71 protein-coding genes and 1 pseudogene (1 of these 72 running past the window's edge) are annotated in these 102,492 nt (G+C 64.1%); 34 read left to right on the plus strand and 38 right to left on the minus strand.

Annotation, left to right across the window (positions count from 1 at the left end):
- The 6 genes from HXS65_RS07290 to doeA all read right to left on the minus strand — a co-directional run.
- Window positions 1-4,104: the 5' portion of an NAD-glutamate dehydrogenase gene (locus HXS65_RS07290; RefSeq protein ID WP_136938874.1), read on the minus strand. It extends 735 nt beyond the left edge of the window; only the first 4,104 of its 4,839 coding nucleotides appear in the window; it begins with the start codon at window positions 4,102-4,104; the stop codon falls past the left edge of the window.
- A 385-nt stretch (window positions 4,105-4,489) separates the two neighbouring features.
- Complete coding sequence (gene trmA, locus HXS65_RS07295) at window positions 4,490-5,620, minus strand: tRNA (uridine(54)-C5)-methyltransferase TrmA (RefSeq protein WP_176493541.1); 1,131 nt, start codon at window positions 5,618-5,620, stop codon at window positions 4,490-4,492.
- A 173-nt stretch (window positions 5,621-5,793) separates the two neighbouring features.
- Window positions 5,794-6,723: a glutamate racemase gene (gene murI / locus HXS65_RS07300; protein WP_176493542.1), complete on the minus strand. Its 930-nt coding sequence runs from the start codon at window positions 6,721-6,723 to the stop codon at window positions 5,794-5,796.
- Between the two features lie 50 nt (window positions 6,724-6,773).
- The gene (locus HXS65_RS07305) at window positions 6,774-7,274 is read right to left on the minus strand and encodes an Lrp/AsnC family transcriptional regulator (RefSeq protein ID WP_240499656.1); all 501 of its coding nucleotides are present in this window, start codon (window positions 7,272-7,274) and stop codon (window positions 6,774-6,776) included.
- Complete coding sequence (gene doeB, locus HXS65_RS07310) at window positions 7,271-8,356, minus strand: N(2)-acetyl-L-2,4-diaminobutanoate deacetylase DoeB (RefSeq protein ID WP_077378423.1); 1,086 nt, start codon at window positions 8,354-8,356, stop codon at window positions 7,271-7,273. The genes HXS65_RS07305 and doeB overlap by 4 nt, the downstream gene beginning before the upstream one ends.
- 76 nt (window positions 8,357-8,432) lie before the next feature.
- Window positions 8,433-9,659 carry an ectoine hydrolase DoeA gene (doeA, locus tag HXS65_RS07315; protein WP_077378504.1) on the minus strand — a complete coding sequence of 409 codons (1,227 nt, stop codon included), beginning with the start codon at window positions 9,657-9,659 and terminating at the stop codon, window positions 8,433-8,435.
- 341 nt (window positions 9,660-10,000) lie between these two features.
- Here doeA and HXS65_RS07320 point away from each other — a divergent pair, with 341 nt between their 5' ends.
- A complete protein-coding gene (locus HXS65_RS07320) occupies window positions 10,001-10,957 on the plus strand; it encodes a glyoxylate/hydroxypyruvate reductase A (RefSeq protein WP_308483175.1) in 957 nt (318 codons plus the stop codon).
- A gap of 10 nt (window positions 10,958-10,967) precedes the next feature.
- Here HXS65_RS07320 and HXS65_RS07325 read toward each other — a convergent pair whose 3' ends face one another.
- On the minus strand, window positions 10,968-11,435 hold the full coding sequence (locus HXS65_RS07325; protein ID WP_077378421.1) for an Lrp/AsnC family transcriptional regulator: 468 nt from the start codon (window positions 11,433-11,435) through the stop codon (window positions 10,968-10,970).
- 119 nt (window positions 11,436-11,554) lie between these two features.
- On the opposite strand from HXS65_RS07325, the gene HXS65_RS07330 reads away from it, so the two are divergent.
- On the plus strand, window positions 11,555-12,802 hold the full coding sequence (locus HXS65_RS07330) for a PLP-dependent cysteine synthase family protein (RefSeq protein ID WP_176493543.1): 1,248 nt from the start codon (window positions 11,555-11,557) through the stop codon (window positions 12,800-12,802).
- Window positions 12,803-12,923: 121 nt separating this feature from the next.
- Here the strand turns inward: HXS65_RS07330 and HXS65_RS07335 are convergent, their stop codons facing one another.
- Entirely contained in the window at window positions 12,924-13,484 is a 561-nt protein-coding gene (locus HXS65_RS07335) for a DJ-1/PfpI family protein (RefSeq protein WP_077378415.1), read from the minus strand.
- 351 nt (window positions 13,485-13,835) lie between these two features.
- On the opposite strand from HXS65_RS07335, the gene HXS65_RS07340 reads away from it, so the two are divergent.
- The 3 genes from HXS65_RS07340 (at window position 13,836) to HXS65_RS07350 (ending at window position 16,899) form a co-directional block, all read left to right on the plus strand.
- Entirely contained in the window at window positions 13,836-14,633 is a 798-nt protein-coding gene (locus HXS65_RS07340) for a hypothetical protein (protein ID WP_176493544.1), read from the plus strand.
- Between the two features lie 225 nt (window positions 14,634-14,858).
- Complete coding sequence (locus HXS65_RS07345; protein WP_077378410.1) at window positions 14,859-15,785, plus strand: lysine exporter LysO family protein; 927 nt, start codon at window positions 14,859-14,861, stop codon at window positions 15,783-15,785.
- Between the two features lie 73 nt (window positions 15,786-15,858).
- Window positions 15,859-16,899 carry a LacI family DNA-binding transcriptional regulator gene (locus HXS65_RS07350; RefSeq protein ID WP_176493545.1) on the plus strand — a complete coding sequence of 347 codons (1,041 nt, stop codon included), beginning with the start codon at window positions 15,859-15,861 and terminating at the stop codon, window positions 16,897-16,899.
- Here HXS65_RS07350 and HXS65_RS07355 read toward each other — a convergent pair.
- Window positions 16,862-17,512, minus strand: coding sequence for a gluconokinase (locus HXS65_RS07355; RefSeq protein WP_308483176.1), 651 nt, complete (start codon window positions 17,510-17,512; stop codon window positions 16,862-16,864). The two genes, HXS65_RS07350 and HXS65_RS07355, sit on opposite strands and share 38 nt — an antisense overlap.
- Window positions 17,513-17,884: 372 nt before the next feature.
- On the opposite strand from HXS65_RS07355, the gene HXS65_RS07360 reads away from it, so the two are divergent.
- The 8 genes from HXS65_RS07360 (at window position 17,885) to betT (ending at window position 31,094) form a co-directional block, all read left to right on the plus strand.
- A complete protein-coding gene (locus HXS65_RS07360; RefSeq protein WP_077378405.1) occupies window positions 17,885-19,243 on the plus strand; it encodes a gluconate:H+ symporter in 1,359 nt (452 codons plus the stop codon).
- A gap of 260 nt (window positions 19,244-19,503) precedes the next feature.
- Entirely contained in the window at window positions 19,504-20,904 is a 1,401-nt protein-coding gene (locus tag HXS65_RS07365; RefSeq protein WP_176493546.1) for an efflux RND transporter periplasmic adaptor subunit, read from the plus strand.
- Entirely contained in the window at window positions 20,901-24,026 is a 3,126-nt protein-coding gene (locus HXS65_RS07370; protein ID WP_254696556.1) for an efflux RND transporter permease subunit, read from the plus strand. Before HXS65_RS07365 ends, HXS65_RS07370 begins: the two co-directional genes overlap by 4 nt.
- Entirely contained in the window at window positions 24,023-25,537 is a 1,515-nt protein-coding gene (locus tag HXS65_RS07375; RefSeq protein WP_176493547.1) for an ATP-binding protein, read from the plus strand. Before HXS65_RS07370 ends, HXS65_RS07375 begins: the two co-directional genes overlap by 4 nt.
- A gap of 35 nt (window positions 25,538-25,572) precedes the next feature.
- Window positions 25,573-26,316: a response regulator gene (locus tag HXS65_RS07380; RefSeq protein ID WP_084207931.1), complete on the plus strand. Its 744-nt coding sequence runs from the start codon at window positions 25,573-25,575 to the stop codon at window positions 26,314-26,316.
- A 200-nt stretch (window positions 26,317-26,516) separates the two neighbouring features.
- Complete coding sequence (locus tag HXS65_RS07385) at window positions 26,517-26,894, plus strand: hypothetical protein (RefSeq protein ID WP_176493548.1); 378 nt, start codon at window positions 26,517-26,519, stop codon at window positions 26,892-26,894.
- A 155-nt stretch (window positions 26,895-27,049) separates the two neighbouring features.
- Window positions 27,050-28,180 carry a Spy/CpxP family protein refolding chaperone gene (locus HXS65_RS07390; protein WP_176493549.1) on the plus strand — a complete coding sequence of 377 codons (1,131 nt, stop codon included), beginning with the start codon at window positions 27,050-27,052 and terminating at the stop codon, window positions 28,178-28,180.
- Window positions 28,181-29,051: 871 nt separating this feature from the next.
- The gene (gene betT / locus HXS65_RS07395) at window positions 29,052-31,094 is read left to right on the plus strand and encodes a choline BCCT transporter BetT (protein ID WP_077378383.1); all 2,043 of its coding nucleotides are present in this window, start codon (window positions 29,052-29,054) and stop codon (window positions 31,092-31,094) included.
- 120 nt (window positions 31,095-31,214) lie between these two features.
- Here betT and HXS65_RS07400 read toward each other — a convergent pair whose 3' ends face one another.
- The 3 genes from HXS65_RS07400 to ptsP are packed head-to-tail and all read right to left on the minus strand — an operon-like array spanning window position 31,215 to window position 37,014.
- Window positions 31,215-32,996 (minus strand): PTS fructose-like transporter subunit IIB, encoded by a 1,782-nt coding sequence (locus HXS65_RS07400; protein WP_084207929.1) that lies wholly within the window; start codon window positions 32,994-32,996, stop codon window positions 31,215-31,217.
- A complete protein-coding gene (locus tag HXS65_RS07405) occupies window positions 32,993-34,045 on the minus strand; it encodes a 1-phosphofructokinase family hexose kinase (RefSeq protein ID WP_176493550.1) in 1,053 nt (350 codons plus the stop codon). Before HXS65_RS07405 ends, HXS65_RS07400 begins: the two co-directional genes overlap by 4 nt.
- Window positions 34,045-37,014 (minus strand): phosphoenolpyruvate--protein phosphotransferase, encoded by a 2,970-nt coding sequence (gene ptsP / locus HXS65_RS07410; RefSeq protein WP_077378373.1) that lies wholly within the window; start codon window positions 37,012-37,014, stop codon window positions 34,045-34,047. Before ptsP ends, HXS65_RS07405 begins: the two co-directional genes overlap by 1 nt.
- A 387-nt stretch (window positions 37,015-37,401) precedes the next feature.
- Between ptsP and cra the strand changes: the two genes are divergently transcribed.
- The gene (gene cra, locus HXS65_RS07415; protein ID WP_077378370.1) at window positions 37,402-38,394 is read left to right on the plus strand and encodes a catabolite repressor/activator; all 993 of its coding nucleotides are present in this window, start codon (window positions 37,402-37,404) and stop codon (window positions 38,392-38,394) included.
- Between the two features lie 38 nt (window positions 38,395-38,432).
- Here cra and HXS65_RS07420 read toward each other — a convergent pair whose 3' ends face one another.
- A complete protein-coding gene (locus HXS65_RS07420) occupies window positions 38,433-40,811 on the minus strand; it encodes an ATP-binding protein (RefSeq protein ID WP_176493551.1) in 2,379 nt (792 codons plus the stop codon).
- 253 nt (window positions 40,812-41,064) lie between these two features.
- Window positions 41,065-41,736: a molybdopterin-dependent oxidoreductase gene (locus HXS65_RS07425; protein ID WP_255304445.1), complete on the minus strand. Its 672-nt coding sequence runs from the start codon at window positions 41,734-41,736 to the stop codon at window positions 41,065-41,067.
- A 321-nt stretch (window positions 41,737-42,057) separates the two neighbouring features.
- Between HXS65_RS07425 and HXS65_RS07430 the strand changes: the two genes are divergently transcribed.
- Together HXS65_RS07430 and HXS65_RS07435 are read left to right on the plus strand one after the other, a co-directional pair.
- A complete protein-coding gene (locus HXS65_RS07430) occupies window positions 42,058-44,085 on the plus strand; it encodes an alkaline phosphatase family protein (RefSeq protein WP_255304446.1) in 2,028 nt (675 codons plus the stop codon).
- The gene (locus HXS65_RS07435; RefSeq protein ID WP_255304447.1) at window positions 44,069-45,043 is read left to right on the plus strand and encodes a histone deacetylase; all 975 of its coding nucleotides are present in this window, start codon (window positions 44,069-44,071) and stop codon (window positions 45,041-45,043) included. The genes HXS65_RS07430 and HXS65_RS07435 overlap by 17 nt, the downstream gene beginning before the upstream one ends.
- A gap of 74 nt (window positions 45,044-45,117) precedes the next feature.
- On the opposite strand, the gene HXS65_RS07440 is transcribed toward HXS65_RS07435, so the two are convergent.
- The 4 genes from HXS65_RS07440 to modA all read right to left on the minus strand — a co-directional run bounded on the left by HXS65_RS07440 (window position 45,118) and on the right by modA (window position 48,972).
- Complete coding sequence (locus HXS65_RS07440; RefSeq protein ID WP_176493553.1) at window positions 45,118-45,933, minus strand: MOSC domain-containing protein; 816 nt, start codon at window positions 45,931-45,933, stop codon at window positions 45,118-45,120.
- 90 nt (window positions 45,934-46,023) lie between these two features.
- Window positions 46,024-47,196: a molybdenum ABC transporter ATP-binding protein gene (gene modC / locus HXS65_RS07445; RefSeq protein WP_176493554.1), complete on the minus strand. Its 1,173-nt coding sequence runs from the start codon at window positions 47,194-47,196 to the stop codon at window positions 46,024-46,026.
- Window positions 47,189-47,881 (minus strand): molybdate ABC transporter permease subunit, encoded by a 693-nt coding sequence (modB, locus tag HXS65_RS07450; RefSeq protein WP_077378349.1) that lies wholly within the window; start codon window positions 47,879-47,881, stop codon window positions 47,189-47,191. Before modB ends, modC begins: the two co-directional genes overlap by 8 nt.
- Window positions 47,882-48,069: 188 nt before the next feature.
- Window positions 48,070-48,972, minus strand: a complete 903-nt coding sequence (gene modA / locus HXS65_RS07455; protein WP_240499652.1) for a molybdate ABC transporter substrate-binding protein — start codon at window positions 48,970-48,972, stop codon at window positions 48,070-48,072.
- A 354-nt stretch (window positions 48,973-49,326) separates the two neighbouring features.
- Between modA and HXS65_RS07460 the strand changes: the two genes are divergently transcribed.
- Window positions 49,327-50,244 carry a LysR family transcriptional regulator gene (locus HXS65_RS07460; protein ID WP_077378346.1) on the plus strand — a complete coding sequence of 306 codons (918 nt, stop codon included), beginning with the start codon at window positions 49,327-49,329 and terminating at the stop codon, window positions 50,242-50,244.
- A gap of 28 nt (window positions 50,245-50,272) precedes the next feature.
- On the opposite strand, the gene HXS65_RS07465 is transcribed toward HXS65_RS07460, so the two are convergent.
- Both HXS65_RS07465 and HXS65_RS07470 read right to left on the minus strand, forming a co-directional pair.
- Window positions 50,273-50,962, minus strand: a complete 690-nt coding sequence (locus HXS65_RS07465) for a glutathione S-transferase N-terminal domain-containing protein (RefSeq protein WP_176493555.1) — start codon at window positions 50,960-50,962, stop codon at window positions 50,273-50,275.
- A gap of 92 nt (window positions 50,963-51,054) precedes the next feature.
- Window positions 51,055-51,774: a glutathione S-transferase N-terminal domain-containing protein gene (locus HXS65_RS07470; protein ID WP_077378486.1), complete on the minus strand. Its 720-nt coding sequence runs from the start codon at window positions 51,772-51,774 to the stop codon at window positions 51,055-51,057.
- A 338-nt stretch (window positions 51,775-52,112) separates the two neighbouring features.
- Between HXS65_RS07470 and HXS65_RS07475 the strand changes: the two genes are divergently transcribed.
- On the plus strand, window positions 52,113-53,672 hold the full coding sequence (locus tag HXS65_RS07475; protein WP_077378340.1) for a carbon-nitrogen hydrolase family protein: 1,560 nt from the start codon (window positions 52,113-52,115) through the stop codon (window positions 53,670-53,672).
- Window positions 53,673-53,676: 4 nt separating this feature from the next.
- On the plus strand, window positions 53,677-54,504 hold the full coding sequence (locus HXS65_RS07480) for a zinc-dependent peptidase (protein ID WP_176493556.1): 828 nt from the start codon (window positions 53,677-53,679) through the stop codon (window positions 54,502-54,504).
- A 99-nt stretch (window positions 54,505-54,603) separates the two neighbouring features.
- Here the strand turns inward: HXS65_RS07480 and HXS65_RS07485 are convergent, their stop codons facing one another.
- Window positions 54,604-55,611, minus strand: coding sequence for a LysR family transcriptional regulator (locus HXS65_RS07485; protein WP_176493557.1), 1,008 nt, complete (start codon window positions 55,609-55,611; stop codon window positions 54,604-54,606).
- 232 nt (window positions 55,612-55,843) lie between these two features.
- On the opposite strand from HXS65_RS07485, the gene HXS65_RS07490 reads away from it, so the two are divergent.
- The 13 genes from HXS65_RS07490 to HXS65_RS07550 all read left to right on the plus strand — a co-directional run bounded on the left by HXS65_RS07490 (window position 55,844) and on the right by HXS65_RS07550 (window position 71,301).
- Window positions 55,844-57,079: a TauD/TfdA family dioxygenase gene (locus HXS65_RS07490; RefSeq protein WP_255304448.1), complete on the plus strand. Its 1,236-nt coding sequence runs from the start codon at window positions 55,844-55,846 to the stop codon at window positions 57,077-57,079.
- 106 nt (window positions 57,080-57,185) lie between these two features.
- On the plus strand, window positions 57,186-58,361 hold the full coding sequence (locus tag HXS65_RS07495; protein WP_176493558.1) for a diguanylate cyclase: 1,176 nt from the start codon (window positions 57,186-57,188) through the stop codon (window positions 58,359-58,361).
- A gap of 139 nt (window positions 58,362-58,500) precedes the next feature.
- Window positions 58,501-59,055, plus strand: a complete 555-nt coding sequence (locus tag HXS65_RS07500) for a lipocalin family protein (RefSeq protein WP_176493559.1) — start codon at window positions 58,501-58,503, stop codon at window positions 59,053-59,055.
- A 261-nt stretch (window positions 59,056-59,316) separates the two neighbouring features.
- Window positions 59,317-60,165: a DUF1338 domain-containing protein gene (locus HXS65_RS07505; RefSeq protein ID WP_176493560.1), complete on the plus strand. Its 849-nt coding sequence runs from the start codon at window positions 59,317-59,319 to the stop codon at window positions 60,163-60,165.
- Window positions 60,162-61,223, plus strand: a complete 1,062-nt coding sequence (locus HXS65_RS07510) for a succinylglutamate desuccinylase (protein ID WP_176493561.1) — start codon at window positions 60,162-60,164, stop codon at window positions 61,221-61,223. The genes HXS65_RS07505 and HXS65_RS07510 overlap by 4 nt, the downstream gene beginning before the upstream one ends.
- 454 nt (window positions 61,224-61,677) lie before the next feature.
- Entirely contained in the window at window positions 61,678-62,478 is an 801-nt protein-coding gene (locus HXS65_RS07515) for an ABC transporter ATP-binding protein (RefSeq protein WP_077378316.1), read from the plus strand.
- Window positions 62,479-62,642: 164 nt separating this feature from the next.
- A complete protein-coding gene (locus tag HXS65_RS07520; protein WP_077378313.1) occupies window positions 62,643-63,461 on the plus strand; it encodes a transporter substrate-binding domain-containing protein in 819 nt (272 codons plus the stop codon).
- A gap of 41 nt (window positions 63,462-63,502) precedes the next feature.
- Window positions 63,503-64,219 (plus strand): ABC transporter permease, encoded by a 717-nt coding sequence (locus HXS65_RS07525; RefSeq protein ID WP_084207919.1) that lies wholly within the window; start codon window positions 63,503-63,505, stop codon window positions 64,217-64,219.
- 41 nt (window positions 64,220-64,260) lie between these two features.
- Window positions 64,261-65,013, plus strand: coding sequence for an ABC transporter permease (locus tag HXS65_RS07530; protein ID WP_077378483.1), 753 nt, complete (start codon window positions 64,261-64,263; stop codon window positions 65,011-65,013).
- A gap of 251 nt (window positions 65,014-65,264) precedes the next feature.
- The gene (locus tag HXS65_RS07535) at window positions 65,265-66,029 is read left to right on the plus strand and encodes a transporter substrate-binding domain-containing protein (protein ID WP_077378307.1); all 765 of its coding nucleotides are present in this window, start codon (window positions 65,265-65,267) and stop codon (window positions 66,027-66,029) included.
- Window positions 66,030-66,339: 310 nt separating this feature from the next.
- Window positions 66,340-67,626, plus strand: a complete 1,287-nt coding sequence (locus HXS65_RS07540; RefSeq protein ID WP_176493562.1) for an efflux RND transporter periplasmic adaptor subunit — start codon at window positions 66,340-66,342, stop codon at window positions 67,624-67,626.
- Window positions 67,623-70,760, plus strand: coding sequence for an efflux RND transporter permease subunit (locus HXS65_RS07545; RefSeq protein ID WP_077378301.1), 3,138 nt, complete (start codon window positions 67,623-67,625; stop codon window positions 70,758-70,760). Before HXS65_RS07540 ends, HXS65_RS07545 begins: the two co-directional genes overlap by 4 nt.
- 130 nt (window positions 70,761-70,890) lie before the next feature.
- The gene (locus HXS65_RS07550) at window positions 70,891-71,301 is read left to right on the plus strand and encodes a hypothetical protein (RefSeq protein ID WP_176493563.1); all 411 of its coding nucleotides are present in this window, start codon (window positions 70,891-70,893) and stop codon (window positions 71,299-71,301) included.
- 92 nt (window positions 71,302-71,393) lie between these two features.
- Here the strand turns inward: HXS65_RS07550 and HXS65_RS07555 are convergent, their stop codons facing one another.
- From HXS65_RS07555 to HXS65_RS07570, 4 genes and pseudogenes are all read right to left on the minus strand, one after another.
- The gene (locus tag HXS65_RS07555) at window positions 71,394-72,029 is read right to left on the minus strand and encodes an NTP transferase domain-containing protein (RefSeq protein WP_176493564.1); all 636 of its coding nucleotides are present in this window, start codon (window positions 72,027-72,029) and stop codon (window positions 71,394-71,396) included.
- Between the two features lie 8 nt (window positions 72,030-72,037).
- Window positions 72,038-73,063 (minus strand): XdhC family protein, encoded by a 1,026-nt coding sequence (locus tag HXS65_RS07560; protein WP_176493565.1) that lies wholly within the window; start codon window positions 73,061-73,063, stop codon window positions 72,038-72,040.
- Window positions 73,064-73,166: 103 nt separating this feature from the next.
- Window positions 73,167-75,548 carry a xanthine dehydrogenase family protein molybdopterin-binding subunit gene (locus HXS65_RS07565; RefSeq protein WP_176493566.1) on the minus strand — a complete coding sequence of 794 codons (2,382 nt, stop codon included), beginning with the start codon at window positions 75,546-75,548 and terminating at the stop codon, window positions 73,167-73,169.
- Between the two features lie 133 nt (window positions 75,549-75,681).
- A pseudogene (locus HXS65_RS07570) lies at window positions 75,682-76,128 on the minus strand ((2Fe-2S)-binding protein); the annotation flags it as partial.
- 596 nt (window positions 76,129-76,724) lie between these two features.
- Here HXS65_RS07570 and HXS65_RS07575 point away from each other — a divergent pair.
- Window positions 76,725-77,915 carry an MFS transporter gene (locus tag HXS65_RS07575; RefSeq protein WP_077378283.1) on the plus strand — a complete coding sequence of 397 codons (1,191 nt, stop codon included), beginning with the start codon at window positions 76,725-76,727 and terminating at the stop codon, window positions 77,913-77,915.
- A 124-nt stretch (window positions 77,916-78,039) separates the two neighbouring features.
- On the opposite strand, the gene astB is transcribed toward HXS65_RS07575, so the two are convergent.
- The 7 genes from astB to fabV all read right to left on the minus strand — a co-directional run bounded on the left by astB (window position 78,040) and on the right by fabV (window position 87,054).
- A complete protein-coding gene (gene astB, locus HXS65_RS07580; protein ID WP_176493567.1) occupies window positions 78,040-79,386 on the minus strand; it encodes an N-succinylarginine dihydrolase in 1,347 nt (448 codons plus the stop codon).
- Window positions 79,387-79,486: 100 nt separating this feature from the next.
- Window positions 79,487-80,986, minus strand: a complete 1,500-nt coding sequence (astD, locus tag HXS65_RS07585; RefSeq protein ID WP_176493568.1) for a succinylglutamate-semialdehyde dehydrogenase — start codon at window positions 80,984-80,986, stop codon at window positions 79,487-79,489.
- A gap of 152 nt (window positions 80,987-81,138) precedes the next feature.
- Window positions 81,139-82,170, minus strand: a complete 1,032-nt coding sequence (gene astA / locus HXS65_RS07590) for an arginine N-succinyltransferase (protein ID WP_176493569.1) — start codon at window positions 82,168-82,170, stop codon at window positions 81,139-81,141.
- Complete coding sequence (locus HXS65_RS07595; RefSeq protein ID WP_141392325.1) at window positions 82,170-83,231, minus strand: arginine N-succinyltransferase; 1,062 nt, start codon at window positions 83,229-83,231, stop codon at window positions 82,170-82,172. Before HXS65_RS07595 ends, astA begins: the two co-directional genes overlap by 1 nt.
- Window positions 83,232-83,254: 23 nt before the next feature.
- Window positions 83,255-84,475, minus strand: a complete 1,221-nt coding sequence (locus tag HXS65_RS07600) for an aspartate aminotransferase family protein (RefSeq protein WP_176493570.1) — start codon at window positions 84,473-84,475, stop codon at window positions 83,255-83,257.
- A 155-nt stretch (window positions 84,476-84,630) separates the two neighbouring features.
- Entirely contained in the window at window positions 84,631-85,632 is a 1,002-nt protein-coding gene (locus HXS65_RS07605) for a GlxA family transcriptional regulator (protein ID WP_169477227.1), read from the minus strand.
- A gap of 219 nt (window positions 85,633-85,851) precedes the next feature.
- Window positions 85,852-87,054, minus strand: a complete 1,203-nt coding sequence (fabV, locus tag HXS65_RS07610; protein ID WP_077378268.1) for an enoyl-ACP reductase FabV — start codon at window positions 87,052-87,054, stop codon at window positions 85,852-85,854.
- Between the two features lie 363 nt (window positions 87,055-87,417).
- Here fabV and HXS65_RS07615 point away from each other — a divergent pair, with 363 nt between their 5' ends.
- The gene (locus HXS65_RS07615) at window positions 87,418-87,831 is read left to right on the plus strand and encodes a hypothetical protein (protein WP_077378265.1); all 414 of its coding nucleotides are present in this window, start codon (window positions 87,418-87,420) and stop codon (window positions 87,829-87,831) included.
- A gap of 101 nt (window positions 87,832-87,932) precedes the next feature.
- Here the strand turns inward: HXS65_RS07615 and HXS65_RS07620 are convergent, their stop codons facing one another.
- The 6 genes from HXS65_RS07620 to HXS65_RS07645 form a co-directional block, all read right to left on the minus strand.
- Window positions 87,933-88,601, minus strand: a complete 669-nt coding sequence (locus HXS65_RS07620) for a transglutaminase-like cysteine peptidase (protein ID WP_218015061.1) — start codon at window positions 88,599-88,601, stop codon at window positions 87,933-87,935.
- Window positions 88,602-88,624: 23 nt separating this feature from the next.
- On the minus strand, window positions 88,625-90,550 hold the full coding sequence (locus tag HXS65_RS07625) for an EAL domain-containing protein (RefSeq protein WP_141392320.1): 1,926 nt from the start codon (window positions 90,548-90,550) through the stop codon (window positions 88,625-88,627).
- 63 nt (window positions 90,551-90,613) lie between these two features.
- Entirely contained in the window at window positions 90,614-91,918 is a 1,305-nt protein-coding gene (locus tag HXS65_RS07630; RefSeq protein WP_176493571.1) for a TolC family outer membrane protein, read from the minus strand.
- 33 nt (window positions 91,919-91,951) lie between these two features.
- The gene (locus HXS65_RS07635) at window positions 91,952-93,334 is read right to left on the minus strand and encodes an HlyD family type I secretion periplasmic adaptor subunit (RefSeq protein WP_084207911.1); all 1,383 of its coding nucleotides are present in this window, start codon (window positions 93,332-93,334) and stop codon (window positions 91,952-91,954) included.
- Window positions 93,327-95,501, minus strand: coding sequence for a type I secretion system permease/ATPase (locus HXS65_RS07640; RefSeq protein ID WP_240704257.1), 2,175 nt, complete (start codon window positions 95,499-95,501; stop codon window positions 93,327-93,329). Before HXS65_RS07640 ends, HXS65_RS07635 begins: the two co-directional genes overlap by 8 nt.
- Window positions 95,502-95,598: 97 nt before the next feature.
- Window positions 95,599-102,492 (minus strand): VCBS domain-containing protein (locus HXS65_RS07645; RefSeq protein WP_176493572.1); only part of this gene is annotated, 6,894 nt, incomplete at its 5' end.

Raw genomic sequence — 102,492 nt, forward strand, 5'->3', positions numbered from 1 at the left:
CACGATGTAGGCACGCGCAATCTCGGCCTTGCCGGCACCGGTGGTGTCTTCCAGGCGACGCACGAAGGCGATGCCCATGTGATCCACCAGGTCATTGGCGATCTGGGTGGCGGCGATCTCACGCTTCAGACGGTGCTGATACATCTCCTCCGGGAAGCGCTCCATCAGCACGCGCGGGAAGGCGCGCTCCAGATGCTGCTGCACGTAGCTGTCATCCGGCACGTCAGAGGCGATCAGGCTGGTCTTGAGATCGCTCTTGGCGTAGGACACCAGCACGGACAGTTCCGGCAGGGTCAGGGCTTCACCGGCATTGGAACGCTCGATCAGCGCCTCATCGGAGGGCAGGAACTCGAGCTCGCGATCCAGGGTACCGGCCGCTTCGAGTTCATTGATGAAGCGACGGAAGACGCCCATGCCTTCCTTGGACTGCAGCTCGGAGAGCGACAGTGCCTGGGTCTGGCGATAGTTGTCCTTGATCACCAGCTCGCCGACCTCGTCGGTCATCTCGGCCAGCTGCTGGTTGCGCTGCTTGTCGGTCAGGTCACCGCGGGCGACGATGTCGTCCAGCAGGATCTTGATGTTGACCTCGTGATCCGAGCAGTTCACGCCACCGGCGTTGTCGATGAAATCGGTGTTGACGCGCACGCCACGCTTGGCTGCGGCTTCCATGCGGCCACGCTGGGTCAGCCCCAGGTTGCCGCCCTCTCCGACCACCTTGCAGCGCAGCTCGTTGCCATTGATGCGCAGACCGTCGTTGGCCTTGTCACCGACATCGGCGTGAGTCTCGGTGGAGGCCTTGACGTAGGTGCCGATACCGCCGTTCCAGATCAGATCGACCTGCGCCTTGAGCATCGCGTTGATCAGCTCGTTGGGCGCCAGGCGGTCTTCGCGGATGTCGAAGACTTCCTTCATCTGCGGCGTGATGGTGATGGTCTTGGCATCACGCGAGAACAGACCGCCACCTTCGCTGATCAGACTCTTGTCGTAGTCGTCCCAGCTGGAACGCGGCAGACGGAACAGACGCTCGCGCTCGGCGAAGCTCTTCGCGGTGTCCGGGTTCGGGTCGACGAAGATGTTGCGGTGGTTGAAGGCACCGACCAGACGGATCTTCTCGGACAGCAGCATGCCGTTGCCGAAGACGTCACCGGCCATGTCACCGATACCGACCACGCTGAACTCGTCTTCCTGGATGTTGATGCCCATCTCGCGGAAGTGACGCTGCACACTGACCCAGGCGCCCTTGGCGGTGATGCCCATGCCCTTGTGGTCATAGCCGTTGGCGCCACCAGAGGCGAAGGCATCGCCCAGCCAGAAGCCGTACTCGTTGGAGATGGCATTGGCGATGTCGGAGAAGGTCGCGGTGCCCTTGTCCGCCGCGACCACCATGTAGGGGTCGTCTTCGTCATAGCGCACGACGGCGTTCGGCGGTACCACGTCACCACCGGACAGGTTGTCGGTGATGTCGAGCAGTGCGCGGATGAAGATCTGGTAGCAGGCGATACCTTCCTTCTGGATCACGTCACGGTCGTTGCTTTCCGGCATGCGCTTGCAGACGAAGCCGCCCTTGGCACCCACCGGCACGATGACCGCGTTCTTGACCTGCTGCGCCTTGACCAGCCCCAGCACTTCGGTGCGGAAGTCCTCGTGACGGTCGGACCAGCGCAGACCACCGCGCGCGACCTTGCCACCGCGCAGGTGCACGCCCTCGACGCGCGGCGAGTAGACGAAGATCTCGAACATCGGACGCGGCTTGGGCACGTCCGGAATCTGACGGGTATCGAGCTTGAAGCTGATGTAGTCCTTGGCCTGACCATCTTCCGCCGGCTGGAAGAAGTTGGTGCGCAGCGTGGCCATCATCAGATCCACGTAGCGACGCAGCAGACGGTCGTCGTTGAGGCTGGAGACCTGATCGAGCAGACCGTTGATGCGCTCGCGGCAGGCGCTGACGTCATCCTCATCGCCCTGACCCTGCGGGTCGAAGCGCAGGTTGAACAGCTGCACCAGCTCGCGGGTGATATCCGGATGGCTGCCCAGGGCATTGGCGATGTAGGCCTGGGAGAGGCCGAAGCGGATCTGCTTCAGGTAACGCGCGTAGGCACGCAGCATCGCCACTTCACGCCAATCAAGGCCGGAACCGATGATCAGGCGGTTGAAGGCGTCGGATTCGGCTTCACCGGACCAGATCTTCTTGAAGGCTTCGATGAAGCTCTCGCGCACTTCGGACAGCTCGACTGCGCCCTTGCCGTGATGCTCCAGATCGAAATCGTGGATCCAGCAGGTGGCATCGCTGCGCTCGATCTCGTAAGGACGCTCGCCGATGACGCGCAGCCCCAGGTTCTCGAGAACCGGCAGCACGTCGGACAGCGGAATCGGCTGATGCTTGTGGAACAGCTTCAGGTTGACACCCGAGTTGTCATCCTCGACCAGACGATAGGTGCTCAAGGCCACGACATCGCCTTCATCCAGCGCACGCAGATGGCCCACGTCGTAGACGGCAGTGCGCGGCGAGAAGTCATCACGGTAGCTGCCCGGGAAGGCATCGCGATAACGGCTCATCAGTTCATTGGCCTGCTCTTCACCGAAGCCTTCCACCATCGCGGCGTGCAGCTCGTCACGCCAGCTGCGTGCCAGCTGGGCGATCTTGTTCTCCAGCGCGCGCATGTCGTACTGGCCAGGCTCGTCGCCCTTGAAGCGCAGGATGAACTGGATGCGTGTCAGCACGGATTCGGACAGATACGGCGTGAAATCACCGAAGGTGGCATCCAGCTCTTCGCAGAGCAGATTCTGGATGCGCACGCGCAGGTCGGTGGAGTAGACATCGCGCGGCACGAACACCAGCACGGAGAAGAACTTGCCGAAGCGGTCTTCACGCACGATCAGTCGCACGCGACGACGCTCACGGATATTGAGGATGCTGGTGGCGGTGCGGGTCAGCTCATCCGTGGAGATCTGGAAGAGGTCATCACGCGGATAGACTTCCAGAATCTGCAGCAGGTGCTTGCCGTTGTGGCCCTTCGGGTTGACCCCGGCGGCCTCCATGACGTCCTGCACCTTGCGACGCAGAATCGGCACGTTGCGCGGACTCTGGTTGTAGACCGTGGAGGTGTAGAGCCCCAGGAAACGACGCTCGCCGATCACGCGGCCTTCGGCATCGAAGCGCTCGACAGTGATGTAGTCCGGATAGGCCGGACGGTGCACGCGGGCGTGGAAGGCGCTCTTGGCGAAGGACAGCAGCTCCGGGATCAACACGTACTGATCGCTGTTGACGCTCTGCTGATGGCGGGACTGCTCGTGATAGCGCTCGAGGTCCAGCTTCAGGACGCCAAGCTCGGAACCCTCGACCTTGCTCAGCACGCGAGTGCCGTCGTCCTGCTCTTCGACGGTGTATTCGTCATAGCCGAGGAAGGTGAAGTGATCGTTGCCCATCCACTCCATGAACTCGCAGGCTTCCTGGTGATCCGCCTCGGACACGGTGGCAGGACGGTTGTCACGCAGCTCTCTGAGCGCCTGAGCCCCCTGGGAGCGCATGGCCTCGAAATCCGCCACGGCGACCCGCACTTCAGCCAGCACTTCACTCAGGCTGTTTTCCAGATCTTCGAGCATCTCGCCATCGTTGTGACGATCGATCTCGATATAGATCAGTGACTCGCGCGTCTCGGGAGCGTTCTCGGCGCGCGGCGCGGTCACGCGCTCCAGCTGACCGGAGGCATCGCGCGCCACGGCCAGCACGGCATTGTGGATGGCATGCACGGTGATACCGCGACGATTGAGCTCGATGCGCACCGAGTCCACCAGGAAGGGCATGTCCGGGTGCAGCACTTCGATGATGGTATGGGTGGACTGCCAACCATGCTTCTCGAAGTCAGGGTTGTAGGCGCGCACCTTGGGGGCAGCGTGACTCTGCAGGAAGTGCCATACGGCCAGAGTGGAGCCGTAGAGGTCATCCAGCTTGCGCTCGGCCATGTCCTCGAAGGAAGCCGTCGCATGATAATCGCGCGCAAAGGCCGCGATTTCCTGCACCTTGTCCTTGGGAAGTCGCTTGTCCAGCTGCTCTTGGAGCTGCGCAAGGAATTCCTGCTTGCCGTCCGTCGCCACGTGTAGCATCAATCACCTCGACTGACCTGATGGAAGTATCAGGAAGAATAGTCATAGAGAGCCCGCGCTCGCACCCGTGACAGGATGCCAAGGCGCAGGCTCATGCAGTGCATCACAGACTAGCGCAGTCTGTGCCTCGGCCCCATGCCTGTTCCATATTGGTCATGCTGCATGACATCTGTGCATCGGGTATTGACTTGCGCCTCGCGTCATGAAACGAAAGTCTAACAAGGCGTTCATCGAGACAGACACGACGAGGCCCCGCCGCCACTATCACTCCCGATGGCTCATGGAGCCGGATCTGGAGTCTAGTTGGCAACGGGGCCTCGGCTTTTCAAGCGTCGAGGCGGAAAACGCTCCGCCGTCTCTCACTTGCTGACACGCCTGCTTTCACTCACTTCCTGACGAGATAGACCCCACACTCCAGGTGGTCGGTATAGGGGAACTGGTCGAACAGCGCGAAACGCTCGATGCGATGCGTGCGGCACAGCACCTCGAGATTCTCGCTCAGCGTCTGCGGGTTGCAGGAGATATAGACGATGCGTTCGTAGCGCGCGGTCTGCTCGCAGCTGTCGGCATCGAGACCGGCGCGCGGCGGGTCCACCAGCACGGTGCGGAAGTCATGATTCTCGAGGTCCATCTCCGCCACGCGACGCCCCTCCTTCTCGCCGGCCAGTGCCAGCGAGAAGTCCTCGGCGGACATGCGCGCCACCTGGGCATTGTCGATGCCATTGGCCGCCAGATTGACCTGCGCCGAGGCCACCGACGTCCGCGAGATCTCGGTGGCCAGCACGCGACGGAAGTTCTCGGCCAGCGCGATGGTGAAATTGCCGTTGCCACAATAGAGCTCGACCAGATCGCCCTGCTCCCGGCCTTCCGCTCGCGCCTTGTCCGGATGGGTCACGTCGCGCGCCCAGCTGAGCATGGAGCGGCAGATCTCGGCGTTGGGCTGGGTGAAGCTGTTCTCGACCTGCTGATAGACATATTCACGTCCATCGACCTCGAGACGCTCGAAGACGTGATCGCGCGTCAGCACGAGGTGCTGCTTGCGTGAACGCCCGATGATCATGATGTCGAGTTCCTGCTCCAGCGCGCGCGCCTCGGCTCCCCAGTCCTCTTCCAGCTTGCGGTGATAGATCAGCGTGACCAGTGCCTCGCCACTCAGGGTGGTGAGGAATTCACACTGGAACAGACGCTCACGCAGCACCGGACTGGCCTTGAGCCGCTCACGCAGCAGCGGCATCAGCGTATTGATGCGCTGGCTGGCCACCGGGAAGTCGTCCATCCGCACGACCGTCTTCTTCTTGTTGCCCTCGTCGTCGAATTCCACCTCGAACATCGCATAGTAGAGGTCGTCATCCTCATGCCAGATACGAAATTCGCAGCGCATGCGGTAATGACTGGGCGGCGAGGGAAACACCTCGAGCTCCGGCGCATCGAAGGCGGCGAAACGGGCGCGGGTCTGCTCGGCCTTCTCGGCAAGCTGCTGTTCATACTGACTGGGATCGACGACGGCGATAGCCACACTGACTCCTGCCTGCGGGCATACCGCAGCACTGAAACGATGAGCAAAGGGACGCGGATGGGGTCATGGCAAGCCATGCCGATCACGTCCATTCAAAGGTTGGGCGCGCTAGCCTACCACCGGCAGCGCGAAGCTCAAGCACGGGTTGGTGACTCATGCAGCGACTGGGGCCGTCAGGGGCCGAGCGCGAGTCCTCGAGGGGCGGCAAACCCCTGGCTTTCAAGTGCAGTGGCAAGGCCGGGCTGACAGGCATCCGTCGCCAGGGCGATGCCTGCGTCAGACACCTCGTCTTGCGCCAGCGTGGCCTGCGCCGTGCGGGCTGGCAACTCCAGCACCTGGGCCACGCGCCGTGCGATCGCCGCGCCGGAATCCACCAGCGCCAGCGGTGGTTCACCCGGCGCATTCCTGCCCAGGGCGCTGGCGATATCCGCGCTGAGCAGCGGGAAGTGGGTACAGCCGAGAATCACCACCTCCAGCCCCGGTACCGCCGCGAGATCCGCCAGACTCGCCGCGACCACCTCGGGGCGAGCCGCCTCGCCACGCAGACGGCGCTCGGCCTCGGCGACCAGCGGGTCCGCCGCGACGCGAATCACCTGGCAGTCCGCCGCGAAATCATGGATCAACTGCTCGGTATAGGCACGCCTCACCGTGGCGGAGGTGGCCAGCAAGCCGAACACTGGCGGCTCGCCCTGTGCGCGGCGCACCGCGCTCTGACGGCTGCGCGCCAGCAGCGCGGCAGGCTTGATCGCCGGCACGGTACCGATCACCGGAATCGACAACGTCTCGCGCAATGCCTGAAGCGCCAGCGTGCTGGCGGTATTGCACGCCACCACCAGGGCACGCGCTCCACTTGCCTCGACCGCCGCCGCACACACCTGCGCGATGCGCGTCACCAGCCAGTCATCGGCCTTGGTGCCGTAGGGGAGCGCGGCGTTGTCACACACATAGGCCAGCGGCAACGTCGGCCATTGGCGGCGAATCTCCGCCGCCACCGAGAGTCCTCCGACCCCCGAATCGAAGATCAGCACCGGCGCGTCAGGCGCGTCAGATAGGACATGGGACTGGCTGACAACGGAGCCTGAAGGGGCGGTGGAAGGCGCCATGATGATGATATCTCGCGCTGCGAAAGAGGAAGGTCGGCTGCAATGGCGCGCTATTTTACCTGCTTGGTGACGATGTAGGTGAAGTAACGATCGATCCCCAGCTCGGAGACCAGCCAGCGGTCGATCAATCGCTGGTAGGCATCGATGCTCGCCGTCTCGAGACGCAGCAGATAATCCACGCCGCCGCCGACCGCCACGCACTCGATCACCTCGTCCGCCTCGCGCATGGCGCGCTCGAAGCGCTGGAAGCTCTCGGCATCGTGATGCTTGAGGTGTATCTCCACCCATACCGGCGTGCGCGGGGCTGCCACCACGGCGCCGCCGCGCTGAGCCTCGAGCAGCGCCTGATTGATGCGCGCCGAATAGCCCTCGATGATGCCGGCCTGCTCAAGGCGCTTGACCCGCTCCCAGCACGGGCTGACCGACAGATTGATCTCCTCGGCCAGCCGCGACTTGGTGATGCGACCATCGCGCTCGAGGATCGCCAGAATCTTCAGATCGAAGGCATCAAGCCTGGGCGCGGGCATCGCGCGCGCAGCGCCTGAACTCATGAGGCATCTCGCGCCAGATCGTCCACCACCTCAGCGATCACCGCCAGCGTATCGCCGAGACTGACCTGCGCCGGGAAGCGCCGTGCCACCAGCACGCCGTCGCGCTCGGCACGATATTCCACCGCCGGCTGACCGGCCCGCCCCAGCGGGTAGACCCGAGCCACGCACTGCCCCGCGCTGACCTGCTCACCCAGCGCCACGCACAGTTCCAGCAGGCCTTCATGCTCACTCTGCACGTAGCAGCTGGCGTCCGGCATGTCGATCAGCAGCGGCCTGGCCGCCTGGTCGGCATGGCGTCGCTCGACATCGCCCTCCAGGTCGGCACGACTGCGTTCGCGCAGCACGCCACTGAAGGCGAGGAAGTTGTCGACGCCACGGTCGGCGATCGCCTGGCGCTCAGGCGTGGTGGAACCGCCGCCCCCCAGCTCCGTGGTCACGAAGACCTTGCCCTGGCGTTCCACGGCAGTGTCGTAGAGCGCCTCGGCATCCAGCTCGAACATCATCATCGCCGAAGGCGCACCGAAGGCCAGCGCGCCGGCCAGACTCTCGGCTTCCTGATGACGGCACTGCTCCACGCCCAGCGACGCCTCGAGATAGTCCAGGCGGTGCGCGGCCGCGAACGGCAGGATATCCAGGGTGCGGCCACCGGAATGCAGGTCCAGCGCGTAGTCACACTGCGGTACCAGCACCCGGGTGAAATAGTCGGCGATCTGCTCGGTAGGTCCCCCCTCGGGATCGCCGGGGAAGCTGCGATTGAGATTGCCGCCATCAAGTGGCGAGCAGCGCCGGCCGGCCTTGGCCGCCAGCGCATTCATGGTCGGCACGATGATGACACGCCCCTGCACGTCCTCGGGCGTGAGGCGGGCCGCCAGCTTGTAGAGCGCGGTGATGCCCTCGTACTCGTCACCGTGATTGCCGCCGGTGAGCAGCACCGTGGGGCCTTCACCGTTGGCGATCACGCTGATCGGGGTCATCACGGCACCCCAGGCAGACTCATCGGTGGAAATCGGCAGCTTGAAGAAGCCGTGCTGAAGGCCATCGGCGTTCAGGTCAATGGTCAGGCTGACGGGAGATTCACGCATGACAGGCCTCCTTGGCCGGACGAACTCACAACAACAAAGGCGTATGGCATCGCATCACTGACGAACGGCCAGCCCGTCACTTGACGAACAGCTGGCGGGGCACGTCACACAATGGCTCGGCACCATTCTCGGTGATCAGGATCGACTCGGTGATCTCGAGCCCCCAGTCATCCATCCACATGCCGGGCATGAAGTGGAAGGTCATGCCCGGTTCCAGCACCGTCTCGTCACTGGGGCGCAGACTCATGGTGCGCTCGCCCCAATCCGGCGGATAGCTGATGCCGATGGGATAGCCGCAACGTGCGCCCCCCCGGTCGAAGCCGTACTTGTCCATCGCCGCGCCCAGCGCCAGCGCGATGTCGCAGCAGCGATTGCCCGGCCTGGCGATGGCCAGGCCACTTTCGATGCCTTCCAGCAGGGCGGACTCGCCGCGCACGAAATCGCGCGGCGGCCGACCGAGAAACACGGTGCGCGAGAGCGGCGCGTGATAGCGCTTGTAGCAGCCGGCGATCTCGAAGAAGGTGCCCTCGCCCTCGCGAAACGGCGTGTCATCCCAGGTCAGGTGAGGGGCAGCGGCATCACTGCCGGTCGGCAGCAATGGCACGATGGCCGGATAGTCGCCGCCGAGAATCTCGCCATTTGGCCCGACAACACCCTCGACCCCGACACGATAGATCTCGGCGACCAGTGCGCTCTTGGGCAGGCCCGGCTCGATCATCTCGAGGATGCGCGAGTGCATGCGCTCGACGATGCGCCCCGCCACGCGCATGTAGGCGATCTCCTGCTCGGACTTGATCGCCCGACACCAGTTGACCAGCGAGTTGGCGTCCACCAGTCGAGCGTGGGGCAACTCCTTGACCAGCGCCAGATGGGCACGCGCCGAGTAGTAGTAGTTGTCGAGTTCGACCCCCACCACGCCGTCGTGCCAGCCGCGCTGCGGCAGGATCGACTGGGCGAGAAACTCCATCGGATGCATGTCCGGATTCTGCACGTAGTAATCCGGATACCACAGGATGTTGTCCTCGCCCATCCAGCAGGTACGCAGCGCGCCGTTGCCGTCCTGACGGCGTCCGTACCAGACTGGCTCACCGCTCAGACCCAGCAGTACACATTGGTGCACATAGAAGGACCAGCCGTCATAACCGGTCAACCAGGCCATGTTGGAGGGGTCGGAAATCACCATCACATCGATGCCGGCACGCGCCATCGCTTCCCGGACACGCTGGATACGGGCGTGATATTCCCCGATGGTGAAGGCCTGGCGTCCGGCCGACAGTGGCCGCGGTACCCAGTTGTCGGGCATCGCCTGCGCTTCGCCATTCGGCAAGTTGTTGAGCCCCGCGAATGGAGGCTGGGCAATAGGCGGATGCGACGGGAATTGGCTCATGCAGCGCTCCTGTTCAATCAGGCCTTGAGGCAAGCAGCACGTCGGGGCGGAGCCTTACGCGCGCCTCTGGTGCCCAGAGCCGTCAACGTATATGCGAACATCCGAATTCCCCTCTTGATTCGAGTCTGTCACTCTGCCGACAGCGGGTCAAAGGCGACTCTGGCACTGTCGCCCTTCCCTTCGGCCCTTGCAAGGGCCGCGCCATCATCACGACATCACCGGGAAATACTCCAGGACCTTTCAGGAGACTCTTTCAGATGAGCCACATGCGAATTCTGGTACATCACGAGCGGGCAGAACGCTGGTGCGAGGCACTGCGTGAGCGTCTGGACAGCAGCGACATCGAGATCCTCGCCGATGACGGCGAGACCCTGGGCGACATCCTGGTGGTGTGGGCACCCCCGGCGGCACTGTTCGAGCGGCATCGCGATCACGACGTGAAGGCGATTCTCAATCTGGGTGCCGGCGTGGACAGCCTGCTGGCCAATCCCGCCCTGCCTCGAGAGGTGCCGGTGCTCAAGCTGCGCGATGCCGGCATGGCCAGCCACATGCTCGATTACGTACGCTACGGCCTGCTGCACTTCCGACGTGACTTCGATCGCTACGCTGTCCAGCAGTCAGAGCGTCACTGGGCGCCACATCGCGTGGTGCGCGCCAGGCATTATCCGGTCGCGGTGCTCGGCCTGGGTGCCATCGGCCGGCAGATCGCCGAGGCGCTGGCGGCAGACGGCTACCCCGTGCATGGCTTCAGCCGCAGCGCCCACACCCTGGAGGGCGTGACCTGCCACCATGAACAGGGGGAAGGCGGTCGCTCGCTCAAGGCAGTGCTGGGAGATGAAACGCTTGGCCTCAAGGCGGTGATCAACCTGCTGCCCAACACCACCGCCACTCGCGACGTGCTGAATGCAGAGGTCTTCGCGGCCCTGCCCGATGACGCCGTGCTGATCAATCCCGGCCGCGGCAGCAGCGTGGTCGAGGAGGATCTGCTCGCGGCGCTGGAGAAGGATCAGTTGCGCGGCGCACTGCTGGATGTCTTCCAGCATGAGCCGCTCGCCGGCGACAGCCCGCTGTGGCAGCACCCGAAGGTGATCATCACCCCGCACGCCGCCGCCCCGACCCCGGTCTCCGAGGCCGCCGACCAGCTGGCGGAGAACATCCGCCGCGTGCAGCGCGGTGAGCCCCTGACGGGCATCAGTCTGGAACACGGCTACTGAGACGTGCGTTTCACACCGGAAGCGCAGTGGTCGACTTGAGACACTCCATCGCGAAGCGTGCCGAGACATCGGTGAGGTCATCGAGGGTATTGACCAGCTGCTTGTAGACGCGGTCGTAGGCATTCATGTCCGCGACCTGAACCTTGAGCAGGTAGTCATAGTCGCCCGCCATGCGATAGAACTCGGTGACCTCCTCGATCTCCTCGATCACCGCCACGAACCGTTCGAACCAGGCCCGCGAATGATCGCGGGTCTTGAGTTGCACGAAGGCGGTCAGCCCCAGCCCGACCCGCTCGGCATCCAGCAGCGCCACCCGCGCGGTGATCACCCCGCATTCCTCCAGCCGCTTGAGGCGTTTCCAGCAGGGTGAGGTGGTCAGATGCACCGACTCCGCCAGTGCCGCCAATGACAGGCTGGCATCACGCTGCAACAGCCGCAGCAGCGCGCGGTCCGTGGCATCGAGCACAATTTTCTCCATACTCCCTCCTCACGACAAAATCTTGCTACAGAACATGGCCTACGCCATGACAACTGGCAAGTTTTGCCTGACAGCCGGTCGTACCATGAAGGCTCCTCCCCGCGACAGGAACCGCTGCCATGCCGACCACTGCCTTTCCCCCTCGCTCGCCGTGTGCGCCCTCTTCACTCGCCACTCCCTCGGAGGGCTTGCTGCACAGGACGCCTCTGGAAGCATGGCGACAGGAGTGCCTGGCACAGCTGGCCGCCTTGAAGGCAGCCACGCCCGTCACTCCGCTCAGGGAGCTTGCGCTTTGCGGGCTTGGCGAGGCGCGCGTGCTGATCAAGGACGAGCGCGCCCACGCCAGTGGTTCACTCAAGCATCGACTGGCCATGGCGTTGTTCGAGCAGGCCTTGAAGCAAGGCTGGCTCAGTCCCGGACGCCCGGTCATCGACGCCTCGTCAGGCTCCACGGCGGTCTCTGAAGCGTGGCTGGCACGCCGCCTGGGGCTGGAATTCATCGCCGTGGTGCCCAAGGGCACCGCATGTAACAAATTGAGGGCGATTCGTGACGAGGGCGGGCGTGTCGTGGAGATCGAGAATGCCGTCCACCTCTGCCAGTCCGCCCAGGCGCTGGCCGAGGACAGCGGCGGCCACTTCCTCAACCAGTTCCAGCATGCCGCCACGGCCAGCGACTGGCAGAGCGAGACAAGCCTGCCGGGCGAGTGTCTGGCACAGATCGCCGAACGCGAGCTGCCGGAGCTTGAAGCGGTCTTTCTCGGCGCTGGCACCGGCGGCAGCGCCGCCACCTTCGCGCGCCATCTGCGTCACAAGGGTCTTCTTCGCCACTCGGGGCCTCTACACCACACGGGGCCTCTACACCACACGGGGCCTTTTCACCACTCGGGGCCTCTACACCACAGGGGCCATGGCGCTCGCGTGATCGGTGTGGACCCCGAACACTCCGTCTATCATGCCTGCTGGCAGCACCATCACACCCATGGCACCCGCATGACCTCACTGCCCGCGCCTCAGGCACCCAACCCCATCGAGGGCATTGGCCGCCCCTGTGTACTGGAGGCGTTCGACCCCGTGCACTTCGATGATTATCGACGCATCGCGGATGCCCGCAGCCAGGCGGCGGCACTATGGCTGGCAGAGCATGCCGGGCTTGCCGTCGGGCCCTCCACCGGCACCGCCTTCGCGGGCCTGCTGGAAACCCTCGAGCTCAAGCACGCCCGCGGCGAGGCGCTGACGGGTAGCTGGCTGCTGCTGGCCTGTGATCATGCCAGCCGCTACGCCAGCACCCTGGGCGACCCCGTCTGGCGGGCGGAACACCAGTCACGCCTCGCCCCGCATCGCGCCTGGATCGAGAGACTCACCGCCTGAAACGACGACACCCCGCCAAGGCGGGGTGTCGTCGTCGAGCATCACGAGGCGCGATGGCAGCTCGTGCCACGGCTCATGTCAGTCGCAATGCATGTCAGCCGCAATGGAGGTCAGTCACGCCTCATGCCAGCAGGGCATTGAACTGACGCAGCCACTCCGGGTGGGCCGGCCAGGCCGGCGCGGTCACCAGCTTGCCGGAGGTCACGGCATCGGTGACTTCCAGTGACACGAATTCGCCACCTGCCAGCTTGACCTCCGGCGCGCAGGCCGGATAGGCGCTGACGCGATGGCCTTCCAGCGACATGGCAGCCGCCAGCAGCTGCGGGCCATGGCAGACGGCGGCGATGGGCTTGTCGGCCTCGACGAAGTGACGCACCAGGTTCAGCACGCGCTCGTCCAGACGCAGGTACTCGGGGGCGCGACCACCGGGGATCAGCAGCGCATCGTAGTCTTCCGCCTTGAGGTCGGCGAAGCTCGCGTTGAGCGCGAAGTTGTGACCCGGCTTCTCGGTATAGGTCTGATCGCCTTCGAAGTCGTGGATCGCCGTCTTGACGATATCGCCTTCACGCTTGTCCGGGCATACCACATCGACCCGATGACCCATCGCCTGTAGCGCCTGGAACGGCACCATCAGCTCATAGTCTTCCACAAAATCTCCGGCAATGATGACAATGCTGGCCATGATGATCTCCTGATTGAACAAACGGGGTTGGCATCACTGCATCGCGCTCGCCTGACATCACCTCTGCCTGACATGTCGGGAAGCCTGCAGCTCACGCACAAGGCGTTCCCAGAGTACCTGTCCGGCGCGCATGAGCAAGCGCTGAAATAGCGTCCTGTGCCTGATGCGCCTGTCATCGGGGCCATCGCCAGCGGGCCCTCATGCGTCATCCACGACTTGCAGGAGAGGTGCGCCAGCGCGAGGGAACCTTGCATGCGGCCACGCTGCCCAATCATCATGCTCTCGCCCCGAACGACACCACTCCCCAAGGGCGGCCCCATTTGCGGACAGAAAGCTTCGACAGGAGTCACCATGCTTGCCCTTGTACCACGACGAATCCACTGGACACGCCTGCGACGGATACCCTCGCCTCGCCGCCTGAACGGCTGGCTTGGCGCGATGCTGCTGGGATCAGCCCTGTTGAGCACGGCGCAACAGGCGAGCGCTGACGTGAGCAGCGCGGAGTCTCCCGTGCCCTTCACCGCTCAATACACCCTGGTGCTGGACGGCTGGCCGGATGTGCCCATCACGCAGCGCATCAGCCAGAGCGGGGAGCTTTACATCGCCAGCATGGAGGCCTCCATCAAGGTGGCCAGCGGCTACGAGCAGGGACGCTTCCTCCTCAAGGAGGGCCAGCTGCAGCCGGCCGGGTATCGTTCCGGTTATCGTCTGGCGGGTATCGGCAAGGACTACAGCCGCGAGGCACCCGAGCCTGACGAGACGCTCCTCCCCGACCGCCAGACCCTGCTGGTACTGCTGAGCCAGCAGGCCGATGCCCAGTGGGCCGCGGGAAGTTGCCTGACGGGAGCCCCCTGTGCGCTGGAATATCTGGATCACAAGGGGCGCACCCGGACACTGATGTATGAGATCCAGGCACAGGAATCCCGCGTGGCCGCCGGTCAGACCTTCCGCACCCTGCGGCTGGACACCTGGCGCAAGCATCGTGATCAGAAGCACTACCGCCTGTGGCTGGCCCCCCGCTGGCCGGGCCTGATGGTGGCTCTCGACTACCTCGACTACGAGGACAGCCCCGCAGGTGAAGTCCCTAAGCGCTCCGCACATCTGACCCTCGACCGGCTCAGCAGCTCGCGGCGCCAGGCCAGTCCGTGACCCGTCGTGAGGCTCGGTGTCCGGTGCTCTGAGTCCAGAACTCAGTGTCCAGGCCGCGGCATAAGCCGCGCTGATCCCCCATCAGCAGTTATCGCGCAGGATCCACTCCCGGGGATACCCTCTGTCCCCGGCAATCGTTACAGTAACCCTTCCCAGTGATACTCACTGACAATCAATCGCTTACGTCGCTCTGGTCCTGTCGACGGCCAATGACAAGGAAAGGTCATGCTCTCGGGTCTCATCTTCATCCTGCTGCCGCTGATTCTCGGCTATCTGGTGCGTATCGAGCAGCCCGCACGTCTGGCGGTCGTCAATCAGCTGGTGAATGCCTCGATCTACGTCATCCTGTTCCTGATGGGTATGGGGCTTGCCGGGCTGGAGCAACTCGGCGCCGGCATGGCCGCCATGAGCGGGCAGGCGGTGATTCTGTTCGCCATCATCACGCCATTGAATCTGCTGGCACTGTGGGCGCTGTCACGTCGCAGTGCACTGCGTGCGGATGCCTCACGCGTGGTGGAAGGAGCGCCGATGACCCGCTGGGAAGCGCTGTCCGGCTCCCTGACACTGGCGGCGGCGGTCGCGCTGGGCGTCGCGGCGGGCGTCGTGCTGGGACTGATGGAGATCTCGCTCGACACCGACACCCTGGCCGAGTGGGCACTCTATGCCCTGCTGGCGCTGATCGGCTGCCAGCTGAGAAGCTCCGGCATGAGCCTGCGCCAGATCCTGCTCAACCGCCATGGCCTGTTCATCGCGCTGACGGTGATGGCGAGCTCGCTGCTGGGCGGACTGCTGGCGGCACCGCTTCTGGCACTCGACTGGAATCAGGGCATGGCGATGTCGGCCGGTTTCGGCTGGTATTCGCTGTCAGGCATCCTGATCGGTGATCAGCTCGGGCCGATTCTGGGTGGCGCAGCCTTCTTCAATGACCTGAGCCGTGAACTGCTCGCCTTCCTGTTGATCCCGCTGACCATCCAACGCTTCACGCCGCTGGCCATCGGCTTCGGCGGCGCGACCTCGATGGACTTCACTCTGCCGGTCATCCAGCAGACCGGCGGTGTTGCCTGCGTGCCCGTGGCCGTCGTATCCGGCTTTCTGCTCTCGCTGGCCTCGCCGCCGATGATCCTGTTCCTGCTCTCGCTCAGCCACGTCTGACGTCGTGGTCCTTGCCGATGACACCCCGGAACGGTGACACTCGGCCTCTCTCTTTCCAGCGCCTGACATTGCCATGCCGCCTCTGCATCACACTCCACCGCGCCCCAGACGCGTGACGCTCGCCGACATCGCCGCTCGCCTGGGCGTGACCAAGGTCACGGTCTCGCGCGCGCTCAACCAGCCCGAAAAGGTCTCCGCCGCCATGCGCGAGCGGGTACGGGAGTGCGCCCGCGAACTGGGTTACATGCCCAACCGTCAGGCCGGCAGCCTCGCCAGTGGTCGCTCCCGGCTGATCGCGCTGCTGATCCCGTCACTGTCCAATGCCGTGTTCTCGGAACTGCATCGAGGGCTTGAGGCACCGCTGGCCGCCGCCGGCTATCAGCTGCTGATCGGCCATACCGGCTATTCGATGGAAGAAGAGGAGCGCCTGATCGAGACCTGGCTCTCGTTCGGCGTGGACGGTCTGGTGCTGTGCGGCAGCCGCCACAGCGAACGCGTCACCGAGATGATCGCGCGCTCCGGCTGTGCCGTGGTGGAGTGCATGGAAAAGCGTGAGGCGCCACTGGACATGGCGGTGGGGCTGGATCAGCACGCCGCCGGCCGCGCCATGGCGGAGGCGATGATCGAGAGTGGCCGCCGGCACATCGGCTTTCTGGCCGCGCGCATGGACCGCCGCGTCGAGCAGCGTCTGGCGGGCTGGCGCGCCGCCGTCGAGGCCGCCGGCCTGTCACAGGAGTACCTGATGACCACTCCGGCACCCTCAAGCGTCAAGCTGGGCGGCGAATTGCTGGACGAGATGCTGACTCGGTGGCCGAATCTCGACGCCGTCTTCTGCTGCAACGACGACCTGGCCGCCGGTGCACTGTTCGAGTGTCAGCGTCGCGGCCTGGAAGTGCCGGCACGGCTGGCGCTGGCCGGCTTCAATGGTCTGGAGATGACCCGTGGCACCTGGCCTGCGCTTGCCAGCGTGGTCACGCCGCGCCGAGAGATCGGCGAACGCACCGCCGCCCTGCTGCTGGCACGCCTGAGCGGCGATCACGCCTCCACGCCGCGTGGCCTGTGGGAAGACCTGGGCTTCAGCCTGCAGAGAGGCGGGAGTCTGCCCCGGGCGTGAGCGCTTTCGAGGATGCGTGCTGCGCCGTCAGCTGCTGACATACCTGTTCGACCAACGCCTGCGGTGTGGCACTGATGTCGAGGGTATAGACGCGCTCCGTCTCACGCTCAGGCACCTCCAGGGTCGCCAGCTGGTCATCGAGCATGGCGGCGCCCTTGAAGAAGTGATCGGTGCGCGCCTCCAGGCGCTCCAGCAACAGCTCGCGCGTGCCTTCCAGGAACACGAAGCCCAGCGCCGCATCCCCGCCACGCAGCTGATCGCGATAGCGTCGCTTCAGCGAGGAGCAGGCCAGCACCAGACTGCGTCCCTCGCGACGCGCCTCATCGATCAGCTCGGCCAGACGGGCCAGCCAGCCATGGCGGTCTTCATCATTGAGCGGGATGCCGCGCGCCATCTTGGCCACGTTGGCCTCGCCATGATAGTCATCACCGTCGATGAACTGCGCCCCCAGACATGCCGCCAACGCCTGGCCGACATGCGACTTCCCGCACCCGGACACGCCCATCACCACCAGTCGCACCCCACCCTCGGGCAAGGTGACGCTCTCATCGTCCAGCGCGACGCTGCCCTGAGCGGACGCCGTGGATGACACCCCTTCTGCCTGCTGCTGCATGACACCCCTTCCCCTTGAAGAATATCCGTGTTGTCTGTCGTCCCACCTTGCCACCCGGGCCGGCCACGGCGAACCCTGCGTGGCGAGCCCATGAGCGGCGGCGCTGCGCAGGATACCCCGCGCAGCATCATCCATGTCGTGGCGACCCGGCGACATGCACCTTTCGGATCATTGCACAGACGCTTATGTTACCGGTAACTTTCATCCTGCACGAAGCAACAGGTCTTGCACAACAGGTCTGCACAACAGGTCTGCACAACAGGTCTGGCAAAACCGGCCCTGCACCACAGGCCTCACACGACACGCCTCACACCATACGCCCAAGGCCGTGGCAGATCGCCCCGCCACCGCCAGCCGCAAGAGTTCGCCATCATGTCCCCAGATAGCACCCTCGTCCTTGCCGCCCTCGGCGGTATCCTGCTGCTGCTGTACCTCGTCATGCGTCTGCGCCTGCACGCCTTCGTCGCCCTGCTGGTGGTGAGTCTGGGGGTCGGGCTGGCCACCGGCATGCAGCCCGACGCCATCATCGATTCCGTCACCAACGGCATGGGCAACACCCTGGGCTTCGTGGCCACCGTGGTCGGGCTCGGCGCGATGTTCGGCAAGATGCTGGAAGTGTCCGGCGGCGTCGACCGCATGGCCAATACCCTGCTGGGGCGCTTCGGGACCTCACGTTCCCAGTGGGCGCTGGCGCTGACCGGCTTCCTGGTCGCGATTCCGGTATTCCTGGATGTGGCCTTCATCATCCTGGTGCCGCTGGTCTATGCACTGGCACGCCGCAGCGGCCGCTCGCTGCTCTATTACGGCATTCCGCTGCTGGCCGGTCTGGCCGTCACCCACTCCTTTATTCCGCCGACGCCGGGGCCGATCGCGGTCGCCAAGCTGATCGGTGCCGACCTCGGCTACGTGATCCTGTTCGGGGCGCTGTGCGGTCTGCCGGCGATGATCGTCGCGGGGCCGATCTTCGGTCGCTTCATCGCCAAGCGTATCGATGCCAAGATCCCGGAGTACATGGAAAATGCTGGCAGCGTGATGAGCGATGAAGAGGTCAATCAGCGCGCCCCGGGCTTCGGGTTGATCCTGTCCATCGTGCTGCTGCCGCTGGCGCTGATCGTGCTCAACACCGTCTCCGGCTTCCTGTTCGGTGACGACAGTCCGCTGGTCGGCTGGCTGGGCTTTCTCGGCCATCCCTTCGTGGCGCTGAGTCTGGCCACGCTGATGGCCTTCACACTGCTGGGCACGCGTCGCGGCATGACGCGTGAACAGGTGATGGAAGTCGCCACCAAGGCACTCGAGCCGGCCGGCATCATCATTCTGGTCACCGGGGCTGGCGGTGTCTTCAAGCAGATGCTGATCGACTCCGGCGTCGGTGACGTGCTCGGCACCCTGATGGCCGACAGCAATCTGCCACCGATCCTGCTCGCCTTCCTGATCGCCACCGCGGTGCGTGTCATCCAGGGCTCGGCTACCGTGGCGATGATCACCGCCGCCGGTCTGATGGCGCCGGTCATCGATACGCTGGCGCTGTCCGGCCCGGTGCTGGGGCTGGTGGTGATCGCCATCGCCAGTGGCGCCACCGTGCTCAGCCACGTCAATGACTCCGGCTTCTGGCTGGTCAGCCGCTACTTCGGCCTGACCGAGAAGGACACCCTGAAAAGCTGGACGGTGATGGAGACGTTGATCGGCGTGATCGGCGTCAGCATGGCGCTGCTGATCGGGCTGTTCCTCTAGACACCCGCGACCCGGAGCGCTGACGAAAAGCTGCCACGTCATGTGGCAGCTTTTTTTGTGCCTGGCAAATGCCAGAATTCCCTATCGCGCCGTCTTGCACGCTATTTCCCACTTTTGCATTGCGCCTACATGACATCATGCGATCATCCACCCTTTCGTCCGCCATTCTGGCCCATGATCCTTCGTCTCTGCCCGGCGCTCTCGCGACTGGTCAGAGGCCGTTGCGCATCAGGGCCTGACATCTTTCGTCCGGAGTCCGCATGGACAACAGCCCTGAGTCGCCAACCCCGGCATCGCCACCCTCCGCCACTGGCAGCAAGCCACCCTCCTCCCGCCGTCTGATCTGGATGCGCCTGCTGGCGCTGATCATTCTCGCGCTGGCGATAGCGCTGGCGGCCTGGTGGATGACCCACCGCCCCGGCGCCCCCAAGCGCGTGCCCAGTGACGCCCCGGTTCCCAGCGTGGAAGTGGTGACGGTCAGCCATACGGCCAGTGCACCGACACTGGAAGGCTACGGCCGCGTGATCGCCGATCGTCAGACGACCGTATCCACCCGGGTCAGCGGTCAACTGGCCCCCTTCCCCGAGGGCATCGAGGCGGGCCGTGAAGTCCGCGCGAACCAGCTGCTGGCGAGTCTCGACCAGCTGGATTACCAGCTGGCGCTGCGTCAGGCCGAGGCGGATCTCGCCACGGCAGAAGCCAGCCTCGCCTCGGAAAAGGGCGAGCAGATCCGCGCGGCCTCGGAATACAAGACCTTCGGTCGCAACCTGCCGGCGGCGCAGAAAGCGCTGGTGCTGCGCGAGCCTCAGCTCAAGTCGGCTCAGGCTGCGGTGGACAGTGCCCGCGCCAGCCGCGACCAGGCCAGACTCAATCTGGAACGTACCGAGATCCGCGCGCCCTATGACGGCCTGATCAGCGAGCGTCTGGTCGGCGAAGGCAGTGACCTCAACGCCTTCACCGACCTGCTGACGCTGGTGGCCACCGACCGCTTCTGGGTGCGTCTCAATCTCCCGCAGGCCGACATGGAATGGCTCTCGACCCATGCCCGTGACGGACAGGGCACGCCGGTCCTGCTGTCCAGCAAGGCATGGCCGGAGGGCCAGCATCGGCGCGGCGAAGTGTGGAGCGTCCTGCCGTCCCTGGAGGACAACGGCCTGCTGACTCAGGTGATGGTGGCAGTGGAAGACCCATTGGCGCTCGACGTCTCCGAGGAGGCGCGCGCCAGCACGCCGGCCCTGCGTCTGGGCGATGTGGTGGAAGCGACTCTGACACCTCAGCGCACCGCATCGCTGATCGAGCTGCCGGTCAGCGCCCTGCGCAGTGGCCAGCAGGTCTGGGTGCTGACGGAGGATGGCTATCTGGAGAAACGTGCGGTGGGCGTGCGCCATCTGGGCAACGACACCCTGCTGATCGCCGGAGGCTTGAGCGATGGCGAGCGGGTCATCGTGAGTGCCTTGAGCAATGTCGAGGCCGGCATGGCGCTGCGTGCCCGCGGTGATGCGCCGACGCCGACCACCAGGACCCCTGATAACAAGGCGGCTGACGACAAGACGACGGCTGGCGACAAGAGCACCGCGACAGTTGAGCAGGACACCGCGACTGGTGACAAGAACGCCACGGTTGCCGACAAGCGCGCCACGACCACCGGAAGTGACTCATGACGGCACCGTCGCGCCTCAAGGGCCCCATCCGCTGGATGCATGATCATGGTGTCGCCGCCAACCTGCTGATGTTGTGTCTGATTCTCGGCGGTCTGCTGATGTCCAGCCAGATCAAGAAGGAGGTCTTCCCCTCCTTCGAGCTCGAGATCATCAACGTCAGCGTCAGCTATTCCGGCGCGACCCCCGATGAAGTGTCCGAGAGTCTGTTGCAGGCCATGGAATCCGCAGTGCAGGACGTGGAGGGGATCGAGGAGATCACCGCCACGGCCGAGGAAGGCCTCGGCTCACTGTCCATCGAGCTTCAGGATGGCGTCGAGACCATGCGCGCCTACCAGGACATCCAGCAGGCCATCGACAGCATCACCACCCTGCCCGATGAGTCCGATCCGCCCGTCTACTCGCTGGCAGGTCGCTCGCGCAGCGTGATGGAACTCAAGCTGCACGGCCAGACGGATGACCAGACCCTGCGCAACGTCGCCGAGCGTCTGCGCCTGAGCCTGCTGGACAGCAACGACATCACCAAGGTGGAGCTGACCGGCATCCGTGACCGGGAAGTGCACGTGTCACTGGAGGAAGGGGCGCTGCGCCGTTACGGCCTCTCGCATCAGGATGTGGCCAGCCTGATCGGCAATCAGGCGCTCAACCTGGCCGGCGGCAGTCTGGACACCCAGCAGGGCGAGTACCTGGTGCGCTACGAGGCGCGACGCGACGGTGCCGCCGAGTTCGCGCAGCTGCCGGTGATCTCCAGTCAGGAAGGCAATGTCATCCGCCTGGGCGATATCGCCACCGTCACCGACGGCTTCGCCGACAGTGACAAGGAAGTGCTCTATGACGGTGAACCGGCGATCGGCCTGGACATCTATCAGGTCGGCTCCCAGACACCCAACGAGCTGTCCGCCGCGACCATGGCGATGCTGCCGGAGCTGTCCGCCAGCCTGCCGCGCGGCCTGACGCTGAGTGTCGAGGACGATGATTCGCTGGTCTATCAGGACCGTCTGGAACTGTTGCTCAAGAACGCCTGGATGGGGCTGGTGCTGGTGCTGGTGCTGCTGGGCCTGTTCCTGGAAGCGCGCCTCGCCTTCTGGGTCACCCTGGGCATCCCCACGGCCTTCCTGGGCGCGATGCTGTTCCTGCCGCTGGTCGGCGTGTCCATCAACATGATCTCGATGTTCGCCTTCATCATCGCGCTGGGCATCGTGGTGGATGACGCCATCATCGTCGGCGAGAACATCCACTCGCATCGCGAGCGCGGCGCCAGCATGCGCGAAGCCGCCATCCTCGGCGCGCGCGAGATCGCGGTGCCACTGGCGTTCTCGATCCTGTCCAACATCGTGGCCTTCATTCCGCTGCTGTTCCTGCCCGGCTTCCTCGGGCTGGTATTCGGCATCATCCCGCTGGTGGTGATCAGCATCTTCGCGCTGAGCTGGATCGAGGCGATCTTCATCCTGCCCGCGCACCTGGGACACACCAGCGAAAAGCCGATTCGCTGGCTGGCACCGCTGGACCGCGTGCGTCACGGCGTCCAGCACGGACTTGAGCGCTTCACGCGTCAGCGCTTCCAGCCCTTCCTCGAGGGATGTCTGAACTACCGTGGCCTGACCGCCATCTGTGGCCTGGCGCTGCTGGTGCTGGCGATGGCCTGGATGGCCAGTGGCCGTCTCGGCTTCTCGCTGATGCCACGCGTGGAATCCAACCGTGCCGGCGTCACCGCCAATCTGCCGGTGGGCAGCCCGATCAGCCAGGACCGCGAAGTGCGCACCCTGCTGCTGGCGGCGCTGGACCGCGTGCGCGAGCGCGAAGCCGACCTGGCGGTCTTTTCCACCAGCGCCGAGATAGAAGGCAACTCGCTGAGCATCATCGCCAATCTGGACACCACGGTGGAGAACAACTGGTCGCCCTCGCAGCTGATCAAGGCCTGGCGCGAGGAAGCGGGCACCATCGCCAATACCGAATCGCTGCTGTTCGAATCCGATATCGGCGGGCCGGGACGCGGCGCGGGCCTCACCATTCGACTGTCATCCTCCGACAGTGCCGCGCTGATGGCGGCCGCCGCGACCCTGGCGACCTCGCTTGAGGATTACAGCTCGCTGTCGGATATCGACAGCGGCCTGGATGACGGCAAGCGCGAGCTCTATCTGCAGCTCAATGCCTATGGACGCTCGCTGGGACTGGACGGCGCGACGCTGGCCAACCAGCTGCGCGGACCGCTGTCCGGCGCCACGGCACTCAAGCAGCAGCAGGGTCGCAATGAGGTCGAGGTCAAGGTGCTGTTGCCCGAAGCCCAGCGCGCGAGTCTGGCCCAGCTGGAGAATTTCGGCGTGCAGACGGCCGACGGCGTCAGCGTGCCGCTGGGACTGGTGGCCGACATCCAGCAGGGACGCGCCGCCTCCAGCATCCTGCGCATCGATGGTCGCCGCGTGATCGAGGTCACCGCCAACGTCACGCCGTCCGATGCGGTCAGTCAGGTGATCACCAGTCTGGAAAGCGATGTCTATCCCGAGCTGAAGAGTCAGTATCCAACTCTGAGCATCGGCTATGGCGGACGTCAGGAGGAGACCGCCGACAACCTGGGGTCCCTGCAGGTCTCGTTGCTGCTGACCCTGGCGGCGCTCTATCTGCTGCTGGCCCTGCCCTTCAGAAGCTATCTGCAGCCGCTGCTGGTGATGACGGCGATCCCCTTCGGCCTGATCGGCGCGGTGATCGGCCATCAGCTGATGGGCTACGGGCTGTCGGTGATCAGCCTGATGGGCATGCTGGCGCTGTCGGGCATCGTCATCAACGATGCGCTGGTCCTCATCGACTATGCCAACCGCCAGCGGCTGGCCGGAGCCAGTGCGCGTGAGGCGATCATCATGGCGGCCACGCGACGTCTGCGTCCGATCCTGTTGACCACGCTGACCACCTTCTTCGGTCTCGCGCCGATGATCTTCGAGACCTCGCGCCAGGCTCGCTTCATGATCCCGATGGCCGTTTCCATCGGCTTCGGCATCCTGTTCGCGACGGTCATCCTGCTGATCCTGGTGCCGTCGCTCTATCTGCTGCTGGAAGACCTGCAGCACAGCCTGCGTCGCCTGCTGGGACTGCCGCCCCGCACCCCGCCTCAGGAGGAACGTGCGTCATGATCCAACCCGTGACCGCCCTGCGTTCGAGACTTTCGGTCCGCCTGTTCGTGATCCTGCTGCTGACCAATGTCGTGATCGGCGGCAGCATCTACCTGTTCATTTCCAAGAGCATGGACAAGGGCTTCGCCGAGTACCTGCAGCAGACCCAGCAGGAACGCGTCGAGATGATCTCGACGGACCTGATCAGCGCCTATGCCGCCGAGGGCAGTTGGCAATGGCTCAAGAGTCGGCGCAACTGGGGGCGTATCGTGCACTCCCGCCCGCCGAGCGAAGAGGACGGCATGATGCCCGGGCCCGGCATGTCACCGCCGCCAGGCCGGGAGGACAGCATGATGCCCGGCCCCGGCATGTCGCGCCCGCCGGTCGGAGAGCAGGCCATGCTGCTGGGGCCCAACATGACGCGCCCGCAGGATTACATGCTGCGTGATGCCGATGGCCAGCGTCTCAATGGGGCACCGCGCCCCATTCCCGGCATGCAGTTCAAGGACCTGATGCTTGATGGCAGCAAGATCGGAGAACTCGGCTATCTGCCGGTGAGCGAGATGCTGAAGCGCGGCAAGGACCAGTATCTGGAACGTCAGTCGCGCGATCTGGCCATCATCATGCTCTCATCCGCCTTCGCCTCGCTGCTGGCGGCCGCCGGGATCGCCTGGTGGCTGGGGCACCGTGTCCGTGACCTGGCCTCTGGTGCCAATCGCCTGTCGAGTGGCGACTATGCCACCCGTCTGCCGGTCCGCGGGCAGGATGAGCTGTCGCGGCTGGCCGAGGACTTCAATGCCCTGGCGGCGACACTGGAGAGCAATCGCGATTCCCGCCAGCGCTGGGTCAGCGACATCTCCCACGAGCTGCGGACTCCCCTGGCGGTGCTCAAGGGCGAGATTGAAGCCATGCAGGATGGCTTCCGCCCGATGAGCCATTCAAGCCTCGGCTCGCTGGCCCAGGAGGTGGACGCCCTCAATCGCCTGGTGGCGGACCTGCGCCTGCTGGCACAGAGCGATGCCGGTACGCTGGAAGCCTGGCGCGAGCCGCTGGCGCTGGATACCCAGCTCCGTGACAGCCTGGACGACCTGCGCGGCTGGCTGGCGGATGCCGGGATCGCACTGGAGACCGACATCCCGCTGCCGCTGCGGGTGCTGGGCGACACGCAACGCCTGCATCAGCTGTGGAGCAACCTGGCCAGCAACACCCGTGCCTATACCGATGCACCGGGCAGACTCAAGGTCAGTCTGCTGCACGAAGCCGCCAGCCCCGCCCAGGGAGCCGGCCACCCCGGCTGGGCGATCGTGCGCTGGGAGGATTCCAGCCCCGGCGTGCCGGACGCCGAGCTTGCCCATCTCACCGAGCGACTGTATCGCGTCGAGAACTCGCGCAATCGCTCAAGCGGTGGCAGCGGGCTGGGGCTGGCCATCGCCAGCGCGCTGGTGAGTGCCCATGAAGGCGAGCTGGTGCCGGGGCACTCCACACTGGGCGGGCTGCGATGGGACATTCGCCTGCCGCTGTTGTCTACTTGAGACTGACTCTTTTTCATCCGCAAGGACTCTTGACCATGAGCGACATTCACGCCGACCACTCCGATGACCAGGCACAATCTCGCAAGCCACTGATTCTGGTGGTCGAGGATGAGCCCAAGATCGCCAGCCTGCTGTGCGATTATCTGAATGGCAGCGGTTATCGCACCCGCCACGTGGATGATGGCAATGCCGTCATCGCCGCGGTCAATGACGAGAGACCGGCACTGGTCCTGCTCGACCTGATGCTGCCGGGCACCGATGGCCTCACCCTGTGCCGTCAGCTGCGCGCTGAAGACGCCCTGCTGCCCATCGTGATGCTGACCGCGCGCGTCGAGGAAGTGGATCGCCTGCTGGGGCTGGAGCTGGGCGCCGATGACTACATCTGCAAACCCTTCAGCCCGCGCGAGGTGGTCGCCCGCATCAAGGCCGTGCTGCGTCGCAGTCAGGCACTCGACCAGACGCTCTCGCAAAGCTCCGCCAAGGGCCAGCTGACGCTCAATGAAGAAGGCTGGCAGGCCCTGGCGGATGGCCATGACCTGGGGCTGACCGCCGTCGAGTTCCAGCTGCTCAAGGTGATGATGCAATCACCGGGGCGCATCTTCTCCCGTGATCAGCTGATGGACCACATGTACCGGGATCACCGCATCGTCTCGGAGCGCACCGTGGATTCCCACGTCAAGAAGCTGCGCCGCAAGATCGCCAGTGCCTGGCCGGAGCGCGACGTGATCCGCTCCATCTACGGCGTCGGCTACAAGTTCGAGCCTGACGTGCTGGACTGACTCCCCGCCTCTCCCCGGGCCCGCGAACCTTTCAGCAACATGACAACCGCCGTCTGTGACCACAGACGGCGGTTGCGTTTTTGTTGCACCCGCGGTGCTAACTTGCTGTCCAACTGCGACGGATACTGTCATCACTGCCTGAGTACGCGACATCGACTGCCGCATGAGCTCGGGCTCACGCCACAAGTGAGGTATTCGCCATGTCCCACCGTCCTGCCAAGCGTGCGCGTCCTCGCACTCGTCTGATCAGTGCCGGCATGCTGAGCGTCATGCTGATGGTGTCACCGCTGACCGTGAGCAGCGCCAGCGCCGCCGATGTCTCCCTGAGCGTATTGCTGGATGGCATCAGCCTGAACGTCAGTCAGCGCGACACCCTCGACACGCAATATCGTCACTACCGCCAGCAGCGTCAGGCGGCCGAGAGCCACCACGATGCAAAGGCGCTGGCCAAGGCCCGTCAGGACTATCTGGCCAAGGTCGACAGAATCCTGAACGCCGAGCAGACAAGCCGTTTTCATCAGCACTTCGATCGCCACTACCCCGACAAGGCCAGCACGGGCAAGCAAGCCCAGCACTGACGGCCTCGTGGCAGGCTGCCGCGACAGCGTTGCAGATCCTGACATGACACATTGCACACTTACCCGCGAGTACTTGCACAATCCCGGCACATTCGCCGCCGATACTCGCTATATCGCATGAACGCTGTTCTTTATCTCGACATACGGAGTACGCCATGAACCGCATTTCTCGCAAGCTCATCGTTTCCGGTCTGCTGACCGCCCTGGCACTGCCGATGACCGCCATGGCCGCCAGCGGCGTCAAGCAACAGGAACAGCACGACGGTGCCGCCGGCCGCCAGGCAGGCCTGGACAAGATTCTCGCCAGCTGGCACCTCAGCGATGCTCAGAAACAGAAGCTCGAAACGCTGAAGCAGCAGCAGATGGAAAGCCGCAAGCAGCTCAAGGAACAGACCTTCGACTCTCGCGAAGCACGTCGTGATGCCATCAAGGCCCAGCGTGACCAGCACAAGGCGGCCCTCGCCGAGATTCTCGACGACAACCAGGTCAAGGTGCTTGAAGCCTACTGGGCCGCAGGCAAGCCGATGCACGGCAAGCATGATGCCAAGCGCCCTGATGGGGCCGACAAGCATGGCGACAAGCCGATGGCCATGAAGGACAAGCCGGCCGGCGGCAAGCACATGGGACGCGATGGCGATCAGCGCATGGCACTGATGGGCGCCCTGTTCGACAGCTGGAACCTGGATGAGGACCAGCGTGCGTCCCTCAAGGATTCCTTCGATGCCATGCGCGGCGACATGAAGTCGCTCAAGGAAACCGACTTCGACTCGCGTGAAGCGCGCAAGGCCGCCTTCAAGGAACTGCGCGAGACGCAGCACGAGCGCCTCGCCAAGGTGCTCAACGATGACCAGATCAAGGTGCTGGACATGATGCACCAGCGCGACAAGCGCGGCCCGAAGATGGCGGAGCGCCAGCAGCGCGAAGGCATGAAGGCCCTGCTGGCAAGCTGGAATCTGAGCGATGATCAGATGCAGGCGCTCAAGGAAGTCCGCAAGGAAATGCGTGACGAGATGCATGACAGCATGAAAGAGATGCACGACGACATGCGGGATGCCATGAAGGACGCCGACACCAGACAGGAGCGTGTCGCGGCCCGTCAGGAAATGCGCAAGGAGATGAAGGAGCAGCGCCTGGAACTGCGTCAGGAAGGCCGCGAGAAACTGGCTGATGTCCTGTCCGCCGAACAGCTGGACGCGCTGGAGGCCTTCATGGCCAATGGCATGCGTCATGGCGGCCCGCACGGTGGTCCGCAGGAGGGACCGGGCGAGCCGGCTCCGCAGGCCTGATGCGCGGCACCTGAGAGGCGACTCCCCTTTTCAGGTGCCAGCCAGACACGCCCCATGAAGTGACCCTGATCGGTCTTGTGGGGAAGAAAACGCGAAAACGATGCCGCCCCGGCCGCCTTCTGGTGGTCGGGGCGGTGTCGTTTTCGTCCATTGGCGACAGAAATGTCTCTCTCCGCGACATTCCTGACGGGAGGCTCTGGCATGAGGGCTCGCGCCCGACGGATCGCGACAGGTTCATAAGAGAAAGCGACAGTCCCCCTGTCTTTTTGGGTAATGGGGGTTATATTTTTATTGAACAATCAATTAAAATAATTTTGCGAGGCCTTGAGCATTACATGGCGTGATGATGAGAGTCGTGCTTTCCTGACTGCTGAGCTCCCCCGTCCGAGGGTTCTCTCGAACGACAGGGCATTGAGCAACGGTGTCCATGACAGAAGCCACCGCAGGGGGATGCCTGCAACCGTCAGCGGAAAGCGGACCCGGCACTGGCCGCGAAGGAATTCGCGCCGCGCAGATGTCGGAGTCAGAGATCTTGGCAAGACAGTCTCTGACGTCCAGCAGCGCCCTGTGAACGTTCACCATGATGAAGGTCGCGAGACAGTCGCCAGGCATGCCGTTGCCGAGGCGCCCGCCGACCGACCTTCGTGAATCGCCTTGAGGCCGTTCTCGCCTGCTGCCTGCGGATGGACCTGCCATACCTCCGCCTGCCAGTCGACACTGCCACCGCTTCAGCGCTACCCATGACGGGTGCTGAGCGAGGCCCGTGCCGTTCGTGTCCGTCTTTGCTGACACCCTGCCGTTGCCCCCACAGCCGCAGGCTGTCAGCAAAGCACTACGCACGAGTGAAACTTCCCCATGACAGGAGTTCCTCATGCAGAAACCCGCTTCCTCCGAGAGCGCTGCGCCGACCTCGAGTCGCATCAATCCGACGGTCTTCTACGGATCGATCATCGGTATCGTGGCGTTCCTCGCCTTCGCGATGCTGTTCACCGAACTGGCTGACCAGTGGATCGGCAATGCCCTGAGCTGGACCATCGATACCTTCGGCTGGTTCTACATGCTGGCCATCGTGGCCTATCTGGTCTTCGGTGTGCTGATCGCCTGCTCACGCTTCGGGCGCATCCGCCTGGGACCGGACGACTCGCGTCCTGAATTCTCGCTGATGTCCTGGGCCGCGATGCTGTTCGCCGCCGGTATCGGCATCGACATCCTGTTCTACTGCATCGCCGAGCCGCTGTCCCACTATGTGGCACCGGTCACGGGGGACCCCGAGACCCAGGCGGCGATCCGCAACGCCATGGTGGAAACCTTCTTCCACTGGGGGCTCTCCGGCTGGGGCATCTATGTGCTCGCCGGCATGTCGCTTGCGTACTTCAGCTATCGCCACCGCCTGCCGCTGGCCATCCGCTCGGCCTTCTATCCGCTGCTGGGCAACCGCATCAATGGCCCGATCGGCAACGCCGTGGATATCTTCGCCATCATCTCCACCGTGTTCGGCATCGCCACCTCACTGGGCATCGGCGTCATCCAGCTGAACTACGGTCTCAAGTTCATGCTGGGCGTGCCCGAGAACCTCGCCGTGCAAGCGGCACTGATCATCGGCGTGATGATTCTGGCGACGATTTCCGTCATCACCGGTGTCGAGAAGGGCATCCGCCTGCTGTCCGAATTCAACATGCTGCTGGCCACCGCCCTGCTGATCTTCGTGCTGGCCGTCAGCGACACCTCCCAGCTGCTCAACGCGCTGGTGCTCAACATCGGTGACTACCTGACCCAGTTCACCGCCAAGAGCTTCGATACCTATGCCTACACGCCGGGGACCGATGAATGGATGAGCGGCTGGACCCTGTTCTTCTGGGGCTGGTGGATCGCCTGGACCCCGTTCGTGGGCCTGTTCCTGGCGCGCATCTCACGTGGCCGCACCATCCGTCAGTTCGTGTTCGGTGCGCTGCTGATCCCGTTGAGCTTCATGATGGTATGGATGAGCGTCTTCGGTAACTCGGCCATCGACATGGTCGCCAACCAGGGCGTCAGCGCACTGGCCACCGAAGCCCTGAACGCACCGCAGAACACCATCTATACCTTCCTGGAGCAGCTGCCGTACTCCACCATCACCACCGCCGTGGTGGCGATTCTGGGGATCGTGTTCTTCGTGACCTCCGCCGACTCCGGCGCGCTGGTACTGGCCAACTTCACGTCCATCCTCAAGGACGTCAACCACGATGCGCCGATCTGGCTGCGCATCTTCTGGTCCGCCATCATCGGCCTGCTGACGCTGGCTCTGCTGATGGTCGGGGGGCTGAGCGCGCTGCAGAGCGCCGTGGTGATCACCGCCGTGCCCTTCTCCATCGTGCTGATCTTCATGATGATCGGCATGTACAAGGCGCTGATGATCGAGGACCGCAAGGAGAACGTGCGTCAGGACAACAGCTGCGTCTATGAAGGGGTCGACTGGCACGAGCGTCTGGATCACGTGCTCGACTTCGCCAAGAGCGGCAGTGCCGAGGCAACGCTGAAGCGCTCCATTCGTCCGGCGCTCAACCAGCTGGCCGAAGAGCTCAACCGCCGCGGCCAGGTCTCCTCCGTCAGTGAAGAGACGGCAGAGGGCGAGCCGCTGCCGCGCGTGACACTGGAAGTCGAGTTCGAGGATGCCTCCAACTTCGTCTACCAGGTGCGTTCGGTGCGTCACCAGACGCCAAGCTTCATCGATGCCAACGATGACTACTACCTGCGTCTGGCCGTCCACCTCTCCGAGGGTGGCAGCGGTCAGGAGCTCAACGGCCTGTCGCGTGCTCAGGTGCTCGATGAAGTGGTCACCGCCTATCAGCAGCATCTGGCCTTCGTGCGCAACGATACGGTCAATGAAGCCCCGGTGATGCCAGGCGTGATCGGCAAGCAGACCGACATCGACTGAGTCGTCACCCGGTGCCGAGCCTACGCTCGGCCTGCAACACAAAAGCCCCCGCCGGTCTCCCGGCGGGGGCTTTTTTATGTCTGCGCCATCACGTCACGGGTGCCCGAGGCACCGGACATCTCAGGTCGCGGCGACGGTCTCGACCTGCTGTGCGCCCTTCTTGATCATCGCATAGCTGATCGCGGTCACCAGGGTGCCGGCGACGATGGCGCCCAGATACATCAGCGGCACGTTGATGGCATTGGGGATCAGCAGCACGAACAGGCCACCGTGCGGCGCCAGCAGCTTGGCACCCACCAGCATCGACAGGGCACCGGTCACGGCGCCACCGACCATGCAGGTGGGAATCACGCGCAGCGGGTCCTTGGCGGCAAAGGGAATCGCGCCCTCGGAGATGAAGCACAGCCCGAGAATGAAGCTGGCCTTGCCGGCCTCACGCTCCGGCTCGGCGAACTTGGAACGTGCGATGAAGCTTGCCAGCCCCATGCCCAGCGCCGGCACCATGCCCGCGGCCATGATCGCGGCCATCGGCGCGTAGGTCTCGCTGGCCAGCAGACCGACCCCGAAGGCATAGGCGGCCTTGTTGACCGGCCCACCCAGGTCAAAGCACATCATCGCGCCGAGCAGAATGCCCAGCAGGACCGCGTTGGCCGAGCCCATGGACTCGAGGAACTCGGTCAGCGCCGTCATCAGCCCCGCCACCGGCGTGCCGACCACATAGATCATCACCAGCCCGGTGACCATGCTCGCCACCAGCGGGATGATCAGGATCGGCTTGAGCGACTCGATGGACTGCGGCAGCTTCACGTAGCGGCTGAGCCCAGAGGCCGTGTACCCCGCGAGGAAGCCGGCGATGATGCCACCCAGGAACCCGGCGTCCAGTGTCGCGGCCAGCCAGCCCCCGATCATGCCTGGCGTGATCCCCGGACGGTCCGCGATCGAGTAGGCGATGTAGCCCGCCAGTACCGGAATCATCAGCTTGAAGGCCGAGCCACCACCGATCTGCATCAGCGCCGCCGCCAGCGTGCCCTCCTCCTCGAAGGCCTTGATGCCGAACACGAAGGACAGCGCGATCATCAGGCCGCCTGCCACCACCATCGGCAACATGAAGGACACCCCGGTCAGCAGGTGCTTGTAGGGGCCGCGCTTCTCGCCCTTCTGCTGGCCACCCTGACCGCCAGAGGCCGTGGCGGATTCCACCTCGGCACCTTCCAGCGCCTGCTCGATGGTGTCGCGCGGCTTCTTGAGCGCGGTGCCGGTGGAGGTGCGCCAGACGCGCTTGCCGGCGAAGCGGGTCGGGTCGACCTCGATGTCACAGGCCAGAATCACCACCTCGGCCTCGGCGATCTCCTGTTCGGTCAGCGCATCCTGGGCACCGACCGAGCCCTGGGTCTCGACACGGGTCGGATAGCCCAGCGTCCGCCCGGCCTCGCTCAGTGCCTCGGCGGCCATGAAGGTATGCGCCACACCGGTGGGACAGGCCGTGACCGCCACGATGGACGGCCCCCGGGACGACGTGACGGGTGTCCCACCGGCAGCAGACGCGGGTGCGGCCGAGTCCGTGAGGGCCGCGATGTCCTTGCGCTCCAACACCCGGGCACGCGAGTCGGCCAGCTCCAGAAAGGCCTGCGGGTCCGGCAGCGCATCCTCGATGGGGGCCAGATGCACCCGCTTGCCGAGAAAGTCGTCCAGCGCCACGCTGGCCAGCGGCGATGCGGCGATCAGCACCAGCTCCGCCTCGGCCAGCTGCGCCTCGCTGAGGGTGATCTCGGGTTCGATGCGCGAGCGCATGTCGATGATCGGATTCCAGCCACGACGACGCGCGGCCTGCTCCAGGCGGCGCGCCGCCAGGAAGGTGGTCGCCATGCCACTCGGGCAGGCGGTGACGATGATGACGTTCATTGGCGTGGCTCTCCGGCTGTCTCGACATCGGCAGACGCCAATGTCTCGATGCTGGTGTGTTGTTGGAGGGTCTTGAGTGTGGTGGCAAGCGGATTGCCGGGACCGGGATGGGTCACGGCCTCGGCGGAGAGTGCGGTGGCATGGCGCAGAATCCGCTTGCGGTCTTCGGGTGAGGCATCGGGCTGACAGAGCACGCCATGCAGCATGGCGGCCAGCAGGGTATCGCCGGCGCAGACGGTACTGACGACCTGCATGCGCGGCGGCCGAGCGCGCAGCATGGCGGCGCCGGGGCTGGCCCACAGCACGCCTTCCGGCCCGGCGGAGATCAGCGCCTGCTCGATGCCGTGATCGATCAGACGCCTGAGCGCACGCTCGCGGGCCGCATCACTGTCCAGCGGCTCCCCGGCCCACAGCGCCAGCTCCTGTTCATTGGGCTTCACCGCCGTGGGCGGCACCGCCAGCCCCGCTTCCAGCGCGGCGCCGCTGGTATCGAGCCAGCAGGCGACATGGCGTTCGCGCACGCGACTGACCAGTGCTGCCAGCTGGGCATGGCTGATCCCCGGCGGCAGACTGCCGGCGATCACCACCGCACAACGTGGCAGATTGCCCTCGGCCTGCTGGCGGTCGATCCAGTCATCGATGCGCGCTTCCAGGCGTGCCAGGGCGTCCTCGTCCACCCGCATGCCGGTACCGTTCACGTCGGTGACCCGGCCACTGGCCTCGCCAAGCTTGACGTTGATGCGCGTCGCACCGGCCACGCGCTCGAAGGCGTCCACCAGCCCCCAGTCGGCAAAGGCCACGGTGAAATCGGCCTGATTGTCGGCCCCCAGAAAGCCGCTCAAGGTCACCGGGTGGCCCAGCGTCGCCAGCACGCGCGCCACGTTGATGCCCTTGCCCGCAGCTTCCAGATGATGACTGCGTGCACGGTTGACCGTTCCCAGCGTCAGACTGTCCAGCCCGATGCTCAGATCCAGCGCAGGATTGAGCGTCACGCACAGCACGGGACAGTCAGCAGCCGGGTGTAATGGCGAGTGATGGGAAGCTGTCATCACACCTGCTCCTCCTGCCGGGGATGGGGTTGGGCGTTCTGTTCGATCAGGCTGTCCAGCGCACTGCGCACGTCTTCCGACGTCGGCTGCGCCAGGGCGACGCGTGCCTGTTCGCGCGCCATGGTCAGATCCAGCTCACGCACCCGCGCCTTGACCAGCGGAATCTGGCGACTGGAGACGGACAGTTCATCCACCCCAAGGCCGACCAGCACACCCACGGCCTGATCATCACTGGCCAGCTCACCGCAGACGCCGACCCAGGCACCATGGGCATGCGCGGCCGCCACCGTCATCTCGATCAGACGCAGCACTGCCGGATGCAGCCCATCGGCCTGTGCGGAGAGCGTGGCATGGCCGCGGTCGATGGCCAGGGTGTACTGGGTGAGATCGTTGGTGCCTACCGAGAAGAAATCGACTTCGGGGGCGATGCTGGCGGCCGTCAGCGCCGCAGAGGGAATCTCGATCATCACGCCGACCTGCACGTCACGCACCAGCGGCTGGCCGTGCTCGGCTTCATGGGCGGCGTCCAGCTCGCTGCGTACGCGCTCGACGATGGCACGTGCAGCGCGCAGTTCGGCAAGGTCCTTGACCATCGGGAACATCAGGCGGATCGGGCGGGAGCCTGCCGCCATCAGCAGTGCCCTGACCTGGGTCTCGAGCACTTCCGGACGCGTCAGCGCCAGACGGATGCCACGCAGCCCGAGGAAGGGATTGTCCTCTCGCGGCAGCGGCCAGTACGGCAGCGGCTTGTCACCGCCGACATCCAGGGTGCGTGCCACCAGCGGGCGGCCATCCAGCGCATCGAGTGCTTCACCGTACTGGGCGGTCTGGGTGGCGAGATCCGGTGCCTGCGGATGGGCCATGAACACGAATTCGGTCCGCAGCAGGCCGACCCCTTCGGCACCGCGCTCGACGGCGTCGCCGGCATGCGCGGTATTGCCCAGGTTGGCCACCACCTCGACCTGATGGCCATCCCGGGTGATGGCTGGCGCCATGCGGGTTTCCCAGGCCGCAGCCTGACGCTGTTCATGGCCGGCGATCGCCTCTTCGGCCCGGGCGCGGCGACTGGCGGAAGGCATCACGCTGACACGCCCGCGCTCACCATCGACGATCAACTCGCTGCCATCGGCGATCGCCAGCACGCTCGGACCAGCCCCGACCACCGCCGGAATGCCCAGTGAACGCGCCAGAATCGCGCTGTGCGAGGTGGCCCCGCCCAGGGCCGTGACCAGTCCACGCACCCGGGAGGTATCCAGACGCGCCACATCCGACGGGCCGATATCCTCGGTCACCAGCACATGCGGCGTCTCGGGGGCGCTGGGCAGCGGCGTGTCGGTGAGCACGCCAAGCACACGGCGCCCGACGTCGCGCAGGTCAGCGGCGCGCTCGGCCAGCAGACGGTCCGCGAGGTTTTCCTGGGCACGCGCGGCGCTGTCGATGGCGGACCACCAGGCAGCCTCGGCGCTGTGGCCTTCCTCGAGACTCTCGCGCGCCGCGGCAAACAGCTCCGGGTCGCCGAGCATCTCTTCGTGCATGGAGAGAATCTCGGCCATCTCGGCGCCTTCGGCCCGATTGACCAGCTCCTGCAGCTGCTCACGCGCCGTCTGGATGCCGCTCGCCAGCCGCTGGGCCTCGTGCTCGGCGCCCGCATCGCTGCGCGCCTCATAGAGAAAGCGCGGCTGATACATCACCCAGCAGGGCGCGATGGCCATGCCCGGCGAGGCCGCCACCGCCGGCACGACACTGTCGGCCTCGGGGGCTGCCACCTTGTCGGAAGCCGGCTGGGCATCCGGCGCACTGGCCTCGGGACGCTGGTCCATCAGCGGCTCCACGGACTCGCCAAGTCCTGCCTTGACCGCCGCGACCATGGCATCCAGCGCGGCCTGATTGGCCCGGGCATCCTCGCCGTTGGCACTGAAGACCAGCGTCTGGCCACGACGTGCTCCCAGCCCCAGCACTTTGGTGAGGCTGGCGGCACTGACGATACCGCCTTCCCCCTGCTCGAGGCGCAGCGAGGGAATGATGCCGAAACTCTCGCCGGCGTCCCGCGCGGCCTGTACCAGCTGCTTGGCGGGACGGGCATGCAGGCCATGTGCATTGAGCAGCGTCACGCTCGCCAGCTGTGCCGTGGAGGACTCCCCCAGCAGCCGCGCCAGCAGAGCGGAGGTGGACAGCCCCGGCAGGCGCTCGCCCGCGCCATCTTCCAGCAGCGTCAGCAGACGCTCCAGCAACACGCGGTGCTGCCCGCCATCAGCGTCCAGTGCCAGACAGGCCACGGCGTTGATGCGCCCGTGACGGGTATCCAGCGCCTTCTCGGGCGTGACCACGGACAGCGCCGGCTGGCTCACGTCCTGTCGGGACTGCACCAGCCAGATGCCCTGGCCCAGAGCGTTCGGCTCGGTCTGGAGCATCGCGGTGAGAAAGCCGTCCCCGACGCAACCGGCCTGACGCAATCGCGCCGCGCCTGCCAGCACCAGCTCATCGCGGTCGCGTGCCGGGAAGCCACACAGCACGGTATCGGCATCCAGACGTGGCGGAATCACCTCGCGACCAAGCTCGGCGAGAATCTGCTCTGCGGTCGTCGCGGATGCCAGGCGCTCACTGACGCCTTCGCGGTCCAGCACGCGCGTCAGGGAACGCAGGATATCGAGGTGCTCATCGGACTGCGCCGCGATGGTCACCACCAGAAAGACACGGTTGCCATCGTGCCACTCCACCCCCTGCGGGAATTGCAGGACACGCACGCCGGTGGCCAGCACGGCCTCACGACTGTCGGGTGTCCCGTGGGGAATCGCGATGCCCTGCCCCAGGTAGGTGGAAGACTGCGCTTCGCGAGCCAGCAGACCTTCACGATAGGCCGGCGTGGCGCGCCCACCGGCAACCAGGGCATCAGCGGCCTGATTCAGGGCGTCGCGCCAGTCATTGGCGTGGGCGGCGAGGAGGACATCCTCATGAGCAAGGCTGAGCATGGCGGGCTCCTTGAGGCCCCTCTCTGGCAAGAGGCCTGGATATGTGACGTGCGGCGCGGGCGTGACATCTGACGCACCGGCACTTCATGGGGCGAGTACCACAAGGGTAGCGGCGGCGTGGCGTGATGACGAATGCTGCTGAATCGTGTCACCTCAATGGATTCATGCTGGCCGTTTTCTTGCGCGTGATCAAGTGAATGCCATGCAGATGAGCGGTTTTCGTGACTAGACATTGGGCGTAGAGCCGCCTGTGGTGCGGGGTTGCGAGGGGTCGGTCGAGGGATACCGTCATCAGTGAGGATTTGCACCTCAGGCCACAAGTGAGCATCATTCCTCGCACATGGAGCTCGCAGGTCCCGTTCTCCCTCTTCCAGCAAGGACAGTGGCATGACCCTGGCAGAAATCGCGCGTCTTGCAGGCGTTTCACGTACCACCGCCAGTTATGTGGTCAATGGGCAGGCACAGGCACGACGTATCAGCCCACAGACGGTCGAGCGCGTGATGGCGGTGGTACAACGCCATCACTACCGGATCGATGCCCAGGCAGCCGCCCTGCGCCGCGGGGAAAGCCGGACACTGGGGTTCATGCTGCCCGATCTGGAGAATGCCAGTTACGCACGCCTCGCCAAGCTGCTGGAACGCGGTGCCCGCGAGCGCGACTATCAGCTGTTCATCGTCTGCTCCGACGACATCCCCGACACGGAGCGCGAACTGGCCCGCATGCTCAAGGCTCGCAGGGTCGATGCCTTGATCACCGCCAGCTGTCTGGCACCGGATGATCCCTTCTACCGCGAACTGACGCTGGATGGCTTCCCGGTGATCGGGGTGGACCGCGCACTGGACACGCGCCACTTCGCCAGCGTGGTCAGCAACAATGCCGATGCCGCCAGCCAGCTGACCCGTGCGGTGCTTGAGCATTCACCACGAGACCTGCTGTGGCTGGATGCCCTGCCGGAACTCGAGATATCGCGGGAACGTGCCCAGGGCATGCGCTCGGCGCTCGAGACCCATCAGAGCCAGACGCCGCTTGAGGCGACGACACTGCACGCCGCCCGCTATGAGCGCGCCGCCGGTGCCGAGGCACTGCGCGGATACCTCGCGCACTCGCCCATGCCGGAGGCGATCGTGACCGCCTCCTACACCTTGATGGATGGCGTGCTGGACGTGCTGTTCTCGAAGGGCCCACCTGTCAACGCCCCCAGGGCGATGGCCAGCTTCGGCGATGATCGCCTGCTCGACTTCCTGCCGTTGCCGATCCACTCGCTGCCCCAGTGCCACCAGCGCATCGCGGATACCACCCTTACCCTGGCGCTCGCCGCCATCCAGAGCGATATCACGCCGGGCCTGACCCTGGTGGAACGCGAGTTGCGTCGCCGCTAGACGCCTCACGCGCCGTCGGGCCCGGCCCCGCGACCAGCTCAGCTATCCTGCCCGCCTGCCGTGGCACGATGCTCACGTATTTCCGCCAGCAGCGCATCCACGGCGGCCTCGATACGTCCCTGAGGTGCCTGCCGGGCGAGGTGCTGTTCAAGCAGCTCCGCGGCGTCGCTCAGCAGGTCATGCTCCAGCGCTGCGGCACTGCCCTTGAGCAGATGCGCCTCATGGGTGAGCTGCGCCAGATCCCCTTGCGCCAGCGCACGGGTCAGACGTTGATGCTGCTCCGTCAGCTGAGCATCGAAGGCCTTCTCGAGCTCGGCGATGCTGGCGATGTCCAGCTCATCGCGCAAGCTGGAGGGGGATGGGCTCGCCAGATGACGGGCTTGTGGTGCCGGCCCTGGGCGGCCTGGCGTCTCGGCGCATGCTCCCGGCGATGCTCTCCCTTGAGCATCACGCTGAGCCTCACCCCCGGCGTCGCCGCGAAGGCCAGGCCCCAGCTCGCCCCTCCAGTCCGGTTCCGCCTCACTCTGATGCCAGCCAGCCAGGCCTCCGTCCCGCAGCTGCCAGCGCGCCAGCATGGTGGCGACCTGGTGACGGCGCATCGGCTTGGAGAGGAAGTCATTCATGCCGGCCGCGAGACAGCGCGCCCGTTCACCGGCCTCCACATTGGCGGTCATCGCCACGATCAAGCTGGCGGTGCGTCCGTCGCGCCGCTCCAGAGCCCTCAAGCCTCGCGCCACGGCGAAGCCATCCATCCGCGGCATGCGCAGATCCAGCAACACCAGCACGATATCGTCGTTTTCCGTACACCAGTCCAGCGCCGCCTGACCGCTCTCGACCACCGTCACCGCATAGCCGAGACTGCACAGCATGGCGCGCGCCACTTCACGATTGATGTGGTTGTCATCCACCACCAGCACCTTCTCTCCACGGCTGAGCGGCAGAGGCGCGTGGGAGTCGGTCTGCGGCTGGCTCATGGGGGCGAGCGGCAGCGGCAACTCGCACCAGAAACAGGCACCTTCGCCCTCGCGGGAGTTCATGCCCAGACGCCCCCCCATCAGCTCCACCAGTCGGCGTGCGATGGCCAATCCCAGTCCGGTGCCGCCGAAGCGCCGCGCGATCGAGGCATCCCCCTGGGTGAAGGGCTCGAACAGGCGCTTGGCCTGCATCTCGCTGATGCCGATACCGGTGTCATTGACCTCGAAACGGACTCGCCCCGCCGGCAGCGGATGCACCATCAGGGTGATCCTGCCGTGCCGGGTGAACTTGAAGGCGTTCGACAACAGGTTGAGCAGCACCTGACGCAGGCGAACGGAGTCTCCCATGACCCAGCGTGGCAGCTGGGCCGAGCGATGATCGACGAAGGCCACACGGGTACTGTCCAGTTGTGGCAGCAACAGATCGATGACGCCATCGACGGCCTGCTGGAGATCGAAGGGTCGCCGCTCGACGGTCAACTTGCCGGCCTCGATCTTCGAGAAGTCCAGCACGTCATCCACCAGCCCCATCAACACCTCCCCGCTGTCACGCAGGCTGGTGGCATACCGGTGCGCGCTGTTGTCCAGCGGCTCGGCCAGCAGCAGCTCGCTCATACCGATGACACCGTTGAGCGGCGTGCGAATCTCATGACTCATGGTGGCGAGGAATTCGGACTTGGCACGGCTGGCCTGCTCGGCGCGTTCGGCTTCATGCTTGAGGGCCGTGGACAGGCTCAGCAGCTGCTGGCGGGCCTGCTCCCGCGCACGGGCCTGCAGCCAGACCTGGCGACTGACCAGCAGGGTCGTCAGTACCATCAGCCCGAGCAGCAACAGCATCCAATGCACGAGTCGATCGCGCTGCTGGCGTTCCTGGGTGGACTCCTCGGCAAGCTGGGCTCTCACCCGCAGCAGCAACGTCTGGGTGACGTCACTGATCTCGTCGCTCAGCGTCTGCAGCCTCGCGACAGAGGCGGCGTCCGGCAACTCTCTGCCCTCACGCCACTTTGCCGCCTTCCGCCACTCCCCCTCTTCGCGCCATACACCCAGTCGGATGTCGAGGTAGTCGATCTGGCTCATCACCTCATCGGCCAGCATGGGCACCGAGGCCAGGCTCATCAGATGATGACGGAAGTCGCCGCGCCGGAAGATGAAGGTCCGGCTGTAGAGCAGCTCGAAATCCTCCAGCACCTCCTGCCAGGCCGCACCACGCTTCACGCCCTGCGCCTGGGCATAGCGCGCGAGGGAGTTGGTGAGGGTGATGGCCTCGCGGTCCAGCTGATAGACCGTCCAGACGGCATCATCGCGAGTGCGGTTCTCGAGCTTTACCTGGTTGTGGAGGATGACACCGCCCACTCCCACGGCCGCCAGCAGCAAGGCGATGATGATGGCCATGCCGACCCACAGCGGCCAGCGTGTCCGTGGCGCCTGGGCCAGAGCATGCATGGCGTGCGAGTCTGCCTCGCCGCCCGGCACCTCATCCCGTGATGCAGGGGAGCCCGCCACCGACGAGGGGGAAGACGGCTCACCATCATGTGGATGGCCGGGCGTGGACGAGGGAGACGAGAAGATCCGATTCAAGCGCGAGCCAGAGGGTACCTGAGGAAGGGGGGGCCCGGGACGAGAGTGCCCGGGACGACGGCGCCCGGAGGCGACTTGACGACATCCGTCATCGCAGCCTTGGTCATCGCAGCCTTGGTCATCGCAGCACCAGTCCGTTGACCTGCCAGACGCTACGGAAGCGAATCTCTTCCGTCATCAGTTCCGGATGGGCATCGAAGGGATAGAGGATGAACAAGGGACCGAAATCCCGTACCGGCATCGGCTCGCCATCGCGGCGCGTCGCCAGCAACACCTCGTATCGCGTGATATCCGACATCGGGATATCGGCGGAAAAGTCATTGATGGCCTTCACGCTCACCGTCGAGACATCCTGCGCCACCCGCTGGATCAGCTCGCGCAGCAAGGGCCCGCTGAAGCGGACGACTCCCTGGGTCCATGGCGTGTGGGTGGCATTCACGCGCGAGGGCAGCGCCTCCAGCATCGGCATGTCAAAGCGAGCCAATGGCGACGTCTCACTGCCGGCATTGCCACACGTCACCACGCCGCTGATGGTCAGCACGACCTTGCCCTTGGGCGCCGGCAGGCATTCGTTGGCCTTGAGCGGGTGAGACTCCCTTGCAGGGGGCACTGACGCGTGCGCCGCCAAGGCTGACGGGGCAAGGCCTGCCGCCAACAGAGCGAGGCACAGCGAGGAGACCCGCCGCGCCCCACGCCATGCGCGAATCGCCACGGCTGTCTTCCCGGTCTTGTCAGGCGCCACCAGAGTGCTTTCTGCCTCTGTCCAGATGGCCTTGAAGCGGCCTGCCATGCACTCTTTCATCCTGCTGTCCCATGCTATCCTGCCAACGCCACGTCCGCAGAGAGCCACAACTCTACGTCAGCCACCCTGTGCTTTGCGAGCCTGCGACAAGGCGTGCCTGACGACTCGGCTGCCTTTGAAGGCCTGCATCCGGCCCCGCTCTGAACGCTCGGCGCCGCGTCGTGTCGCCTGACCGGGGACCCACACCATGCTGCCGGCCGCGAGCTGCAGCGCTGCCCATTTTCACCCGTCGAGTCCGTTTCGTTCATGACTGATTGCCCAGCGTCCCCCGAGCCTTCCCCTCTCCTGCCACGCGTCCTCGCGGGTCCGATGCTCAGGCGCGTCACGCCAGACAGCATCGTACTGTGGCTGGTGACCTCGCGCCCTCAACAGGCCCGCGTGTGGCTACTGCCGGAAGACGAGAGCCGCCCACCGCTCGCGGGGCTCCCAGATACGCCACCTGCCCGACTGACGGAGCATCTGGCCATCCCTCTGGGCACCCATGCCTGGCTGATGCTGCTGGAGGCCCATGCCGAGTCTCCCCTGCCCGCCGATTGCGCCATCGCCTACGAGCTGGCACTGAGCGAGCGCGAGGACACCGCTGACAGTAGCGCCGCGCCGCAGGACGGCGACTGGCATGGCATCGCCGAGTGGGGCCCAGAGATCTGCTACCCCGGCGAGCCTCTGCCACGTTTCCGTCTGCCGGCGAAGCTGACCCGCATCGCGCATGGCAGCTGTCGCAAGCCGCATCACGGCCTGAGTGACAAGGAGGCCGAACGCGTCTGTGCCAACGCCAGTGACAGCGCTCCTGAAGGCCCGGCCGGCGATGGTCTGGTCGCACTGGATCACTGGCTGAGTGAGCGGCGCACCACACCGCTGGAATGGCCGGAAGTGATGCTGTTCACGGGCGATCAGATCTACGCCGATGACGTCGCCGGCCCCATGCTGGGGGCCATCGATCAGGTGATCGAGCGCCTGGGGCTGCCGGAAGAGACCTTGCTGGGCGCCGAGGTCTCCGACAGCCGCGAACTGCGCCAGCACTCGTCGCACCTCTATCATCGCCCGCAGCTGCTGCCGGACATGCCAGCCAACGAGGGACTGGCCGCCAGTTTCTTCGGCGCCAAGCGCAAGCCCATCTTCACCTCCACCGGGGCTGACAATCACCTGATCGGCCTGTCGGAAGTCGTCGCCATGTACCTGCTGGTGTGGTCCGACGTGCCGTGGGCGGCCCTCGGGGTCGAACTGGAAGACCCGTCAGCGCTCGAAGGCCACGACGAGGCCACCCGCGAGCGCCATGCCCGCGAGGCACGCCATCTGGCACGTTTCCGCGCCGGGCTCGGTCAGGTGCGCCGCCTGCTGGCCAACGTCTCCAGCCTGATGATCTTCGATGACCACGACGTCACCGATGACTGGAATCTGAGTGCCGCCTGGGAAAAAGCCGCCTACGGCAATCCCTTCTCGCGGCGCATCATCGGCAATGCGCTGACCGGCTACCTGCTGTGTCAGGGCGCGGGCAACGCACCTCGGGCGCTCGGTGAGCTGCTGGAGCAGGCCAGCGAGCTGTTCACCGATGCGCATGCCGACACCGAGACCGCGCCGGAGGGCCATTTCGACGTCGAGCGTCAGGAGGCGTTGATCGCCCGGCTCGAGCGCTGCGAGCGCTGGGACTATCAGCTCGAGACCACGCCGGCCCTGATCGTGGCGGACACCCGCACTCGCCGCTGGCGCAGTGAGCGCAAGCTGTCGCACCCTTCGGGTCTGATGGACTGGGAGGCGCTGTGTGAACTCCAGCAACGTCTGGTGGAGCAGCGCGCGGTGGTACTGGTGTCTCCGGCTCCCGTGTTCGGGGTCAAGCTGATCGAGACGATCCAGAAGCTCTTCACCTTCGCCGGCAAGCCGCTGATGGTGGACGCCGAGAACTGGATGGCCCACCAGGGCGCCGCCAGCGTGATGCTCAACATCTTCCGCCATTCGCGCACGCCGCAGCATTTCGTGATTCTGTCCGGCGATGTGCACTACTCCTTCGCCTACGATGTGCGCCTCAGGCACCGCCGCTCCAGCCCGCACATCTGGCAGATCACCAGCAGCGGCATCCGCAACCGCTTCCCGGTGGGATTGCTTGACGTGCTGGATCGCCTCAATCGCTGGCTGTACGCCCCACGCTCACCGCTCAACCTGCTGACACGGCGTCGCAACATGCGCATCACGCCACGTCGTCACGATGCCGCAAGTCACGGCGAACGCCTGCTGAATGCCTGCGGTATCGGACTGGTGGATCTCGATGCAAAGGGCCGCCCCATCGCCATTCGTCAGCTGACCACCGAGGGCCGGGAGGTGCACTTTGTCCCACGTCGCTGAGGCTGCCTGCCCGCCACTGGCGCTGATCCATCACCCCGGCTATCGCATCGCGCTGCCCGAGAAGCATCCGTTCCCGATGGACAAGTTCAGCGTGCTCAAACGGCTGCTGGACCGCCAGTTGGCCGACTGCGCCTGGGCCGTCGAGTGGGTGATGCCCCAGCCCGCCGAGGAGGAAGACCTGCTCAGCGTGCACACCCGCCGCTACGTGCATGAATTTCTCAGTGGCACCTTGAGTCATCAGGCCCAGCGTCGCAGCGGTTTCGTGTGGAGCGAGGCCCTGCGCGAGCGCAGCGTGCTGGCGGTGGGCGGCACGCTGACCACCGTGCGCGAAGCCCTCACGCGCGGCCTGGCCTGCAATACCGCCGGGGGTACCCATCACGCCCATCCCGAGGCGGCCAGCGGATATTGTCTGCTCAACGACATCGGCGTGGCGGCGCATCAGGCACTGGAAGATGGCGTGACGCGGGTGCTGATCGTCGATCTCGACGTCCATCAGGGCGATGGCACCGCGTTGATCTTCGCTGACGAGCCACGGGTCTTCACGCTCTCGCTGCATGCCGAGAGCAACTTCCCGGCCCGCAAGCAGAAGAGTGATCTGGACGTGCCCCTGCAGAAAGGCATGGGCGATGAGGACTATCTGGCGGTGCTGGAGCGCACGCTGGAGACGGTGCTGACGCGGGTGCAGCCGGAACTCGTGATCTTCGATGCCGGGGTCGACCCGCACGCCGCCGACAGGCTCGGCCATCTCGAACTGAGCGACCGCGGCCTCTACCGGCGCGAGCGCCACGTGATCGAGCGCTGTCGCGCGGCGGGCGCGGCCGTGGCCTGCGTGATCGGCGGCGGCTATGACCGTGATATCGAGGCGCTGGCGTGGCGACACAGTCAGCTGCACCGGGCAGCGCTGGATGTCTGGCGTGAGGCACATGGTCAGCCTGCCCTGTTCGGGCCGCCGGACTGAGCCTTGCCAACCGCCCCCTGAACGCAGACGCCCGCCATCGAAGGTGGCGGGCGTCTGCGTTCAGCCGCGAGGCGTCACTTGAAGGCCGTGACCTCGACAGGATCACCGACCCGCAGCGGCTGGTGGCGCGTCGGATCCACCGCCACCAGGTTGTAGCCGAAGTGCACCTGGCCATCCTCGAAACGGCGCACCCGCGCCAGTGTCGTCAGCGGCTCCCTGTCACCACGCTTCTCGCCGGTGGCCGGGTCGACATTGACCATCGCGCAGCGCGTGCAGGATGACACCAGGCGGAAACGTACCTCGCCGATCATCACCTCCTGCCAACCATCCTCGGCCCAGGCCTCGGCACCGCTGATCACGAGATTCGGCCGGAACTGGTTCATGCCGTGATCCGCCGTCGGCGTCTCGCGATTGAGCGCTTCCAGCGAGGCCTGGTTGGCCAGCAGCAGCGGGAAGCCGTCCGCGGCACTCACGCGCTGTCGGATGATCTCGCGATAGCGCTCGGAGCGCTCGCCCAGCCAGCACAGCCGCACCGGCATGCCGAGCTGCTCGCTCAACCAGGCATCCGCCTCGTCACTGACGCTCAGGGCACTGAACTGGTCTGCCCACACCTGGATGTCGAGACGCTCGGCCTCATCACGGGTCGCGAAGCTCACCTCACCGCAGGCCGGGCGGTCCAGCTGCCACAGCCGCCAGTGGCCCGGCGACTGCTCGCGCAGTGCCAGACGCTGCATCTGCGGATGCGTGCGTGCGGTGACGAACTTGCCGCGTGCCGCGACCACCACGAAACGGCGGTCCTGCGTCAGGCCTTCCTCGCCGACAGTCGTGCTCTCAAGTGCCTCGGCGGCGCCTGACTTCAAGGGGTAGCGCCACAGGTGGGTCAGCTGCATCAGGGTCTTCCTTGTCGATGGATACCGAGCGAGGCACATTACCAGAATGCCAGGCCCAAGGGGGCTCAGGGGAGCGGGATAGCGGGAGACTCAGGGAGACGTCGTCTCGCTGGTGCCGGCCGCCTCATCCTGCTGCGCGGCCTCGTCTCCGACATCGAGACTGATCACGTCCGGGCCGGAGAGCGCGACGCTCGAGATCAATGCCTTGACGCCAAGGCCGACCTTGAGCCCCAGCTCCTCGCAGGCCAGCCGGTCCACGCGCGCTCTGAGCCGCTGGCCGGCGATGCCCAGCACCAGTTCCGCACTGGCGTGGCCGCGCTCGCTCTCGATCTCGTGAATCACGGCGGGCAGCGTATTGCGCAGGCTGGTATTCAGCGGGGTTTCCAGCGCGATGCTGACATCACGGGCACGCAGTCGCAGGCGTACCCGACGCCCGACCGGCATCGCCAGACGCGCCAGCTTGAGACTCAATCCCGCCCCGAGCCCCAGACGGGTCAGCTGATGCGTTTCATCGTGCGAGAGCACCTCGGCACTGAGCAGTGAGCCGGCTTCGAAACGCCCGGTCTGCGGGGCCAGATCAAGACGTGACAGCATATCGCCGATCTCGCCGCTGGCGGTGATGCGCCCGTTGTCGACCAGCGCGAGGCGGTCCGCGACGGCGAACAGCTCCCGGGTATCGTGACTGACGAACAGGATCGGAATCTCGATCTCGCGAGCCAGACGGCTGATGTAGTGCAGGAGTTCCTGCTTGCGGGCGCCATCAAGGCCGGTCAACGGCTCATCCAGCAACAACATGCGTGGGCGTGACAGCAGGGCGCGCCCGATGGCGACACGCCGCGCCTCGCCACCCGACAGCTGACCCGGCATGCGCGTCAGCAGGTCCTCGATGCCCAGCAGCGCGACGATCTCGTGCAGGTGGTCACGGTTGCGCTGGCGTTGAGCACGCGTCAGTGCCAGCGGCATGCCGTAGCAGAGATTGCCGCGCACGCTGTAGTGCGGAAACAGACGAGGCTCCTGGAAGACCACGCCCAGATTGCGCCGATGGGCAGGCACCCAGTGATCATGCTCTCCGCCGATCAGACACTCGCCCGTGAGACGCAGATGGCCATGATCCGGGCGGTCGAGCCCTGCGATCATGCGCAGGATGCTGGTCTTGCCGCTGCCGGAACGTCCGAACAGCGCCGTGACCCCGCGTGCCGGCACCTCGAGTTCGGCATCGAGATGGAAGGCGCCCAGCGTGCGGCAAAGGTGGAAATCAAGCATCACGCCCCTCCATCCGGAGTCGGGCCCGGCGCGCCAGCCATTCGGAAGACAACAGCGAGAGCATCGCGATCACCACCGCGATCAGACACAGACGCGCGGCCGCGCCCTCCTCGCCCGGCGTCTGGATCAGGGTATAGAGCGCCAGGGGCAAGGTACGGGTCTCGCCGGGAATGTTGGCCGCAAAGGTGATGGTCGCGCCGAATTCCGACAGCGCGCGCGCGAAGGCCAGCATGCCGCCGGTCAGAATACCGGGCAGCGCCAGCGGCATCGTCACCGTGAACAGCACCCGCAGCGGATTGGCCCCCAGGGTACGAGCCGCGGCCTCCAGCCCCGGGTCAATGGCCTCCAGCGACAGGCGCATGGCACGCACCATCAGCGGGAAGGCCATGACCGCTGCCGCGACGGCGGCGCCCTGCCAGGTGAAGGGCAGCACGATATCGATCTTCGCCAGCCACTGACCGATGACGCCGTTGCGTCCGAAGGTGACCAGCAGCAGATAGCCGACCACCACCGGTGGCAGCACCAGTGGCAGATGCAACAGGCCATCCACCAGCGCCTTGCCACGAAACTCGCGTCGCGCCAGCCACCAGGCCGCGGCGAAGCCGGGAATCAGACTGAAGCCGACGGCCACGCAGGCGACCTTGAGACTCAGGCTCAGGGCTTCCCATTCCAGTGCGCTCAGCATGCACTCTCCTCGAACAAGATCAGGTGGCGCAGGGCAGCGCGATCACGAGACGACTCGCGCCCATGGCATCGCCATGGCCCGCTCGATGATTCGCTCTGCCAGCCACGTCATTGCCGCAATGATGCCACGGAAAACCTCCAGTGTAGCGGCCCGCGTGCCTCCGGGACATGCCGGCCGCCGGGGCGCTCTCACTGGCTGTCAGCGGTGGCGGGTGCAGCCTGGGTCCCAAGGGTGGTGAACCCGAAGCGATGGAAGATGGCCCCTGCCTCATTGCTGGACAGCCAGTGGGCGAAGGTTTCCGCTGCCTCGTCGGGCGCATCCCCGCCCCGCGTGATCAAGGCGGCAGGATAGTGGATGGGGTCGTGGCTGCTCTCGGGCAGCAGGCCGATCTGATGGACGCGATGACTGACGGAGGCATCCGTCGAGTAGACGATGCCCAGTGGGGCTTCACCGTGCTCGACCAGCGCCAGCGCCGCACGCACATCCTCGGCACTGGCCAGATGCGAGCGCAGTGCCTGCCACTGACCCAGCGATTCCAGCGATTGACGTGCATAGATGCCCGCCGGCACGTGATCCGGGTCCCCCACCGCCAGCCGGGAGGCGTCGCCCGTCGCGGCCAGTCGCTTGGCCACGTCCGTCACGTCCCGGGCATTGCTGACGCCGGCATCCAGCGAACTTGCCCCGGCGGCTACCAGCGCCAGACGATTGCCCAGCAGATCATGACGCCCTGTCACCACCACGCCGGGCTGCTGCTCGAGCCAGTCCATCCAGCGCTCGTTGGCCGACAGATACAGCTGGGCTGGAGCACCATTGGCCAGCTGACGCGCCAGGGTCGAGGACGAGGCGTAGACCGGCAGGATATCCACGTTGGCGAGGCGCTCGTAGCGGGCCTCGATGGCATCCATCGCATCATGCAGCGAGGCGGCGGCCATGACGCGAATCCGGGTGGGTTCGTCGGCCTGCACCGGTGCCGCCAGCAGCGCCACCAGCGTCATCAGCAGTGTCGAGCGGGCCGTCAGAGAGGTGCGTCTCAGGCAGGCGGATTCCTGGCATGAGCGAAAGTGAGCGCGCAAGCGCGTGGCGAGTGACATCACGAGGTCCTTTGTCAGGCCGCGAAAGGGCCTTGGAAGAGTGAAACGCAGTGACAGCGCGTGCCGCTGCTGCATGCCATGATGCCGCGCCCACCCGCCACATGCATCCCGCTCGGGCGCGGATGGGCGTCAACGAGCTGGAATCGTGAGCCCCATTATCTGAACGCGCCCGCCAGCAGAGAACGCGAATCACTTTCATGCATGCCACTCCCCCCGCCAAATCGGCTACAATGCTGGCCAAATCGGCAACTCGCCACTGGCCCTTGCGTCAGATCCGCGGCGCACTCTGCCTCCACGCTCTCTTTCATGCCATCGGCTGCCCGAGTGGCAGACAGTCTCAGGTGCCACCAATCCATGCCTCCCGTACTTGACGAATTTCAGGGCCTCAGTGCCTTCGATGCCATCATGCGCCATGGCAACCTGGGCGCTGGCGCCGAACACCTCGGTATCTCCAAGTCCACGCTCAGCCGTCGGATCAGTCATCTCGAGTATCAGCTTGGTCAGCCGCTGCTGCATCGCCAGGCCAACCGCCTGATTCCCACCGAGGCCGGCACGCTGTTCCATCAGTATTGCCAGCAGATGCTGTCGCTGGGCGAGCGCTCGCAGATGGCACTGGACGAGCTGCGCGAGGAGGTGAGCGGTGATCTCAGCATCAGCGTCCACCCGCATTTCCTGCGTGGCTGGTTCAATCGTCTGCTTACCGAGTTCATCGAGGAGTATCCGGGCATTCGCCTGACGCTGACCTCGAACCTGCAGCCTCCGACACGTGAGGATGATCAGGTCATGCTGTGGCTGTGGGAAGGTCCGACCCGTGACAGCGGCCTGCGTGACGAGGTGCTGGGCCACCAGCGTCAGCATCTGTATGCCCACCCGGACTATCTGCGTCAGCATGGCCATCCGCAGCATCCCGGCGAGCTTGCCTCCCACGACTGGGTCAACCTGATCGACCGCCATCATCCCGATCTGGTGCTCCACCATCCGGAACAGGGCGAGTACCGAGTGAGCCTGCCGCCCTCACGCTTCACGGTCGACAATGTCGTGGTACATGCCGACCACATCGCGCATGGCGCCGGTATCGGCCTGCTGCCGGACCATCACGTGCGCACCCGCTCCGTGGCACATCCCGGCCAGTTCGAGGCCTGTCTGCCCGAGTGGCAAGGACCCTCGATTCCGGTCAGCCTGCACTATCCCTTCGGGCACCCGCCGCGCAAGCTGGGCGCGCTGCTGGATCGTATCCGGCGCCATGTGCCCAAGGACTGGGGGCAGCCCTAGCCCCTCAGGCTCCACGTTCCAGCGCGACTCAGCGGCCCTGGCCAAACAGGTGGCGACGCGCCTCTTCATCCATCGCCACATTGGCCGCCGGATTGATGTCGTCGATGCGCGCCATCGCCCGCCTGACACCATCACGCTCGGCCATGCGAGTGCGGTAGGCAGCCACCGCCGGGAAGCGGGCCAGATCGATCTCCTGCTTCTCGGCCTTCAGCCACGGCCAGATGGCCATGTCGGCGATGCTCAACTCGTCACCGGCCACGAACTCCCGCCCTTCGAGCTGGCGCTCCAGCACACCGTACAGCCGCTCGCCTTCCTTGTGATAGCGCTCGATGGCGTACTCCACCGGTTCTGGCGCGTAGTGCTTGAAGTGGTGTACCTGACCGAGCATCGGCCCCAGGCCGCCCATCTGCCAATGCAGCCACTGCAGCACATCATTGCGTGGGCGCGTCTCGCGCGGCAGGAACTGGCCGGTCTTGTCGGCCAGATATTCCAGAATCGCGCCGGATTCGAACACGGAAATCGGCTCGCCACCATCGGCCGGCGCATGATCGACGATCGCCGGCATGCGATTGTTGGGCGAGATGGCCAGAAACGCTGGCGCGAACTGCTCGCCCTTGCTGATGTTGACCGGAATGAGTCGGTACTCGAGGCCGGCCTCTTCCAGAAAGATCGTGATCTTGTGGCCGTTGGGCGTGGTCCAGTAATACAGGTCAATCATCGTGAGCACCTTTTCGAGGGCAAGACGACATGGCCCGAACGCCTGGAAGCGTTCGAGCCATCAGGAAGCGCATCGCTGACGCGATCGAGGGATTACTGCGGGATCTCGCTGGCACGCGGCGACTTGCGTGCCATGCCGTCATGGAGATCCATCATGCGCTCGCGCCACTGCACCAGCGGATCAGCGGGGTCTTCCGTCTCGCCGAAGGGCGAGGTGTCGGAGACGATGTGGGCCCAGATGAAGAAGCCGAAGATCAGGTAATCCGCCGCCGCCGGTGACTCGCCATCCATGAAGGGCTGATTGCCCAGCAGGCCACGCAACGGCTTGAAGGCGCTGTCGAGAATGCCACGGGCGATCTCGACATCGTGGAACTCCTCGAACGACATGCCGAAGCGGGCTTCTCGGGCGCTCTGGAAGTATTCACGGTCATCCGGGTGAATGGCCTGCACCAGATCCAGCGCCACCAGGCGGAAGAAACCGACGGCCATGACCTGCTCGGCATAGACCTTGACGAAATTCAGGCGCGCCCTTGCCAGTGCATCGCCGATCAGCGGGCCATGGCCTGCATCCGGATAATGCTCGTCCAGGTGCTGGAAGATGTCGTAGCTGTCCATCGACACGCCGAAATCATCCTTGAGTACCGGCACCGTGGTGGAATCGCAGAAGTCGATCGGGCTCTTGTCGGTGAACAGCATGGGAACGAGTTCCGCCTCGATGCCCTTGTGGGCCAGGGCCAGCCGCGCGCGCCAGCAGAACGGCGAGAAACGCAGACGGTCATCACGGCCTCGCAATTCATAGAGTACTGGGGTCATGCAGGTATCCTCCGGTGTCATTCAAGCTCAAGATGTTCGGCATGACGTCGCCGTGGGCGTCTTGCCCATGGCAATGTTTTGGACGTTGTGCCGCGCAAATGCAAGCAAAATGAGCATTCGTTCAATATCCCGCTGATACGCCGCTCGCCGTACTTCCACCCGCTCACCCTTGCAGTGGCGCGAGGTTGGACCCATTGAGGAGGGATTCGCGACACGCGCCGGTCATTGACCAAAGGATATTGATGACACTCGGCCTCGACAGCGCGAATAATGGATCCAAGCTGTCGCACCCGCCGCGTCTCGCCCTGCTCTCATCACTCATTTCCCAAGGAGTCTCGATGTCCGTCGAAGACCTGCACCTTAACCTGCGCAACCTGCAGGAATCCGACTACCCCCAGCTGAAACGCCTGATGGACGGCATCTACGACGACATCGGCGGCGCCTGGCCGGAACACACCATCAATCGCCTGGTCGCGGAATTCCCCGATGGTCAGATCGTGATCGAGGACGGCGAGATGCTGGTCGGGGTCGCGCTGACGGCGCTGGTGGATTACGACGCCTTCTCGAACCCGCACAAGTACGATGATCTGATCGGCCAGCGCGAAGTCATCCTCAACAACCCCGAGGGAGATGCGCTCTATGGCCTGGATGTCCTGATCGACCCCAACTACCGGGGCTATCGTCTCGGCCGCCGCCTGTATGAAGCGCGCAAGGAACTGTGTCGCTCCATGAATCTGCGCTCGATTCTGGCCGGTGGGCGCATTCCCCAGTATCACGAGTATGCCGCGGAGCTGTCCGCGACCGACTACATCGACAAGGTCGAGCGACGCGAGATCTACGACCCCATCCTGTCCTTCCAGCTGGCCAATGGATTTCTGGTCAAGCGCCTGATGCGCCAGTATCTGCCGGAAGACGAAAGCTCACAGGGCTATGCCACCTTGCTCGAGTGGAACAACATCCTCTTCGAGCCGGTCGAGCGTGTGCTGGAAAGCCGCAAGACGATGATTCGCGTCGGCGCCGTCCAGTGGCAGATGCGCAAGTTCGATTGTGTCGAATCCGTGCTGCAGCAGGTGGAATATTACGTCGATGCCCTCTCGGACTATCAGAGCGACTTCGCCGTCTTCCCGGAGCTGTTCAATACGCCGCTGATCGGCCTGCTGGAAGACCAGAGTGACCCGGTGCGCTGCATCCGCTTCCTCGCCGGCTTCACCGAGCGCTTCAAGCAGGAAATCTCGCGCATGGCGGTGGCCTACAACATCAACATCGTGGCCGGATCCATGGTGGAGGTCGGTGATGACAACGAGCTCTACAACGTCACCTATCTCTGTCACCGCGATGGCGAGATCGACCGTCAGGCCAAGCTGCACATCACGCCTCAGGAGCGCCGTGACTGGATCATCAAGGGCGGCGACGAGCTGGCCGTATTCGAGACCGATGCCGGTCGCATCGGCATGCTGATCTGCTACGACGTGGAATTCCCGGAGCTGTCACGCCTGCTGGCCGACCAGGACATGGACATCCTGATGGTGCCGTTCTGGACCGACACCAAGAACAGCTACCTGCGCGTCCGCCACTGCGCCCAGGCGCGCGCCATCGAGAACGAGTGCTATGTGGTGGTCTGCGGCAGTGTCGGCAATCTGCCGTCCATCGAGAGTCTGGACATCCAGTACGCCCAGTCAGCGGTATTCTCGCCCTCTGACTTCTCCTTCCCGCATGATGCGGTGATGGCCGAGACGACCCCGAACACCGAGATGATCATGTTCTCGGATCTCGATCTGGAACGTCTCAAGGTCGTGCGCAGCGAAGGCTCGGTGACCAACCTCAAGGACCGTCGCAAGGACCTCTTCGACCTGCGCCTGCGCGACTGGTCCTGGAAGTCCGGCAGTCGTCAGGACTGACTCGATGCCCCCCTGGTGGCAACGACTGTGGCAGCGATCCGAGCGCCACGGCCATGATGCCGACGCCTCAGCCCCCTTCTCCTCCCAGACCCAGGAGGGGGACACCCTGTGGCAATCCGTCCGCGAGCGTCTGCCGATCCTCGAGGGACTCGACGCCGAGGCGCTCACGCGTCTCGAGCGCCGCGCCCGGCGGCAACTGCATGACTGGAAGCTGACCAGCGCCGAGCCTCTCGAGGAGGTCGAGGCGCTGGCATTGGCGGCTCAGGCGATGCTGTTGCTCAATGGTTGGGCGCATGCCGAGCGCTGGCAGGATGCCGGCGCTCGCGTCCATGAGATCATGCTGCCGCTCGAGGCCATCCGCCGTGAAGTGGAAGAGATGGATGAGGCAGGCGTGGTGCATGTCTTCCAGGACACCCGGGCCGGTGAGACCTGGTACCAGGGGCCGGTGGTGGTCACGCAGCAGGACCTGGCCGCCAGCGGTGACTGGAGCGGCTTCAATGTGGTCATCCACGAATTCGCCCACAAGCTCGACATGGCCAACGCCACCGATGCCGATGGCTTTCCGCCTCTGCCTGGCCACATCAGCGCTCAGGAATGGCACGCCACCTTCACCGCCGTCTGGGATGACCTGAGCGAGCGCCTGGCACACGGCATTCCCACGCCGATCGATGACTACGCCGCCAGTCACCCCGCCGAATGCTTCGCCGTGTGCTGCGAGTATTTCTTTACCGCACCGGACACCCTCGAAGTCGCCTATCCCGAGCTGTATGCCCTGCTGGAACGCTTCTTCCACCAATCGCCATTGCCACGCTGCCCGACGGCCCATGACTGAGCGCCTGACAGGCAGACGGGCAGACGGGCAGACAAGAAGATCCGGATAATGAGTAGCGATCGCTCACCCCCTCAACCACCGGCTCAAGCTAACGGTATATCAATCAGAGTGTGCCGCGGCGGGCCCGCCATTGCGATTCCCCGATGCATCAAGAGCAGTACATGAGTCGGTCACTTCTGACTTTTCCACCAGGTAATCCCAGACACGCTGGGCCGTGGGTCGCATGGGACGTTGGGAGGAACGTACCAGCCAGAAATGCTGCTCGGCAGGAATCGCCAGCGGGAAGGCCTGCTCCAGTCCGCCATTGCCGGAGGCCATCCATTGCTGAAAATGGCCTTCATGCACCAGCGCCACGCCCATGCCGAGACGCGCCATTTCCAGTGTCATGACCTGGGTGTCACAACTGATGGTGGACGTCGTCTTCTCCAGTCCCAGCTGACCGGCCGCGACCAGCCAGCGACGCCAGCCCACCGCGAATCCCGCCGCATGCAGCAGCGTCATTCCGGTCAGATCCGCCGCCGTGCTCAACCGGGCGCTCAGTGCCGAGCTTGCCACGACGATCATCCGCTCCTGCTCCGCTCCCACCTTGATCGCCTCGACCTGCGGCCAGTCCCCCTGGCCATAGCGCAGTTCGATATCCACTTCCTCGCCATCGAAATCACGCGCCCAGAAGGCACTCACCAGCCGCAGGGCGATCTCGGGTTGATCTCGATGAAAGCTGGCCAGACGCGGCAACAACCAGGCCTGCTGGCTCATCGGCGTCGCACGCAGACTCACCGGCGCGGCGCGCGAGGGTCCGAAGACTTCCAGCGTGCCCTCCTGCAGACGCTGGAAGCCATCCTGCAGCGCCGGCAGCCAGGCCTGCCCGGCCGGTGTCAGATTCAGACTGCGAGCATGGCGCACGAACAGCGGCTGGCCGAGCCGATCCTCCAGCTGGCGGATACGCTGACTGATGGCGGACTGGGTGACGCTCAGCTCCTCGGCCGCCCTCGTGAAACTCATCAGGCGTGCCGCCGCCTCGAAGGCCTGCAGCCAGGCCAGGGGTGGCAACGGGCTGGACAAGGAAACAGGCAAGACACTCGGCGGCAAGGAAGGTGAGTCGTGCATGGCAATCTCGTGGCGGACAATGACGGAACATGACCACACATTAGCTCAGCTAAGCCATGGGCGTCATATTTCGCGTTGGTCAGCCTTCATGACACGCAAGACAATAGACTCACTCTCAGCACAAGACTCACCGACACCGACAGAGACAAGGAAGGCGCCAATGGAGACTCTCACCGCATCTGATTCCGACACTTTCGGTACCAGCGACACTGATGGTATTGGCGACACTAGCGTGACGAACGACACTATCGATACGAACGACACTATCGACACTACCGACGCCGCCGACACGGCAGCGACGGATGCCGGCACGCGTCATCAGTGGGACATGAAGGAATATCAGCCCCATCATCGCGGCACTCCCCTGATTCAGGCGACCCATGACGAGGCACTGGCGACTCTGAGCTGGGCCGATGGGGATCAGGCACGCTTTCCGCTGATCTGGCTGCGTGATCACTGCGCCTGCGACGCCTGCCGTCATCCGCAGACCTTCGAGCGCACCTTCATGCTCATGGATGATGCGGCCCTGACGGTGCATCAGTTGCGTGTCGAGCAAGGCAATCTCGTCGTCATCTGGCAGGACGGCCACACCAGTCGTTTCGATGCCGGTTGGTTGCTGCAACGTCGCCCGAGTGATGCGCCGCCAGCCACGCCGGTCCCCTCAAGCCGCGCCTGGCAGCAGGGCCATCAGCCTCACGCTACCGCCTTTGCCGACTACATGGCCGGTGGACAGGCACGACTTGGCTGGCTGGAAGCGCTGTGCCGCGACGGCTTCGCGATTCTGGACGGCGGCACCTGTGAAGGCGGTGAGATCGATGCCATCGCGGCCACCATCGGCCCCATCCGTGCCACCAACTTCGGCGGGCGCTTCGAGGTCTTCTCCAAGCAGGCGCCCAACAATGCCGCCTACACGCCCATCGCGCTGGAACTGCACACGGATCTGCCCAACTGGCGCCAGCCGCCGGACATCCAGATGCTCTATTGCCTGGTCAATGACGCCGAGGGCGGTGAGTCGATCTTCGGTGACGGCATGGCCGTCGCCGAGGAACTGCGCCGGCGTGACCCTGCCGCCTTCCGCCTGCTGGCCGAGACGCCGGTGGACTTTCGCTTCGCGGATGAGCAGACCGACCTCGTGGTGCGCGAACCGGTCATCCATCTGGATGCCAGCGGCAAGGTCATCGAGGTGCGTTTCAACAACTGGATCCGCGATAGCCTGCGCCTGCCGCTGGAACGGATGCAGGCCTGGTACGACGCCTACCGCCACTACTGGAGCATCCTGCGCGAACCGGACTTCCGCCTGCACCTCAAGCTCGAGGCCGGTCAGATGGTGGCCTTCGACAACCGCCGCGTGATGCATGGGCGCCGGTCCTTCGACCCGACCACCGGGCGCCGGCACCTGCAAGGCTGCTACGTCGATTACGACATGGTGGAATCGGCATTGCGCGTCACAGCGCGCCAGCTGAACTGACGACGGCCCGCGAGCGTTGAAGCTCAGTGATTCAATTCGTCCAGTCCCGGCAGCAGACCACGCAAGGCGATGGCATCCTGAGACTCTGGCTACTCAGGTACCGCCCATGAATCCCATGACGCTCTGCTTTGCGGATGACACCCTGGAACGACGCTATCGTCGACAACAGATCGAGACCTCACACAAGCTCAGCCGGTTCACCATCCCGCTGAGCTGTGTGATGTTCGCGTCCTATGCGCTGATCGAGATAAGTCTTACCCACCATTTCGAGAGCCTGCTGCTGCTGCGCGCCGGCATTCTCGCCAGTGTCCTGAGCCTGTTCCTGCTGTCACGCCATGCGCGATACAGACACCGGGTCAATGGCCTGCTGTGCCTGGCCTCCCTGAGCGCGGCGCTGGGCACGCTGGCCATGTTCCATCTCGGCAATGACCACGCAGTGGATCACCATGAGATGCATGAGGGTGAATTCCCGGCCTATTTCGTCAGTCTGCTATTGCTGGTGTTCTGGACCTACACCCTGCTGGGGCTGCAGTTCATCTATGCACTGGCCTGCGGATTGCTGATCTGGATGGGCTGCACCGCCAGCTGCGCGATCCTGCACAGTGGTACCGGCGTGCTGGTGGAAGCCAACGAAGCCTTCTTCATGATGTCCGCCAACCTGCTGGCCGGCATGAGCGCCTACTCGCGAGAGCGACAGAGCCGCCTGCTGTTCCTGCGCGAATGTCACGTCACCGACGAGCGAGACAATCTGCGTGACCACGCGACCCGCGACTCGCTCACCGGACTGCTCAATCGACGCGCCCTGATGGAGCATCTCGATCAGGTGCTCGACATCCAGGCACCCGGCGTCATACAGGCTGCGCTGTTCATCGACCTGGATGGCTTCAAGCCCATCAATGACCGCCATGGTCACCATATCGGCGACCAGGTCCTGAGCATCATCGGCGAACGACTCGGAGACACCCTGCGTGGCAACGATATCGTCGGCCGCCTGGGAGGCGATGAATTTCTCGTGCTGATCAGTCGTGAAGGCGATAGCCGCCAGGGCCCGGAAACACTGGCCAATCGTCTGGTGGATGCGATCAGCAGGCCCATCCACCTCGAGGTCGACGGCGAGCCGCTGATCATCGGTGTCAGCGCCAGCGTGGGCGTCTGTCTGTTCCCCTTCTCCGGTGCCACGCCGGAAACCATCATCGCGCGTGCGGATGGTGCCATGTATGAAGCCAAGCAACGTGGCCGCGGGCGAGTGGTCGCGGCCAACCCGCTGCGCCTGGTGCTGTGAGCCTCCACCACGAATGATGCCCCCCCTCTTGAGACAACCGCAGACGCCCCAATGAGAGAAGGATGCCTGTGCAGCCTTTCATCACGTAACGACGCCCCACGACGATTCGCCGGGGCGTCCCGTCTCATGGAGCCCGCCAATGACACGCCTGCCGCATCTCGCCCTCTCGCTCGCTGGCCTCAGCCTCCTTGGCGGCTGTGCCGGTGTCCCGTCCGGCACCCAGCCCGTCGGGGACTTCCAGCTCGAACGCTACTACGGGCAATGGCACGAGATCGCCCGCCTGCCCAACAGCTTCGAGGAGGGACTGAGCTGCGTCACCGCCGATTACTCGCCCCGCGAGGACGGCGGCGTGCGCGTCATCAATCGCGGCCTTGATGCCGACAAGGGCGAATGGAGTCAGGCCGAAGGGCGAGCCTACTTCACGCAGGGCAGCGAGACCGCGGCCCTCAAGGTCAGCTTCTTCGGCCCCTTCTATGGTGGCTACAACGTGCTGGCACTGGATGATGACTATCAGTGGTCGCTGGTGGCCGGTGCCGATCGCGACTACCTGTGGATACTGGCGCGCGAGTCGCAGCTGGATGACGGCACCTATCAGGCGCTGGTCGATCAGGCCGCCGAGCTCGGCTTCGCCACCGATTCACTGATCAAGGTCGAGCAGGGTGAGACATGTCCCGTCGCTGACGGCGAGAGCTGATGACGCAGGCGCTTGCTCACGGCGCAGGCTCCACCCAAGGTCTAAACCGACACGTGACGTTTACATGGTGCGGACAGCCGCTTTCATCCAACCGACCTTGCCTCTTGCCACGCGCCAGCGGCTCGCCAATGGTGAGCTGACAATCTGCCGAGGCAGCGTCTCGCCGAGTGCGCTGCCCTGCTGCCAATCGCTAAATGCCGTCGCCCAGTGTCAGTGACACCTCGCTGCACTGGGCAACTCAGTTCAGAGGGAGCTCGTGCCATGGATATCCAGCAGTTCTTCAGCGCCCTGTGGGATGATTACGTCGCCATGACGCCCCAGGCCCAACAGATCCAGGATGCCTTCGTGGCCGACGGCGAGACCATCGTCAACGACCACGTGGCCTTCCGGACCTTCGACCGCGGGCCGATCACCCTGAGCGCGCTGGAACCTCATCTGCTGGCGCTCGGCTACACCCGCTTCGCCCCCTATGACTTCCGCGAGAAGAAACTGCGCGCCTTCGGCTATCTGCCGCCGTCACCCGACATGCCGCGTGTCTTCCTCTCCGAGCTGAAATGCCATGAGTTGTCCGAGCGTGCCCAAGCGATCATCGATGGGCTGGTCAGCCAGATCTCGCCGGATGCCGCCACCCAGTCCTCCGTGCTGTGGTCGGGCCGCCTGTGGAAAGCGCCCAGCTTCGAGCAGTATCAGCGCCTGATGGAAGAGAGCGAGTATGCCGCCTGGCTGTCGATCATCGGCCTGCGCGCCAATCACTTCACCATCAGCGTCAATGCACTTACCCGTCATGACACGCTCGACAAGGTGCTGACGCGCGTGGAAGCGCTTGGCCTGGGCATCAATCCGGCCGGCGGACGCATCAAGGGCTCACCCGAGGTCCTGCTTGAGCAGGCCTCCACCCTCGCCGACCGCCAGACCTTCACCTTCGCCGGCGGCGAGCAGCACGAGATCGCGACCTGCTACTACGAGTTCGCCCGTCGCTATCCGGATGCCGACGGCAAGCTGTATCAGGGTTTCGTGGCCGCCAGTGCCGACAAGATCTTCGAATCCACCCACCTGACCGAATCTTCCGATACCGGCCAGGACAGCCCAAGGGAGCACTCCACCCCGTGATTGCCGACTGGCTTGACCTGACACTCGAAGGCCACGCCAGCGCGCGTGGCATGGGACGCATCCCCGGTGGGCGCTATGAGATCGTCGCCCCCGGTGTGCTGGAGATCTGTCCGGACACCCAAGGGCCTGCGGCTCGTCCTTGCGTGCTCTCGGCGGGAATTCACGGCAACGAGACGGCGCCCATCGAACTGCTGGGTGAGCTGATCGCCGGTCTCGAGAGCGGCCACCTGATCGCCGGTGCCCCGCTGCTGCTGATTCTGGGCAACCTGCCCGCCATCCGCACCGGTGAGCGCTTCCATGCGACCAACCTCAATCGGCTGTTCCGACGTACCGAGACGGCGACCGCCATCTCGGTGGACACCGGCAACGCGGTTGCCGGCAAGGCCAATGACTGTCCAGCCGATGATGAGCCGGCACGCGCCCGCCAGCTGATGGCGGCAGTGGATGACTTCTACGCCCGCTTCCCGCCGGCCGATGGCACGCGACGCCTGCACTACGACATGCATACCGCGATCCGCGACAGCCACTACCCGCGCTTTGCCGTGGTGCCCTTCAGCGAGGGAGAGGCCATCAGTCCCTCACAGTGGTCGATATTGAGCGCTGCCGGCCTCCAGGCCGTGCTGCATCAACATCAGCACAGCTGGACCTTCTCGCACTACTCGCGCCACTACCATGATGCCGATGCCTTCACGCTGGAGCTGGGCCAGGTGCGTCCGTTCGGCGCCAATGACATGGCGGCACTGGCGCCGATGTCTCGCCTGCTCGCGGCTCTGGCCACTGGAATGCCGCCGGATGAGTCTGATCCCGGTGCCATGGATTACTTCAAGGTGGAAGTGGAGCTGATGCGCCACTCCGCAGACTTCGCGCTGTGCTTCAGCGAGGACGTCGCCAACTTCACCCGCTTCGCCCCCGGCACGCTGATCGCCCGGGACGCGCTGGCGGGCCCCTGCATCATCGGGGACACGCCGCTGAGCGTGGTATTCCCCAATGCCAGTGTCGAGATCGGCGCTCGCGCCGCCTTGCTGCTGGCCAGCTGTGCTCCCCCCGAGACAGCCTGATCATGAAATGCGCCCCACCCGCCAGCCACCGCCGTACTGCCCCACGCAGCACGGCGCATCGGCAGGGTGGGCGCCCCCAATAATGACAACAAGGTCCCCACTCATGACGCATTCCTGCCGTTCTGTCCCTCCTGTCGCCAGCCAGCGACTCTTGCCGACACGCGCTCAACCAAAGTCGTATCCGGCGACGCTCCAAGGAAGCAGTTAACCCAGCGTTGAGCTGGTAGAATCTGCCCCCTTTCACGATCACGACCGTGATACCACTCGAGCGGCTGCGACGACATGGCCAGCCGCCAGCGAGATTCAGTCTCGCCTGGCGACGTCATGCACCCTGTGCCGCCGTGTCGACAACGCACAAGTTCCCACGGGTCCGTGCCGCCCTGCGGCAGACTCAGGACGCGCCCGCGCCGCCTGGCAAGGCAGCGATGCGCTGCGTCTGGATCGGAGTAACGGCATGACCAAGACATCCCCCGGGATCGAGACCCCGAACCGCGAGGTGCTGCCCCTCGAGGTTCGCGACATCACCAAGTCCTTCGGCAGCAATCAGGTGCTCAAGGGCCTGTCGCTCAAGGCACGCAAGGGCGACGTCATCACGCTGATCGGTGCCTCTGGCTCCGGCAAGAGTACCTTTCTGCGCTGCATGAACCTGCTGGAACAGCCGGACGGTGGCGACATCTTCGTCCACGGCGAGCAGATCGGCTTCAAGGACACCCGCCGCGGTCGCGAGCCGATGGACTGGCGTCAGGTCGAGCGCATGCGCGCACGCCTGTCGATGGTCTTCCAGGGCTTCAACCTGTGGTCACACATGACCCTGCTGGAAAACGTCATCGAGGCGCCGATCCACGTGCTCGGCAAGCCGAAGAAAGAAGCCATCGCGCACGCGCGCAGCCTGCTGGATCGCGTCGGCCTGCTCGAACGCGCCGACTACTACCCGGCCCAGATGTCGGGGGGCCAGCAGCAGCGTGGTGCCATCGCGCGCGCCCTGGCGATGGAGCCGGAAGTGATGCTGTTCGACGAGCCGACCTCGGCTCTCGACCCGGAACTGGTCGGTGACGTGCTCAAGGTGATGCGCGATCTGGCCGAGGAAGGCCGCACCATGGTGGTGGTGACCCACGAGATGAGCTTCGCGCGCGACGTATCGAGTCAGGTGGTCTACCTGCATCAGGGTCTGGTCGAGGAAGCCGGCGATCCGGCTGAGGTACTGGGCAATCCCCAGTCAGAGCGACTCAAGCAGTTCCTGGCGCCCAAGTACTGACAGGCAGGACTGATGAACAGGACTGACGGACGGCTCTGATCAACCGCTCGCTCCGCCGGCGCTTCCCCCGGCACGGTGATCCCGTGTCCGGCACATGATTCAGCACCGCGAGCGCCATGCCATCGGCAGGCCTCGAGGCGCAAGAGATTTCAGGAATGAAAGTGATGAAACAGTTCGCGACACGCGCCCTGATGGGCCTCACCCTCGGTCTCTCCACTCTCGCCATCTCGGCAGGCGCCGTGCAGGCCGCCGATGTGCCGGACCCGCTGCGCCTCGGCATCGACGTGCCCTACGCGCCCTTCGGCTACAAGCTGCCGAGCGGTGAGCTGACCGGCTTCGAGATCGAGCTGGGCAATGCCATCTGCGAGCAGCTCGCCACTCGCTGCGAGTGGGTCGAGCAGGACTTCGACGGCATCATCCCGGGCCTGATGGCACGCAAGTACGACGTCATCATGTCCGCGCTGACCATCAACCCGGAGCGTGAACGTCAGGTGCTGTTCTCCGCGCCCTACTTCACGCCGCCGTCCGGCTGGTTCGTCAAGGCGGACAGCCCGCTGGCCGGCGCGGACAGCCTCGATGCCGAGGCTCTCAAGGGCAAGGTGATCGGTGTCCAGCGCGGCAACCTGCAGGATCACTACGTCACCGACCTCTACGCCAGCGTGGCCGAGGTGCGTCGCTATACCAAGCTGGATGACCTGGTGCTGGACATGGACAGCGGTCGCGTCGATGTCGCCTTCCTTGATCTGCCGGTCGGGCAGGACACCCTGGTCGAGGCCAATGATGGCAATTTCGTCAATACCGGCAGCGCCATCAGCGAACCGAAGAAGTACTTCGGTGACGGCTTCGGCATCGCCATGAAGCAGCGCGATCGTGATCTCAAGAAATCCATCGACGAGGCACTGGACACGCTGAAGGCCGACGGCACGCTCGAGCGTCTCAACGCCAAGTACTTCGCCAGCGCCGCGACCGCCAACAGCCAGTAAACCGCTGAGCGGTTTGCACGGCGCTTCACGGGAGGATTCCCATGATCGACCTACAAGGCTACGGGCCAAGTCTGCTGGAGGGTGCCTGGGTCACGGTGCAGCTGGCCGTGCTGGCCCAGCTGCTGGCCATCGCCCTCGGGCTGATGACAGCGACCGCCAAGATGTCGCGTTCCACGCCACTGCGCTGGATCGCGACGCTCTACACCACCATCATCCGTGGCGTACCGGATATCGTGTTGATGCTGCTGCTGTTCTTCGGTGGTCAGATCGGCATCAACATGGTCACCGACTGGCTGTATGACCGCTATGACATCGATGTCTTCGTCAACGTCGACGAATTCACCGCGGGCGTCATCACCATCGGCTTCATCTTCGGCGCCTACATGGGTGAGACCTTCCGCGGTGCCTTCATGGCAGTGGATGCCGGCCAGATCGAGGCCGGACGCGCCTATGGCATGAGCAACTGGAAGGTCTTCAAGCGCATTCGCTTCCCGCTGATGATGCGTCACGCCCTGCCGGGGCTGGGCAACAACTGGATGGTACTGCTCAAGACCACCGCCCTGGTGTCGGTGATCGGGCTGGTCGACATGGTGCGTGTCGCCAGCGAGGCCGCCAAGGCGACCCATGAGCCCTTCACCTTCCTGTTGCCGGTCGCGGCGGGCTATCTGCTGATCGCCACCGTGTCCGAATGGGGGCTTTCGCGCCTCAAGAAGCGCTACAACACCGGATTCGGGGAGGCCAGCGCATGGAACAACTGAACGATGCGGGCCCGACAGGCGTCATCGCCCAGCTTGGCCAGATGCTCGACGACGTGCTGAGCGACAACTACATCTTCACCGCCACCACTCTCTGGCACTATTGGGAGGGGCTGGTCACCACGGTGCAGCTGGTGTTCCTGTCGCTGATCATCGGGCTGGTGCTGGCCGTGCCATTGGCGATCCTGCGCGGCTCGCGCCGCCGCTGGATCAAGATGCCGGTCTACCTGTACACCTATGTCTTCCGTGGCACCCCTCTGCTGATCCAGCTTTACCTGATCTACTACGGAGTGGTGTTCTTCGATGGCTTCGACATCTCGTTGGGAATCACCAGCGTGCATGTCCCCAGCATTCAGGACACCTGGCTGTGGGAGTACTTCCGTGACCCCTTCGTCCCGGCGCTGCTGGCCTTCGTGCTCAATACCGCGGCCTATACCACCGAGATCTTCCATGGTGCCATCCAGTCCACGCCCAAGGGCGAGATGGAAGCTGCACGCGCCTATGGCATGTCGCGGGGCAAGATGATGCGTCGCATCATTCTGCCCAGTGCCTTCCGACGTGCACTGCCGGCCTACGGCAATGAAGTCATCTTCATGCTGCATGCCAGCGCCATCTGCAGCGTGGTGACGCTACTGGATCTCACCGGGGCGGCGCGTGACATCTATGCACGCTTCTATGCCCCCTTCGAAGCCTTCCTGTTCGTCGCCGCCATCTATCTGTGTCTGACCTTCACCATCATTGCCATCTTCAGGCAGCTGGAGAAACGTCTGCTGGCACACTTGAAACCATTGAATTGAACTGAAAGAAGCGCCCCTTGCCGGGCGCTTCTTTCGTTTTTCACTCCTGATCCAGCAATGCATCTCGTTTAACGAACGTTTGAATCCGACCATTTTCCCCCTTCACCACAGCGCAGGACTGGGCTAGTGTGGAGAACAATGGCTGACGACAGTCCTGTCTTCATCGGCGCAGACGCCTGATACCTTTTCAGGTAGCGTCTGGTGTCGCTGACACGTCAGCTCGACCAACAACAACGAGGAACGGGAACGACATGAAGAAGCTTCTGGGAATTTCCCTGCTGGGTGCAGCACTGATGGCCGGTGGCGCACAGGCCGCCGAGACACTGCGCATCGGCGTCGATGTGCCTTATGAGCCGATGGAATACAAGACACCGGACGGCGAGCTGACCGGCTTCGACATCGAGCTGGGCAATGCCATCTGCGCGAAGATCAACCGCGACTGCGAGTGGGTCATCCAGGCATGGGACGGCATCATCCCCGGCCTGATGGCACGCAAGTACGACGCCATCATGTCCTCGATGACCATCAACGAAGAACGCCGTGAGAAGGTGCTGTTCTCCGACACCTACATCACGCCGCCGTCTGCCTGGTTCGCGCCGTCCGACAGCGCGTTGAGCGCCACCTCCACCGAGGCCCTGGCGGGCAAGGCCATCGGCGTGCAGCGCGGCACCCTGCAGGACAACTACGTCACGGATCTCTACGCCAAGAATGCCGAGGTCAAGCGCTACACCACCGCCGATGACCTGGTGCTGGACATGGATGCGGGTCGCCTCGACATCGCCTTCCTCGACTTCCCGGTCGGCAAGTCCACCCTCATCGATGGCGGCAACGGCAACTACAAGGCCGTGGGGGAAGTGGTCACCGAGCCCAAGAAATACTTCGGCGACGGCTTCGGTATCGCCATGCGCAAGCGTGACAAGGACCTGGCCGAGCAGATCAACGGCGCACTGGCGGAACTGAAGGCCGATGGTACCTACGACACCATCCACACCAAGTACTTCGGCGAGAAGAAGTAAGATCGCCTCCCATGTCATGACGCGCGCGAGCTGACAGGCGCAAGTGACACGCAAGACAACACGTCCCGCTGGCATCTGCCGCGGGACTTTTGCGTTGAGACAGGGTCATTCCCGACCCAGCCCCTTCATCAGCGCCGCCGGGGAATGAGAGCAAGCCCCCGCCACGCCTGAGCCAGATGCCAAGTCATCGCGTCCCCTTGCACAATTGGTGCAAATTGAGAACCAAAGCAGTGTGGCTGAGAGGGCTTATCCCGTCTGCCCGGCCTCTCTAGGATGCCCAGCATCCCACTCCTGCAACGGTAGCTCCCCCATGTCGAGACATCCTTCACGTCCGGCGCGCCTTTCTCGTATCGCCTCTTCCCTGCTGTTGACCCTTGGCGGTCTCCTTGCGCTCAGCGCCTGCAGTGAAGGCGATGACGAGGCTTCCGCTGGCGCCCAGCCGACACCTCCCACGATGGAAGTCGTCGCGGCCAAGGCTCAGCCGGTCGCGGCCTGGCACACTTACACCACCCGCCTGGAATCTCCGCAGAGCGTACAGCTGCGCCCGCGCGTGAGCGGTGAAATCGAAGAGGTCCTGTTCACCGAAGGCAGTCAGGTGAGCGCCGGCACCCCGCTGGTCCGCCTCGATCAGCGCCCCTTCAAGGCCGAGGTTGATCGTCTGGAAGCCGAGGTGGCTCGCGTCAAGGCAGAACTGGCCAATGCCCGCAGTGAATCCGGACGCGCGGCCAGCCTGGTCAAACGCAACCTGATCTCCCGCGAGGAAGCCGATTCACGCAGCACCAGCGTCTCCGGTCTCAACGCCCAGCTCAAGGCCGCCATCGCCCAGCTCGAGCGCGCCCGTCTGGATCTCGACTACGCCATGGTGCGTGCCCCGATCGATGGCCGACTGTCCAATGCCCGCATCACGCGCGGCAATACCGTTCAAGCCGGTCAGAGCGTGTTGACCACCCTGGTGGAAACCCGCCAGCTGGACGCCTATATCGACATCAGCGAGCTGACCTGGAATCAGGACTTTGCCGACGTCTCCGCCGAGGATCATCTGCCGGTGGAACTGCAGCTGGCAGGCCAGCAGGACTTCCCGTTCCAGGGCGAGCTCGACTTCATCGACAACAGCGTCGATATCGATACCGGTACCCTGCGCATTGGCGCCACCTTCACCGCAGAGGACCCTGCCCTGCGGCCGGGCGCCTTCGCGCGCCTGCGCATCGCCTCCCCCGAGATTCGCGACGCCGTGCTGATCCCGGAGCGTGCCATCGGCACCGATCTGGATCGTCAGTTCGTGCTGGTGATCGGCGAAGATGACACCCTCGCCTACCGTGGCATCACCACTGGCCCGCGCTTTGGCCCGCTGCGTGCCGTCACCGATGGCCTGGCCGCCGGTGATCGCGTGCTGGCCGCCGGCCCCGCCAAGGCAGGCCCGGGCATGCCGATCACGCCCAAGCTGGTCGAGATGTCCGACAATGGTGCCCTCAAGGCCCTCGCCGAGCGTGTCGCTCGCCTGACGCAACACCAGAAGGATCAGCCGTCGCACGACAATGATCAGGATGCCGCGGCGCTGGCCGAGGCCGACCGCCAGGCAGCAGGAGGCCGTACGTGAACGTCTCCAGCTTCTTCATCAAGCGCCCGGTCTTCGCCGCGGTGCTGTCGATCCTGATCGTCATCTCGGGGCTGCTGTCACTGTTCCAGCTGCCCATCTCCGAGTATCCAGAAGTCGTGCCACCTACCGTGGTGGTGCGCGCCAACTACCCGGGCGCCAACCCGGAAGTCATCGGTTCGACCGTCGCCACGCCGCTGGAGCAGGAAATCACCGGCGTCGAAGGCATGCTGTACATGGACTCCCAGGCGACCTCCGACGGTAACCTGACCCTGACCGCGACCTTCGCGCTGGGCACGGATCTGGACAAGGCCCAGGTGCAGGTGCAGAACCGCGTGGCACGCGCCACGCCGCGACTGCCACAGGAAGTGCAGCAGCTCGGCATCACCACCGAGAAGGCCTCGCCCAACCTGACGATGGTGGTCCACCTGACCTCCCCGGATGGCCGCTATGACCAGCTGTGGCTATCCAACTACGCGCGCCTGAATCTCAAGGACAACCTCGCCCGTCTCGACGGCGTCGGTGACGTGCGCCTGTTCGGTGCTGGCGAGTATTCCATGCGCGTATGGCTGGACCCGGACGCCGTGGCGGCGCGTGGACTGTCTGCCGGTGACGTGATCAGTGCGCTGCGCGCCCAGAACCAGCAGGTCGCCGCCGGTTCCGTCGGTGCCCAGCCCGCCCCGGATGACAACCAGTTCCAGCGCCTGCTCAATGTGCGCGGACGTCTCGAGAGCACGCAGGAATTCGAGAACATCGTCATCCGTGTCGATGAGGATGGCCGCCTGACGCGCCTGAAGGATGTCGCACGTGTCGAACTGGGTGCCGACAGCTACTCGCTGCGCGCGCAACTCGACGGCAAGGATGCGGTGGCGATGCCGATCTTCCAGCGCCCCGGCTCGAATGCCATCGCGCTGTCGGATGCGGTCCGCGAGCGCATGAGCGAGATGTCCGATGCCTTCCCCGATGGCGTCAGCTACGACATCGTCTACGACCCCACCGTCTTCGTGCGCGGCTCCATCGAGGCGGTCATCGATACCCTGTTCGAGGCCATCCTGCTGGTCGTGATCGTGGTGATCCTGTTCCTGCAGACCTGGCGCGCCTCGATCATCCCGCTGATCGCGGTGCCGGTCTCGCTGATCGGCACCTTCGCGGTCATGCAGCTGATGGGTGTCTCGATCAATACGCTGTCGCTGTTCGGGCTGGTACTGGCCATCGGTATCGTGGTCGATGACGCCATCGTGGTGGTGGAGAATGTCGAGCGAAACATCGAGCTGGGCCACTCCCCCATCGAAGCGACCCAGATCGCCATGCGCGAGGTGACCGGCCCGATCATCGCCATCGCGCTGGTGCTGACGGCGGTCTTCGTGCCCACCGCCTTCATCAGTGGCCTGAGCGGCCAGTTCTACAAGCAGTTCGCGCTGACCATCACCATCTCGACGCTGATCTCGGCCTTCAACTCACTGACCCTGTCGCCGGCGCTCTCGGCCCTGCTGCTCAAGCCGCACGGTGCCAAGCCGGACTGGCTGACACGCCTCATCGATGGCCTGTTCGGACGCTGGCTGTTCGCGCCGTTCAACCGGGCCTTCAATGCGATGTCCAACGGCTACACCGGCCTGATCAAGAAGCTGCTGCGCTTCGGTGTCATCGTCGGCGTGATCTATCTGGCACTGCTCGGCGCCACCGGCAAGCTGTTCGACAGCGTGCCCGGCGGCTTCATCCCGGGGCAGGACAAGCAGTATCTGGTCGCGATGGCTCAGCTGCCGGACGCGGCAAGCCTTGATCGCACCACCGAGGTCATCAACGAGATGCAGAAGCTGGCACTCGAGACACCGGGGGTCGCCCATACCGTGGCCTTCCCGGGGCTGTCGGTGAACGGCTTCGTCAATGCCTCCAATTCCGGCATCCTGTTCACGCCGCTGGATGACTTCGAGGATCGCCAGTCGCCCCAGCTCTCCGGCCAGGCGATCGCCGCCGAGCTCAACCGCAAGTTTGCCGGCATCGACGAGGCCTTCGTCGCCGTCTTCCCGCCGCCGCCGATTCTGGGCCTGGGCACGACTGGCGGCTTCAAGTTGCAGCTGCAGGACCGCGGCAACCAGGGCTTCGATCAGCTGTTCGCCGCCGTGCAGACCATCACCGCCAAGGGCAATGCCGACCCGCGCCTGAGCAGCGTCTATTCCAGCTTCCGCATCCAGGTGCCGCAGTACGACATCGATGTGGACCGCGAGCAGGCGATGATCATGGGCGTCCCGGTGGAACGCGCCTTCGAGACCCTGCAGATCTACATGGGCTCGCTGTACGTCAATGACTTCAACCGCTTCGGGCGTACCTATCAGGTACGCGCCCAGGCCGAGCAGTCGGCGCGTCTCGACCCGGATGACATCCGCAATCTCAAGGTGCGCAGCGACAACGGGCGCATGATTCCGCTGGGCAGCTTCGTCAAGGTGACGCCGACCACCGGGCCGGACCGCGTGATGCACTACAACACCTATGTCAGCGCCGACATCAACGGCTCGCCGGCACCGGGTGTCTCCAGTGATCAGGCCAAGGCCGCCATCGAGGAAGTGCTGGCAGCCAATCTACCCCAGGGCATCGGCTACGAGTGGACGGAGGTGACCTACCAGCAGGTGCTGGCCGGCAACACCATGATCTATATCTTCCCGCTGGTGGTGCTGCTGGTGTTCCTGGTGCTGGCTGCCCAGTACGAGAGCTGGTCGCTGCCGCTGGCGATCATCCTGATCGTGCCGATGACGCTGCTGTCGGCGCTGGCTGGCGTGTGGCTGACGGGAGGCGACAACAACATCTTCACGCGGATCGGGTTGATCGTGCTGGTGGCGCTGGCCTGCAAGAACGCCATCCTGCTGGTCGAGTTCGCCCGTGAGCAGCAGCATGAAGGTCAGAGTCGCCTGGATGCCGTGCTGACGGCCTGTCGCCTGCGTCTGCGGCCCATCCTGATGACCTCGGTGGCCTTCACCGCCGGCGTGGTACCGCTGGTACTGGCCACGGGCGCCGGCAGCGAGATGCGCCAGGCGATGGGCGTGGCGGTGTTCTCCGGCATGATCGGCGTCACCGTGTTCGGCCTGTTGCTGACGCCACTGTTCTATGTCGGCATCCGCAGGATGGTCGAGAAGCGTACCTAGAGAAGCAGGGGCTTCACGGACCACACCGCCAGTGCGGCGACGCGAGATGATTCGCCGCACTGGCTTGCCTCGCCGCATCGTCTCGGCACACCGCCGAACCTACATTGTTCAATACTCGGGAGCGGGTAGCATGTACGCCGATACCTTCAATGATCTGGCCCTTGAGGCTGAACTCGAGAACTTCGCGCATCGCTGGTTCTCTCTGCTCAACCGCCTGGCGCCGTCCCTCGAGCTGGCCGAGCTGCTGGGAGACGATGCCGTGATCCAGCTGCTGGATGAGACGCTCACTGGCAGCGAATTCCTGACCAATTGGGAACAGCGCCGTGATGATCTGCTGATCAACAGTCATGCACTGGGCTGGGTACGTGCCCGACGCGAGAGTCTCGACACGGCCACCCTGCGCATGGGCTGCGAGCACCGCGCCGCACATCACGACGGCAGCGTGCTGCACACGCATTTCGATGCCGAGTGGGTGCTGGATCTGAGCTGGGGTGAGCCACGCATCCAGCGCATCAAGCTGCTGGACGTGCGCACGCTGTAGAATGCGGATGAGCAGACACAAGGACGCCCCGTCACCTTCAGGTGACGGGGCGTCCTTGTGTCTGGCGCGATGGCTTGCCACCCAACGCTTGCTCAGGCATTTGGGGGTGGGAGACTTCGCCGCCTTTCCGCCAGCATCGCCGGTGTATCGATATCGTCGAGAATGCCGGCATCGCTGACGACCACCTCACGCAAGGCATCACGATGTCGAAGGATCACTTCCCGCGCACCCTCACCGCCCTCAAGCGCTGCCAGCTCACGCCATAGCGTCCGCCCGAACAGCACCGGATGCCCGGGGCTGCCCTTCTCGCCTGTCAGCTCCGGCCGCACCACATGCTCCGCACTCGCCTCACGGTGCAAGGCGTGGAAGGTCTGCGGCGTGATCTGTGCCATGTCCGCCAGCCATACCGCCGCCACCTGCACATGCGCCAGGGTGGCGTCCTCACTCAGCTGACGGAAGGCGTCTCCGAGACTGGCGCCGAGGCCGTTGCCCGCCTGCGGCGCACGCCAGATTCGCCGGGCATGCTCACGCGAGAAGTCATCTCCCAGCAGTGCGGCGGGATCATCGTCCTCACGAAGCAGCAGACGCCAGTCCACCTCACAGGACATAACCTGCCAAAGCGTCGCCATCAACAGTGTCTGGCCATCCGCCAGACAAGCCTGACGCTTGTCACTGCCAAAACGGCGACTCTGACCGGCCGCCATCACCAGAATGATCGTCTCACTCATGTCGGGTCTCACAGACTTTCCCGAGCGCGCCCACGCCGGATGCGCACGATATCGGCCATCACCGCCAGCGCGATCTCGGCCGGTGTCTTGCTGCCCAGATTCAGCCCGATCGGCATCACGATACGCGCAATCTCCTCGGCGCTGAGCCCGCCGCTGCGTGCCAGCCGCTCGGCGCGCGCCTGAGAGGTACGCTGCGAGCCCATCACGCCAATGTAGAAGGCGGGCTGGCGTACCGCCTCGATCATCGCGAGATCATCAATGCGTGGATCATGGGTCAGCGCCACCACGGCAGTGGCCGCATGACAGCCCCCCGCCGCGATGAAGCGCGAGGGCAGCTCACGACGCAGGGTGACACCGGTGTGCGGCGTCTTGCGGGCATCCCAGTCCGCCAGCACTTCCTCACGCGGCTCGCAGATGATCACCTCGAAGCCGAGGCTGACGGCGAAGGCCGCGCAGGCTTCCGCCACCGGCGAGAGTCCCGCCAAGAGCAGACGCGCCACCGGCCCGACCCTGAGCTGATAGCCGCTCGTCTGGTCATCGTGGCCCTTGAGTGGCTCGACCCGCTCCCCCAGCCCGCTGTCCTGCTGAAGCGCACGCGCCCCATCCCCCGCCAGCATGACCTGACGCAGACGCGGCGTCTGACCCTCGAGTGCCGCGCGCAGTGCCTTGAGATGCGCGATGTCCGCCTCGCTGGCCGTGAAGCGCTCGACCAGCACGTCCAGCAAGCCACCGCACGGCAAGGCGATCCCCGCGCCCTGATGGCCGCCCTCGCCATAGCGGATCACCTGGGCGCTCGCGGTGAATTCGCCTCCCGCCAGGCGCGCCAGGAAGTCCTCCTCGACACAGCCACCGGACAACGAGCCACGATGCTGGCCATCGGCACGCGCCACTAGCCAGGCGCCCGGCTCACGCGGTGAGGAGCCGAAGGTGGACAGCACCGTACACAGCCAGATCGGGCTGTCAGGCCGCGTGCCATCTGACGGCGCCAGCCAGTCGATCGCCTGACAGATCACTTCAAGATCAAGATGTTGCATCAAAAATCTCTCATATCGGAAGCCGGCTCCCAGCCAGAAGACACGAAACCCGCCACCCGGGCATGCCGGAGTGGCGGGTATCAGACGCATTCATCGGTGAGGATCAGGCCTCGCTGAGCGCGGCCTTGAGCGCCGCCGGGCGCATCGGCAGATCACGCAGGCGAACGCCTACGGCGTGATGGATGGCATTGGCCACCGCCGGTGCGACCACCGTGGTACCCGGCTCGCCAAGGCCGACCGGCATCTCGGTACTGTCAACGAACTCGAGATCCATCTGCGGCACCTGATGCATGCGCAGCGGCTGGTAGGCACCCAGATTCTGCGCCACCGGGCCACCCTCGCGGTATTCGGTGCCTTCGTGCAGCGCCATCGAGACGCCCCACAAGAGCGAGCCCTCCAGCTGCGCCATGGCGCCATCCGGGTGTGCGAGGGTACCGGCATCGACGACACTGGTCAGCTTCTCGATCTTGACCTCGCCAGTGGCGCGATCGACCTTGACCCGTGCCACACAGGCCACCCAGGTCGGCATGCTGCGTTCCTGACCGAAGCTCAGCGCCACGCCCATGCCGGTATCTTCCGGCAGGCTGTCACGCTCGCTCCAACCGGACTTCTCCATCACGCGCGTGAGCACGTTGCGCAGACGTTCCGCCCCGCCCGTGCTGACCGGCGCCTTGCCGGCATTGCGGCCTTCGGCGTCCAGCAGCGAGAGGCGGAATTCGGCCGGATCCTGCTCGGCTGCCTGCGCCAGCTCATCGATGTGCTGCTCGACCGCCCATAGCGTCCAGCCCGGTGCGACGGAGCGCAGATACCCCGGCACGAAGGCCTCATGAGCGACCTTGTTCTGCTGCGCCCAGACACGCTGGGTGCCCACGTTGTACCAGTGGTCCGCGCCACTGATGGAGAAGGAATCCAGCTTGCCACCGCCTTCCACGGCTTCGGCGAGGAAGCTCGGCATCAGCGCGGCAGTCGGCCAGCCTGCCGCGGCGGCGTGCTCGGAGGCCACGACACGGCCCTCGGCATCCAGACCGGAACGCACACGCTGCACCGAGGGCGAGCGCACGCAATCGAAACGGCTATCGTCCGGGCGCGTGAAGATCATCTTGACCGGACGCCCCACGGCCTTGGCCGCCAGTGCCGCCGGCACGGCGTAGTCACCGTGGAGACGACGCCCGAAGCCACCGCCCAGATACAGCTGGTGGTGAGTGATCTTGCCATCCTCGACGTCCAACGCCTTGGCGACGAGGGGAATCAGCAATGACTGCTGCTGGTTGCCGCAATGGACATGCCACTGCCCCTCCTCCTCATAGGCCAGTGCATTGGCCGGCTCCAGAGTGAAGTGCAGCACGCTTGAGGTGGTGAAGGTGGACTCCACCGTGGTCGCCGCACCTTCGATCAGCGCGGAAGGGTCACCCTGATCCACCATCAGCGAGCCATTGTCACGACTCGGGGTGCTGACCAGTCGCTGGCCTTCTGCCTGGATCGCCGCCTCATCGATGTGATAGCTGTCGCCCTTGCTCCATTCCACCTTGAGCAGGTCGGTGGCACGCATGGCCGCCGAGAAGTTGTCGGCGATGACCGCCAACCACCCCTGACACATGCCGGACGGATCCTTGAGCTCGATGGTCTGGCGGTAGCCGATGACCTTGCTGGCCTCGCTGTCATCCACGGCCGTGACCTTGCAGCCGAAGCGACTTGGCGGCAGCACCGGGCGCGCATGCAGCGTCTTGCCGACACGGGCTTCCACCTCGGCAGGCAGGGTGTAATCGATGCCGTAGACCGCCTGACCATTGGTCTTGGGCGGCACATCCAGCGCATTGCCCTTGGTGCCGAGCACGCGGCGCTCGGAGGCCGGCTTGAGCTCGATGGCCGCAAGCTCATCTTCCGTGAAGCTGCGCTCAAGGCCCGCGGCGACGATCTCGCCATAGCCCAGCGACTGATCGCCACTGATGACTCGACCCTGACGCGCCTTGCAGCTCTCGACGGACACGCCCATCTGTCTGGCGCCCGCTTCGATCAACGCAATACGCCCGGCAGCCCCTGCCTGCGACAGCGGCTGGTAGCTGTGATTCACCGACCAGCTGCCGCCGGTGATCATGTAGCCCCACTTGGGATCGCTGTCGACGTAGACGATCTCGACGGAGGCCAGATCGGCCTCGAGCTCCTCGATGACCAGACGCGCCAGGCTGGTGGCGACGTGCTGTCCCATCTCGGCCTTGGTGATATGGATGGTGATGGTGCCGTCAGTGCCGATGGCATACCACATGGTCGGCTCGAAGGCGCCGGCGGACAGCGTCTCGCTGGCAGAGCGGCCGTCATCGGCGCCGCTGGCCAGGGCCGCGCCGGAGACCCCGAACGCCAGCATCGCGGAACCCGCGACACTGCCGATCAAAAAACCACGCCGCGTGATGCCGTGCTGGCTCGAGGGGTGACGAGTGGCTGCCTGAGCGCGCTGATGCCGGCCCAGCGTATCTTCAAACCTTGCCATGAGATGTCTCCTCGGCAGCAGAATGGCTCACGGCATCTGCCGTGGCACGCGGATCGAATGTGCCGACACCGGCAGTCGCGGCGGTGGCCTCGGTCTGCTGGCCCATCACCTGCGCCGTGTCGCGCTCACTGGCGATCGCGGCGGCACGCTTCACCGCACGATGGATACGCACGTACGCCATGCAACGACACAGGTTGCCCGCCATGGCGGCAGTGACCTGCTCATCGGTGGGGTTCGGTGTGTGCTTGAGGAAGTCGGCGGCCTGCATGATCTGGCCCGACTGGCAGTAACCGCACTGCGGCACCTGTTCCTCGACCCAGGCTTGCTGCAGCGGGTGGTCATCGTTCTCGGCCAGCCCCTCGATGGTGACGATGTCACCACCCTCGGCGGCCAGTACCGGCAGGACACAGGTGCGCGCCGCGGTGCCGTTCAGGTGCACGGTGCAGGCGCCGCACTGGGCGATTCCGCAACCGAACTTGGTGCCGGTCAGGCCCAGGTGTTCACGCAGCACCCAAAGCAACGGGGTTTGCGGATCGACCTCGAGACTGACGGCCTTGCCGTTCAGAGTGAAGTTGGCCAAGGGGCTTCTCCTCAGGAGCATGAAGCAGGGGGACAGGGTTCGGACAACGCGTGCAGGGTGTCGCGGCCAGCCATGGCGTCATCTGACTGACGTGGCGTGGGTTCGGCGTCAGGGACCGACCCCAGGCTTTGAGGCCTGGCACGATTCGAATCGGTGAATTCTACAGGTCACGATTCGGCACCACGGTGCCAAAAAGGAAACAGTGTGATGTCACTGGGCTCATCATGGCCATGCAGATGCTGTCTCGCATGCCACACAGTATAGCGTTTCACGCCTTGTCATCGGCAGATGTTTGCATGACATCGGTCCGCCTCGGGACTGGGCCGGTAGCGGTCGAGAATGATGGCGGCGCACCGGAGCGAGGACTCCCGCGAAGGCATGTGATTGCCTGGTACGGACGAGAGTGTCGCAGACGCGCCTGACAGTGGCGTATCCGGCATCTGTACTTTTATGAGAATAAAGTGAAATGTAGCAAGAGTCCTCATGGAGGATGTTCCGCCCATGGCCAGCACCGGGTGCAGGGACCGCAAGAACTGCAAGAACTGCAAGAACTGCAACAACAACGACAATAACGATTCCCGGCATGAGGATCTGACATGCAACTCAACTGGAAGGCGGCGATCGCGTTGGCAGCGCTGATACTCGCCATCAATACCGGCGCGCGCCAGGCGATGGGCTTCATGCTGCCACCGATGGCCAGCGAGCTTGCCTGGGGCATGGGCAGCCTGTCGTTCGCGCTCGCCATCCAGAATCTGGTCTTCGGGCTGGCCGCGCCCATCGCCAGCAAGCTGTCGGACCGCTTCGGCACGCTCAGCGTCTTCCTGGTCGGCAGCCTGTGCTATGCGGTGGGCATGGGCGTCACCGCCCTCTGGCCGACCCCGACGGTGTGGATGCTGGGCGCGGGCGTGCTGGCCGGCATCGGCATCGGGGCGACCACCTTCCCGCTGGTGCTGGCCGCCGTCACTCGCGTGGTCCCCCTCCAGCATCGTGGCATCGGGCTGGGCATCGCCTCGGCCGGCGGCTCCTTCGGGCAGCTTGTCTACTCGGTCGCGACCCCGATGCTGGTGCTGATCGACTGGAAGATCGCCATGCTGGCGCTCGGCGCCAGCTGTCTGCTGCTGATTCCCATGGCCCTGCCCTTGCTGCGTCGCCCGCCGGCCGGCAGTGAAACACAGGCAGAGGATGTCCCGAGCCAGGGCCCGCTGCTGCAGGACCGGCGCTTTCTGGCGCTGGCCGGCGGCTTCTTCGTCTGCGGCGTGCACGTCGCCTTCATCGCCACCCACCTGCCCAATTTCGTGGTCGCCTGCGGCCTGCCCCTGAACGTGGCCGGCAACACGCTGGCGATCATCGGCGCGCTCAATATCGCCGGCACCATCCTGTTCGGTGCCTGGGGCGGCCGCCGTCACCCGCCGCAGCTGTTGATGCTGATCTATCTGTGCCGCGCCGCACTGGTGATGGCGATGGTGGTCATCCCGCCCAGCAGCATGCTGCTCTACGCCTTCGGCGCGATCATGGGCGTGCTGTGGCTGTCGACGGTGCCACTGACCAGTCAGGCCGTCGCGCTCTACTTCGGCCAGAAGCGTCAGGCCTTCGTGTTCGGCATGGTGCTGGCCGCGCATCAGGTCGGTGCCTTCCTGGGGGCCTGGGGCGGTGGTGTGGTCTATCAGCTGACCGGCAGCTACGACCTGCTGTGGATCGCCAGCGGCATCTTCGGCCTGCTGGCCGCGCTCGTGCACTGGCCGGTGCGCCGTGAGCCCAAGCGCATGGTGCAGCCACAACTGGCCTGAGTCGCGCCACGGCATCTGATTCTCAAATGTCAGACCACACCTCCACAACGACACAGCCCCCATCGGCGAACCCGATGGGGGCTGTGTCGTATGGGGCTGTGTCGTATGGGCTCGGGCCAGGCGATCAACGCTGGAAGGCGTAGACATTGCCGACCTTCAACAGCCGCGTCAGCTCATCCAGCGCCGCCAGTGTCTCCTCGGCCAGCTGCGGGTCGGCGAGATCCGCCGGCGTCAGGCTGTCACGATAGTGACGCTTGACCCAGTCACCCAGCTCGCCGTGCAGCTGATCCGTCATCATCACACGCCCGGACAGCGCGGCGCGCTCGGCGTCACTCAGTACCACGCGCAGACGCAGGCAGGCCGGGCCGCCGCCATTGCGCATGCTCTGCTTGACGTCCTTGACCAGCACTTCCCCGATCGGGTTCGGGCCGGCCAGAATCGCATTCTGCAGCGCATTCCATACCGCCTCGTTCTCTTGACACTCGCCCGGCACCACCAGCGTCATGCTGCCATCGTCATTGGAGAGCAACTGCGAGTTGAAGAGGTAGGAGGAGACGGCATCCTCGAGGCTGACGGCCTCCAGCGGCACGCGGATCGGGATCAGCGGTGTGGACAGTTTCGCGCGAATCTCATCGAGCACCGCCTCTTCATCGCGGAAGGCCAGCTCGTGGTAGAACAGCACCGGGCCATTGCCCACCGCGATGACATCGTTGTGGAAGACGCCGGCATCGATGGCCTCCGGATGCTGCTGGGCGAACACCACCTGATCCTCGCTCAGGCCATGCTGACGTGCGACGGCTTGACTGGCTTCCAGTGTCTGACGCGCCGGGTAGCGGCGCGGTTCGACGCCGTCACCGCCGAAGGCCTGACGGCCATAGACGTAGAGATGCACGCCCGGCCCGCCGTGGCCATCGCACAGCCGCGTGTGGTTGGCCGCACCTTCATCGGAGAAGGCCGGCGTCGCGGGCAGCGCAGGATGATGCGCGAAATGGGCATCGTCGGCGAAGATGGCGCCGAGGATGCGCCCGGTGGTCGCGGGCTCCAGGTAGCGGTGGAAGCTGGATTGCAGGTTGGCCGGCGTGAAGTGCACGCGGCCATCACCGCTGTCGCGCGAGGGCGTGACGGTGGCGGCGTTCGCCGTCCACATGCTGGAGGCGGAACACACCGCGCGCAAGAGTTGCGGTGCCTGCTCGCTGGCCGCCTTCAACACCTGGGCATTGCTGCCGGTGAAGCCGAGATCACGCAGTGCGCCAAGGTCCGGGCGCTGCTGCGGCAGCAGAATCCCCTGTGCATACCCCAGATCCGCCAGCGACTTCATCTTGTCGAGGCCCTGCAACGCGGCTTCGCGCGGGTTGGAGGCCAGGCCGCCGTGGCGCATCGAGGCCACGTTACCATGTGCCAGACCGGCGTAGTTGTGGGTCGGGCCTACCAGGCCATCGAAATTGATCTCTTGATACGGGGTGTCGGACATGAAGGTCTCCTGCCACGACGCCTTGGCACCTCAGGGAGCAGGCACGGCGAGCGTCGTGGTCAACAATGGGTAAGCGGCAGCGGTGCCCGAACGGACGGCCTTACAGACGGATACCGGCCGGCAGGGTCGCGGGCAGCGCCAGCGCCTCGGCTTCCATCGAGGCGACCGGATAGCTGACATAGTCGGCCGCGTAATAGGCGCTGGGACGGTGGTTGCCGCTGTCGCCGATGCCACCGAAGGGCGCGTCGCCGGAGGCGCCGGTGGTCTGGCGGTTCCAGTTGACGATGCCGGCGCGAATGCGCAGCAGGAAGTCGTCCCAGTCAGCACGCTCACCGCCGATCAGCCCGGCCGAGAGACCGTAGCGGGTGTCATTGGCCAGCGCGATGGCCTCGTCCCAGTCGGTGTAGCGATGGATCTTGAGCAGCGGACCGAAGAATTCCTCGTCCTCGAGCGCAAGGCCGGTGACATCGATCAGCGCCGGGCTGAGCAGACTGGTGCCCTCTTCAAGCTGCTGCATGCGCACGAGGACATTGCCGCCCAGCGCTTCGAGATCATCCTGCGCCTTGAGCAGGCCCTCGGCCGCCGCGACACTGGCCAGGCCGCCATAGAAGGGCGCGTCCTGCTCGAACTGCCCCGCCACGCGCAACTCGCGCAACGCCGTGGCCAGCGCCTCGATCAGACGATCACCGACCTCGCCCTGGGGCACCATCAGGCGACGCGCACAGGTGCAGCGCTGACCGCCCGAGGCGAAGGCCGACTGGATGATCGCCAGCACTGCGGCGGCTTCATCCTGCACATCACGCACCACCAGGGGGTTGTTGCCACCCAGTTCCAGCGCCAGCAGCTTGCCGACCTGACCGGCGAACTGACGGTGAAGCAGCTTGCCGACCTTGGCACTGCCGGTGAACAGCAGCCCATCGATGCCCTCGGACTGGGACAGCGCCTGACCAACGTCCGCCGCGCCCTGCACCAGATTGATCACGCCGGCCGGCAGGCCCGCGGCCTCCCAGCATTGCAGGGTGAGATCGGCGGTGGCCGGGGTCAGCTCGGAGGGCTTGAACACGCAGGCATTGCCTGCCAGCAGCGCCGGTACCATGTGGCCGTTGGGCAGATGGCCCGGGAAGTTGTAGGGGCCGAAGACGGCCATCACGCCATGCGGACGGTGGCGCAGGACCGCCTGGGTGCCTGCGACATCCTTGGCGCGCTCGCCGGTACGCTCGTGATAGGCCTTCACCGAGATCGCGATCTTGCCGATCATCGCGCCGACCTCGGTACGCGCTTCCCACAGCGGCTTGCCGGTTTCACTGGCGATGCTGATCGCCAGCGCTTCACGATGCTGCTCCAGCTGATCGCGGAAACGCTCCACCACCGCCAGACGTGCCTCGAAACCCAGGCGCGCCCAGGTCGGGAATGCCTGACGCGCTGCCGCGACGGCCTGCTCGACCTGCTCGGCAGTGGCCGAAGCGCCCTGCCACAGGCGTGCCTGGGAGACGGGGTCGGTCTTGGTGAAGGATTCGGCCTCCCCCGCTTGCCACGCGCCGTCGATGAAGAGCTGTTGACGCACGTTGAGTGTGGCGGGAGTCGGAGTCGTAGTGGTCATGGCATGCCTCATCGAAAGGGCGCGCCGCGTAAGCGACGCTGAACAAGGAGATAACGGGGCAGTTGGCGATCTGCCCCGCTGATGGCAAAAGGACGCAAGGCGACATGGGCCTGCGAGATGGCGCAAAGAAGCGGATGCCCGGGGCGAATGCTTCAGCTGGCCAGCACGCGTAGCGTGTCACCGCCGGTGACGCCAAGGCGTTCGGCCTCATCACGGTGCAGGCGCACATGGCAGGCGCCGGCGGCGTCCCGCGTGACGTCGTGGCTGATCCAACTGGCGCGGAAGTCCGCCATGCCGGTGGTGGCGGCCATGACGGAGGGACGCTCACAGGCCGGGGCATCAGACGCGATCACCTCGACACATGCCAGCTGGCTGTCACGGACGCCGCGCACGTCATCGATATAGGCCTCGACCGTCGGGCCGCCATCGAAGATGTCGACATAGCCTTCCCAGCGCAGCCCTTCCTTCTTGAGCATCGCCACCGCCGGGCGGGTGTGCTCGTGCACCTGACCGATGGCGGCACGCGCCTGCTCGGAGAGGAATGGCGTGTAGATCGGGAACTTGGGCATCAGCTCGCCGATGAAGCTCTTCTGGCCCATGCCGGTGAGGCGGTCGGCCTCATTGAAGTCCATCGGGAAGAAGTGACTGCCCAGACACTCCCAGAACGGGCTGCGCCCTTCGGGCGTGAAGACACCGCGCATCTCGGCCAGCACCTTGTCGGGGAAGGCCTCGCGGAACTGGGCCATGAACAGCCAGCGCACCTTGGAAAGCAGCGCGCCGTTGCGGTCCTTGCGCCAGCCCTCACGCAGGAACAGCGAGCAGACCTCGGCATCGCCGGTGTGATCGGAGCACAGCGTCAGCGTATCCAGGGTGCGATGCAGATCGAGCTGCACCGAGGAATGCGCCAGCGAGCCGAGCCGGTAGTGATAGAACGGCGCATCGGTGCCCACACAGGCCTCGATGGCGCAGCAGCCCGCGATGCTGCCGTCGCGCTCATCCTCGAGCACGAAGAAGTACAGGCGATCATCGCCGGGTTCCCGGCCTTCGAAGGCGGCCAGGGTGCGCTCGATCTTGGCGCTGAGAAATTCATGATTGTCCGGCAGCGAGGTGAAGCCGACGCCGGTTTCCCGCGCCAGTACCTTGAGGCCTTCGATATCGTGACGAGCGATAGGACGAATACGCATTACAGCTCTCCCTCATCGACCGCCGGCAAGGGCATCGGCACGGCAAGCACCGCACGCCCCTCTTCCACCCCCAGCACCTCGGCCTGCTGCGGCGTCAGCATCAGCTGGCCGGTCGGCGTCAGTGCATAGCGCGCCAGCACGCAGCGGAAATCGCCGAGCCGCTGGTTGGCGACCATCGCCGGCACCGCGTCCGGCAGGCTTTCCTGCGGGCGGATACGCACCGGGTGCCAGCCGCACTGCTTGAAGGTGTGCAGACGTTCGCACTCCGCCAGCAGCAAGGGGCCCGCATCGAAGATGTCGACGTGGCGCGAGCGCGAGAAGCCTTCGGCGAGCATCTCCTGCATGGCGTACTCGTGGCGCGGATTCTCGCGCCCGATGGCGGCACGCGCCTGGGGCGTGAGAAGCGGCAGATAGAGCGGGAACGGCGGCATCACCTCGGCGATGAAGCTCTTGGAGCGCACCCCCGCCATCTGGTTGATGTCATTGAAATCACGATCAAAGAAGTGCTGGCCGACGCTGTCCCAGAACGGGCTGACCTGACGCTCGTCACGTGTTTCCAGATAGCCCGGGAAGGCCACCGCCAGTTCATTGGCGAAGCGTTCCGGGTACTGGGCGATGAACATCAGGCGTGCACGACGCAGCAGACTGTCCGCATCCGTCTCGCGGTAGCGGGCATCCAGCGACAGCGCGCACAGCAGCGTGGCATCCGACACCTCATGCGACAGCGACAGCGTCTGCACTTCATGGCGCACGTTGAGCTGCTGCGAGGCGTGGATCAGCGTTTCCTGACGATAGGTGTAGTAGGCCTCCCGCGCGCCAGCCTCGGCGCGCAGCGAGGCGGTACCGACCACTTCCCCGCTATCGAGATCCTCCAGCACGAAGCAGTAGATCTCGTCACCGGGAAAATCGATCTCGGCACGCAGGCTGCGCTGGGAGCGCGTGATGCGCTCCTCGAGGCGGTCACGATGTGCCGGCAGATTGGTCAGGCGTGGCGTGGCCGAGGCCGCGAGCCGCTCGAGAGCGAGCAGATCGCGGCTTTCGGCAGGCCGCACCACCAGCATCGGGGCACTGCTCATGGCGCTGCTCATGCAGATGCAGAGGCGGCGACGAAGCTCGCCACGGCACGGTCGAGCTTGTCGAGACCGCTCTGGAGCTCGGTTTCACTGATCACCAGCGACGGCGCCAGACGCAGCACGTCAGGTCCGGCGACTAGCACCATCAGACCTTCTTCCATCGCCAGATTGAGAATGTCCTTGGCACGCCCCGCATAGTCCGGCGCCATCTGGGCACCGATCAACAGGCCCATGCCACGCACTTCCTTGAAGACACCGTGACGCTTGGCGATGCCTTCCAGGCCATTGCGCAGCAGTTGGTGGCGATGCGCGACGCCCTCGAGCACTTCCGGCGTGTCGATGGTCTCGAGCGCCGCCAGACCCACCGCACATGCCAGCGGGTTGCCGCCGTAGGTGGAACCGTGAGTGCCGATGGCCATGGCCGGCGCGATGCGGTCCGTGGTCAGCATGGCGCCCAGCGGGAAGCCGCCACCGATGCCCTTGGCGGTGGTCAGGATGTCCGGCACCACGCCGAAGTGCTGGTAGGCGTAGAGGTGGCCGGTACGCCCGGCACCGCTCTGGACTTCATCGAAGATCAAGAGCGCATCGTGCTGGTCGCACAGCTCACGCAGCCCCTCGAGGAAGGCCTGCTCCCCCGGAATGATGCCGCCCTCGCCCTGCAGCGGCTCGACGATGATCGCGCAGGTGTCATCGCCCATCAGCTCGCGCACGGAGTCGAGGTTGTTGAATTCGGCGTGCTGGATCCCGCCCGGAATCGGCCCGAAGCCCTGGGAATACTTGGGCTGACCACCGACGCTGACGGTGAAGAAGGTGCGGCCATGGAAGGACTGACGGAAGGAGATGATCTTGTCCTTCTTCTCGCCATGGGTGTCGTGGGCGAAACGACGTGCCAGCTTGAGCGCGGCTTCGTTGGCCTCACCACCGGAGGAGCAGAAGTAGACCTTGTCGGCGAAGGTGCGCTCGGTCAGCGCCTTGGCCAGCGCCAGGGCCGGCTCGTTGGTGTAGACGTTGGACAGGTGCCAGACCTTGTCGGCCTGATCCTTGAGCGCCTTGACCAGTGCCGGGTGGCAGTGCCCCAGCGAGGTGACGGCGATGCCGCCGGCGAAGTCGATGTACTCACGACCTTCCTGATCCCACAGACGGCTGCCCTCGCCGCGTACCGGAATGGCAGCCTGGGGTGCGTAGTTGGGCACCATGGCATGGTCGAAATCGGCACGGGTCAGCTGGGTCATCGTCTCTTCCTCATCGCGGGGCGTTGCGTGGCAGGCCGATGATCGGCGAGCCACGGGTCATGACTCCCGAGTATAGGGAGGCGAGATGACAAAGACTTTCAGCGAAAGGACGACGACTTATGTCAGGAGGCGACTTTTGTCACCGATGCGACATTTCAGGCCTGCAGCATGAGACGTTCGTCGCGCGGGCTGCGCCCGAAATGGTTGCGGAACGCCGTGGAGAAGTGAGCGGCGCTGGAAAAGCCGGTGGCCAGCGCGATCTCGCCGATGGGCTGATCACTCTCGCGCAAGAGCTGACGTGAGCGTGCCAGACGCAGATCCAGATAGTAGCGGCTGGGCACCGCCTGCAGATGCTTCTTGAACAGCCGCTCCAGCTGACGCCGCGAGATCCCGAGGTGCTCGCCGATCTCGTGGGTGGACAGCGGCTCCTCGATATTGGCTTCCATCAGGGTCACGGCCTCCACCAGCGGCTGGGGCGCATGGGCGAAACGGTTCTTGAGCGGCACGTGCTGTGGCTCGTCCGCCAGCCGGATACGCTCGCAGACGAAGTGCTCGGAGACCTTCTCGGCCAGGGCGCGGCCATGCTGCTGGGCGATCAACGTCATCATCATGTCCATCGCCGCGGTACCCCCGCCGCAGGTGACACGATCACGATCCAGCTCATACAGCTGATGGGAGACGTTGACCTGCGGGAAGTCGCGACGGAACGACTCGGCACGCTGCCAGTGGATCGTCGCACGATAGCCATCAAGCAGCCCGGCGCGGGCCAGCTCACGGGTGCCGGTGGAGATGCCGCCCAGCATCACGCCACGCTCGGCCAGACGCTTGAGCCAGGCCAGCAGCGCGGGATTCGAGGCCACCTCCTGCAGGCCCGCCTCGCCCGCCGGCTGAGCACCGCACACGAACAGGGCGTCCAGATGGCGCGAATCACTCGCGACCAGGCTGTCCGGTGACAGGTTCAAGCCCGCAGCGGACGCCACACCGCGCCCGTCCAGCGCAAAGGTGACGGCCCGATAGAGTGTCTGCCCCGCGAGCTGATTGGCCACCTGCAGGGGCTCCAGCGCACAGGCCTGGGACAATAACGAGAAGCCGGGCAACAGCACGAAGCCGATCTGGCGTTGCTGGGCCTGGGGGGAAACCAGTGAATCCACGGGCATGGGTGTGAGTCGAGGTCCATCGCGTGAGGGTGGGGAAAACCTGCCGCCATATTGTGCCATGCCTCTGGCACTTGTGCCTGGCCCGGACTGGCATGACGCTCAAGATGAGGCCGCCACATACGACGACGCCACCCCGAAGGGTGGCGTCGTCATCGCTCAGCGGGCAGCGGTCAGCTGGCAGCGCTCGCTACCCTGACCTCTGCGCTTGCTGAAGCGCTCTTACATCTGCACGACATCGAATTCGACGTCGGTGGCGACGTCGGCATCGTAATCGACATCATCACGCGTGAAGCCGAACAGCTTGAGGAATTCCTGCTTGTAGCTGGCGTAGTCGGTGATATCGAACAGGTTGTCGCTGGTGACCTGCGGCCACAGTTCCTGACAGGCCTGCTGGACGTCGTCCTTGAGCTCCCAGTCGTCGAGACGCAGACGGCCGGACTCGTCGGTGACGATCTCGCCTTCACCATAGAAGCGCTCGGCGTAGAAGCGGTTGAGCTGCTCGATGGTGCCTTCGTGCAGGCCCTTCTCCTTCATGATCTTGTAGACCATGGAGATGTAGAGCGGCATGACCGGAATCGCGGCGCTGGCCTGGGTGACCACGGACTTGAGCACGGCCACGTGGGCACGACCACCCTTGGCGGACAGCTTCTCGTGGATGCTGCCGGCGGCGCGGTCCAGATCTTCCTTGGCGCGACCCAGCGCACCGTGCCAGTAGATCGGCCAGGTGATCTCGGTACCGATGTAGCTGAAGGCCACGGAGCGGGCGCCATCCGCCAGCACGCCGGCGTCGTCCAGCGCCTGCATCCACAGCTCCCAATCCTGACCCCCCATCACGGTGACGGTATCTTCGATTTCCTGCTCGGTGGCCGGCTCGACCTCCGCTTCGATGATGGTGTCCTTGTTGGTGTCGATGGCGGTCGCCCGGTAGGTCTCGCCGATCGGCTTGAGCACGGAGCGCTTCACTTCACCGCTGTCCGGCAGCTTGCGCACCGGAGAGGCCAGCGAGTAGACCACGAGATCGACTTCGCCCATGTTGGCCTTGATCAGCTCGATGGCCTTGGCGCGCGTCTCGTGCGAGAAGGCGTCGCCATTGATGGCCTGGCTGTAGAGCCCTTCCTGCTTGGCGAACTTGTCGAAAGCGGCAGAGTTGTACCAGCCTGCGGTACCGGCCTTCTTCTCGGTGCCCGGCTTCTCGAAGAAGACACCCAGGGTGTCCGCGCCGTAACCGAAGGCTGCCGTGATACGCGCCGCGAGGCCATAGCCGCTGGAAGCACCGATCACCAGCACCTTCTTCGGGCCACCGTCGCGCTTGTCACCGACCGTCTTGCGGGTGATGGCGATCTGCTCGGCAACATTCTGCTCGCAGCCCTTGGGATGAGTCGTGGTGCAGATGAAGCCGCGAACCTTGGGTTTGATGATCACGTAAGAACCTCGTTTGCTGTTGGCCCGGCGTGTACCCGCCGATGCTGATGCCCGATTCCAGTATGCAACGACCACGGCGCACGCTGCGCGACCGGTGCCTTGCTCTGAAAACGTCTGGTGAGTCTGGCTGTCGAATCAGGACATGCAGGCGTGTGTGCCTGCTGCTGGCCGCTATTCTAGCGGCTGTCGGCGACGCTGTCCGCCCCGGCGGGCCAACCCGCGCTGATGTCACGTCACTGGAGCCCTCCATGGCGACTGCCGTATCATGTGACGCATTCAGCGCACCGCCATCACACCGCTGTCCTGCTTCGCGCCATCCGTTGATGGTGTGTCTGTCTGACAGCCTTCGCTCGGGATCTCTCCATGAACGACCAGAACGCTCACCTCGCCCCCGATGTGGCCGCCCTGCTCGAACGCCGCCAGGAGGTCTGGCTGGCGCTGGCGCCTCTCTGGGAGGAGCGTGACCCCCGCGAGGCGGAGTATCAGCACATGGCCGAAGTAGTCGAGGCACACGGCCTGAGCTTCCGGGAACTCGAAACGCTGTATCGACTCGAAATGGCCCCGGTGCTGGTGCGTGAGCAGGTCAGCATGGCCCCGAGCTACAAGGAGCGCGACGAGAACCGTCTGCTGTCGCGCCTGCTGCAGCATACGCATCAGCTCACTCGCGGGAAGCGCCTCTTCTGGCTGCTGTTCTCCGGCCTGGCGACCATGCCCAGCCGTCACCGTTACGGCAACCTGCTCGAAGTGCTCCATCTGCGCGGCAACACGCCGGAATGAAGCGATCCGACACCGCATGAAGCAGAACGCCCCGTGGCGGTCTGGCCACGGGGCATTCTGCTCGATACCTGTCGCGATTCGACGCTGAACTGCCCCTCGCCTCAGGGGCGCTTGCGCAGGGGAGCTTTCAGGACGCCGTCCTTGTAGCGTCGTTGCCAGTCCGTGAGACTCGACAGCCCTCGGCTGTCGCTGATGCGCTCTCCCCCCTCCAGCCGCTTGCTCATCCACAACGCGTTGCCATTGAAGCTGTAGATCGGCAGGAGATCGGTGCGCTCACTGGCCGGCAGGATGGAGCTGTTGAGGTTGTCCAGCACATCAGGCATCGACATGCCCGCGCCCTGATAGGTGACGACCATGTGGAACTGGTTGAGCCTCAATGCCTTGACATAGTGCAGCCGCAAGGAACTCTCCGGCACGCCCAGCTGACGCAATGTCAGATACTTGGCCATGGCGAAATCATCACAGTCCCCTGCGCCGGCCCCCAGGAACTCAAGCGGGGTCGCCCAGTAATCCTCCTTCCCCCAGACGCGCATGTCATCGGTGAAATGCATCCGGTTGAAGAAATCATTGACCTCACTGAGCTGACGCCTGGCCGGCTGCCCGTCGAGATCCACGAGCAGCTGCTCCCATTGCTGGACTCTCGCCCACCCCGGTTGACCATAGACCTCGATGAAACGTTGTGCCTGCGTATCGCGGGCCAGTACGGAACCGACCGTGAACAGCATCAATACCCAGGCGATCAGCCAGGTGAAGCAGCATCTCTGCCACATGGCGACCAGCCCCTGGCTGTCTATCAGGGCTTCCTCGCCATGACATCGACGGCCGGTGCCACATAGCCCTGATAGCCGTCGGCGCCAAGGGACATCACGCGCGCCTGGTCCTGTTCGGATTCGACCCGTGTCACGATCACCAGAGACTCGACCTGATGCGCCGTCATGCACAGGCTTTGCAACAGCTCGGTGTCCACATCGTCACGCTTGAAGAACGCCTGATCGATCTTGACGTAGTCCGGACGCAGCGCCTCCAGATAACTGAGCTCCTTCAGCTCACGTGCAAAGCGGTCAATGCCTCCACGCGCGCCCAGCCGGCGTGCACGCCGGAACAGCAGCTTGACGCGCTCCAGGTGGCGAAGCGCGATGCTTTCCGACACTTCTATATCCAGACGCTTGCAGAGACGCGGATGGACTCCCAACCAGCTGATGAGTCCCGAGAAGCTCGCCTCATCATCCAGCGTCTCCTCGGTGAGGTTGAGCGCCAGACGTGGAGCCTCGATGCCATCGACATGGGCAGCCAGCCACTCCAGCGCATGCAGGTCGAAGCGTGCTCCCAGACGGAAATGGCGCACGACCGGCAGGAAATCGCCGGCTCGGTGCAGCTGATCCCCTTCACGCAGACGCGCGAACAGCTCCCGGTGCAGCTCACTGCCATCATTGAACAGCACGGGCTGCGCCACGAAATCGAGCCCATCAGGGCGCTCCAGCGACTGCTCGATGACGTCTCGCCATTCGCCGCGTGGACGCGCCTGATCCCCTTCCTCGGCAAGCGCGACGCTGCTGCCATGCTCGATGGCCTGCAGCAAGGTCGTGTCCGCCACCGTGAACAACTGGGTGCGGGTCATGCCCGGCTCTCGCCTTGCCGCCCCGATGACACAACCGATCGGGCGGCTGTTCGCCATGGGATTGGCATCCAGCAGTCGATCGATGTCTTCGGTGATGCCCTTCAAGAAGGCCTGCAGCGCGGACTCATCGGCTTCTGGCAACAGCAAGCCGAAGTCATGATTGGCCAATCGCCCTGCCACGATGGGCTCCCCGGCCAGCTCACGCTGCTCAAGCCGCTGAGCGATGGCGCGCAGCAGTGCATCGCGTCCCTTGTAGCCCTGCTCCTGATAGACGACTTCAAGCTGCGCGACCCGCAACAGTGCGAAGCTGCCTCCCAGAGGCTCACTCAGCCATTCATCCACTGCACGATTGAGGTAACCACGGTTGCCAAGCCCCGAGACAGCGTCCTGTTCTGCCTGGCGCTGCAGGCGCGCCAACTGCGCCGCCTGAGCCTCGAACTGGGTATGCAGACGCTGCCCGAGTCGATTGACCGCCGACGTGATGCCACGCAGCTCCTTGACACTGGTTTCCTCCAGAGGCGCGTCGAAACGCTGTGTCTCCATCTCGTTGAGACGTGCGGAGAGGCGGTCCAGAGGGCGCAGCAGGCGACGCATGACCAGCGAGGCCACCAGCAGGGTCAACAAGCCCCCCAACAGCAACCAGAGCCCGAGCCGTTTGGCGAGCTTCCAGAGGTCATCGTGACCCTGGGCCGGCTCTCCCGTCAGCGAGATCGTCCCCAGAGAGGCCCACCCACCCGGCAATTCACGGCTGACCGTTTCTACCGGCATGGGAATCATCTGCTGAAACCACTCGGGTGCCTGGCTTTCTCGTGTGATGTCAAACGCGATGGGGGCCGGGAGCGCGACGCTTTCCAGCTGGATATCCCGGACATATCCACCATCCAGGGTGGCGCGAATCAGGGTTTCCGCGCTGGCAGCATCACCAAGCTCGACATGCGGCACCAGTGCAAGACTCAGGCTCTGGGCGAGATTCGAGAGCTCGACACGCTGTCGTTCGGCCAGTGAATCACGGGTATTGTTGACCTGAATGAAGAAGATACCGAAGGAAAACACCAACAGCACCAACAACATCAAGGTAAACAGGCGGCGCGAAAGACTCATCTGATTTCCTCATCAGCCGTCAGTATGACCACGGCACCACTTCCTGGTGGTGCCGTGAGCGACTCAACCCTGTCGGGTCGGTACGGCAACGTTCATTGAATCCAGCAATGCACCTGTCGCGGACAACAAGCGATAGTTGGCCGTTTCCAGGTCAAAACGTGCACGAATCAGATTCTGCTGCGAAGTGAACAGCTCACTTTCGCTGTCCAGCAGATCCAGCAGCGTCCTGCGGCCGATATCGAACTGCTTGCGATAACTTTCGCGCGTATCCGTCGCGGCACGCACATAGCTTTCCAGATAATCGATCTGACGCTTGAGGTTCTCGCGTGCATTCCAGGCCAGTCGGATCTCGTCACGCACATCGCGCATCACGCGATCATTGTCATGCTCGACGGTTTCCAGCGCCGCCTGGCGTCCGCGAATCTCGGCCTGATCCCGCCCACCGCGATACAGGTTGTAGCGCATGACCAGCTCGACGCTCCAGTCATCGGAGCTGCTCTCGTCCTGATCATAATCGTCCGTCAGCGTGCGATTGCCTTCGATGCTGAATTCCGGGTAGTTGTCACCCTTCTCAGCGTTCACCTCATGACGAGCCGCATCAATGGACACCCGTGCCGCTGCCAGCAGGGGGTTGCGCTGATTGGCCTGGACATAGGCACTCTCCACATCGGCACTGATCAGATCGGTATCGAGGCTGGGGAGGTTCAGATCCGTGGGCAGCTCACCGACCAGACGCAGATACGCCGAGCGGGAATCCTCGAGGTTGTTCCGGGCGGACAGCACGCTGGCCTCGGCATTGGCCAGGCGGCCATCCACCTGACGCACGTCACTGCGTGCACCGAGACCGGACTCTGCACGACGCCCGATATCACTGGAAATACGACGGTGCGCATCGAGATTGGCCTGCGCATATTTGAGAATCAGCTCATCACGCATGACATCCAGATAGGCCCCGGCCGTATCCAACGCGACATCATTGGCTTCGGCGGCCGTCTGCAGGCGCTGATAGTCGGCTTCGGTCTCTGCCTGACGGATGCGCTCGATCGTGGTGTCACCGTCCCAGAGCAGCTGGCGAATGGTGAGATCCAACCGACGATAATCGTGCCAGTCATCCTCGTCATTGACCCCATCATCCTCGGAGTCGAACTTGCCATAGCCCAGTCGTCCGGTCAGATCGACCGTCGGGCGATAGGCCCCACGCTGGACTTCCGCTTCTTCCAGACGCTGGATATGACGGGTCACCTGCAAGCGGGTACGCGGATTTTCCATCACTGCCTTGGAAACGGCTTCTTCCAATGACTGCGCAGAGGCGGAGAGACTGGAACTCATCCCCGCCATCACGCTCAATGCCAAGAGTGTCTTTTTCATTATGGGTTGCCCTTGAATACTTCATGTCCATGATCAACGTTCACGCAAGGCACCTTGCCTGGCGCGCAGAATCGGCTTCATCAGGTACTGCAGGATGGTCTGCTCACCGGTGATGACATCCACGCTGGCCTGCATGCCCGGGATGATCGTGAGCGGGTCTGAGTCACTTCCAAGGTGGTTCTGCTCCGTGAGCACCTTGATTTCATAAAAGCTGTTGCCTTCTTCATCCTGAACGGTGTCGGCACTGATCTGCTCCACCTCGCCTTCGAGTCCTCCATAGATGGTGAAGTCGTAGGCGGACAGCTTGACCACGGCAGGCTGGCCAATACGCAGGAAGCCGATGTCCTTGGGTGCCACCCGGGCCTGGACCAGCAGCTGATCTTCGATGGGAACGATTTCCATCAGATCTTCGCCAGGCTCGATGACCCCGCCTATGGTATTGATATTCAAGGTCTTGATGGCCCCCTGAACGGGAGACGTCACCAAAGTACGGTCAAGACGGTCCTGAAGACTGGTACGCCCCTCACGCAATCGCCCGAGATCCGCCTGGGTCTTGGCCAGCTCGTCTGCTGCACGCGAACGAAATTCCTGGGCAACACCGACACGATTCGAGATGGCCTCATCCAGCTCCGACTGCTTGCCAGGCACTGCCAGTCGCGCCGACTCCAGATCCCCCCGCAGATCATTCACCTCACGCTGGATCTTGAGCAGATCGACTTGCGATACCACGCCTTCACGTACCAGCGGTGCTGTCATGTTGAGCTCACGACGTGACAGCTGGTAGCTGCGCTCCAGGCTATTGATGCGTGACTTCAGCTCTCTCAGCTCCTGCTCCTTCTGCAGAATCTGCTCACGAGAGCCATTCAAGCCACTGTTCAACTGGTTGAGGTGGGTGCGATAGGCGGTCATCGCACGCGCAACAAGTGCAGGACTGCGAGTCTTGAACTCCTCATCGAATGGCAGGGGGACGCGGGTCATGACGACCTGGTCCTTCCAGTCATCGGCAGAGGCGTCCACCGCGATGGAATCCAGCTCGGTGTCGTACAGGATGATGGTGGCCTGCAGGCCATCCAGGGTCGAGACACGCTCGCGCAGGTCGGAACCGGCGCTGGTGTCATCAATGCGCAGCAAGGGCTCTCCGGGCGACACGATCTGTCCCTCCTTGATGTAGATCTCGCGCACGATCCCCCCTTCCAGATTCTGCACGACCTGGAGGTGGGTGGAGGGCACCACCTTGCCGGAACCTCGCGTCACGACCTCCAGGCTCGCCTGGCTGGCCCAGATGACGAACACCACGATGAAGGCCAGCACCATCCAGATCAGGATGCGTGACTTCCAGGGGGTCGCCAGCAGAACGGCTGAGCTGACGTCATCCAGGTGGTGAAGATCGCGCTGTTCAATCGGTGCCTTAGCCACGTTGAGCCTCCTGCTTGCGCCCGGACACACGCCCTTCATTCAAGGCATTCAATACCTTGTCCTTGGGACCGTCAGCGACGATACGCCCACCTTCCATCACGATGACGCGGTCTACCACTTCCAGCATGCTGCTCTTGTGCGTCACCAGCACCATGGTCTGGGTACGCGGCAATGACTTGAGCATACGCCTCAGGCGCAGCTCGGCACGATTGTCCATGTGCGAACCGGGTTCATCGAGCAACAGCAGCGGCGGTCGCATCAGAAGCGCCCGAGCCATCAGGACCGTCTGACGCTGGCCACTGGACAGCATCCGTCCCCCCTCCCCGACCTGGCGATCAAGCCCCTCCGGGTGATGGCGAGTGAACTCGGTCACGCCGGCAGCATCGGCCGCAAGTTCAATCTGGGTGTCACTGGCATGCGGCTGCCCCAGGGTGATGTTGTCGCGGATAGAGCCGAAGAACAGCGCACTGTCCTGACCGGCATGCCCGATATGACGCCGGACATCGGCGGGATGGATCTGGTTGAGGTCAAGACCATCGACTCGCACGCTGCCGGCGGTAGCGCGATAGAGTCCACATATCAGGCGCTGCAGGGTGCTCTTGCCGGCACCGATACGGCCGATGATGGCCACTCGCTCGCCTGGCTCGATGGTCAACGAGATATCGGTCACCGCCGGCGGCGTGTTGGGCGCATAGGCGAAGCCGACACGATCGAACTCGATCCGCATCTGCAGTGTCTCGCGATGCACGTACCGACGATCTTCTGCCTCTTCAGGCAACGCCATGATCTGCTCAAGCGCACTCATGGCACTGCGCGTCTGCCCGATACGGGTAATCAGCAGCGCCAGTTGCCCCAGGGGCTGAAGCGCGCGCCCGGAAAGCATGACCGCCGCAATCAACCCACCCACCGAGAGTCGTGCATCCGCGATCAGATAGACCCCGAACACGACCAGTGCCACCGTGGTGGCCTGCGTCAATGACATGCTCAGCGAGCTGACGGATGTCGTCAGATTGCGGCTCTTCACCCCCCAATGAGCGATCTGACCCACCGCACGCTCATAGCGGCGCTGGGTCTCTCCCTGAGCATTGGCCAGCTTGAGGCTCTCGAGCCCCGAGACCGCTTCCACGAGACGTGCATTGCGCTCGGTCGCCAGCCGCGAGCCCTTCTCGATGCTGTTGCGCAGCGGTCTTTGTATCGCCAGGCTGTAGATCAGCAGGATGACAAGAGCTATCAGGGGCACAAGTACCAGGGGCCCGGCGACGATCCAGATGATGGCGAGAAACAGCAGCGCAAACGGCAGGTCGACGAGCGTGGTCAACGTCGCTGACGTGAAGAACTCGCGAATGGAATCGAATTCCTGGAGATGCTTCACATAGCCGCCCACGGAGCCGGGGCGCGACTCCATGCGCAGATTCATGGTCTTGGCAAACAGCTTGGAAGTCAGCAGCACCTCGGACTTCTTGCCGGCGGTATCCATGAAATAGGCACGCGTCTGCCGCATCACGAAATCGAATACCATGATGATCGCCATGCCCGTCGCCATGACCCACAAGGTGTTGAACGCCAGATTGGGCACCACCTTGTCATAGGCATTCATCACGAACAGTGGCGATGCCACGGCAAACAGATTGATCAGGACAGAGGCCAGAATCACGTCACGATAGATAGGCGTCGAGAGCTTCAGCGTCGACCAGAACCAGTGGCCATCGCTCTGTTCCAGCGTTTCCGGGGCGCGCTCATCGAAACGGTGCTCCTGCTTCAGGTAGACCACTCGTCCATCATGGCGTGCCGTCAGCGTTTCCAGTTCGATCCATGCATCGCCTTCCGCTTCCGGTTGATGGATTCGCGCCTTTTCTGTCTTGGCATCCACTTCCAGCAGCACGACAGCGCGCCCTTCATTCAACATCAGAATGCAGGGCATCAACAGATCGCTGATCGCGGTGATCTGTTGATTGACCAGTTTGGCGCTCAGATTGGCACGCGCGGCTGCACGGCTGACAAGCGCCAGAGGCAAACGCCCGTCCTCCATCGGCAGCCCGTCCGTCAGCACGGCGGCTGACCGGGGATTGCCGTGGTAACGCGCCATGAACACCAGCGCATTCAGCAGAGGGTCGCCCTCTCTTTCGCCGACCGGCTCTGGTCTCAATGGCGTGGGTTGATCGCTCAACCTGTCCTCCTTAGTGGGGCACTTCGCAGACATTCATTCGGTGAAGTCTAATGCAATAAAAGGGAGATGGCCTAAGCCATCTCCCTTATCTTTTGCATCAACCGTCAACGTTGGTCTTGAGGCTATTGCTGTCCAGCAGCGACTGGATGATCTGGGCATCGGAATCACCGCCCGACGTCAGATCCACATCCTGCAGAGTGATCTCCTGGGTGACATTGCTGCCCGCAGAGCCGTCCACACTGATCTCGATGGTGGTACCGCCGTCCCCATCTGACTCGAAGTGCAGGAAGCTCGATAGCGCATCGGCGTCCCCATTGGACTGAAGGAGATCCGACAGATCGATGACGTCGCCATCTGACACACTGAAGTCAATGATGGTATCGGTCGCTGTTCCATCCACGCTGTTGGTGTCATCGCCAGACAACCAGGCGAAGGTATCAGCGCCATCACCACCGGTGAGGATGTCATTGCCTGTCCCACCAATGACAAGATCATTACCTTCACCTCCGGAGAGGATGTCATTCCCGGTACCGCCTCGCAGCGTATCGTTGCCGCTGCCACCTTCCAGACGATCGCTGCCCACACCACCACTCAAGATGTCATTGCCGCCCTGGCCAATCAGATAATCGGCATAGAAAGGCCCGTCACCGTCACCTGTCAAAGTATCGTTACCGGAAGTCCCGATCACGACAGCCAACTTGTCGACATCAATGCTGACCGTGGCGGTACTGGTATCACCATCACCATCCACCGAGACATAGTCGAAGCTCTCAGTCGAGCGCTCGCTGATATTGTCCGGCGGTGAATAAGTGAACTCACCGCTCTCCAGATTGAACGTCATGATACCGCCCAGCTCCGTCGAGATAGTCAACTCGAAGCTGTCTGCATCGTAGGTACCGTTGTCAGTGCCGTCCGCCGTGATGGTATTGCTATCAATGTCATAGGTGTACGTCGTGTCGTCGACACTGATCGACTGTAGGTAGTCACCGTCAGCGCCCAACAAGCTGTCATCCACTGAGCTACCGCTGATCAACTGCCCATTGACGGGCGATTGCACGGTGGTTGCCAGCGTATCATCAAGATCTGAATAGCTCGATACGATAGTGCTATCCAGGTCTTCATCTGACGCACCGTCATAAGCAATCGGATCAAGTTCATCTGAATCTACAGACGTTCCCAAGCCGATGGAATATGACTTGATACCATTATCAACAAGGAAGTCGGTCCACGTACTTTCTTCATTATCAGAAATCCCTCCATCACGTATTCCACGGCTGCCAGCATTCACACTATTATTCAGTGAGTTAGAGTTACCGTCACCGTAATTGGGATCTCCATCAGAGAAGAAGTAAGAAATACTCTGTGCGTCATCCAGTGCACCATCTTCCGTGTAGTTATCCATCGCTTCTGCGAGCGCTGCATCGTAGTTGGTGACACCACTCGCCGTCAGACTGTCCAGCACATCCTCGACTTCATCCACCGTCAGCCATGCCCCATAGGAGTCGGCCGTAGTCGAGAATGTCACCAGATTGATACGCACATCACCGAAGTCATCATAGGACTCGATCAAGGTCTTGATTGAAGAGATGGCGCTTTCCAGACGTGTTTCACCATCTACTCCATCAGTTGCATTCATGGAACCTGACACATCAAGAATGATGGTGAGGTTGGTATCCACCAGCGTCGAAGAGAAGGTCTGCGCTTCCTGCTGCTCAGGCGCATCATCCTCGATACCGATCGTCAGCGTCCCCGTGGAGCTGGCGCCTTCGCCGTCAGTGGCAAGCACACCAAAGTCCAGCGACAGGACATCCTCACCATTTTCGGTGTGATCGACCGCCTGGCTCAAGGTGAAGGTATACGAACCAGAGTCATCGATGGTCACCGTCGCGACTTCATTGCCGTCATCATCGGTAGCCACCAGCGATTGGGTACCGCTGCCAGTCCAGGTCACTGCGCTACCACCGGAAGTGATATCGGTCGTCGGTGCCGTCAGCACCAGTGACACGCTATCACTGTCGACATCCGACACAGAAACAGTGCCAGTGACGGTGGTGGAGTCGGTGGTATCCGTGAAGCCATCGGCTGCATCGCTATCCGCGATTCCACCCTCAAGCCCCTCTTCACTCACACGACCTTCGGTATCCGTGACGACAGGCTCGTCGTTGGTACCCGTGATGGTGATGGTGACTTCCTGGTCATCCGTACTGCCCTCACTATCCGTCACGGTGACGGTATAGGTCAGCACCAGCGATTCACCGGCTGAGAGATAGTCAAAGCTGTCATCGACCGTACTGCTGTCGAATGTCCAGTTGAGAACCCCTTCATCACTGTCGCTGTCGATGATGGCGTCAGTACCCACACCCAGCAGAGCAAGCAGATCATCGTTGTCCAGCGCGCCAGTATCACCATTGCTGGAGACACTGGTCACGCTTGGCGTCACGCTATTGCTGAGATCCACATCCGTCACCGACAGCGTACCGCTGGTGCTCAGCGCGGAGTCCGTTTCCGTCAGGCTGGCGGAGGCGCTATCACCACTGTTGACGCTGATCGCCGGGCCGTCGTTGCGACCATTGATGGTGATCGTCAGGGTAGTACTGGAGGTATCACCGTCAGCATCCCTGATCACGTAGGTATAGACATCCGTGACCGACTCACCCGCCGCGAGGAACTGCAGATCTTCGCGTGCTGACTGGTAGCTGTAGGAGCCATCCGCTTCAAGCGTCAGCTCGCCATGAGCACCAGTGATCACAGCCGCCGCGCCATCGCCCACCGCGACGGTTTCTGATCCGGAAGTGACGGCGGTGACGGTGACCGCATCGGCCCCCAGGGTGTCCGCCGTCGCAGATGAGCCGTCCACCACATTGCCGGTAACGGCAGCACTACGATTCTCGTTCATGCTGCGGGTATCAGCATTGGCTATCGGCGCGGTGTCCAGAACGGTGACATCCAGACTGGATGTGGTGCTCTGACCGGCAAGATCCGTCACCACGACAGCGAAGTCGTCAACGACACTGTCATCGCCACCGGAATGATCAGCCGCAGTGCCATCTTCCACATAGCTGTAGGAGACCACCCCGGTGTCGGCATCATAGCCAGTGACGGTCAGCGTCCCTTCGCCATCTGGATTGGAGATCACTACCGGTGAGGTGTTGGCATCCGTGATATCCACACCAGCGATCGTCACTGCCGCAATACCTGCCGCAGCTTTCACGGTAAAGGTATCGGTGACCGTACTTCCTGTCGCTTCGGTGACGGACTGATCTTCCAGTGAATTGATGACCGGCAGTGCATCATCAGTACCGGTGATCACGATATCCACTGTCGTGGTGGAACCATCGCTGAGCGTGACGGTGTACTGCTCGACAATCTCGTCTTCAGACGTCAGCCCCTGAACAGCAGCTGTGTCGTTGTCGAGCGTATAGGTCCAGCTACCGTCAGCATTGACAGTGAAGCTGCCGTAGTCACTGCTGTCATCGGTCGCGGCCACGAATGTCGGCGCAACACTATCGACATCGGTCGCGGTCAGCGTACCCGACGCTTGTGTCACATCATCTTCGACAACAGCGCCATCATCGGCACTGATGACAACCGGGTCATCGACCGCCGTGACATCCTGGAAGCTGAGAATGGCTTCATCGAACTCGGTACCATCCGTGATCACATAGGTGGTATCAGGCACCGGACCGTTGTAGTTCTCGCCGGGCGTGAAGGTGAAGGTACCATCGGCATTGATAAGTAGCGTGCCGACTTCGCCAAGATCCGCCGTCTCGCCCGGGTCGTAGGTATCGCCGCCAACAGTGAAGCTGAAGACGCTCAACTCATCACCATCGGCATCAACATCGTTGCTCAGGACGTTGCCGCTGACCGGAGTATCTTCCTCGACCAGAATCGGGCCATCGTCATAGGCCACCGGCTTGTCGTTCAAGCCCTGGACATTGATGGTGATGACAGCGGTATCCGAATCCCCATCCGCATCAAGAATGGTGTACTCGAACTCCTCCTTGACCAGATCACCCGCTCCCAATGCCTGGGCACGTACATCGTCCAGGTCATAACTGAAGCTGCCATCGGTATTGAGGGTCAGGCTGCCATAGCTGCCATCGACGGTAACACTACCCCCGTTGTCTGCCAGCAAGATGCCGTCCAGTTTCGTGATGGTCACGGCGTCGGCACCAAGCTCATCCTGACCACGACCCAAAACACTCGTGATGACATTGGTACTGATCACCGGCTCACCATCAGGGGAAGTATCGTCCTCACGAATGGTGTAGGTGTCATCATTGGCGACAGGCGCGGTATCCAGAACCGTGACGTCGAGGCTGTCGGTGGCTGTTGCACCGGTAACATCCGTCACCACCACGGTGAAGCTATCGACAACGCTGTCATCGCCGCCAGAGTGATCAGCGGCAGTACCATCTTCCACATAGCGGTAAGAGACGGTGCCCGTGTCGGCATCGTAGCCAGTGACGGTCAACGTACCTTCATCACCATCCGTGCTAGGAATCGCGACCGGATTGTCTGCAGTCGCGCCGGTGATATCGGTGCCGTTGATGGTGACGGTAGCGATGCCAGTATCAGCCTGGACATTGAAGGTATCGGTGACGGTCGCACCCTCACCCTCGATGACTGACTTATCTTCCAACGAGTCGATGGTCGGCTCACCATCATCAGCACCGGTAATAATGATATCGACGGTAGTGCTGGTGCCATCCGACAGGCTCACGATGTATTGCTCGGTGACGGTCTGTCCTTCAATCAGGCCTTGTACGTCTGCACTGTCGTTATCAAGCGTGTAGGTCCAGCTGCCGTCGGCGGCGACCTCGAAGCTGCCGTAGACACTGCTGTCATCGGTGGCGGCGACGAAGGTCGGAGCGATGCCGTCCACGTCGGTAGCCGTCAGCGCACCAGTGGCACTCAGTACGTCGTCCTCACTCACGGCACCAGTGTCTGCGGTAAGTACCGGCAGATCGTCAGACCCCGTGATGTTGATGGTCAGCGTGGTGGTAGACGTATCACCATCACTGTCCTCCAGGACATAAGTGAAGACATCTTCCGCCTGCACACCATCAGCCAGCGACTGCGTCTTGGTGGTATCCAATACGTAGGTATAGCTGCCGTCACTATTGAGTGTCAGCGTGCCATAGTCGCCGGTGACGGTCGCACTGCCGCCGTCGGCAATCCCTTTATCGTCCAGTTTGCAGACCATGAACGGCGTATCGGCGCCCAGCGTATCGGCGGTGTCATTGATACCGTCAATCACGTTGCCTGTCAGTTCATCCGTCGCATCTTCCTCGATGGTGCGTTCATCTGGGTTGGCAACCGGCGCGGTATCCAGAATCTTGACGTCAAGGCTGTCGCTCGTGCTCTGTCCTGCCAAGTCAGTGACGACCACGGCGAAGTTGTCGAACACGCTATCATCGCCAGCCGTGTGATCCGCAGCCGTACCATCCTCCACATAGGTGTAGGACACGTTGCCTGAATCGTAGCCGGTGATGGTCAGCGTCCCTTCGTCATCAGTCGCGCCCGGAATCACGATGGGGTTATCCACTGACGCCGAAGTGATATCCGTGCCATTGATGGTGACGCTGGCGATGCCGGCATCCGCCTCGACCTGGAAGGTGTCAGTGACAGTGGCACCCGTGGCCTCGGTCACTTCCTTGTCAGCCAGCGTGATGGTCGGCGCGGCATCGGTCGCGCCGGTGATGGTGATGTCGACCGTGGTGGTCGTCCCATCGGTCAGCGTGACGGTGTACTGCTCGCTGATGGTGTCATCTGGCGTCAGGCTCTGCACCGCGGCCGACTCGTTGTCGAGGGTGTAGGTCCAGCTGCCGTCGGCGGCGACCTCGAAGCTGCCGTAGACACTGCTGTCATCGGTGGCGGCGACGAAGGCCAGATCCGGGTTGTCGGCATCCGTGGCGGTCAGCGTGCCAGTGGCTTCCAGAGTGCCGTCTTCTTCCACGGCGCCAGAATCGGCCGTGATGACCGGCAGGTCGTCGGTGCCGGTGATGACGATGTCGACCGTGGTGGTCGAGTCATCGCTCAGCGTGACNTCGGCGGCGACCTCGAAGCTGCCGTAGACACTGCTGTCATCGGTGGCGGCGACGAAGGCCAGATCCGGGTTGTCGGCGTCCGTGGCCGTCAGCGTACCGCTGGCTTCCAGGGTGCCGTCTTCTTCCACGGCGCCAGAATCGCCCGTGATGACCGGCAGGTCGTCGGTGCCGGTGATGACGATGTCGACCGTGGTGGTCGAGTCATCGCTCAGCGTGACGGTGTAGGTCTCGGTGACGGTCTCGCCCGCGGCCAGTGCCTGGGTCTCGGTGGCGTCATTGTCGAGGGTGTAGGTCCAGCTGCCNTCGGCGGCGACCTCGAAGCTGCCGTAGACACTGCTGTCATCGGTGGCGGCGACGAAGGCCAGATCCGGGTTGTCGGCATCCGTGGCGGTCAGCGTGCCAGTGGCTTCCAGAGTGCCGTCTTCTTCCACGGCGCCAGAATCGGCCGTGATGACCGGCAGGTCGTCGGTACCGGTGATGACGATGTCGACCGTGGTGGTCGAGTCATCGCTCAGCGTGACGGTATAGGTCTCGGTGACGGTCTCGCCGGCAGCCAGTGCCTGGGTTTCGGCGGCGTCATTGTCGAGGGTGTAGGTCCAGCTGCCNTCGGCGGCGACCTCGAAGCTGCCGTAGACACTGCTGTCATCGGTGGCGGCGACGAAGGCCAGATCCGGGTTGTCGGCGTCCGTGGCCGTCAGCGTACCGCTGGCTTCCTGGGTGCCGTCTTCTTCCACGGCGCCAGAATCGGCCGTGATGACCGGCAGGTCGTCGGTACCGGTGATGACGATGTTGACCGTGGTGGTCGAGACATCGCTCAGCGTGACGGTATAGGTCTCGGTGACGGTCTCGCCGGCAGCCAGTGCCTGGGTCTCGGCGGCGTCATTGTCGAGGGTGTAGGTCCAGCTGCCGTCGGCGGCGACCTCGAAGCTGCCGTAGACACT

Source organism: Cobetia sp. 5-25-4-2, from assembly GCF_013374075.1.
In the GTDB taxonomy this organism is placed as follows: domain Bacteria; phylum Pseudomonadota; class Gammaproteobacteria; order Pseudomonadales; family Halomonadaceae; genus Cobetia; species Cobetia marina.

Coding starts and splice junctions, on each gene's coding strand:
- murI (WP_176493542.1), bottom strand. CDS start 6,723: ATGGCGCCTTCCACCGCCCCTTCAGGCTCCGTTGTCAGCCAGTCCCAT.
- HXS65_RS07305 (WP_240499656.1), bottom strand. CDS start 7,274: ATGAGTTCAGGCGCTGCGCGCGCGATGCCCGCGCCCAGGCTTGATGCC.
- doeB (WP_077378423.1), bottom strand. CDS start 8,356: ATGCGTGAATCTCCCGTCAGCCTGACCATTGACCTGAACGCCGATGGC.
- doeA (WP_077378504.1), bottom strand. CDS start 9,659: ATGCCCGACAACTGGGTACCGCGGCCACTGTCGGCCGGACGCCAGGCC.
- HXS65_RS07320 (WP_308483175.1), top strand. CDS start 10,001: ATGAGCCACATGCGAATTCTGGTACATCACGAGCGGGCAGAACGCTGG.
- HXS65_RS07325 (WP_077378421.1), bottom strand. CDS start 11,435: ATGGAGAAAATTGTGCTCGATGCCACGGACCGCGCGCTGCTGCGGCTG.
- HXS65_RS07330 (WP_176493543.1), top strand. CDS start 11,555: ATGCCGACCACTGCCTTTCCCCCTCGCTCGCCGTGTGCGCCCTCTTCA.
- HXS65_RS07335 (WP_077378415.1), bottom strand. CDS start 13,484: ATGGCCAGCATTGTCATCATTGCCGGAGATTTTGTGGAAGACTATGAG.
- HXS65_RS07340 (WP_176493544.1), top strand. CDS start 13,836: ATGCTTGCCCTTGTACCACGACGAATCCACTGGACACGCCTGCGACGG.
- HXS65_RS07345 (WP_077378410.1), top strand. CDS start 14,859: ATGCTCTCGGGTCTCATCTTCATCCTGCTGCCGCTGATTCTCGGCTAT.
- HXS65_RS07350 (WP_176493545.1), top strand. CDS start 15,859: ATGCCGCCTCTGCATCACACTCCACCGCGCCCCAGACGCGTGACGCTC.
- HXS65_RS07355 (WP_308483176.1), bottom strand. CDS start 17,512: ATGCAGCAGCAGGCAGAAGGGGTGTCATCCACGGCGTCCGCTCAGGGC.
- HXS65_RS07360 (WP_077378405.1), top strand. CDS start 17,885: ATGTCCCCAGATAGCACCCTCGTCCTTGCCGCCCTCGGCGGTATCCTG.
- HXS65_RS07365 (WP_176493546.1), top strand. CDS start 19,504: ATGGACAACAGCCCTGAGTCGCCAACCCCGGCATCGCCACCCTCCGCC.
- HXS65_RS07370 (WP_254696556.1), top strand. CDS start 20,901: ATGACGGCACCGTCGCGCCTCAAGGGCCCCATCCGCTGGATGCATGAT.
- HXS65_RS07375 (WP_176493547.1), top strand. CDS start 24,023: ATGATCCAACCCGTGACCGCCCTGCGTTCGAGACTTTCGGTCCGCCTG.
- HXS65_RS07380 (WP_084207931.1), top strand. CDS start 25,573: ATGAGCGACATTCACGCCGACCACTCCGATGACCAGGCACAATCTCGC.
- HXS65_RS07385 (WP_176493548.1), top strand. CDS start 26,517: ATGTCCCACCGTCCTGCCAAGCGTGCGCGTCCTCGCACTCGTCTGATC.
- HXS65_RS07390 (WP_176493549.1), top strand. CDS start 27,050: ATGAACCGCATTTCTCGCAAGCTCATCGTTTCCGGTCTGCTGACCGCC.
- betT (WP_077378383.1), top strand. CDS start 29,052: ATGCAGAAACCCGCTTCCTCCGAGAGCGCTGCGCCGACCTCGAGTCGC.
- HXS65_RS07400 (WP_084207929.1), bottom strand. CDS start 32,996: ATGAACGTCATCATCGTCACCGCCTGCCCGAGTGGCATGGCGACCACC.
- HXS65_RS07405 (WP_176493550.1), bottom strand. CDS start 34,045: ATGACAGCTTCCCATCACTCGCCATTACACCCGGCTGCTGACTGTCCC.
- ptsP (WP_077378373.1), bottom strand. CDS start 37,014: ATGCTCAGCCTTGCTCATGAGGATGTCCTCCTCGCCGCCCACGCCAAT.
- cra (WP_077378370.1), top strand. CDS start 37,402: ATGACCCTGGCAGAAATCGCGCGTCTTGCAGGCGTTTCACGTACCACC.
- HXS65_RS07420 (WP_176493551.1), bottom strand. CDS start 40,811: ATGCATGCTCTGGCCCAGGCGCCACGGACACGCTGGCCGCTGTGGGTC.
- HXS65_RS07425 (WP_255304445.1), bottom strand. CDS start 41,736: ATGGCAGGCCGCTTCAAGGCCATCTGGACAGAGGCAGAAAGCACTCTG.
- HXS65_RS07430 (WP_255304446.1), top strand. CDS start 42,058: ATGCTCAGGCGCGTCACGCCAGACAGCATCGTACTGTGGCTGGTGACC.
- HXS65_RS07440 (WP_176493553.1), bottom strand. CDS start 45,933: ATGCAGCTGACCCACCTGTGGCGCTACCCCTTGAAGTCAGGCGCCGCC.
- modC (WP_176493554.1), bottom strand. CDS start 47,196: ATGCTTGATTTCCACCTTTGCCGCACGCTGGGCGCCTTCCATCTCGAT.
- modB (WP_077378349.1), bottom strand. CDS start 47,881: ATGCTGAGCGCACTGGAATGGGAAGCCCTGAGCCTGAGTCTCAAGGTC.
- modA (WP_240499652.1), bottom strand. CDS start 48,972: ATGTCACTCGCCACGCGCTTGCGCGCTCACTTTCGCTCATGCCAGGAA.
- HXS65_RS07460 (WP_077378346.1), top strand. CDS start 49,327: ATGCCTCCCGTACTTGACGAATTTCAGGGCCTCAGTGCCTTCGATGCC.
- HXS65_RS07465 (WP_176493555.1), bottom strand. CDS start 50,962: ATGATTGACCTGTATTACTGGACCACGCCCAACGGCCACAAGATCACG.
- HXS65_RS07470 (WP_077378486.1), bottom strand. CDS start 51,774: ATGACCCCAGTACTCTATGAATTGCGAGGCCGTGATGACCGTCTGCGT.
- HXS65_RS07475 (WP_077378340.1), top strand. CDS start 52,113: ATGTCCGTCGAAGACCTGCACCTTAACCTGCGCAACCTGCAGGAATCC.
- HXS65_RS07480 (WP_176493556.1), top strand. CDS start 53,677: ATGCCCCCCTGGTGGCAACGACTGTGGCAGCGATCCGAGCGCCACGGC.
- HXS65_RS07485 (WP_176493557.1), bottom strand. CDS start 55,611: ATGCACGACTCACCTTCCTTGCCGCCGAGTGTCTTGCCTGTTTCCTTG.
- HXS65_RS07495 (WP_176493558.1), top strand. CDS start 57,186: ATGAATCCCATGACGCTCTGCTTTGCGGATGACACCCTGGAACGACGC.
- HXS65_RS07500 (WP_176493559.1), top strand. CDS start 58,501: ATGACACGCCTGCCGCATCTCGCCCTCTCGCTCGCTGGCCTCAGCCTC.
- HXS65_RS07505 (WP_176493560.1), top strand. CDS start 59,317: ATGGATATCCAGCAGTTCTTCAGCGCCCTGTGGGATGATTACGTCGCC.
- HXS65_RS07515 (WP_077378316.1), top strand. CDS start 61,678: ATGACCAAGACATCCCCCGGGATCGAGACCCCGAACCGCGAGGTGCTG.
- HXS65_RS07520 (WP_077378313.1), top strand. CDS start 62,643: ATGAAACAGTTCGCGACACGCGCCCTGATGGGCCTCACCCTCGGTCTC.
- HXS65_RS07525 (WP_084207919.1), top strand. CDS start 63,503: ATGATCGACCTACAAGGCTACGGGCCAAGTCTGCTGGAGGGTGCCTGG.
- HXS65_RS07530 (WP_077378483.1), top strand. CDS start 64,261: ATGCTCGACGACGTGCTGAGCGACAACTACATCTTCACCGCCACCACT.
- HXS65_RS07535 (WP_077378307.1), top strand. CDS start 65,265: ATGAAGAAGCTTCTGGGAATTTCCCTGCTGGGTGCAGCACTGATGGCC.
- HXS65_RS07540 (WP_176493562.1), top strand. CDS start 66,340: ATGTCGAGACATCCTTCACGTCCGGCGCGCCTTTCTCGTATCGCCTCT.
- HXS65_RS07550 (WP_176493563.1), top strand. CDS start 70,891: ATGTACGCCGATACCTTCAATGATCTGGCCCTTGAGGCTGAACTCGAG.
- HXS65_RS07555 (WP_176493564.1), bottom strand. CDS start 72,029: ATGAGTGAGACGATCATTCTGGTGATGGCGGCCGGTCAGAGTCGCCGT.
- HXS65_RS07560 (WP_176493565.1), bottom strand. CDS start 73,063: ATGCAACATCTTGATCTTGAAGTGATCTGTCAGGCGATCGACTGGCTG.
- HXS65_RS07565 (WP_176493566.1), bottom strand. CDS start 75,548: ATGGCAAGGTTTGAAGATACGCTGGGCCGGCATCAGCGCGCTCAGGCA.
- HXS65_RS07575 (WP_077378283.1), top strand. CDS start 76,725: ATGCAACTCAACTGGAAGGCGGCGATCGCGTTGGCAGCGCTGATACTC.
- astB (WP_176493567.1), bottom strand. CDS start 79,386: ATGTCCGACACCCCGTATCAAGAGATCAATTTCGATGGCCTGGTAGGC.
- astD (WP_176493568.1), bottom strand. CDS start 80,986: ATGACCACTACGACTCCGACTCCCGCCACACTCAACGTGCGTCAACAG.
- astA (WP_176493569.1), bottom strand. CDS start 82,170: ATGCGTATTCGTCCTATCGCTCGTCACGATATCGAAGGCCTCAAGGTA.
- HXS65_RS07595 (WP_141392325.1), bottom strand. CDS start 83,231: ATGCTGGTGGTGCGGCCTGCCGAAAGCCGCGATCTGCTCGCTCTCGAG.
- HXS65_RS07600 (WP_176493570.1), bottom strand. CDS start 84,475: ATGACCCAGCTGACCCGTGCCGATTTCGACCATGCCATGGTGCCCAAC.
- HXS65_RS07605 (WP_169477227.1), bottom strand. CDS start 85,632: ATGCCCGTGGATTCACTGGTTTCCCCCCAGGCCCAGCAACGCCAGATC.
- HXS65_RS07615 (WP_077378265.1), top strand. CDS start 87,418: ATGAACGACCAGAACGCTCACCTCGCCCCCGATGTGGCCGCCCTGCTC.
- HXS65_RS07620 (WP_218015061.1), bottom strand. CDS start 88,601: ATGTGGCAGAGATGCTGCTTCACCTGGCTGATCGCCTGGGTATTGATG.
- HXS65_RS07625 (WP_141392320.1), bottom strand. CDS start 90,550: ATGAGTCTTTCGCGCCGCCTGTTTACCTTGATGTTGTTGGTGCTGTTG.
- HXS65_RS07630 (WP_176493571.1), bottom strand. CDS start 91,918: ATGAAAAAGACACTCTTGGCATTGAGCGTGATGGCGGGGATGAGTTCC.